Genomic DNA, 111535 nt, shown 5'->3' on the forward strand with positions numbered 1-111535 from the left:
TTCTCGCGGATGTAGGCGCGGTCGAGTTGGACGGCCACGGCCAGCACGGCGAACAGCAGCGCGCCCGGCCCGCGCGGGTCGTACACGCCCGACAGCGGCCCGCCCAGCAACTCCAGAGCGATCCCGGAGGCCTCGAGGTCGGCCGCGACGGTCATCAGCTCGGCGGCGTTGCGCGCCAGGCGCTTCATTTCGCTCACGCAGAAGACGACCTGGACGCCCTCGGGCGCGGCCTCGCGGATCTGCTTGGCCAGGGCCAGGGCGGCCTCGTACTCGGGCCGGGTCCGGCGGCGGGAGGAGATCTTCTCGCTGAACACCTTCGTGCACCCGGCCGCGGCGAGGAGCTTGAGCTGGACGTCGAGGTCCTGCCCGGTCGTGGAGCAGCGGGCGTAGCCGACGCGGATGACGGCCGCGCCCGGCGGCGCCACGGCGGCCAGCAGCTCGGCGTCGACGCCCTCGCCCGCCGCGGCCGGTGCCGGCCCCGGCTCCCAGGCGCGCCCGGGACCGCGATCGGCGGGGACGAGCACGTCCAGGTCCTCGGCGAGCTTCGGGACCAGGACGAAGCGCTGGGTGTGGTACTTGGTGGCAACGAGGCCGGTGTGGGTGCGGCAGGCTGAGCCCGGCGGGACCGAGCACTTCGGGCAGGCGTGCCGCTCGACGGCCGCGGCGGCTTCGATCGGGGTGAGGCTCACTCGGGCGAGTCTTGCAGAATCATTCGTTTACCGACGAGGTCCACACCCGACGGTCCACCCGGGCCTGCACGTGGGCCGCTGCCCGGCCGCCAACGGCCGGGCAGCGGCCGGCCTCAGTCGTCGTCTTCCGACTCGTACCAGTTGAGGAACACCGAGACCGCGGCCGGGAAGTCAGCGGCCGGGAAGTCGCGGACGATCACATCGCGCAGGCCTCGAAGCTCATGACCCTGGGCCCATTCACCGTTGACGGGTGCCTCGCCACAGCCGCAACGGCAGGCGGCCGGCCAGTCGAACGGGGTGGACACGTACAGCACCGGGAACCGGCTACTGGAGCGCGCCGGGTCCTCCTTGCCGACGTAGGCGTCGTGGAAGGCGTTCCCCGGGCGCAGGATCTCACCGGCGAAGGCCCGGCGGTCGCCCATCGTCTTCCACTCCTTGATCTCGATGGCCATCCGGGCCAGCAGCCCATCGGGTCCATTGGCGACGACCAAGGCGTACTTCTCCTTCTCCGCCCGCTCTGCCAAACGCCACCAGCCGCGGGCGGCGTCGTAGACATCGCCCTCCTCCATCGCCGGGTCCCAGCCGGAGAACACCCTCGGCAGCCACGGGTCCTCCAGCCGCTCGCCAACTACGTACTTCCGCTGACCTAGTTTAATCTTCAACATGCCACAACCCCTAGGTAGTAGATGAGCTAACACTGTCTCACCCCTAGGGCATCTTTGGCAAGTCGGGTCGTCCGATCGCAGAATCGTTCGATTCCGCGAGACCTCCGCCTCCCCGCTCCGCTGAGACGTCCACCCAGGACGGTCACTTGCAGAACCCCTCGCAGAAGCCGTGTGGCCCTGACCTGTTCTGATAGCCGTTTCTGAAAGCCGCTCGTGGACCGTCCACGGTCGACGGTTAGGCTCACCGCCGTTTGGCGGGCATGGCGGAGGGCCGGGCGCATGGTGGGTGACGAGCGCGAGGCGCGTGCGGTGGGCGGTGGCGCGGCTGGCGGCGCTCCAGGAGGCGGGAACGCTCACCGAGGAGCACGTGCGCTTGGTCGTCGCCGGGCTGGGCGTGACGGCCAAGACCGTAAAGCGGTGGATGGCCGCCGGGCGCCCGCCGGGGCGCCGGGGCCCGACCCCGACTCGGCTGTCCCAGACCGACAAGGACGCCTACGCCTTCCACCGCGGCAACGTCGCCGCGATCGTTCGCGCCCGCGCCGCGGCCATCGCCGGGAAGGCGGTGACGCCTACGCCAACCCCCACCTCGCGGGCATCCACATCCTGCGCCGCCACCCCCGCGACCGACGGAGCCTGCTCCCGGCCACCAACATCCTCACCGGCAACCAGCACGCCCGCCTCCGCGGACACCAGAACACCACCAACCCGCTCACCGACCTCGACTACACCCTCCTGATCGCCGCCGGCCTCATCGCCTGCCTCGCCGACGACGACACCGTCGACGCCTTCGCCGAACGCCACCCCACCGCCCGCAACACCCCTCATCGAACGCGGCCTGCTGCGCTACGACGGCCGACGCTACGAAGTTGTCGCCGACGTCGCCTACTCTCTGGGCCTGAGCTCCACGTAGGACGCTTCACCACGCGAGAGACACACACACCCGGGCCAAAAACCCTGCGCCGCCGAGGACAAAACTCTGCGTCTGCCGGGTCAGAAACTCTGCGCCCCACAGAGTGAACGGCCCGGACGAGTGCGTCCGGGCCGTCGGTGTTGGAGCCCGGCCGGTCAGATGCCGTCGCTGGTTTAGCGATCCCTGCTCGGCCACGCCTCCATCGAGACCCCGGCCGCTACTTCCGCGCGAGGGCCTGGCCGCGTTCGCCGCGCACATCGGAGCGACGTGAGCCCTTTAGAACACCGATAAGGGACTAATCACCCCTCGAAATGCTCGGCAATTCTGCCGATCATGGCTTGGGCCAGGCCAAACACCCTGAGAGGCCCGTAGAGCCTCGAATCCTGACTTGGCGAGGGTGAGAGCACCCCCTGTGCGCCTTCGCTTCGACCGCGCAGGGCGCCGCGCGCAGGAACGGACGCGCGCGGCCTCGGGGGGCAAACGCGATGCCATCCCCGGCCTGGCGGGGCCAAATTCTCGACTCATGGACACTACCTGCGGAAACGCGTTCAGTCATATGTTCGACGCATGATAAATAGGTTTATCGGGCAGTCTATCTAGGCATCTCAGTTTTAGGTTTTGCAACTCCCAAACCCTGTTTTAGTTTTCAGAAACCAATACTGTGCTATGCTTGTGAAGGCCGTGGCGCCGGGGCTCGCAGCGCCTGGCGTCGTTGAAAGCGACGGGAAAGGCCCTGATGGACGAGCCAGCCGCGAAGGATGCCGCACCGACCGTGCTGTGGGATGTCGACGGCGTCCTCAACGCCGCCGGGGCAGCGCACACCGCCCACGTCTACGACGGGCCGGGCCCGACCGGGGCACTGGTGACCGGCACCGTCTACCTCAACCCCGTGCACGGCGAGTGGATGGCCGAGCTGACCACCGCCGGTGCCCGGCACGCGTGGGCAACGAGCTGGGGGCACCTGGCTCGCAGCTGGATCGCGCCGCGCCTGCATCCTCCGGCGGCGGACTGGCCGGTGATCGACGTCGGCATCCACGGCGGTGTGCGCTTCGGGCACAGCTACAAGTTCTCCAGCGTGACGGCATTCCTCGGTCGCGGCCGCCCGGTGTTCTGGGTCGACGACGTCGTCGGCGGCAAGGACCGCGTCTGGGCCGAGGAGCGGACCGCGCGGGGAGTCCCGACCGTGGTCTGCGAGGTCACCTCCCCGGCAGGACTGGCGCGGGTGGACGTCGACGCGGCGCTGGCGTGGCTCGCCGCGGTACGCGGACTTCGCGCGTGAACCGAACCGAACCGGTCAGCCCGGGTGGTTACGCACCCGACCCCCACATTGGACACTGCGGCCCGCGCGGCCAGTAGGGAACGATGAGCCATGACGATGCCCCCCACCGGCCGCCCGGCCGAGCCCGGTCTCACCGGACTCCCGCCCGCCGGGGAGTGCAAAAAGTGCGGCCGGGCGCTGCCTGTCCCACCGCACAACCGGGGCGGCCGCCCGCTGAAGTACTGCAAGGTGACGCGCTGGAACACCGCCACCGGCGAGCGGTGCCCGGAGGGAACGCCGCCGGCGGCACCGGGAACGCGCTCCTGCGCCGAGCAGGCCAAGCTCACCCCGACGGTGACCGACGCGGCTATCGAGACGTCCGTGGCCGCGCTCGCCGCGACCATCGCCGACGCCAAGGGCTCGGTCTTCGAACCGCTGCTGCAGGTGCTTGCCGACGTGCAGGCGCGCATGACCGACGTGGAGGAGGCCACTGCGGCCAACGTGACGCGCGCGGAGGCCGCGCGAGCGGCCGCCGAGCAGCGCGCCCAGCGGGCCGAGTCCGACGCCGAGGACGCCAACCGGCGCGCCTTCGAGGCCCAGACGGCGGCCGAGAACCACAGGCGCCTGGGCCGCGAGGCCGTGGAGAAGGCCGCGCACCGGGTCGAGCTAGCCGAGCGTCAGACCGAGGCGGCGAAGGCCTCGGTGGAGGCGGCCAACCAGCGCGCGCAGGCTGCCAGGGAACTGGCGTCCACGAAGGACGCCGAGGCGCAGCGTGACCGGCGCGCTCTGGCCGAGCGCGACGCCGAGCTCAAAGAGCTGCGCGAGACCTTGCGGCTCACCGCCGAGAAGCTCGCCACCGCCGAGGGCGGCCTGGACGAGCAGAAGCGGGCGGAGAGGGAACTGCGCAAGGAGCTGGCCGACGGCAAGCGTGCCGCCGAAGCCCTGCGCAACCAGGTCACCGAGATCGAAGCCGCGCGCCGGACCGCCGAGGCGACCGCCACCGGTCTCCAGCAGCAACTGACGCAGCGCGAGGAGCACCTGGGCGACCTACGCGACCAGGTGCAGCGGCTGGCCGAGGAAAAGTCGGCCGCCGAGCAGAAGCTACGTGCCGAGATCGGCGGGGACATCCGCGAGGGCCTGTCGGGATCCCGGAAGGCGGCCGACCCGCTGCCGAAGGATCCGGCGCTGCGCGCCGCCGAGCTTGCCGCCCGGATCAGCGAGCAGGGTCTGGCGCCGATCGCGTCCGAAGGCGAGACCGCCGATGAGCGGTAGCAGCGGAAACGAAGACTTCGTTCCGATCGGGGAGCTGGTCTGCTCTCTCGAGCCTGGTTTAGCGTCCTCGGCCGACATCAGCGACCCGGCCACGGGCGGCTCGCGGGTCTTGACCGGTGAGTGCTCCACGTGCATCTTCCGGCCGGGCAACCTGATGGCCCTGCGGTCTGGGCGGGTGAAGGACCTGGTGCAGGCGGCGCTTGCCGACGAGACGTTCATCGTGTGTCACCAGACCCTTGATCGCGGTAAGGACGGTCCACTTCCAGCGGTGTGCGGCGGGTTCGCCCGCCGCTACGACACCGCCGCGCTGCGGCTGATGCGCGCGCTCGGGCGCGCGGTGGACGTCGATCCTGGCGACCTGGAAGGACCGTAGGGGCATGGGCGAGACGACGACCATTGTGGAAACCCTGAAGTGCACCGAGTGCGGGCAGGCGGTGTTCCTGGCTTCCGGCGGACTGGTCACCTGCGAGAACGAGGCCTGCGCGATGGCGGGGGTGAGCCTGCCGCTGGGGCAGTGGGCCAGGCTGCGGGAGCTGCTCACGCCGACGCCTGCGGGTCTGCCCCGTCCGGTCCTCGGCGGGCGGCCGGTTCCGTGGACAACGCTGGTGGTCGCCGGGACGGTGTACTGGCGGCACCTCGACGACGCACGGGTGATGGCCTGCCAGCGCGACTTCCTTTGCCAGGTCTGCGGGCTGGGCCTGGATACCGGTGACGTCGAGGTGTTCACCGCCTACGGGGTCGTCGACTCCGGTGCCGGGCTGCACCCGGAGTGCGCCGACCTCACCGCCCGGTCCTGCCCGGGGCTGCGGGCGGCGCTGGCCGCCGGAACGCGGGCGCGGCACCGGGTCCGGCTGGACGAGATCGGCGTCCGGGCGTGGTGGCTGGACGTTCCGGCCTACGTGCCGGTCACCGAGGCGAAGCCGCCGGTGCGGGAGACGCGCCGCTGGCACCTGCTCGCCGAGATCGAGGAGGAAAAGGAGTGAACGCGGTGAGCCAAGATCGAGCGCGAGCGTCCGGCCTGGTCCTGCCCAACGCGATCGTGTCGGCCGGGCTGCTGGTGCTGATCGGCGCCGCCGGCGCCGGGAAGTCCACCCTCGCTGCGGCATGGCCGGCACGGCAGGTGCTGTCCCTGGACGCCTTCCGGGAGATGGTCAGCGACGACCCCTGTGACCAGGACGCCACCGCCGCCGCGCTCGCCGCCCTCGAGGCGGTCCTGGTGGCGCGGCTGGCGATGAGGCGGCGCTGCGTCGTCGACGCCACCAACACCACCCGGGAGGAGCGCGCGTGGCTGCTGGCCGCCGCCGACGCCACCGGGACGGCCGCGGCCGCGCTGGTACTGCGCACTCCGCTGGCCGAGTGCCTGGCGCGCAACGCGTTGCGGCCGGGGCCGTTGCCTGGGCGGGAGTTCGGCCGGCGCGTTCCCGAAGAGGTCCTGCGGCGCCAGTTCACGGCCGTTGCGGCGCTGACCGGGGCCGGGCTGCGCGACGAGGGCTTCGCGGCTGCCGTCGCGGCCACTCCGGCCGCCACGGGGTGGAGCGTCGACATGGCCCCCACGCCGCTTCCTACGGCGAGCGCTCCAGCAGCGTGAGCTCGCGCCCATGTTCGTCCTCGCCGTCATGGCGAGGCTGTACGACCCGGGTGGCCGCTCGTTTCGCGGCGCACGGCCACCCGGGGCACCCGTTCCTGTCAACGAAGAAGGAGAGTGCGACTCCATGATCTCTGAACGAACGCGGCTCACCACCAGCGAGCCCTTAAAGATCCTGCGGCAGGCGCGCGGGGAGGCTCCCGGTACGCGAATGCACCGCACCGCCGGCGGCACGATCACGGTGACCGACCCGGTCGGCGACACCGCCGGCCGAGCGGTCTGCAGCGCCTGTCCGGAGTGGGGCTGGCGCGGCACTGACCGTGTGGGGTTGGAAGCGGTGCTGGCCGTGCACGAGCTGGTGTGCGGGGAGCGCCCCGTCGACCCCGGGGTACTGGGATCGCTGTGGCGTGACCTCGCCCGCCCCGAGCGGGTGCACCAGCAGGTGATGGCCGAGCTCGCGCAGCGCCGCCAGGACGTGCGCGAGGAGGTCCGCCAGACCAAAATCACGATCGGCCTGGTCTCGGGTGTGCTGCTGGGCGGCATCGTCTACGGCGCTTCCCAGGTGACCGCAGTGGGCATCCCGACCTTGCCGCGCTGGTTGTGGGGCGCGGCGGTTCTGGTGGCGCTCATCGGAACGGTGTGTACGGCGGGCGCGGCTTGGCCACACCTTCGGGGCGCGACGGCGCCGGGTGAGCTGGGGCGTGCCGGAATCGGCGCGCACGCCGCTCTGGCCCGGATGCACGCGACCGATCCGGTGCGCGCCGAGCAGGACGCCGATGCCGAGGTGCGCAGCATGGGGCTGCTTGCCGACCGCAAGTACCGGCGGATCCGGCGCGGGTTCGCCGCCGCCGGGCTGATGCTGCCGCTGGCGGCGGCCGCCGCCGTCGCCCAGCTGATCGAGGTGATCTGGTGACCGAGGAGACCCCCTACTGGCCCGACGACCCGATGCTCGCGAAGAGGTCGCACGGCCTGCAGCTGGAGCACGTGGAAGGAACCGCCCGGTACCGGGCGGCATGCTCCTGTGGAGTGTGGACCTCGCCGGGCGAGTGGGACGGCTACGCCCAGCAGGAAGCGTTCGATGAGCACATGCGGCAGGTGCAGTGGGCGATCCGGAAGGTCCACGGCATCACCGATTCCTAAGCCCGGTCCGGGTCGCCGGCGGGCGCGTGTGCACGGGCCACGAGTTCGTGTTCACCGCTACGCTGGCGGCCCGCACCGGCAACCCGACACGTCGGCCGCCAGGCCCGCACCGGCACATGGAGCGTCGCGATGACCGAGATCCCTCTGCAGCAACCCTCCGTCCCTGCTTCACCGAAGCCCATCGCGGGTGCCCTGCCCGAGGGGGTGCGGGCGGCGGGGAGGGCATTGACGTCGTCGCTTCGCGAAGCCCCCGTCGACGGGCTGGCCGGTGATGCCCGAACTGCGCTCGCCAATCTCGTCGACGCGTACGTGGCCATCCACGGCGGTGACGCCTCGCCGGCGGGGGCCTTCGACGAAGTCGAGCTGGCCATCGACGCGTTCGCTGAGGCGACGGCGAGCTTGCGGATGGAAATCACGCTCGCGCTGGCGCATCTGTCTGCGCCGATCCTGACCAAGCTGTGGCACCTGGCTCAGTCCTTTACGGACGTTGCGGCCGACGGCTCCGGTCCGGGCGATGCCTTGGTGATGGAGTACGCGGCCGTCCTGGCGGCGGCTGGCGCATTGGACGGTACCGACCCTGGTGAACGGCTCGAAGCAGTCGCGGCTGCGGCGGAACGGATGGCGAACACCGCGGCGGCACTGGACGCGCACGGCCCGTCACCTTCGTGGTCACCGGAGCGCGCGGAGCGCGTCAGGGACGCCGCGCGTTCGGCGCGAGCTGCTGCCGAGCACATCGAGGCGATGCCGGCGGGGCTGCTGCAGGGCTTGGTGCGCGACGTGCTGCACCTGGGGGCCCTGCTGGGCCCCTTGGCGTCGGCCGGCCCGCTGGAGCTGGCACGACATCTGCCCATGTTGGAGGAGTCGGCCTGGGAGCTCGCCGGGGACGTCGGCGGCCTGCTGGGGACGGTTCGAACCGAAAGCTGACCGGCCGCAGGAGCATGCGGCCGCTGATCTGGAAGTGGAGGGCGTCGATGGGCGTCACAGTGCACGGTCTTGGAGAAGTCGCTCTCGAGCACGAGGGGTACGTCGCGGCGATCCTGCTCGACGGGTCGCGCACGTCGACGTGGGCGCGGGAAGTCGCCGCGGTCATGACGGGGAAGTTCTGCGCGGCCTGCTCATGCGGCTGGGCCGGAACGCGGGAATGGGACAGCGACAGGGGCACCGAGCAGTACCCGGCCGAGGGCGGCAAGCGGGAAGAGGCGATCCTCGGCGAGTGGGAGCACCACATCACCGACGTGGTCACCGAAGTGGAGCGGCAGGAGGCGACTGCGATCATCAGGTGTCTGCGTGCCGAGGCGGCGGCGTTGGAGGCCGCGGCGACCGATCCGGCCGCGATGCCGGCGGCGCTGGCGAAGGCACGGGACGCCGTCACCGAGCTCGCCGATCGGTTGTCGGATTCGGCGGCGGTTGCCCAGGCGCTGGGCGAGCGCGGACGCTGACGTCGAAGCCGTGGTTAGTCTCGGTGGATGAGCGCACAGTGGACGGCGGTCCATGAGTTCCTGGGGCTCTCCTTCGGGGAGCTGACGTTCGGGGATCTGGACCGGGCGATCACCGCGGACATGCCCGAGAGCGATCACTTCGACTGGAAGAAGGCGCTGCCGTACGTGCCGGCGCCCGGGCGGTGGAACGAGTTCTGCAAGGACGTGACCGCGATGGCCAACACCCGCGGCGGTCTTCTGGTCTACGGCGTCTCGGATGCGATTGAGTACGAGGGCATCGACGTGGCGGTGGCCCGGCAGCAGGTGGCGACCTATGCCCAGTGGCTGCGAAACCACGTGCAGCCCTACCTGGCCGGCGTCGACTTCGCGTTCCTGGAGCCGCAACCTGCCACGGGGAAGGGATTGATGCTGGTGCACGTCCCGGCGAGTCCGGCCGCGCCGCACCTGGTCTACGGGGGCACCGACAAGGAGAAGTCCCAGCTGGCGTTCGTGCCGCCGTGGCGAGACCGCGACCACACGGCGTGGATGAGTCAGGCGCAGCTGGAACGCGCCTACGCCGACCGGTTCGCCCGCGCCGACCAGATCGCGGTCGATCTGCGGGAGGCCGCCGAGGTCGTCGACGGTGTGATCGGTGAGGACGAGGTGTGGGTGGTGGTGACCGCCCGCCCGATCCAGCCGCCTCCGGGCCTGGCACCGGCGCTCGAACGTGACCAGGTGCGAGGGGTGCTCGCCCGGGCCCTGGCTGAGAGTGCTGCCCTGCGGGGGAAGGGCCGATCGGGTCTCGACGTCCTCAAGCGGGTCTCCAGCCTGTTGAACATTCCCCGGCGGGGCCTGCGTTCGTGGGCGGTCAGCAACCGCGGCATCGACGCCGACCATGTCGGTGAACGCGGTCTCTACATCGAACTGGGGCACAGCGGAACTCTCGTTTTCGCTGCTGAGGTCACCCCCGAACCTGAGGCCCCGGTTCACAACCCACCTGACGAGGAGTGCCGGGTCGTAAGTGCTGAGGTGATCGACCACGCGATCGGGGAAGCTGTGACGAGTGCTCAGTCCCTGGGCCGGCAACTGGGCACCGCCGGCGGTCTGGGTCTTCGGGCGCGGCTGGAAACCGGGCTCTTGGACATCCCGATGTGGTGTGCTGCGCTCGATGGTCGCGGCACGAATCGGATCTCCACGACGTCGCGACGGGTGAGGCGAGCGCGGGCGGTGGAGAGCGGTGTGGACGTGCACGGTGATCTGGACGCCACGCGGGTCGCGGTCGCCGACCTCTCGGGGGGTGTGCTGCACCAGTTCGGCGTTGAGCCGCCGTTTCATTCGTAGCGGGGTTCGCTGGAGCGTCGGGGTGTGCCAGCGGCGGAAGTTGGGCTGCTGCGGCTGCCCGGTGCCGGTGTCCTGGGGCCGGGCAGCCGCAGGTCGGGGGAAGCTAGTGGCCGTGGCGGGCGCGGCGGCGGGCGGCGGTCTCGGCGGCGGACTTTCGGACTTCGGCGAGCGCGGTGGGGAAGTCGATGCTCTTCTCGGCGGCGAGCTCGCGGGCGTTCTCGGCTTCGTAGAAGTCGCGTTCGGCCTGGAGATCTTCGTGGGTGGGTGGGTCGTGGAACACGGGGGCTCCTAGTTCTGGTGGTCTTCGGCGGCGAGGTCGGGGCAGACGATGGGTGAGCAGTCGGCGGCGAGCCATTCGCCCCGGTCGGTGATGACGCGGGGCGGTCCGGGGTAGGTGGTGTGGCCCCGGACAGTGAAGCGGGCCCCGGAGGCGACGATGACGTCGGTTCCGATGGGCATCTGTTCGATGTAGGTGGCGCGCTCGGTGGCGTAGGTGTCGGTGGCGTTCATGACGGCTCCTTCGGGTGGGTCCGGCTTCAAGTGGTGGGGTCAGACGTTCTGGTTGGCGGCCGTCGCGGCCGGGGAACCAGTCGTCGGCCCATTCGGGGCGGATGGTCAGCCACGCTGCTCGGGCTTCCAGCGCGTCGGTCACCCGGTGGCCGTCTGCTACTGCGCGCTGCCACTGGGTGCGGACTGACTCGTATGCGGCGCGGTCGCGGCGCAGTCCGGCGGGGGTGATGTCGTCCATGTCGTATCCGCGGGCGATGAGGAAGGCGATGTTGGCGTCGTGGACGCTGGTGCGGGCGTCGGCGGTGGCGACCTGGTCGCGGGCCTCGGCGGCGGACTGAGCGCGGAGTACGGCGCGCATGGTGCGGTGGGCGGCGTGGGCGAGGGGGTCCATGGGCGCGTACTTCCTGGGGCCCGGCGCGGGTGCGAGGTCCCACGCCGGGTTGTGTGGTCAGCTGCGGGTGCGCCCGGCGGGGAACTTGCCGGGGGCGTATTCCACGTCGCCGTGCAGGCTGTCCCGGCAGATCACGGGGACTCCGGCATGGACGATCGCGGGGACGATCTGGCGTGCTGCCCAGCGCATGGTCGGCAGGCTCTCGCGGCCGTCGAAGCGGCGGCGGCCCAGGGCGTCGCCGAAGATGTCGAAGGGGCGCACGCGGCCGTCGTGGGTGCGGATACCGGCGCGGACGGTGGTGTAGATCGTCCATCCGAGGCCGGGGGCGGAGTAGTCGATCTCCAGGACCGGTTCTCCGGCGTTGATGGCGTCGGTCTCGTCCGGCTCTAGAGCGTGCGCGCGGGCGAGGAGCGCATCGCGAGTGAGGTCGGCGGCGGTGAGGGCGCGGGCGGCTGCCGGGTTTCCCTCGGTGGTGGTGATCGTGTGGCTCATGGTCGGCTCCCCTTCGCGCTGAACCCCGAATAGATCTATGATAACGCATTATCATGCTCTACTGGCTGGGGTGCGGGTGATGAACGTTCCCGGCCGGGGAGGCGTGGGGCACACTCCACACCGGACCTTCAGGGAGGACGACACCGATGAGCGTGTTCTCGCGCCGCGGCCGCCTGGCCGCTTCAGCACCGCTGGGCCGCCGATGATCGGGGACCGTGACGAGCTGCCCGAGGAGCGTCTGGCGCGCCTTGCCCGGGAACGCAAGGAGGCGGCCGCAGCGGCTCCCGTGGAGATCCTGATCAAGGCGCACTGGACCGTCAGCGCCTTGTGGGACGCAATGCGCGTCCGGCAGCCCGAACTGGCTCCGCGCGTCGTCGCCGCCCACGACGAGGCCGTTGACGCCGCCGTGCGCTACCTGGACACCGAGGCCGGGTACGGCGTGGTCGGCGCCCGCTACCTCGAGGCCGTCGATGGCCTGCAGGCTGTGCTCACCCGCCACGACCGCGTCGGTGACGTGGTCCACCTTCACGCTCACCTCCTGGTCGAGCAGACCGTCACCGTCGACGACCGCGGCCGCCGTGTCCGGGCGCCCTTGGACCCCGGTGCCCTCCAGCGCACGCACCAGGCCGCTGGATCTCTCTACGAACTCGTGGCCTTCGAGGCGCTCTACCGTGGGCTTCGGGTGCGCGCCGGTCGAGACGAGCGCCGCGACCGGCGGGTGACGCAGGTGCCGGATCGTCTACGCGACCGGTACCGACCGGGTGCGTGCCGCATCGCGCCAGCCAGCCGTCTGCTTGTCGCGACCACCGGGTAGGGCGAGTTCGGGTCGGCACCGCTTGGGCGGTCATCTCCGGGGGCTCACCGGGCCTTGGTCATGACGGGCGGGTCCGCCGACATCGAGTGGACGTACCCGAAGGTGTCTTCGGGGTCTGGTCCGTGCCAGGCTGAGGGGTATGAACGGATTGGCGCCTGGTTCGGGCTCGTCTCAGCAGGACGACCGGCCCTATCGTCTGGCCAGTACCGACGGCTACGGATGGTTGCTGGCAGGAACGATCGGCAACGCCGCCTACGCCTGCCACGAATTCGGCGGGGACTCCTTCGCCACGGTGGCCGAGCTGGAGGCTGTACACGGTCCGATGAGGCCGATCCGGTATCCGGCCGAAGCCGAGGAGGAGGCGCTGCGAAACGCGTGGGAGCAGGCCGGTGTGTTCGCGCCGGCGGCGGTGGTCAACGCGTGGACGGTCGTGGCCGGTGAGTGCCCGGGGGACTTGGAGGAGCAGCTGCGGCACATGGTCGCCGGGCGTCCGGGGTCATGGGAGGCGTCGACCTTGAAGGACCTGGTGCGCTACGGCATCGGGACCCGGACCGACACCCGGTTGAAGGATCCCTCGGCGGCTGCGGCACAGGCTTCGCTGGAAAACGTGTTCCGGGCGTGGGCGCTGGGGGACGAGGCGGTGGCCGAGATTGCCGAGACGACCGCGCAGCTCGTCGGGTCGCTCGTCGACGCCGACGAGCGCGGCTTCGCCCGCTACGAGCTCGGTGTCTGGCGGTGGCGGGAGGCGTCAATCGTGAACCTGCTGGCCAGCCACGCCCAGAACCACGTGTGGAGCTGAGCGGCGGGCGCGTACCCTCCGGCGGTCGACGTCGTTGATCACGGCATGAGCCGTCATGCCGACAACGCACCCCGCCGGAAGTGTGGGGATCACCTCGGGGACGCGGCGATGATCAGGGCGCTGGCAGTAGAGGGCTTCACCGTCTCCGACATCGCCTCCGAGCTTGGCCTGCCGTTCACGTACGTGCACACGGTGCTGGCCGGGACGGGGGTCCTGCGGTGAGCAAAGGGAAACGGACGGCCCTGGACCGGCGGGTGCATCGCGGTTTCGCGCTCATCGTCGGCGGGTTGCTGGCCTTCGTGCTGGTGCTGATCTGGTTGCCGCCATGGCCCCCGGGCGGCTCGGCGTGGTGGTTCTCGCTGGTGCTGCTGACCGGGATCACCGTGATGGGGCGGGAGTGGGTGCGGGCAGGCCGCGCAGGCCGCCGGTGAGTGGTGTGTGCCCGAGGCCGCCGTGGCTCCTGCGCGTCGCCGCGTCGGTGATGGCGGTGTTCTGCATGGCCGGGCTGGCCGTCGGGGCGGTCGCCGGCGTTCTTGGCGGCTGGGGCCACGGGCCGATGGTGGCGGTGCTGCTGACGGCGGTGTGCGGTGGAGTCAGCGCGTGGGGCTTCGACGAGGTCAGGCGTGACGTTGCGCGCTGCGCCGCGGGCGACCATGGCTGGCTGTCCTTAGAAACTGTTCCGTATCCCTGTTGTGGGTAGATGACCCGGAAACCCTCTTGTAAACGGGGGGTTTACAAATGAGTGTGGGAACGGGAGACTGTTGGGCATGACCACGCCCAGTGTGTTCAACCCAGCCGGCTTCGATGTTGCATGGCAAATCGGGGTGGAACCTTTGGACTTGCATACCGACCATGCTGCACCGGATTCGGCTCGTGTCACCGACCTCGCTGCCGATATGGCCGTCCGAGGCTGGGCCGGTCCCCCGGTCGTGGTCTGGGGAAACCGCGCTTACACCGGCACCCACCGCATCCACGCCTGGCGCCAGGCCACGGATGATCCGTGCGCGGCCGTTCCGTGCGTGGAGTTGGCTGATCTGCTCGCCGTCGCCGATCTCGACCTTGCGGCCCTTGACGGCGACCGGGAGGTTGATCAAGTCGTGCAGGCAGTGAAGCAGCTCCCGGGCGACTTGGCCGCCGCGTACGGACTGGACCTGGAGGGCTGATGAACGACCCCACCACGCTCGGGTACGGCACCGAGCCCGCCGAGGTTGCCGCGATCGTCGAGCAGGCGCTGTCGAACATCGACGACCCGCACGCGGCTTACAGCGCCGCATCCTCGATGCAGGTGTTCCATGCGGCCGTCGCCGAGGCGTTCGCGGCCCGACGCGCGGACTACGCCGCGTCGCTGGCAGACGGGGAGGACGGGCAGAAGCGCACCACTCGGCAGGTCGGTGAGCTCCTCGGTTTGTCGCACACCATGGCCGCACGTCTCATCAACCGTGGACGGAGGGCCAGGTCGTGACGGTGTTGCAGCGCCTGGTTCAGTACCAGCAGGCCAACCTTGATGCACCGCTGTACTACCGGATCCGAAACGTGCCCTGGGTGCTGGACATCGTTTCCAATGGGCGGGCGGATCTGAGGCCCTGGAACCGGCGCGGCCCGGTCCCGGTGATGCGTCGCTCAGGTACCCGGCCGATGCCGTTCCTGGCCGTCGACACCGCCGAGTACATCCTAGGCGTCGGCGGGCACACCGAACGCACGAAAGCGTTCTGGGACCAGATGTTCGCCTGGGCGGTGTCCCCGAACACTCACCCGGCGGTCGCGGCGCTGCTCCTGCTGGTTCACGACGCCGAGGTGCACGGGAGTACCGCACCTGAGCCCCGCGACCGGATCGCCATCCGGGTCGCCGGGTATTTCCTGCACCAACTCGATGAGGCCGTCACCGAATGGGCACGCATCATCGAAGCCCGCAAAGGCGCGGGCACCGGAATGTGCAGCGTCTGCGGGCAGCAGCAGCGCCTGGCCGCCAGCCTTCCCAACGCCATCGCCACGCCCGTCTCCAACACCAGGCAGCAACCGCTGTTGACCGTGCCACTGCGCGCCCAAACCGATGGCCTGCCCCTGTGCCTGGAATGCGGCGACCGTGCCAGCGCCGCCATCGACCAACTCGCCAATGATCCCGGCCACCACTACGGCGACACCTACGTGTTCAGCCCCGTCCCGGCCACCCACACGCGCATCGGCAACCTCCTCCAGCTCCTTCACCAACCAGCACCAGGCACGTAGAACCCGTTCGAGGACCCGTCACCGTGACGGATGAGCGAACACATCACCCTCGCACCCACCAGGCCCTCGTGCGACACTTCCCCGCGCAGAACGCCGCCAGCAGGGAAGGGGATCAGGAACAGGCTCTTAAGGGTCTGTCGGGTCCGTGGGATGCCAGGGTCCTCGAAGGAGGTTGGGGCCCAGCTCACGAGGGCCGGTAGTTGCCTTGCGCGCCCGAGTGATGGGCACGACCGGGGCGAGGGTGGGTGTCTGTTCGTGGGCGGATAGGGGTTCACCGAAGGCGAGGGTGGCGGTACGGGGCCGGCCGTGGGCGTGGGAGCTGACGGTGATGGTGTGGTGGCGCAGGCGGCCGCGTCCTTGGCCGAGGCCCTTCCAATGGGAGCCGGTGACCTGGAGGGTGACGTCGGCACGGTTGCGTTGCCGGTCGGGGGCGGCGCCGTAGGGGACCAGGACGGCACCGGCCTGGCGGGCTTTGGCGATCAGGCGGCGGGAGGCGCTGCCGAGGCCAGCGGGGGCGTGGACGGCGATGATGTCGAGGCCGTCGATGAGGGCGGAGACGACCTCGGCGGCGTGGGCGCCGGGTTCAGGGATGAAGGCCAGGCGGTGGGGGTCGATGCCGTGCTCGAGGAGCGCCTGGGCGGAGATGATGCCGGGGCCTCCGACGATGGCCGCCCATGCGCCGCGCGCGATGGGGCCGGCCAGCATGGCCAGCAGGAGGGTGGCGAGGCCGGGGGTGGAGGCGGTGACGGCGACGATGGTGCCGCGCCGCAGGCTTCCGGTCGGGAACAGGCGGCGCAGGTCCGGGGCGAGGACGAGGTCTTTGACGCCGTTGTCGGTGGCCGGGGCGAGATCGGAGGCGCGGGTGACGCCGGGCAGAGAGGGGAGGGTCGCCAGGGCGCCGTCGACGCCGATCCGGTCGAGCTCCGCGGTCGACGGGGAGGGTTCGGGAGGCAACGCCGGGACGGCCCGCAGCTCTCGAACATCAGTTCCCATGTCGACAGATGGTAGCGCCCCGGATTCACACTGCCTGCCGTGATCACGTTCCCGCAATTTGCAGTTGCAGATTGCCTACCCCTGGTGAGGGTGCTGCGGGTGGTGCGGTTACGCTCTCGCCGGACTGTGGACTCCCCTCGGCCCTGTTCGGCGTGTGCTGCGCCCAGGGCCCCACCGGCCGTGTTGGTGCACTGGGCGCATGCCGTCCAGGATCGGCTCGTGGAGTGGAGACGGTGTTGCAGGTGCTTGAGGCGGGGCTGACGACCGTGATGGTCGTCGGGGGCCTCGCGGGGCTCAGGATGGTGCTGGTGGTGGCGCTGTCGGCGGTGGCGGTGCGCTCGCCGCGGCGGGTGCGCCGGGAAGCGGCGCTGGCGGTGCTGCGGTTGCTGCTGGCCCCTTCGGCGGGTGAGGGCGCGCCGGCGTCACCGGCGGTGCAGGCGCCCGCCGAGGGGGATCGGCTCGCCGGCGGGCCGTCGTGACCGTGCACCCCGGCCGCGCGCCTTGACCGGGCTGGTCCCCGGCCAGGGGTGGCCATCGGTCAGGAGCGGCCGGGTTCGGCTCCGGCGGCCAGGAGGATCGCGTCGTAGTCGGTGACGGCCAGGTGCTGGCCGGAGTGGGCTGCGGCTCGGTGGGCCTCGGCCGCCTGGCGGGCGGCTTCGCGGCCGGGAAGGCCGATGTCGCCGGTGTCGCAGGGCAGGCATTGCCAGATCGCGTCGGCAGGGTCGCAGGAGCATTCGCCGTTCTCACCGGCTTCGGGGTCGAAGCAGGACAGCATGTGGCCGTACCACAGGGACGGCTCGGCGGGCTCGGTGTCGGTATCGCCGGTCGCCCGGCGGGTGCCGGCGGCCGGTGGGCGGCCCGCGCCGGCACCCGGGCCGGGTGAGGCCGCGCGGTGCGCTCGCAGTCGTCCGGCCGTCCAGCGGCGGGTGCGGCCCTGGATCGGGGCCGGTTCGTCGACGTCGGGGGCGGGCACCATTGGCCGGCGCGCGTCGGCGCCGTCGTCCCACAACGCCTTCGAGGCGGTGACGTAGGCGCGGAACGTGGTGGTGTCGACGCCGTAGATATGGGCGGCCTCCTCGACGCCGACGAGGTCGTCGTCGGCGTGGCCGGTGGCCACGACCGGCGGGAGGGCGGCTTGCCGGCGCTCGTCCAGGACGCGCAGGTACGCCTGGGCCGCCTCAAGGGGGTAGCGGGCGCGGCGTCCGCGCTGGGGGGGCTCGATGGGCGCCGGGAAGGCGGGGTCGGTGCGGGCGAGAACGTTGACGCGGTCGCGGGACAGGCCGGAGTGCTCAACGATCCAGGTGCGATCGACGACGTCGCCGTTGGCGGTGGTGTCGTGGTGTGGCATCGGGTTCCTCGCTCGCTGGGATGTCGCCGCCCAGCGTACGCATCGTGCCGGGTGGCCCGGGGCGAGCACGGTGCCGCGCTCGCCCCGGGGGTGAGGCCGGTCAGGCGGTGGGGGCCTGGTCGAGGGTGACCGGCGGGGTGGGCAGGTCGGGGAGGACGGTGGCGGTGGTGAGCTGGATGTTCATGGTCTTGATGAGGGCGTCTTCGGTACCGAGGGCTTCGGTGGTCTGGATGGCCAGTGCGGTCACGGCGACGTGGTCGTCGCCGCTGTCGGGGGTGTGGGGTCGCTGCCGGAGGTGGACGGTGGTGGTGGCGTGGTCGGCGGTGGCCTGCGGGTAGGGGGCCTCGGGGGTGGTGGTGACGTGGACTGTCCATCCGGCGGTGGCCAGCTCCTGGTGCAGCCAGGCGAAGACGGTGCGCACGGCGGTGTGGGGGTCGGTGATGTCGGTGAGGTTGGCAATGGCGGCGTCGGTCTCGGCGGGCAGGGTCGTGTTGGGGGTCTGGTGCGGGCGGTCCAGGCGCCAGTCGTCGTCGTAGTCGACGGCGGTCTGCGGGAGGTGGAGGAAGCTGCCGAGGTCGGTGGCGAGGGTCAGTCCGGTGTGGATGCGGGTGATGAGGTCGTCGGTGCTCAGCTGGCAGATGTCGGCGACGGCGTAGGCGACGGTGGTAAGGCTGCGTACGTCGTCGACTTCGAAGTCGGGGACCACGACGTCGAGGCGGCGGTAGTCGGTGTCGGCGACGACGCCGTAGTTCTCGCGGTGCGGGAGGGTGTTGCGCAGGCCGCGCGCCCGGTCCTCCGGCTGGGTGTAGATGACCCATCCGGCGTCGGCGCACATCTGGTGGAGGAACCCGAAGATCCAGGCCGATGCCTGGCTGGTGATGCCGAACAGGGCGGTGATGTTGCGGTGGGCGCTGGCGATCTCCTGTGTGAGGGTCGGCGCCGGGTTCAGGCGAGCGTCCCAGGTCTGGCCGAAGCGGTCGGTCATGGCCAGGACATCGGCGGTGCGGACCTTGCGGTAGCGGAAAACGCCGTCGGTGTCGGTGCCGCTGACGTTGCAGTACCCGTGGCGCCCGCCGCTGGTGCGGGTGACGGTCATGGTGAGGACCTGGCCGGGGGTGCCGGGGTCGGTGAGGGTGAGGGTGGCGGCGGCTCGGAGGGCAATGAGGACGTCGGTCACGGGTGCTCCTCTGCTTGGGTGGTGGCTTGTGGCGGCAACCCCAACGGACTATAGTTATCCTACTCAATGACTTTGACCTGCGCATATGATCACGCTCACTCGTGATGGGAGTAGCTGATGGAGCTGGCGGGACACCGTCGCGGCAACCGTGGCGGGGCGCCTGCACCCGCCACGCCGAGCTCGCCGGGTCCTGCTCCAGGTGCGCACCGCCGGGCGCCGGTGTCGACCGGCCAGAGCAGGCCCGTGCGGTTTCCTGAATCGCCGCATGCCCACGGGCTTCCCTGCGGTTCGTCGCCGTCGCAGCCCAAGCCGGTATGCCCGACACGTTGAAGTCGCACCCCGCGCACACACCCTGCGGCCGATATGCTGTGCGGCAGGGCAACTCGTGTACGCCCGCGCTCCCCTACCGGCCCGTGACCGGTGGGAAAGAGGCCAAGTCGCAGAGCGCGTCCACGCCGATCCGCACACCAGACCTACGTTCGTGCGGTGATCACGGGACGCCGCGCGAAGACGCAGAGGTCATCGTGCATCCCAAACCCACACGCGGCCGCAAGGCCGACATCCGCGCGCGCATGCGCCGAACCGGCGAGTCATACAGCGTCGCCGCCCGCCGACTTGCCGAGCAGGACGAGCGCCAGCACCAGGGCCGGGCGGCTGCGCCGCCAGCAGGCGCCCACGGGCACGCGGGCCCGGATCTGTCCGGGCTGGCCGCGTCACCGTTCGCGGCTGGCGAGCCCGTCGACATCGAGCGCGCCTCCGCGCTCATCGCCGCCTGCCGGGCCGGATGCCCGTCATGTCAGGCCGAACTCGTACCCGCCACGGTCGGCGACCGGCGGCTGGTGGCCGTCCTGGCCGGGACCGTCTACGCCCCGCTCCCCACCCCCGGCATGATCGCCGCACCCGCCACCCGCATGTGGCACGCCTTGCTCAGCGAGCTCGGCCCACAGGCCGCCGCCGCGTTCCTCACCGACGAAATGGCCGAAGCCGACGTGGCCGCTCTCCTGGAGGACGCCCTCGACCACTGGGCCGTCGGCGGCGCCGGCGTCCCCGAAATCATCACCCTGGACCTGGACGACCCGCACGCGTGGGAGGCACGATGACCGCCGCGAAGCCCTTGACGGCCTCCGAGATGAAGAAGCCCCCGCACAGCTACGGCCCGCAGCAGCTGGCCGATCACCTGCGGCTGGGGAAGTGGGAGATGGAGCAGGGCAAGAGCCTCGGCATCATTCCCGAGCCCGACTACAAGGGACGCTGGTCGGCGGCGGTCGCAGCGGACCTGCTCGCCCGGCGCGAGGAGATCGTCGCCGCCGCCGGTGAACCGCCCATCGGCGCCAACCGGTGCGCGCAGCGCCTGGCCGAGCGCCTGGGCCTGCCCGTGCAGGGAGACGACATCACCGCTCTGGCGGCCGCCGGGCACCTGGCCGCGGCCGGAGAGTACAAGGGCTACGCCCTCTACGCGGCCCGTGACGTCGATGCCCTGGAGGCTGCGCTCGTGGCGCCGATCGTGTCCGAGCGCGAGGACTGGAACGCCGCCAGCATCCGCCCCGACGAAGCAGCCGAGCAGCTGGGATGGCGCCGGGAAGAGCTCGAGCGGGCCCTGGCCGAGCACGGCATCGAACGCGGCCGGGACGGGCGCATCCCCCGGCAGGCCATGGCCGCCATCGCCGCCGACGACGAACTCGGCGACGCCATCGCCGCCGACCGGCGGCTGGGCCCCGAGCAGGCCAGTGAGCACCTGGAGATCCGGCGCACCGATTTCCAGTACCTCGTCGAGGGCGGCCTGCTCGCCACCGTCTGCCACGTCTCCCGCCAGGTCGGGCGCTACACCTACGTCGAGGTCCCGCTGTACCGGACCGGTGACCTCGACGCGCTGCGCGACCACCCGTGGATCGACTGGGAGGAACTGTGGGCCACCCCAGCGGGTGCGCCCTCGCCGCTGCGGGAGTGGCTGCGGCGGGCCCCGCGGCGCAGCGAGGTGGTGCACCGCTTCGCCGCCGAGGTCCGTGCCGACTTCAGCGTGGAGGTGTGGACCTGGTACCACGGCGCCGGCGGCTGGGAAATCGACTGGGAGCGCGACGAGAACGGTGGCCCGAGCGTGGCGCAGGTGAAGGCGATGCTCGACGCCGATACCGCGATGGCCCCGTACGCCTCGCATGTGCAGCTGTCCAGCCAGGCCGGTGCGGCCATCAGGTGGGCCCGGGCGATGCTGGAGCCCGGCGCCGCCGTCATCGTCGACACCGAGACCACCGACCTGTTCGGGCGCGTCATCGAGATCGCCGTCATCGACGCCGCCACCGGCGCCACCCTCCTGGACACCCTCGTCAATCCCGGGGTGCCGATCGAGCCGGGCGCGCAGGCCGTTCACGGCTTGCGCGACGCTGACGTCGCCGACGCGCCGACCTGGGCGAAGGTCCTCCCGAAGCTGCGGAAGGTCACCAAGGGCAGGCAGATCATCGCCTACAACGCCGACTACGACCAGACGGTGATCCTGCGCGACACCCACCACGCCGGTCTCAAGCCGCTGCACCTGGACGACGACGCCCGCTGGTCGTGCGCGATGCAGGCCCGCAGCGACCACGCCCGCTCCTGGCGGTGGATGCCGCTGGGCGGCGGGCATCGTGCCCTCGGCGACGCGAAAGCCTGCCGCGACGTCCTCCTCCACCTGACCACCGCCCCGACCGTAAAGGGAACCCGCCGCCGGTGAGCGCCATCGTGAAGATCCGACTCGAGAGCCGTGACAGCGCCGCGCTCACCATCGTCGAAGCCGCGCTCGCCGCGGCCGAGCACGTTCAGGTGCCCGACCCCGGTGCCGTCTACGACCGTTCCCGTCCGCGCCGCGACGGGCGCCCCGGGACTCCGGGCCTGGTCCAGGTGTACGTCACCGCGATCGTCGACGTCTAGCGCCGCGGTCGTCTGCTCTCCCGACGGTGGGGCCGCTCGATTGCGGCCCCACCGTCGTCGGCTCCCGTACCGCTCGTACCCCGCACAGGCCCACCAAGGTCCACAGGGGAGCCGCCGGCAGCGGTGTATGTCCACGTGAGAGCAGGCGATGGTGTTACATTCCGTGCACCACGGCCCGGCCCGGGACGTGGAAAAGGGGCCGCCCTGTAGCGAGAGCGACCCCTTTGAGGTTTCAGTCAACGGCGAGTGTAGCCGACCCTGTGAGGCCGCGTACGCGACCGACGGATAGTCGGGCTGGCTCGCGAACGGAGTCGTCCATGCCGCCTTCTCTTCTCAACCCGCCTTCGGGCCGCGTGAACACGGCCGGGCAGCCTGCCGCCGGTCGCGACCGCCGGCGGCGCCGGTGACCCGCCGCGAGGAACTCGACGACATCGACCCGTCCCTGGGCCCGAGCAAGAAGTTCGGCCGCATCGCCTGGGCACGGCAGCAACGGACCGGCAAGACCAGCGACAAGTGCATCTTGCTCATCGTGGCGCTGCGCGCCCACGACGAGTCCCTCGCGTTCTATTCGGAGAAGTCCGTCATCGCCTCCGAGGCCGAAATGAAGGCGGTCGCGGTGCGCACCGCCCTGAACCGCTTGTGCGCCGGCGGCTGGCTGGTGTCGGTGCCCATCGCCGACACCCGCGAAAACTACCGCCAGGCCGACAACCTCTATGTACTCAACCCCGACGGGTGGCTCGACATGTGCTCGACGGCCGAGGAGATCGTGGAGCGCGTCGAGGCGCGCATGAACGCCTACCTCGGACGGGACGGGAACTCACCCTTCCCGCGCTGGGGCGTCCTGTTCACCGGCGGCCGCAACGGCCTCCGCGTCCGAAAATCCTGAACACGCCACAAGCAGCAGGTCAGCACCCATGCTGACCTGCCGAAACGTATAGATACCACCCCCAGGTATCCAATACACACCAGGGGGCAACGGGATGCCTTCCGAAGACCTCGGGGGCGGATATACCGCCCCCAGGTATTGAATGGGTACCTGGGCCAGGTACGTGGTTCGTACGTGGGCCAGGTATCGAACGCGTACCACGGCCAGGTACGCCAAACCGCCCACCTTAATAAGGAAGACCACACCCAACCACAAACCCGTCCCCGGTCCCTGCACCGCACCCTTAGTGGTGCTCGCTGACGCTCGCGCGGTGTTGTGCTCTGCGGCCGGGCGGCCCGGCTGCCGCCGGGCGGCGCGGAGGCGGGTCCCCCCGGACCCCCCGCCTCCGCATCGTCTTCCTCGTTCAATGAGGTGTCACGAAGGCAGGACGGTCACGGTGATATGTACGGCTAGAGGTATTTACCCGTTCAGGGGGCTTATGTACGCTTAGGACGAAACCGAAACGAGGTGGGCTCGATGTCGAAGCAGGATTCGTCGCGCGAGACGCGGGTGAAGATGGTCATCGACCCGGATTCCAAGAGCGCTGGCCGCACGACCACGCCGGGCTCTGTCCCGTCGCGCCTGTTGAGGGATGCTCCCTCCGCACCGGGGCCGGAGGCCCCCGAGGCACCGGTCGCAGCTCCTCCAGCTGGAGAGTAAGTGCCCAGCACCGTTCAGGGACTGCTGGTCTTGATCGTTGGCGCGCTTCCGGGGTTCGTGTTCGTGCTTGCACGCCGGCGACGCTTTCCCGCAATGCCGGAATCACTTCTGCGGGAAGCCACACAGGTCGTGGCCGCGAGTCTTCTGGCGTGCCTTGCCTCTGGTGCAGTACTGAGCGTGGCGGGCTGGGTAGGAGTTCCGGCTCCCCATGTGCGCGCGTGGATCCTCGAGCCGAGGCTCTACCTCGCCGACAACCTTGGTCTCCTGGCGGTCTGGACGACCACCGGACTGCTTCTGGCGGTTGTCGGCGCTGCTGCTGCTGGCCGATACCTGCCGTCCCCAAGAGGACGAATCCGGCCTTCATCCGCGTGGTGGGACAGCTTCCAGCGAGAACCGGACACCTGTGGGGCGGCAGCAACCTTCGTCAGGTGTCACCTGAACAACGGAAGCTACGTCGCCGGAACCCTGGAATCCTTCACCTCGCAAGAGATCCCCGGCCACCCCCGCGAGCTGGTTCTGGAAGCCCCTTTGACGTTCCGGCCAAGCTGGGATGAAAAGGAGGTGCCGATGGAGGGCAACCGGATCATCGTCGACGCCGAGCGGATCATGTTCACACAGGTCGGTTACATGATCGAAGACCCCCGCCGCGCCCACCGTTCACGCCGTACCGAACCCGATGCGGCCTGCTAGTTCACCCCACAGGCGAGTGGCGTGAATGCGGTTGGGTTTCCTGGCTATGGGGCTCGCTAGGCGGGTGGTCGGTCGCCGTCAATTCGCAGGCCCAGCTCGGCACCGCCGGAGAGCGCCTCCGAGGCCGTGACCAAGGTGTCGAGGTTGGTTGCCATCGTCGTCGGCAGACGCGGCTGGGCGTGAGTGACGAACGCGCGGAAGTAGGGCACGGCACGGCGGAATGCGGTGCGTTCGGCGAAGAACGCGCGCGGGTTGCCGCTGGCCTTCGCCCGGCGCAGGATCGAGGTCAGCGCCACGAGCTTGTCGGCGGCCGCGGCGTACAGCACCGGCTCGTCGACGGCGTCGAGGTCGGGCGGGCCGCCGCGCCCCATCGCGGCATGCAGGTCGGCCAAGGCGCGCACCACACGGATAGTTTCCGGACCGCAGGCGTCGCTCACCACGGTGTCGAGGTCCACGTCGGGAGGCGCGTACTCGGGCGCGTCGTGCAGCAGGGCGGCCGCTGTCAGCCAGTCAGGATGCGGACGGATGTGTTTGTCGAGCATGAGGGCGACCTTGACGGCGTGGGCGTAGGCGGGTGCCGCGTCGATGATCTGCCCTTCACACCATGGGCGGGCCAGGTCCATCGCTGCCTGGACTATCGGCGGGCGGGGGTAGCGCAACACGGACATGTGTCTGTCCTCCCTGGACGAAGGGGGCGTACCGTCGAGATACACCTTGGGAGAGAAGGGGGACCCGCATGGACGCCACGTGGGCCGAGGGCGAGGTGTGCTCGGTGTGCCCGGCACTGAAGCTGCGCGCTGGCGCCTTCGATGTTTCCGACCGGCCGGGCGCCGACTCCCAATACGACCGTGGGCGCGACTATCGCGTGAACGTTCACACCGGAGCGCCCACCTGCGTGCACCCCTACCGTGTGGGGCTTCCGGCCGCCGCCTATGCCAGCGCCGGGGTTCCCCTCCCGGCCGCGCAGCGTGTTGACGTGCCGGTCCCGGCAGCCGCACTGGATTTGCCGGAGGCCTTCGACGACCTGGAGGCGTGGTTCGTGGCACGGTTGTCGGTGGCGCCCGATGGGGCGATGGGCCCGGCGCTTCGCGAAGCCGAGTCCACCGCCCAGACCCGATTCACCTCCCGTGACGTCGCCGAGACGCTCAGGAGGGTCCTGGGGTTCCACCTCGTCGGTCGCCGTTAGCTCGTGGTGGCCGGCTCGAAGGTGTGCGTGTGGGACTTTCCGCCGGGTGAGAAGCCCGCCAGGGCGTACTGCTGGTCGAGGAACGTCTGCCGCCGCGGAGCCTCAACCCCGACTCGCCTTTGAGCATGAACCTGACGATCGACCGGAACATCGTCACCGGCACCTGGACCGAGCAGACCGCCTCCAGCGGCTACTACCGCGGAGCGACGTACCACGGCGCGATCCAGATGCTCATCGAACCGACCGGGCGGCGGATGCGCGGCGTGTGGGTCGGGTTCGGCAAGGAAATGGACATCAACACCGGCCCGTGGGAGCTGGCCTTCCAGGATCCGTCCACGGGGAAAGCCGCAGTCGCCGCCTACAGCCGCCCTCCGGATCTGTAATCACCCACCGTTCGCTGGCGAAGGCCGTCGACCTGTCCTGCGAGCGGTGGCGCGCTGAGCCACCGTCTCACTGTCGGTAGATCGAACGGACACCGTTGTCGACCCGAACGAGCGTGCGAAAACGGGCGTTGTCTGTCTAAGATGGTGTTCCTCCAGTCCCTTTGGGCAAAGGGGACGGCGCCGCGGCGCGGCGCCCAGCTGGACACTGACCAGTCCTACAGAAGTGCCGCCTGATGGAGATCTCAGCCGCCCGCCATCGCCGAATTGCCCTCGGCTGTGGCGGGCGGCTTCTTGCTCGGCAGCGAAGCGACGTGGTTCTTCTGGTGAGCGGCGTGCGCTGCCGGACCGCGGTTCTCTCGCATGTCGGGCGTGTCGCCGGGTGGGTGCGGTTCGTTGTTCCCGGTGAGGAGGTTTCGCGATGGGGTTGGACGCGCGTACGGTGGACGTCATGCACACCACCGAGGAAACCGCCGAGCAGGGGTTGAAGGTCACGCGCGAGCTCATCGGCGGCGACGTTGTGAAGACGCCGACGCCGGCGATGTACGCGAAGATCTTCGCCGTGCTAGGTAAGGCTGCTCCGTCGGCGGAGGATCTGCGTTCATGGGGCATGCCTGTGCGAGAGAACACTAGCGCCGCGTGACCGCGCTGGGGGGCCTGGTCCTGGATAGCTCGGCGCTCATCGCGCTGGCCAGCGGTTCGGCATACGTGCACGGGTGGAGCGCCGTCGCCGCGAAGCAGGGTTTAACCCTCTACGTGCCCGGCGCGGCCTTGAGCGAGGCGCTGCTGGTGTGCCCGGGTGCGGTGGAGCTGATGGAGTTCGCCGCACGGCACCCGATGGTGCACCAGGTGGCTGTGCCACCGCTTGACCTTCGCAATCGGATCCATCAGCTGCACGCCTCCACCGGTTTCTGTGATCCGGTGGCCGCCTGGGTGGTCATCGCCGCCCGTGAGCGTGGTCAGGTGGTGCTCACGTCGGACGCGGGCAGGCTCCGCCGGCTGGATCCTGGTGTGCTCGTCGACGAGCTTCCCTAAACCTCCCCGGCAGTACCGGCCGCCGGTCAAGACGCGCTGACCACTGCCGAGCAGGCCCGCATCGTGGCACGAGCTCGAACCCAACGTCAGACGCAGCGCGCACCCGTTTGTTCCCGTAACGTCACTGTCCGAAGTGTCTTCACTCTTGCAGAGGAGTCCCCTTTGGACATTCAGCAGCTTCGGATCGACGCGGCCGCCGCGGCACGGCTCGGCGATGCCGTGAAGGAACTGGCGCGCACGATCAGTACCGACATCGGCGAGTGCGTGGTCTGCCACGCCGGTTTAGGTTCGGCGCCGGTGAGCCTGGCGGTGCACGAATCGAGCGATGTGCCCGCGCAGGTGCTGGTGCTTCCTGGGCACGCCGCCTGTCAGCCGGCGGGCTACACCAAGCACGACCCGGGGTATCAGCCTCTGGCTCCTGCCCCGACGTATCAGGCGACGTCGTTTCCGGTGCCCACCGCCGCAGGATCGGTCCTGGCGGTGTTGGTGAACCCGTCGGTGGACGTCTTGGTCGGCGAGATCGGTGACGACGGCTGGCGCGGGCAGTGGGAGCACGTCCCCCAGGTGCTGGGGGTGTCACCGCTGGCCAGTATGGAGGCGGTGGTGATGAGCGAGCCTCAGTGGGGTGCGGAGGTATCGCCGCGGATGGTGACTCTGAAGGCTCCCGGGGGCGGGGTGTTCCAGGCGCCGGCCAATGAGGCCTTCATGCGCCTGGCGGTGGCGGCGAAGCGGGTCTTGGTCTTCGTGTCCGACGTGGTGCTGCCCACCGAAGACGGCGCGCTCGACCGGCGAGAGTTCACTGCGGCGGCGGCGGCCGGGCGTTTGTACACGGCGTGGGCGGGTCTCGGTGGGAGGGCGGTCGAGCAGGCGATCCCGGAGCGCTCTCCTCGAGCGCAGGCGATGGCGGCCTCGGGGCCGTTGCGGCAGATGGGGGCCCGCGCGCTGGACACGACGGGCAAGGTCGAGCGGGAATTCGCTGATGTGCGGGCGAACTTGCGTGCGATGTGGACGGACCATCCGGTGATCGGGATGGACCGGGTGGTGGTGCCCGGGATGGAGATCGAGCGGGTGCCGGTGTTGTTGGTGGAGTCGGCGCGGGCGGTGATGAGCCAGCACGCTGATCAGCCGGAACTGTTGCGGGAACTGCGTTGCGAGGGGGTGATCGCGGCGGGGATGGAGCGGGCGCTGCTGGCGCCGGGAACCGTGCTGTCGCAGGCGCGTGAGTGGGTTCTGGTGCGCAGCGGCGTTGATGTGGAACTGGTGAACCCGGCCAAGGAGGTCATCGCGCGCGGGCAGATGCGCAAATGGCCGCCGGGGTGGCTGGATTCGGCCGGCACGATCGGGTCCGTGTTGGTGATGTTCGGCGCCGAGGTGGGAGTCCGTTCGCCCAAGGGCCGCTCCTACAACGACATTGATCGGCGAGCTGAGCTGCTGAACGCGAGGATCGGCGGCCGTGTGGCGTGGGGTCTGGTGGCGTGGAACGGCGCCTGACCTGACCGGTACGAGTCGCGCCCCGCACAGAGTGCGGGGCGTTTTCGTCTGCCAGGCGGCCTAGATGTGTGGCATGGGGAGGGAAGGGCGCGGCCCGGACCGTCCCGTTCGGTCCGGGCCGCGCGGGGTGCCGCGGCGCTCACCACTAGTCGCCACGGCTTGTGTGGGGGGCTAGTGCCCGAGGTGCACGGGCAGGCGGGTGTAGTCGTTGGTGATCAATGAGGTCTGTTTGGTCAGCTCGCTCGGGTCGACGGCCAGGCGCGCGTGGGGGAAGCGGTCGAAGAACCCGGCGATGGCGATCTCGGCTTCGAGGCGGGCCAGGGGCGCGCCGAGGCAGTAGAACTGACCACCCAAGCCCGCTTCGTGATCAGATTTCGACTGCGCTGTTCGGGCCTCGGCTTCTGTGTTGCGACTGGTCACGGTGCGGCTGTGCGTCGAGCACACCGCATGAACGAGCGCCCCACACCATGTGGGGCGCTCGTGTGTCATGGCGAGGGACTTCTCAGCTCTTGGAGACGGCCCAGTCGCTGCAGGTTGACCAGTCGACGGTCTTGGCGGCCGGTCCGCCGGCGCAGCCCCGGAACTTGACCTTGCGGCCTTCGGGAAGGTTGAGGTTGTGGTCGGTGGCGCGGTCGTCGTTCTTGGCGCTGCGCAGTCCCGGCTGGGCGATCATGCGCCCCGAGCTGTCGGCGAGGTACCAGACGAACCACACGTAGCCCTCGTCCTTTCCGTAGGCGTTGGGCCACTGGTAGCAACAGCCGAGGTAGTCCCAGATGAGGGCGTGTTCACCGGTCGGCTGCCAGCAGACCATTCCGGGGTTGCCGAGACCGGTGTCTCGGGGAACGTCGATGCAGGACCGTGCGGCGGCTTCGACTGGAGAGGCCTGCACGACTGCTATGCCGGCGGCGATTGCTATCGCGGCGAAGGCAGTGGCGAATTTGCGGAACATGCGGTTTCCCTCTGTCGCGGAATTGATGCCGGCTGGGTAGCCGAATCGGTTTCCACGGTGGCCCGCGGGGCGGTGCAAAGGTGTGGTGCGGGGCGTAGCGCCCCGTAGCGCCCTACGTGTTTTCCCAGGTAGAAGCGCATGTGAGCAGGGCCGCACTTCTCGTCAGGACTGGGCCACATGACTAAAACAACGTAAGATAGGGGTGTCGGTGAAAGGGTGTGGCGCTCTTTCTCCGGCGTGTTTCTCCCCCATTCGAGGAAACGAGGTTTCGATGTCTTCGACGATCATTGTTGACGAGACGGCTTCCGCTCCGGCGGAGTCGGCTATCGGGCGGCTGGTGGACCTGCCGCTGGAGACCCTGGTGGCCAACCCGGCCAACATCCGCAGCGCGACCGTGCGCGCCGACCTGCTGGCGGCGTTTCGCGCCGAGGGCGTGACGGCGATGCTGCTGCCGCTGGTCGGTGTGGTGCAGGACGACGGGACGGTCCTGCTCAGTGACGGGCACAGCCGCCTGGCGACCGCCATCGAGGCGAACATCGACATCGCGCCCGAGCTGGCGATCACCAAGCTCCCGGTGCTCCTGCGGGAGGACCTGGGCGACAAGGCCGAGCAGGTCACGGCGATGATCCGCACCGGTACCGGCGCGGTGAACCTGACCGGGGCGGAGGTCGCGCGCGGGGTGCAGCAGCTGACCCTGGCGGGCCTGAACATCAGCGAGATCGCCCGCCGCACCAATCTCCACAAGGCGCAGGTGAAGCGGGCGGCGAGGACCACCGCCGAGCAGGTGGAAGCGGTGGGCGCGGCCACGCAGGCTCCGCTGGATCTAGCAGCCACCCTCGTACTGGCCGACATCAGCGATGACGCCAAGGCCGTGGGTCAGGCGCTGCAGGGCTGGAGCGGATCCGTCCAGGACCTCGAGCGGCGGGTGCAGAGGGAGCTGGCCCGGCGTGAGGCGGTGGCGGCGGTGGCGGCCCGGCGGGCCGAGCTGAAGGCGGCCGGGGTGAGTCTCTTGGCGCACACGCCGTCGTGGGAGGAGCAGAAGAAGCTGCCGAAACTGCGCGACCTGCGTCATGCCGACAAGCCCATCCAGGCCGAGGCCCATCAGTCGTGCCCGGGGCACCGGGCGTGGGTCGGGCTGAACTACGCCGCCGAGGTCACTGAGGAGTTCTACTGCGAGGGGTGGCGCGCTCACGGTCACGCCCACCGTGACCGGCCGCTGCCCACCGACGCCGATCGGGCCGAGCGCAAGCAAAAGATCCTGCTGAACCGGGAGATGGACATCGCCAACGGCGTGCGCCGCAAGTGGCTGACCGAGCAGTTCGCCCGCAAGGACATGCCCGTGGAGGTGATGCGGTGGGCGGCCGGTGAGCTGCTGGCCCGCGCCGACATCGTGGCCTCCCCGCACCCGTCCTACCGGGAGATCCTGGCGACGTTTCGGGGCGACGCCGAGGCGGCCTCGGTGCCGAAGTCGGCGACGTTGCAGCGGGTCGTGGTCTTGACGGTGGCGGCGTTGGCGGCCTGGCACGAGTCGCGGATCAGCAAGAAGTCGTGGAAGGAGCCCTACTCCGGCAGCGGCGAGTACATGCGGATGCTCATCGAGGTGCTCGGGTTCTCCGCGTCGCTGCCCGAGCGCATCCTGGCCGGACTCGCCGATGCCAGCGGAGTCTCGGAGACCGTCGCGGCCGAGGGCGAGGCCGGTGCCGATGACGAGCCCGTCGACAGCGAGACGGACGAGCAGATCCCCGCCGAAGTCGACGCGGCCGAGACCGCCGAGGCCAACGCCGATGCCGAGCGGCAGTCGGACCTTCCGCAGGCCGCCTGATCTTTTCTCCTCGTGGGCCGACCGGTTCCTTCCCGGCCGGTCGGCCCGCCCCTCCCCTCGTCTTCTCGTTCAGGAAGGACTGACCATGCTGCACATCGAATCCGGTGACGACGGCACCAGCGTGGGCCGCGTAACCGCCCAGGGCAGCAGCCGGATCGTTCCGCTGCCCCCTCCCCTGTGGTTCCCGGCCGACTCCACCGCCGCCTCCGCGAACTGGGACTCCTCCGACCAGGCCATGAGCGCCCTGGGATGGAACGGCGACGGTGACGGTCCACCCGCCACCCAAAACGAGGCCGAAGCGCAGATCGCCGATCTGACCGAGGCGCTGGTTCACAGCGCGCACCGGGTCGGCCTGTACGGGCACGTCCTGGTCGAGCATGGCCTGTTCGCCGCTGGCCGGGCCCTCGATGCCGAACTCGCAGAACTGTGGCGCGGGGAGCGCCTGCACATCTGCCACGCCGAGGAAGCCGTCACCGACGGCCGGACCGGGCATGAGGTGGAGGGCATCTACCTGGTCCACGAGGCGTGCGAGGCGCATCGGCGCAGTCCCCTGGTCGGCTACTACCAGGAGCGGCACTCCTGCCCGCGCTGCCTGCGAACCCACCCCCAGCCCAAGACCGCCGACCGCTGGCGCAGTGACCTGCGCTGGTGCGCACCGTGCGAAAAGCGCCACCAGGCTCAGTGCCCTGTATGCGGGCAGGAGGAGGGGTGAGCACAGGGCGGGTGGTGGAGCTGCTGTGCGAGTACGGGCGGGCGAAGTTCACCGACGACTGGTACCCCACTGACGCTGATGACATCCTGGACGCCGCAGAGGCCACCGAGCTCGCCGGGCTGCTGGCTCGCCCGTGCACCCCGGACGACCCTGACGCTTCGCAGGCGAGTGGAGGGTGGCAGGTGGCGCGGTTGCTCGCCCGCTACGGCCAGGCGGAGTTCGCCGACGTGTGGTGGCCGGGCGGACCGGCATCGCCGTTGTCGCCGGAGGAGATCGGTGCGCTGGAGGAGGCACGGGCCGGGCTGGAGGTGCCGCAGGGCGTGCTGGAGAACTGGCTGGGCCCACTGACCAATGAGGAGGTGTCCGCGCTCGGTGCCGTGCTGATCGAGAGTGAGCGGGTGCGGTGTGAGCTGGAGGCTGCTTTGGCCGCGACCCGCGGCACGCGGTAGCCGCCCGGACGTGCTTGCGGCCCGCCCCGTTCGGGGCGGGCCGCTGGTGTGTGCGGGTGCCGCGGGCGTCAGCCGAAGACCGGATCCACCTCGCCGCTCAGGAACGCGGCGATGACGCCGGCGTGGGCGGGCAGGACGCGGCCTTCGAAGGCGACCTTGATGTAGTCGCCGAACTCGGCGATGTTCTCGGCGCGGACCCATTCGACGCGCTCGCCGTTGGTGGCGGTGGACAGGCGCGGAAAGCTGCGCCGCGGCTGGGAACCGAGATAGGTGTGGACGAGGCCGGCGGTGATGGTGCGGGTGGGGTCGCCGAGGTCGGGGCGGGTCTGGTCGGGGTAGGCGGTGAAGGGCTGACCGGTGGTCAGGCCGGTCTCGGTTTCCAGGATGGCCTTGCGGGCGGCGATGGGGGTGCTGCCGGGCAGGACGGCGCCGGTGGGCAGGCCCCACCCGTCAGGGTGGGCGGTGGCGGCCAGCCAGCGGTGGCCGTGCTCGTCGAGGGCGGTGACGGCGATGTCGATGTGGGTTTTCACCGGTGTCCTTTCGGGTTGCATTCACGGCAGTGGCTCAGGTGCTCGCGGTCGATGTCTTCGGCTTGGTCCCGGCAGGGCCAGGTCCCGTCGGGGAGGGGCGGGCAAAGGGTGTAAGCGGCACCGGACCCGTAGATCGGCGGCGGCGCTGAGACGGTGCGGTCAACACCGCCGGTGATGGTGACGGCGCATCCGTCGCAGGTGGCCGCGGCGGTGTGCAGGTTCGGCATCGAAGAACGCTCCTGGTCAGCTGAGGGTGTAGCGGCGGGGAGGGCGGGCGTCGTCGACGGCGGTGAGGGCGTTCTCGAGGGCCTCGATGAGTTCGGGGTCGGTGGTGGTGTCACGGATGTAGGTCATCAGGTCGACGACCGTGCCGGCCTCGTGGCGGTCGAGTAGCTCGGCCAGGCGCGGGCCGAGGTCGCTGCGGTGGAGGGCGGCGACGAGGGAGTCGGTGCCGAAAACGTGTCCGGGGCGCTCATCGTCGGCACCCCGGCCGGCGTCGTTGACCCAGTCGGACAACTCGGTGAGGGCGGCCTGGTCGTCGTGGACGTCGCGAACGTAACGCAGATGGCGGGCACCGAGGCGGTCACCGGTGCGGGGGCGGCGGCGGCCACCGGATGCCTTGCGGCGCTGGCTGATGCGTCCGCTTCGCTGGTTGGGCATGATCGGCTCCTTGTCGTCGTTCCTGATCAGTTGGTGGTGCTGGCGAAGTCGTCGCGGTCGGCTTCTTCGAGCTGATCGGCGAGGCCTTCGAACTCCGGCAGCGCCAGGGCGAGATCGGTGAGCTCGTAGCGGCCGTGGATCTCGTTGGACAGCAGGCCACGGGTCACCAGGTCGCGGAGGATGTTGTCGACCTGGCGGGCCTTCTGGCTGGCGTGGGTGACGATGTCGCCGCGGGTGTGGAAGCGGCGCGCGACCAGCGCCAGGATCTGGTGGTGCTGGGCTTTGAGGGGCATGGTCAAGGTCGAGGAGACGATGGCCTTGTCCACGAAGGCCTGGTAGTCGACGAACTCGAAGCCTTCGGTGAGCGCGTCCACGTCGATGCCGACGCTGCCCGGTGCGGCCGTCGGCGGTGTGGCCTTCACCGGCGTGATCGGGGCGCGGGGCTGGGGGGCGCGCCCGAGCTGGCGGTCGAGGACGCGGTTCTTGAGGGCGGCGTTGTTCTCGTTCATGTGGACGTGGCGGTTGAGGTAGCGCTCGCCGAGGACGGAGGCGCCGGCGGCGTCGAGGGTGATCTTCGGGGCGTTGGCGTAGAGCGCTTCGAGGTCTTCTGCGGTGTAGGAGCGGAAGAGGGCCTCGCGCTGGTGTTCGTTCTTGCTGGACAGGAACGCCAGGCCGGGGTCGGCCTTGATGGTGGAGGGGTCCATGTTCAGCCCGGTGATGACGCTCTTGGTGTTGGTGGTGCCGGTGGAGAAGGCGACGACGTTGCCGTTGGTGGTGTTGGAGCGCAGCGTGTCGGACTCGTCGTGACCGCCGAACGCTTCGAGAGTCGCGCCCTGGGACAGCAGGTACACCGCGATGCCGACCTTGCGTCCCTCGCGGGCGACCATGGTGGCCTTGCGCAGGATGCGGCGCACGGTCAGCGGCTTGTGGCACTCGTCGATGACGATGACGACGCCGGGGCGCCGGTCGGAGGGGGTGAACCCGGGGATGCCCCAGGTGTAGTTCTCCTCGAGGCGGTGGTCGATGAGCCGGATGGCGTCGTCGAGCATCTCCTCGATCTCGGAGTGGTCGTCGGACCCGTCGGCGGCGAGGTGGCTGCGCGCGAAGTAGTCGGCGGCGCCGGCCAGGAGCGGGGAGGAGGCACCGCGCGCGGGGTCGGCGTACCAGATGACGGTGTTGCGGGCGTGCATGAGCGCCAAGGCGAGGATGTTGGTCAAGTAGGACTTGCCCATGCCGGTGGCGCCGCAGATGAACCCGGAGAAGATGGAGTTCTCGCGGTAGACGCGCCACAGGGCCTCGCCGACACCGTCGATGTAGCGGCCGATGCCGATGCAGCCGGTGTCGGGGTTGTAGCTGGGGCCGGTCCAGGTGACGTCCTCGTCGGGGAGCTCCCCGGTACGAATGGTGATCTTGGCGAGGGCGTCACTGAGGGGGTGGCGCTCGATTTGGATGTCCTCGGCGCGGCACCACAGGCCCGAGGAGATGCCGGAGTAGATACCGAGGTTGCCGACCAGGGACATCGCCGTCTGCTTGCCGCGCCTGAGCTGAAGGGTGAACGAGAAGCCGGTGGGGATGATCTCGGGATCGGTGAGGGTGGTGCCGGGGAGTGCTCCGTCGGGCACGGCGACGAAGTCGCGCCAGTTGGCCAGGATCAGGTCGATGCCGGTGGCCGGGGGGCGGTTGACGAGGTCGGCGCGGGGCCTGAGGACCAAGTCGGTGCAGGCGGTGCGGTTGGGGATGCGGTGCTTGTTCCAGTAAGGGGCGCTGACCAGCAGCCACAGGGCGGTCAGGACCGAGACGGCCGTCCAGGACCAGCCGTCGATGATGACGGCGAAGTACCAGGCCGAGAGCATGCTCCCCACCGCGGCGACGGCTGCGGCGATGGGCTTGGTCTTCTTCTTGTAGCAGACGGCCGCGGCGACGATGGTGGCGACGAGCAAGACCGAAGCAGCGGCCAGGGCGGTCTGGGCGTGGGCGCCGGACAGTTCGGCGGCAAGGCTGGTCAGCGCGGCCGCGCCGAGGACGCCGACGTAGATGAGGTAGGGCTTGAGCTGGCGCTTCTGGTGGTGGATCCAGCCGCGGTTGGCGGCGAGCTCGTCGTGGTCATCGGGCGGCGGCGGGGGTGCCGCGGCGTCGGCGATGGTCTTGGTGGTCGCGGTCGTCCCCATGTCGCACTCCTGAAGTCGGTTCGGGCGGGTGGCCCGCGTCGCGGGCCACCCGGATCGGGTTAGCGGTTGCGGAGCTGGTAGTTCTTGCCGCCGGCGTCGGGGTTGGACACGTACGCCTCGTGGACCATCTGGTTGTCCTCGACGTGGATCTGGGCGGTGTCGACGATCGTCCTGGCGAGGATGCTGGCCGCTTCGTTAATGCGGGCCAGGCCCTGCTCGAAACGCTCGCTGGTGTTCTCTCCGTTGCGGACGCCGGTGCGCATGGTCTCGACGCGGCCGGGGAGGCCGTTGACGACGTGCGCCCACTTGGCGAGGGTCAGCATCACGTCGGTGTAGGACTGGCCCTCGCTGAAGGCCAGCTCCGAGCCGCTGGCGATGTTGACGAGCATGTCGAGGGTGAGCGGGGATCCGGTGGTGGTCATGGTGGTCACGGTGTTCTCCTTGGTCGTGGTGGTGACTGGTTCGGGTTGGGGGTCGGGGGCCGGGCCGAGTTCTGGGCGTTCGACTGACGCCCAGGCCCAGATCGGTCCCTGCTCGTCGACGGGGGGTTCGGCGCGCTGGCGGGGAGGGTGGATGTCGTGCCACCACGGTGGTTCCTTCCCGGGTCGTGGATCGTGGTGGAGGAAGTCGGGGTCGAGGAGGTCCCACCAGTCGGCGATGTCGTCGAAAATGTCGCGGTAGCGGGACTTGAAGTCGTCCTCGTCGAAGAACGTGAAGTCGGGGCCGCGGTCGTTTTCGCTGTCGGGTTTGGTGTCCTCGGGCCGGAACGGCGGCGGGTCGCTGTGCGGCGGCGCCGTGGGCGGCTCATAGGGCTTCGAGTCGGGGGCGGGAGGAGCGTCGGGGCCGGTGGGGGCCGGTTCGACATCCGGCAGCGGGATCAGGGTGCGCTTGGCGTTGGGCTTCTCCTCCAGCCAACGCAGGATCGTCTTCTCCGCCCGGGCCCATGCCTCGTCCCAGACCCGGCGCCAGAACCCGCGGAAGCCCTTGCGGGTGCTCCACTCGGGACGCTTGGCACGGCGGGCGCGGCGGCGCTCGCGTACACCGTGGACGTCGAACCACACGTCGCGGAGGAACCCCAGCAACCCGTAGGAGGAGGGGGTGCGGTTTTCGGCAAGAGCGGCGTCGACGTCGAACTGGTGGGTCTGGTGGCGCAGTTCACGGGCCTCGTGCCAGGGCGGTTTCTGCTTGGTAATGGCGTACTTGATGCTCGCCAGTCCCCGGAAGATCGCCCGGGTGAGTACCCAGGCGATCACTCCGACGACGAGGATGGTCGTGATGGGGTCGGCCATCGCTAGGCACTGATTCCGCTGGTGATGTCGGAGAAGAAGTTGGCGACGGGGATTCCCAGGACGGTGGTGACCAGGACGCCCAGCAGCAGCGCGATCGGGGGCAGGGCGATCTGGCCGATGGGCCACGCGCGCAGGCCACGGCTGGGGCTCTTGTCCCTGCCGGCGCGGCGCCAGAAGATGATGCAGTAGGCGGCGGTCAGAGCCAGCAGGATCAGGCCGGAGCCGTTCCCGATCAGCCAGCCCAGGCCCTGGTTGAGCCAGCCCAGGCCCTCACCGGTGACGAACTTGTAGCCGTTGCCGACGACGCCGCCGATGACGCCGCCGCAGGCGCCCGTGAGGGCGGCGAAGACGGTGGTGCCGCGCTTGGCGGCTCCGTTGGCGTACATCAGCACGGTCACCAGCAGCAGGGAGGCGACGATGGCGTTGAACGTGAAGCTCACGTTGGGTCCTTTCTGGGTTACGACGACAGGTCGCTGATGACGGTGATGGTGAACAGCAGGCCCACGGCCAGGGCGGTGAACAGCCGGCCGGGGCGGGCGATGATCCAGGTGAGGGTCACAAACAGCAGCGTCAGTGGGATCGCCACGCCGTAGACGTAGCCCTTGCCGAGGTTGCGAGAGACGGCGTACTCACCGGTCCAGGGCTGGTTGCGGGCGTAGTTGACGAGGTCGGGCACCGGCGCGTACGACGCGGAGAAGATCGACGGGTACACGTGGCGGGCCAGGAACTGCCGCCACGGCGAGAGGTCGTCGGCGTCGGGCTTGACTTTGACGTCGTCCTCGTCGTCGTAGTCGGTGACGTCGAGGTCAGGCAGCGTGGTCACGGCGGTCCTCCCGGACACGAATGGATTTGGCGGTGATCTGCAGGGCCTGCTCGCAGGCGCGGGCGAGGCGGGTGTTGACGTCGGTGTAGGCGCGGGTGGCGGCGTCGGGATCGTGGGCGGCGCGTCGGTTCTGGACGGCGATGAACGCCGCGGTCAGGGCCTGGAGCGCGTCGTTGGCGGTGTCGGTGGCGTTGACGGCGTCGGCGAGGTCGCTGCTGAAGCGGTCGGTGACCTCGAGGCGGGCGCGCGGGCGGCCGGTGACCGGTGACTCCTCGGCGAGGTAGGCCACGGCGTTGCCGATTTCGGTCCACAGCAGGTCGATCGCTTCTTTGCGCGCCTGTTCGGCCTGCTGGCCGTGGCGGCGGGCGAGTCGGTTGTGGACGGCGATGAACATGTCGCTGTAGACGGCGAAGCGGTCGACGTCGCTGGTGGCGTATCCGATCCGGTGGCGGTAGAAGTCGCGTACCTTGCCGATCGCCGCCCGGCGGCGCACCGGCGCCAGGCCACCGCCTGGGCCACGTCCTCGGCGCGCCATCACCCCTCCTCCGTTCGGGCTCCGGCCAGGGCCGAGAGGAGGACGGGCAGGGTCATCTCGTCCTGTTGAAGGTGGAGGCGCTGGCCACCGCGCTCGCCGATGAGGCGGGCGATGGCGCTGGTGGGGGTGTAGGGAATGGTCTCCGGGAGGGTGAGGACGAGCGCGACTTTCGCGGCGGGGCCGCTGGCGGCGATGGTGGTTGCGGCCTGGACGGCGGCGAGGTCGGCGTCGAGGAGGAGGTGGGCCTCCTCGACGATGACCAGCAGGAGCGGCGCGGCGGCGCCGCTGGCGGCCAGCAGCTGATGGGTACCGGGGGTGCGGTGGACGCACGTCGCGGCGGCGTCAGTGAGGATCTGCCGGCCGTGCGGGAGGCTTCCGGTGACGAACCAGTCGGGAACGGCGTGGGTATACCAAGGACCGGGGTCGGTGTCGGGGTGGCCGTTGCGGGCGACCCACACCACGGCGCCGTGGCAGGTGGCCCGTGCGGCAGCCTTCGCGGCGAAGTCGCTGCGGACGGCCGGGGTGCCACCTGTGATGACAGCGCCGGTGAAGCCGGGGCGGGTCGTGGTGGCGAAGACCGGGTTGGGGGCGTGGAGGATGTGCATGGTGTCCCTCTCGCGGGTTAGTCGTCGCTGCCGGTGAAGTCGAAGAGGCCGCTGCGGCGTGCTTCGCGGCGTACTCCCCAGATGCCGATCGCGAGTAGTACGGCTCCGGCCAGGCACAGCAGCCCGGAACCGTGGGCATCGCGGGTGCCCATGAGGGCGCCGCCCGCAGCGATGAGGGCAATGAAGCCCCACAGCTGCAGGACGCGGCGCAGGCGCGGGTTCACGAGCTGGCCTCCAAGCGGGCGGTGACGGCGGCCAGGACGGACGGGGCGAGGGTCCAGACTCCGGCGGCGCCGGCGGTGGGGACAGGTTCGCCCAGTACGCGCGGGTTGGCCAGGACCCAGTGCCATGACCGGGGGCTGGCCCAGGGGCTGCAGTAGCCGTCGCCGGTGGCGCAGGTGTCGGAGTGGTGGATGTCGATGAGGTCGACGACGCCGAGGATCGCGCCGGTCGGCATGGTGCCGAGGTCGATGGCGTAGGTGTTGAGGATCCGCTTGGCTTCCAGCGCCGCCGCGCGCGGCGAGTGCGGGATGCGGGCGTGGACGGCCAGGGTCCCGAAGTTCTCGGTGCCGGTGGCGGTGGTGCGGTTCTCGACGGTTTTGCCCGCGAGGAGGATCGCCGAGGCTCCCGGCTGCTGGAAGGAGGCCGCCTTCATGCCGCGACCGCCAGTTCGGTCTCGGCCGGGGCGGTGTCGCTGGCCTGGGCGGCGGGGACGGGCAGGGTGATGAGCAGGCCGGTGGGGTTGTCGATCTCGCGGTAGGCGGCCAGGAGCTTCAAGACGCGGTTGCGGCCGCGCGGGGTGATCCCGCCCCACACGCCGTCCTCGCGCGAGACCCGCGACTTGGTGTCGCTGTGGGCCACGGCCAGCAGGGCGCAGGCCCCGCGGCTGGGGCACCGCGCGCACATGGCACGGGCGGTGGCCGAGGCGTACATGTTGGTGTCGTCGGGGAACAGCACCTCGTCGACGAGCTCGGGGGGCGTCTGCGCGCAGACCGCGTCGGTCCTGGCCTCACGGTCCAGGCGTTCCAGGTCAACGCCCGCGAGGGCGTCGTCGATGACCGCCAGGTGCTCCATGGCCTCGTCCAGCTGTGCACGGTCGGCGTGGGTCGCCACGCCCAGGCCCTGGAGGGCCTTGTCGACGGCTTCTCCACGGGGGTAGAGGCGCGTGAACGCGGCACCGGCGATGACGGTCTGGTCGGTGGCGGGCGCGACGGCCGGGAGCAGCTCGAACCTCACCCGGAGGCGGCGAACGGATGGCCGCTTCCGGGTCCTCTGCAGCTTCTTCCTGGGCATTACGCGGCCGCCTTGAAGACGCGCTCGCTGGCGGCGAGCTGGGTGGTGGGGTGGGTGTCGCCGGCGCGGCGGGCGGTGCCCTGGCGGGTGCGGCGGTGTTGGGGGGTGAACGCCACGACGCCGGTCGGTTCGCTGGCCTTGTTGGCTTTGGCGGCGTAGAGGGCGTCGTCGGCCTCGAGGAGCGCGGTCTCCAGTAGGGTGCGTGGCTCGGCGATGGTGAGCCCGGCGCACGCGCTGATGCTGGTGAGGTAGAACCCGAGGCTGTCGAGGTCGTACGGCTTGGCCAGGTGCCAGGCGGCGCCATCAGCGGCGTCCAGGCACCAGGTGTAGAGCCGGTCGGTGTCGGCCGGGGTTGGCAGGATCAGACCGAACTCGTCGCCGCGGCCCAGGCGCCCGGCGAGACCGTCACGGAAAGACGCGTAGATCTTGAGGCGCTGGGCGACCTCGACGAGGACGGCGTCTCCGGCGGCGTGCCCGTGGCGGTCGTTGACGGGCTTGAAGTTGTTCAGGTCGAACACCGCGAGCACGCAGGGTCGGGCGGCGTTGGTGAGCAGCCGCTGCGCGGCGCGTACGAACCCGGTCCGGTTGTAGATGCCGAGGTCCAGGTCGTGGGTCGCGTCGTGGTCGGCTTCCTCGGCGATGTCCAGGGCCCGCAACGCGAGCTCCCGGAGGTACTCGACCTCCGTGTACAGCTCCTCGCGCGAGCGAGCGGTCGGGGCGGGGGCGCGTAGACGCTTCCGCATCTCCGCAACGAACGTGTCGTCGTTGACGGAGGCGGCGAAGCCGCCTCGAACGGACGCGTATGGGCTGGTGGGGGCGGTTGAGTTAGTCGTGTTCTGAGGCACTTCACCCTCCTCTTCGCCTCGCGCATAATCGCGCATGACCGAGATTATGCGCGATTATGCGCGAGGGCAAGGGTTTTACAAGATCGAGTTCCTTGGTGGCGTCGTTGGCAGGCAAGACCTGGTCTCGGGCAGCAAAAAAGCCCGGCCACGTGTGGTGGCCGGGCTTGGGTAAAGGTGGGCTACTCGCGGGGAATGACTCGCAGGGCGAAGATGACGCTGGCAAGGAGGATTACCGCGGCGGTGATCATCGGGGCGCGGAGCCCTCCGATGGTGGCGATGACGCCTCCGAGGATCGCTCCGATGGGGGCGGCGCCGTTACCGACGATGCGGTAGGCGTTGATGACGCGTCCGAGGAGATGTTCAGGGGTGAGCTGCTGGCGGGCGCCCATGATGATGACACTGACGAGGCTGACGCCGAGGTTCCCGACTGCCAGGGCGATTCCGGCAACGATCGGGCTGGTGGTGGCGGGAAGGATCGCCCACATGGCGACTTCGACGGCGAGGCCAGCGAGGAAGGCTCGGCGGCGGCCGAGTTTGGTGATGGCGTGTTTGGTGATCCAGCCGCCGAGGACTCCTCCGATTGCCATCGCCGCGAGGAGTGCTCCATAGGCGGCTGTGGGGACATCGAGCCCGCCGGGGGCGGTGGCGTAGAGGACGAACGTGGCCAGGCCCATGTTCGCGGTGAGATTGGCGATGGCGGTGAGCAGGCACAGGTTCCGCAGCTCGGGGTGGGCGAGCAGGAACTTCGCGCCGGTCTTCATCGCGGCGAGCATGGATTCGCGCTCGGTGGGTTCGGTGCGAGGGAGGCGAGGTAGCCGGATCAGCATCAGCGCCGAAAGCAGGAAGGAGATCGCATTGACGACGAATGGGATCCAGGCTGTGATGGCGTAGAGGGCCGAGCCGAGGGGTGGTCCGCCTAGTTGTTTGCCGAGGACATTGGCGGAGTAGAGCTTGCCGTTGAGGTCGTGCAGGAGTTTGGGGTCGCGGGCAGTGAGGTCGGCGATGGCGGCTTCGGATGCGGTGGAGTGGAACGCGGTGCCGGTGACCATGAGGAAGGCGGTGATCGCCAGGAGGGGGATGGATGCTGCGCCGGCAGCGATGAGCGCGGCAAGGACGAGGACCGCTCCGAAGCGGAGGATGTCGGCCAGGACCATCACGGTGCGTTTGGGCCACCGGTCGACGTAGACGCCGGCGATCGGAGTGATGGCGATCCAGGGCGCGAACTCTGCGGCGGTGATGATGGATACCGCGGTGGGGTCTTTGGTGATGGCTGCGGCAGCCAGGGGGACGGCGGCGAGGAATGCGCCGTCCCCGATGGAGGACATCCCGCTGGCGCCGAGAAGCGCGCGGCTTCCCCGTCGGTAGCGCGCGGACTTGATAGGGGGTGCCTGGGTCACGAGATGTCCTCCGGGGTGGGGCTAGGCGCCGTATCGGCCTTCGCGGACGGCGGCCTGGAAGTTGGCCCACTCGTCGGCGTTGTAGATGAGCGGCGGGGTGTGGGGGTTCTTGGTATCGGCAACGGCGACCCAGCCGTCGGGGTGGAAGGCGACGGCGATGCAACCGTTGTCGTGGGTGCCGTGTTCGTCGTCGCCGAAGGTCCAGGTGCGACCGTCGGGGATGGTGAAGGAGCCGAAGGTGTCGAGGGCAGGCGGTTCAGGGTAGACGTGCACGTGTCCTCCAAGGGAGCTGTCAGTTCAACAGGTGACTGATGAAGTCGCGTGAGTCTTCTGGGCTCAGCGCGGCTTGTTTCATGCGGTCCCAGGCGGTGTTGAAGGCTGAGACCTCGTTGGTTCCGCGGAACGTGATCGCTACGGCGGGCAGTTCCACGCCGTGAACCATTGTGGCGGGATCGTGATCCTCTGGGAAGTTGTAGATCAGGTAGGCACACATCGGCGCCTGTTGCATTGGGGCGTCGGCGGGAATGACCTGAACGGTGATGTTCTCGTTGGCGCTCATCTTCAACAGCTGCCTCCAGACCGTGGGCCGGACATCGGGTCCGGGGGAGGCGGGGCGGAAGCGGAGGGCCAGCTCGGTAAGGATGGCGTGGTACGGGATCCCGCGCCGGACGAGCTGCCGGCCTCGTCGCATCCGGGCGCGCACCGCACCAGCGACGTCCGCAGGATCGGCGTTCGGCCTCATCGCCCGGAAGGCTGCCTGGGCATACTCGGTGTTGTGGAACGGGCCGGGAACCTGGAACGGCTGAAAGTGACGAATCCCAGTGGCGGCTCGATCCAGGGTGAGGATGTCCTCCTGGACCGGGGCCATGCTGCCGCCGAGGACGGTCTGCCAACTGCTCACGTCGGTTTGAACGCGTCCCAGCAGCGCCAAGGCGCGATCCCACTCTTCAGGGCTCGCTCCGACGAGCTGGAGCCAGCGCTCGAGGATCTCCTGGGTGAACGCAGCCCCACCGCTGGCACCCATGAGTCGACTGATCCGCGGCTGACTGGTGTTCAGTTCCCTGGCCAGGGCTGTCGCCGTGATGCCTTTGCGTTTGCTGAGCCAGCGCATGAACTCACCGAGCTCTTGGCGCGCAGGCGGGTGTTCGGGGTTGACCACGGTGGTGTCCCTCCATCAGTGTCTCCGCTAGGCTATGCGCTGTTATGCGCGCGAGCAATCGAGTCCGCGCGCAACAGGGCAACGAAGGAGGGTTCCCGAGGTGGTTCTGACCAGCGTCGATCACCACGTGACGGCAGGGAGCTCGGCCCTTCGACACGCCGAGTTGCCTACTGACGCGACGATCCGGTGCCTGGTAGGGCAGAATCGGGACGAGGTTTGTCCGAGCTGGACAGGCCACACTGGACATAGAAAGCAGTACGGCCCCTACACCACCCAGCGACCAACTGCCGGTGTAGAGGCCGTTCCAATCCGAAAGGAACCGATGGTCCCGATCTTCGAGTCCGTCCCGCCCCACCTCCAAGTGCAAGGAGGGCGGGAACGGTGACGTCGTCGCGTTTCACGGTAGCGCACGCTCCAGCGCTTGTCGCGCTGCCCAGGGGTTCTCGGCCCGGCGTGTCGTTGTCGGGTAACCGGCTGCATGCCGGCTCGACGTTCGATAGCCGGACCCGCACGTGCTCCACTGTGCACGGTGCGGAAATCTTCACGACCTTGTCACCTGGGTTGAACTGGGCAAACATGCTCCAGCTCGCCGGTGATCGGTGTGTCGCGAGTGCCCCCGTGACCGTTTTGGCGGTCGGCGGGGCGTATGCTGCCCCCTGTGCTGTACCCACATCGAGTGAAGGAGGGCTCACCAAGATCAGATAAAGCCTGCATAAAGCAGTAACTGATCAACTTCATAGCGGCATGTAGAACATGGGGAAATAGGACGAAGCCCCGGACCCGTTGGTTTGGTCGCCTGGGTCAGGAGCTTCATACGTCCACTGGATTCAGTTCTCGGGCAGTCAGCCAGCTGCCCGTCTCTTGCTCACGTCCACCGAGACTGGGGCGCCCGGTTTACATGTTTACATGCAAAGTTCTCTGACCTGGAGGTCAGCGCCATCGTAGCACCTACCTCCAGGGTAGGTGCTTTTTTGCTGCCTCCGTCCGCGCTCGCGGATGGTGCTGTGGGTAGCTCCTACCCTTCTACCAGCCAAAACGTCTCAGCTAGTTCACGTTCGGCGGCACGCCGGGGGCCTGGCTTCTGCGTGTCCTGCCACCGTGCAGGGCACGTCTCGTTCGCCGCGGACAGCGACGGTGCGGCCTGCTCGCGGCACGTCAGCGAGCCGTCCTGGACGCGCACGCCGGGCCCGCTCGCGCGGGCCGCCGAGCCGAAGGTGTCGGGTGCCAAGCGGGGCCGGGCGATGAAGGCCGCGCGGCGGGCCCGCGAGTTCGCCGCCGCAGCCGTGCGGGTGGCCGAGCGCGCTTCGGCGTCGCCAGGTCCGCGTGCCGGGCGCCCGCCGTCGGGCAAGGCGAGCGCGAAGACGGCGAAGTCCCGTCCGGTGCGGTCGCAGTCGGCGAAGCGGCGTCGGTCGTTCACGGAGTTGTCCCGTACGGGGCAGGGCCTGGTGCTGCTGCGGCGTCGGTCCCCGAACGGGGAGTTCGCCGCGGTGCCGGCCGATACCCTCGCGCGGCGGTTGCCGCCGGGGGCGTTCATGGTGCGCAAGAACCGGTGGCTGGCGGGGTGGGCTGCCACAGCGGTGCGGGAGCGGCGCGTCGACTGGCAGCGCAGCGTCCGGCAGGTAGTCGACCGGCTGTGCAAGGCCCAGAACCACGAGTCGCACCAGATCACGATCACGCAGAAACGGCTGGCGGCGCTGACGGGCCTGTCGAAGCGGACGGTCGTGCGGGTCATGGAGTGGCTGCAGGACCAAGGGGTCCTCTACTGCATCGAAGCCGGCGCCAGCAAGGTCATCTTCGGGGGCGACAAGGGCCGCGCCGCCACCTACGTCGTACTGGATCCCGCCCGCCGCGAACAACCCGAAACCCCGGTATCTGCCCAGGTCAAGGCAGGAAGTGGCACTCCTACTCCTGAACGAAGTGAAGGGGACGACGATTCTGGCGGCGCCGAGAACCTTCACAAGGGTTCAACTTCTTCGAAGTCGAAGACCGACCCCCTGTGGGACCGTCGCAACCCCATCTCCTACAGCGCCAGGGTCAAGGTCGTGTCCAGGCTGCGCAGCTTCGCCAGCTGGCGGGCCGCCGAGGTCGAAGAGCTGGTGGGGATGCTCGGCATGTGGTTCGACGCCGGGTGGTGCGCCGCTGCGATCATGCACGCCGTCGACAATCGCCCCAACGCCAAGAAGAGGAGCTGGGCCAAGCCCCCTCACCTGCGGAGCCTGATCGGATGGATCGGGTCACGTCTGCGGTACTGGCTCGACGAGGACCGCCGCCCGCTCCCGGCACCGGTGCCGGCCGTCACCGCCTACGCCCGCGCCCGCGAGCTCGTTCCCACCTCACCGGCCGGCACGGCCGCCAGCCCGGAACACATCCGCGCAGTACGTGAAGAGCAGGCAACGAAACTGGCCGCCGCGCTGGCCAAGGCCCGTACCCGGCCTGCGGTCGCGAACCCGGCCGCCACCGAGGCCGAGCCGGTTACCTGCCGCATCGTCGTCGCCGAGCTCACCGCCGGAACCGCCAAGCGCCCATCCGCGCCCGCCGCGGGCGAACAGCCCTCGCCCAGCAGCGGCTACCTCGCCGTGATCGCCGCGATCGGCCCCCCACCCTCTGTATCTCGCACCGCGCGCAAGAATCCGGCCGTCGATCCCGCCCGCGCCCGCCGCATCGTGGTGCCCGCGCCCCGCCGCCGTCTCAGCTGAACACCCCCGGTGCTGACGCCTTCGCGCCATGAGTGTTCACCGTGGCCGGACTCACAAGATCGACCCCGGCCAAACCAGTGTTTCCGCAGGTCAGCACGGATGTGACCGTTTCAGTTGTTGTATTCTGGGGGTTAGAACGTGGGGGTGGGAAGCCGCTTCACCGCCCAAGTTCCTCCGGCGGAGCGACCACCGCCGACAGCAGGGCGGGACCGCAATCGGCCTGGCAGCTCTAGCGGTCCCGCCCCGCTCCCTTACCCACCACAGCGGCATGGCAGGAGCACCTTCAGCATGACCGATCACGACGGCGAACCCGTCACCCCGGGCCAGCGCAACGCCTGGCTCGCCGAGCGGGGCAGGGCGGCCCTCGCCGCCCATCACGCACTGCGCAACCCCAAGGGCCAGCGACTGGACACCGGTGACGCCCGCGCACTGGCCGCGGCGGCCGTGGCGCTGTGGCGCGATGTCCAGCACGCCCTCCTCGAGGCGCACGAATCCCCCGCGACCATCGAGGACGAGGTCTTCACCGCCGTCCGCAGCGACGAGGCCAGTGAAGCCGACGCCATCGCCAGGGGCGAGGCGCACCACACCTGCCCGGGTGAGGGCTGCGGGGTGACCAGCGACCAGCCCCGGCTTCGCTGGATGCGCTGCCCGAACTGCCAGACCCGCGACCGCCAGCACGGCCAGCCGCACCGCACCCAGGACGACCACGACGCCTGGTGCCCCACCTGCCAGCTGTACTACCGCAACGGCCTGTTCATCCCCCGCCACCTGCTCGAACGGCGCCTTCAGGCCGTGATCGCCTGCACCGAACTCGACGACTTCAAGCACGACTGGCCGCCCAGGGAGGTTATGGACGCCGTCGCCGACCACGCCGCCGCCAGCGGCTTCACACGCGGCGCGGCCCGCCGCCCCCAGACCACGAAGCCGGAGGCCGACGCGTGAACACCCACCCCATCGTGAGCGGCATCGTCCCCGGCGACACCGTCACCTTCGCCCCCGGCGCCTGGATCGGCGTCGGTGAAGCCCTCACCGAGCCGATGGCCCTCACCATCACCGAAACCCACCGCCCCACCTGCTACGACGAGATCGAAGCCATCGGCGTCGACGGTGAGGGACTGCCCCGCAACATCTTCGCCGGACCCGACCACATCGCCGCCGTGGAACGCAGACTCACCTGGCGCACGGGCGCTCCCGCCCCCGCCACCACCCGCGACGCCGTCGACGCCGCGCGCCAGGCCCTGCTGCTGTCCACCGGCGACACCACGACCATCGACGCCACCCTGGTCGCCTGGCTCACGGGGCAGGCCGAAGCCCTCGGATACCACGTCGAGCACGAACCCGCCCCAGGCGGAACCTTCGGCGCCGTCGGTTACGACCCCGCCGCCACCACGATCACCCTCGCCGTCGAAGACGACAACGACGGCTACACCGTCGGTGAAGCCCACCAGGAGTCCGCCGAGTTACTGACGGCCTTCCTCGACATCCTTGGCGAGATCAGCGGCGACCCCGGCAGCCAGATCGCCCTCCTCCACACCCGCACCACCGCCACCACCCACCAGAGCTGACCCCGCCCGGAGGAACCCATGAGCATCAGCGAACTCATCGACCACCTCACCACCCTGCTCGCCGAGGACGGCGACCTCACCGTCGTGCTCATCAGTGACCCCGAAGGCAACACCGCCCGGCGGCTAGGTGACATGCCCGCCACCGACGCCGAGCACGGCTACCCCCCGTTCAGCATTGAGATGATCGAGCCCGGCAACCACTTCGAGCGGTACCTCATCCCCGAAGACCACACCGCCTGGCTGGCCGACAAGCCCGGCAGCGATATCCCGCTCGCCCCCGAAACCGCCATCCGTGCGTTGTGCCTGTGGCCCGGCGAATGACCTGACCAGCAGGTCACAACATCTGCGCGCCCGGTCGGCGCCGGGTAGGCTACCCGGCGCCGACACCCACAGGAGACCCTTGTGCCCGCCACCCCCGCCACCACGCCGGTCACCATCGCCGGGCACACCTACCACCTGGCTGTCATCGACATCAACGGCCGGCCGCACACCGACCGCGCCGGCCTCGCCGCCATCCTCGGCCGCTCCACCGACCGTGTCGGCGCCCTCGCCGACACCGAGCCCACCGGTTTCCCCCAGGGCGTGCCCGACCCCCACCACGCCGGCCGAGGCCGCCGCGGCACCTGGTGGCCCATCGACGAGGCCCTTGCCTACCGCGCCCACCTCGACGCCGCCCGCCGGCTGGACTCCCCCGGTGACCCCGAGGACCTCCTCGACCTCGGCGATCTCGCCGCCATCCGCGGCATCACCACCGATACCGCACGCCACTACGCCTGGAAAGCCGCCCGTGCCTGGAACGCCGGCAACCCCAGCGACCTGCTCCCCCGACCCGACGCCGGCTACGAACCCGCCCGCGCCGGCGAACGCGGGCAGTGGCGAGCCTGGCGCTGGCGCCGGGCCACCATCGCTGCACACGGCCTCGCCGGCCGCGGCGCCCCCGGCCGCCGCCGCACCTGACCCGCATCCCCAGGCCCCCATGCCCAAAGGGCCACCTCCACGTCTCCGGCCCGCCCACCGTGCGACTGCGGGAGCAGGCCCGCGCTGACGGTGTGGCCACCGACTTGCATACCGCCGCCGTGTCCGCGCTGCTCGGTAAGGACATCTGGGAGCGGCCCTGGCCGGACACCCGCACCGGCCTAGACGCCCCACGCGAAGGCCCCGACCACCAGAAACTGCCAGGTGGTCGGGGCCTTCGCATTCGGCAGGTCAGGTCAGGGAAGCAACGCCAGCGCCTGCCGCTGCTCCTCGAGTCCGCTGCCCTCGTGCACGCCAGCACCGAAGAGAGCCTCGACGGCCCTGCGGTCGGCTCCGCGGTCGCGCAGCTGCGCGGCCAGGTCACCCGACAGGGCCTTGACGGTCACCAGGTTCCCGCCCGCGCACTCCCGCACGATGCCCTCCACCGAGTTGGCCGACATCGCCCGCCCGGCGGTTGCCCGGTCACTGGTCGGGAACAGCGGCGCGGAGGCGTCGCCGGCACCCGGGTGAACCGCTAGCCAGCCCCGCAACCGCGCCGTGGCCTTGGCGTGCAGCGCGATCACGCGGTCGTCGACCCGCAGGGTCTGCTCGGCGACATCGACGTCGCCGACGGCCAGCGCCCCAGCCTGGGCGGCGCTGATCCCGGTGTAGCGCAGCAGGAACGCGATCGCCGCGTCCCGGGGCGAGCGCTGGTCGGCGCTGGCCAGGAAGGCTTCCACGTCCCGCTCGGGCAGGCGCCGGGCGTGGACCTGCCGGCCGCGTTCGATCGCCACGGGGCCTGGGCCCTGGTCGGCCAGGAACGCGCTGATCGCGGTCATGTGGGCGTTGATGGTGGCGGTGCTGCGCCCGCGCTCCAGCAGCAGCCCGCGGTAGTCGGCCACGGCCTCCTCGGCGGCGGCCGCGTCGGTGAGCACCTCCAGGCCGCCCTCGTCGGCGAAAGCGGCGAAACCTGCGGCGTGCCCGCCGTACCCCCGCACGGTGTTGGCCGGACGGCCGGCATCTCGAAGACTTGCTGTGAACCGCTCGACGGCTTGCTGCACGACACCTGTCACGCCCGCGATCATAACGACGCAACCACCCTGCGCGCCCGGCGTGGTGAAGGCGGCAAGGTGGCCGACACTGCCGCCGAGGAGGCGGGCGGGTCGCGGCGGGCCGGTGCTCACACCCGCCCCTGGGGGTCGCGCAACGGCGCCGGCACGCGCTCGGCGGGCTCGCGGGCGTAGAAGTCGGACAAGGCTTCCTCCAATACTCAAGGCACCCTAGAGGGGCGGGTGGCGCAGTCGCCGATCGCGGCACGAACCCGACCACCAGGGCGGCGAAACAGGCGGCGGTCGTGACGACCACCACTCACATGCACATGATAACGCGTTATCATTGACCTATGAGTGTGTTGCCCCGCCTGCTCGGCGACCAGGAGGTCAGCGCCGGCGACCTGAGCGAGACCGCCGCCGTCCTGCGAGCCCTCTCCCACCCGGCCCGCCTTCGGCTGCTGCGCCACCTCGCGCACGCCTCCGGCCAGATCGCCACCGTCGGCCAGCTCGCCCGCCGCATGGACCTGGCCCACTCCACCGTCTCCCAGCACCTGGCCCGCCTGGCCGTCATGGGCCTGATCACCAAGCACCCCAGCGGCCACGAGATCTTCTGCGTCCTGGCCCCCGAGGCCCTGGCCCGCATAGCCGCCTTCCTCACTCCCACCGACCCGACGGAGACGCCATGAACACGGCCCTGCTCGACCTGTTCACGCCCGGCAGCCATGTCCACATCCGCACCACGCCCACCGACGTCCTGGTCAGCGACGGCCGCCTCCTGCTGCGCCTGAACCCCGCCGAGCGCGCCTGCGCCAGCGACGTAGGGCACCTGGACCCCGACCGGTACCGCCTCCAGGTCACCGCCCGCCGCCTGGAGCTGGTGTGGCACGCCGTGATCGGCTCCGCCGCCCGCTGGAACCTCACCGAGGCCCGCTGCCCGGCCGCCGGTGCCCTGCGCCCCCTCCTGCCCAGTGGGTACCGGCTGCTGTCGGCCACCGGCGGCCAGCGCGTTCCTTTCCTCATCCGAGCCGCCAACGACGCCCGGCCCATCGTCGGCGTGCTGCTGCCCGGCGCCCGCTCCCGCGTCCCGGTCACCGCGAGCGCCTAGACCGTGGCCGCATCCCTGCTCCTGGAGCGCCCCGCGCTCGCCGTCCCCGACACCCGGCTGGTGGTGCCCGGACCGGCCGGAGTCCCGCTGTCGGGGGCGACCCTGCTGCGCCACGGCCTCGGCGCGACGCAGCTGACCGTCACCGACTTCTACTGCGGCGCCGGCGGCAGCACCCAGGGCTTCACCGAGGCCGGGTGGACGGTCGTGCTGGCCGCCAACCACTCGCCCATCGCCATCGAGACCCACTCGGCCAACCACGGCGACACCGAGCACCTGCTGGCCGACATCATCGGCTACGACATGACCAAACTGCCCACCACCGACGTGCTGTGGGCCAGTCCGATATGCACCGAGATCAGTTTGGCCTCGCGCCGCAAGCGCGCTGTCGACGAGATGCAGATGATGCTGCGCCTGGCCGATGGGAGCAACCCCTTCACCGAGGAGGAGGAGTTCGAGGGCGTCGACGACCCCTCGGTATTCGCCGGGACCCGCGCCACCGCCTTCGAGGTCTACCGCGCCGTCCAGGTCCACCAGTACAAGGCGATCGTGGTCGAGAACGTCCCGCAGTTCGTCACCGACTGGCCCGCCTTCCGCAGGTGGCGCCGGTCGATCGAGAACATCGGCACCGGCTACAACTCGGTCATCATCTCCGTCTCCAGCGCCCACGTCTCCGGCCCCGGCAACGACGCCGCCCCCCAGGTCCGCGACCGCATTTACGTCGTGTTCGTCCAGCGCGGCATCCCCATGCCCGACTTCTCCCCGCGCCCGCTGGCCCGCTGCGGCCACTGCGGTACCGACGTGGAGGCCCTGCAGGTCTTCCGTCCCGGCCGCACCGTCGGCAAATGGGGCCAGCAGTACGACTACGCCTGCCCGAACAACCCCGCCCGGCACGGCGTGCTCATCCCCTACATGCGCGGCGCCGACACCATCATCGACTGGCACAACCTCGGCACCCCCATCGGCTCCCGCAAGAAGACCGCCAAGCGCCCCGAGGGCCTGGCACCGGCCACGATGGAACGAATCCGCACGTGCCTGGCGATGTACCCGCCCACCGGCTCCATCGGCTCCACCCACGTCGACGACCTGGCCGCGCAGCTCATCGGCGGGGAACTCCACCGGCTCCCCATGGTCATCGAGTACCGGCGCAACTCCACCGGCTCCACCGTCGCCGACCCGCTGGCCACCATCACCGCCGCCGGGAACCACCACGGCCTGCTCATCCCGTACAGGAAGGCGCTGCCGCGGCCCACCAGCCAGCCCCTGCACACCCTCGCCACCCGCGACTCAGCCGGTCTGCTCATCCCCGCCGCCGACGTCGATATCGCCGAGATGCTCTACCGGATGCTCACCCCCCGCGAGCAGGCGTCCGGGCAGCGCTTCCCGCTCAGCTACGTCATCCACGGCACCGCCAAGGAGCAGACCATGCAGGCCGGGAACGCTGTCTCGGTCAACGTCGCCCACTGGATCGCCACCCTGCTCGCCGCAGTCCTGTGACCCCGCTCGCCATCCAGGCGGCACCCGCCCCCCAGCAGAAGGATCCCGAAGTGATCGACCCCGACCAGCAGCCCGCCCAGGGAAGCCACCGCGTGCTCCCCGCCTCCACCGTGCCCGAAGGACGGCCCGCGGGCCTGTCACCGGTGACGATGCGGCGCATCCGTGCGGTCCTCAACCAGACCGGCCACCCGGGCCCTGGACGCCCTGCGCTGCACCGGATGCGATCGGCCGATCCAGATCCACCGCGTCTACGCCCGCCCGTCGTGCCGCGACTGCCACCCGATCGCAACGCCATGGCCTACCTCCAGGCGCTCGCCGACTCGGGCATCGCCACGGTGACCCCGCACTGGCCGAACTGGCGCAGCGACCCCTGGGACCAGACCCCGCACGGGAGCGACATCGACACCTGCGGCTGCACCCTCATCGTCATCCGCCCCCTCAAACGTCCCGCCACCAACCCACCGGCCGCCATCGCGGCCCGACTGAAAGGAACCACGCCATGACCGACACCGAGCCCCACCAGACCACCGTCATCGTCGACAACACCAAGCGCTACCCCTACATCCCCGCCTGCACCTGCGGCAAGCCCTTCCGCGGCTTCCTCAAGCACGAATCCGCCCAGCTCGTCACCGACGACCACGCCGCCAACCCCACCTCCCCCTGACCACCCCCGGCCCGGGCCCGCCACACGGCGAGCCCGGGCCACTTCCACAAGGAGCCCTTCGTGCCCACCACAACGAACCCGCCACCCACCCTGCGGATCCTCAGCCTCGACGCCGGCGTCCAGTCCACCTTCCTGCTGAAGGTCGCCACCACCGGCACCTGGGCCCGAATGTGGAACATGAGCATCGACGCGGCGATCTTCGCCGACACCGGCTGGGAGCCCCCCGAGGTGTACGAGCACCTCGACCGCATCGAGCAGATGTGGGCCCGCCCCGCCGGGATCCCCATCTACCGGGTCAGCAGCGGCCACATCCGCAACGACATCCTCGAAGGCCGCAGCCACGGCTCGATACCGCTGTTCGTGCGCAACCCAGACGGCAGCGACGGCCACCTGCGCCGCGGCTGCACCGACCGGTACAAACTGCAGGGCATCCGGCGCAAGGTCCGCCAGCTCCTGGGCTACCCCGGCACCCGCCGCATCCCCGCCGGCGTGCGCGCCGAGATGCTGATCGGGTTCTCCGAGGACGAGATCACCCGCGTGCGCCCCTCCATGGTCAGGTACATGACCAGCAGATTCCCGCTCATCGAACACGGCTACGACCGCGACGACTGCGAATGGGACCTGCGAACCTTCTACCCGCACCCGGTCCCGCGCTCGGCGTGTGTGGGCTGCCCCTTCCACACCAACGCTCACTGGCGCGTCATGAAAACCCACCACCCCGACCAGTGGGCCGATGCCGTGGCCTTCGACGCCGCGATCCGCAACGGCGCCCCAGGACCGGCTCGCGCCGGGCAGCCCCTGCGCGGTACCGCCTACCTCCACCGCTCCCGCCTCCCCCTCGACCAGGCCCCCATCGAGCACGTCACCCGCCGCGAGGCCCGCGCCGCCCGGCTCCGAGCGCAATGGACCGCCAGCGTCGCCCCTGGCCGGACCCCCCTCTCCTACGCCACCGCCGATCCGGCCACCACCCACACCGACCACACCAGCGACGCCCCCGCCGAGCACACCTGCTCGCCCTGGGGCTGCCGCAGCGACTCCGAGCCCGCCGACGAGGCCCGCACGTGACCGCACAGCGACGCTAGGACCCCGGAGCCGGAAGCGAAAACACACCGACACCCGAACACTCAAGCTCACGATAACGCGTTATCATTAACGTCGGGTCCGTCAACGCGGCAGCCCACCCCACCGCACGACAGGAGCAGATCTCGTGAGAACGCCAGGCACGACCACCCGGTCCGGACGCCCTCCGCTCATCGACCCCCTGGGCCGTGAGTGGGTGTGGGACTCCGGAGACCTCTACACCCACTGCGGCATGGCCGTCCCCGCCGACTGGGTCCCGCAGCAGAACCGGCCCATCGGAGAGAAGACCCTCGACAACCCCAACTACGACCCCTGCGACATCTGCCTGGCCGGCAGGAAGCGCAACGTCACCCCCTGCAAACCGGAATGGAACTGCTCCCACGTGATCTGCGCGCGGATGCACGCCGCCAACCAGCGGCCCTGACCGCCATGCCCCGCCGTCGGACGGCTCGCGACGACGAGCCGTCCGACACCCTTTCGCGCCAGGCCAGCACCCCGAAGGGAGCAGCACATGACCACCCCCGCCGCCCGCGCCACGTTCACCGACCACCTGCACGGCGAGCGCATCAAGGCCCTCGAGGAGGCCCCCGGCATCCTCGCCGCCGCCGCCGGAGTCAGCCTCCCCGAGCAGGCCGCCGGCGACCCCGATGCCCTGCTGGCACTGGCCGTCCGAGTCCACGACTACGTTCACCTCACCGGCCCCACCCCGGAGACGACCGCCGCCCTGGCCTGCCCCCACCAGCTGACCTACCTGCAATGCGGCGAGTGCGCCCCGTGCCAGTGGGCCACACCGTGACCATCCCGGCCTCCAGGCCCACCGGGGCGCCGGCGCTCTACCTCGAGCAGTTCACGATCCCCGACCACATCCGCGCGTCGTGGCACACCTGGGAAGCTGCGGCCTGGCGCCGCATGCGCTGGGGCGACACCAACCGGCTCCACCCACCCGACCAGCGCTTCACCATCGATCCCCCCGACGAGATGTGCCCTCGTCACCTGCGGATGTGGACGTCCTGGCGCGACCGGACCTTCGACTACCGCACCGGCCGCCGCTGGCCGGGACACCCCGGCACGCCCTTCGTCATCATCCACGACCTCGCCGACGCCCTCGAGGACCGCCGCATCGAGTGGGACGAGAAGACCAGCGAGCAGATGCAGCTCACTGAGCAGATCTGCCTGTCGGGACGCTCACCCCAATGCGACCACCCCACCGCCCTTGACTCCCCGCCCGCCACCCACAACCAGGAGAGATGACCATGCCCCGCTCCCCCGAAGCCCGCGCTCGCCGCCGCGGCCGTGCCCGTCGGCTCACCGTCGTGGCCCTGACCGCGGTCGCGTTCACCCCGATGCTGCTGGCGGCCGACGCCGGCTTCGTCGACGACTACGGCGCCGGGCTGATCACCTTGCCCCTGGCCGGCGTCAACGGCGTCGCCGACCGCCTGTCAGCCTCCGGGCTTCCCGGCTCGGTCCTGTGGGGCTGCTGGGCCTTGGCGACCACCACCGCCCTGCTGCTCCTGGCCTTCGCCCGCCGCCGGGCCGGGCACATGGCCTGGGCAGCCTGGGGCATCACCACCGTCGCCCTGACGCGCATGACCTACGACGGCGAGACCGCCGCCGCGGCCGCCGTCGCGCTGCTCCTCTGGTGGATCGGTCCCGCCACGGCCGCCGACTACCTGCGGCGGTCCCATTCCTGACCCGCACCCAAACCAGCGAGCGCCCCGCCAGGTGAAGTCTGGCGGGGCGCTCGCTCGTTCGGTCTTCTGGTGGCAATGACGAAATACCTCCCGGCCGCGGCTACTCCGGCGTGGCCATCCGCTGCTGGACCTCAAGACAGACTCGCTGGAACTCCCACTCGAAGTCCCCAGCGACCTCAGCCTCCAACGCGGCGAGCAGCCGCAGCGCCGCATAGTTCTGGATCTGCCCGAGCAGCCCGTGCCCCGCGACCAGCCGCAGCTGCGGCTTCAGCCGCGCCAGGTGGTCCACCACCGGCTTCTCCAGGTTCATCGACGTGGGCGCGCTGGCAGGGAGAGCCATTCCGCGCACGTCCTGATACGCGTACGCCCACTCGACCGCTTCGTTTACCGTTTCCGGCAGGTCCAAAAGCGCGGCGTTCACGTAGTGGTTGAGCGCCACCTTCAGGTGCCCCTTGAGTTGGTCAGTGACCAGGCGTTCCACCAGCATCTCCTGCACGGGTTCGTCCATCCGCACCGCCACGAGCTTCCAGGCGGTTCGGCGATTGCGCATCCGCATCGAGGCGCCGACCACCCTGTTCCACACCGGACGGTTCCCGTTGGAGGGAGGGGACGTAACCGGCACCACCGACCGGGGGGCCACGATGGCCACATCGGCGGCCGGCTCGCCTTCATCCGACGGCTCATCATCGCGATCAACGGCCTGAGGCACCGGAGCGGCTTTGGCCGCAGGTTCGGTTTCAGACCGCGCCGCCGACGCCGAGGTGGCTTCGGGAGTGACCGTGGTGTCGCCGCTGGACGTCTTCTCGGCACGCGGTGCTGGGGCCTTTGCTGGAGCTGGATCGGGCTCGGCCGCGGTGGAGACTTGCGCGGCTGCGGTAGCCACCGTCGGTTCATCCTCTTCCGGCTTCACCGCCTGGTCCCGTTCGACGCCCGTGCCCGCTCGGCGCCGAGCAGGCTCTGCGGCCTTCTCCGGTACGCTCTCAGCCGAAGCCGCAGGCTGAGCCTCGCCGCTCACCGCGTCCGGATCGGGCTGGCCAGCCAGTTGCCCCCACTGCCCGGGAACCCCAGCCACCGGCGCCAACTTGTTTCCTTTGCGCTGAGGGGCAGGGCTCATGACAAGGCCCCCATGACCCGGCTGCCCTCCAGAGCCTCGGCGATGCGGTCAGCACCCCATGCCTTTTCCCACTGAGCGCGGATCTGCGTTGCCAGCGGATGACCCATCCGATCCAACAGGTCCAGTGCCAGAGCCTCCACCACAATGCATACCCGAGTTGCCTGGCCCCGGCGATCGGAGCTGGCCAGGTAGGCACTGACCGGTGCCTCCGCCGACTGAGAGTCGGGGATGACGGTCCGTTCGGGGAGGCTGTGCGGGTACGTAGAGATCGGGAGCGTCCCACTGTGCTGGGCTTCGGTGACGTCTCGGACGTTGGCCGACTCGCCCGTTCGCTGGGGCTTGTATTCGTTGATGAGCAGGTCGAGCAGCTCCAGATCCGGGTGGTCGTACTGTCGGCGGATGTCCTCGATGTAGGTCAGTGTCGTTGGGATGGCACCGATGCCGAACTTCTCGGCGGTGGTCACCATCAAGGCCAGCGACGCGGCCTTGGCCGCCTGACGGCCGATGTCGCTGCCACCGGGAGGCGTGTCGAGGAGAACCACGTCGACCGTGGCGTTGGGCGGAACGGATTGCGGCTCTGCCGGGTCGGCTTCGGTGAGTGCCCGCTTGAGTGCCGCGAGGTCCCCTGGAGTCCACGTCTTGGCGATCGTTTCGATCATTTCGTAGCACGGGATGATCCAGATCTGCCCGAACCGGCCACGCAGCGGGCCGCCCTTGAACCAAGAAGCCGAGGGATCCCGGTAGTCGTCCCAGTCCACTTCGGTCATGGCGTGAGCGGCGACGCCGGGCTCACCAGAGTTGATGACCTCGATAACGGTCGTCACGTCCGGGACCTCGGTGGGCCTGCCGAACGGGTCAGGCGGGCCCGCGATCTTGTTCACCGAACGACCGGCACCCGTCGACAGGTTGCCCTGGGCATCGGTGTCGACCATCAGCACACTGAGTCCGAACCGTGAGAACGCGTCGGCCAGCAGTAGGACCAATGTGGTCTTACCTGCTCCGCCCTTCTTGATGAGGACAGCGATCACGTTACGAATGCGAGGAGGCAGCTCACCCAGTATGGATTGCCACGCGCTGAGTACCTCCTCTTCAGAAAGGGGATCCGCTCCAGGAGCGGTTTGGTGTGGGATCTCCGACATCTACGGCCTCCTGACATGGGGAAGTCTGTCGCCGCTGACTGTAATACCTACACCGGAAGCGACCGTGGACCTCAGCCGAGATCCTTCACAAGATCACCGGTTGTGCGCTGTAGCGTTGTAGTGCTGTAGCGTCGCTTCCCATTGGGCAATGAATCCATGGCGCCTCGGGCGCCCGCCCGTTTGCGCAGCTGAGACCACTGGGGTCACAGCCTACGGCTTGTGCGGACATGGACGAAAGTGTGCTACCCCGACGTGTCGACGGCGAGGGCCCGTCTGTGAGGGTCCGGCGTAGACAGGAGCCTTAAGGCGGAAGTCCTCAGTCGAAGGACGCGCGCTCGGGTGTGTCGGGAGGATCCCCGCTAGGAACCGTGGGATATCGTAGAGATGGCCGTGGAGAGAGGCCAGTGGCGCGAACAGCCCAGAGGGTGCGATGCCCAGTCTCCAGACGCGTAAGTTGACGGCCCGGACTGCTCTGATCAAGCAGTCCGGGCCGTTCATTGTGGACGCTTGCCCTGCTGGATGAATGTCATCATAATGATGACATGGTGCAGAGGCAGTACCTTTCGCTGTCCCGAGGGGACATGCAGGACCTCATCGACCAGATCATCGAGCGCCGCTGCCGCGCCGAGGATCCCGACCTGGCGAAGATCAGCGACAATCCATATGCCCTGGTCGAGTACGTCCTAGACCACCAGCGAGTCCCCGCAGGCGTCCTCGCTGACGAGGCCGCCGACCTCCTGCGGCTCAACGAGGCGCTGCTGACCATGGACTTCCGCGCCACCGAGCGACGCACGTTGCGCGTCTACGACAACGCCCGCGGCCAGCGCCTCACATGGGACGCGATCGCCGAAGCCGTCGGCGTGGACGGGCGCCGCCAGGCCGAAGGCCGCCACAAACGACTCCTGGGCGCGCAGCTGCCCGGCGGCCGCCGCGACCACCTGGCCGTCCCCGCCGCCCGCCGGGCGGCTCACGCCGCCCAGCGCGCCGCCGAGCAGCACGGCCAGCGCATCTGGATCGCCCTCGAGGAGATCCTGAAGCACCGCGGCGACCTCTACCCCAACACCGCGCCGGCCGCCGACCCGCGCGCGCTCGCCGAGGGCATCGACCACCACGACATGCTCACCGCCTTCGCCGCCGACTTCGACGGCGACCTCGACGAGCTCGCCGAGCTCCTGCCCGGGCCCGCCGTGGGCGAGGCACGGTTCGCCGGCGAGACCCTCACGGTGATCGGCCTGTTGGCGCCCCTGCTCCGCGTGACCGCGGCACGGCCGGGAACCCCGGGTGCCCAGGCATTGTCCGATCTCCACGCCGCCCTGGCGGCCCACGACCGCTACCACCGCGACCAGCGACGCAAGCAGGACGCCGAGGCCGGCCGCAAGCGCCCGCCGAGCTGACCACCCGCCGACCACGAGGTGTCCAGGCGGCGCACCGATGCCCGCGGCCCTCCAGGGCACCGCCACCGAGAGCGCGGACCTGCCCGACGGTGCCCGGTACGCCGGGCGCCTCGCCCACGGCGAGGCCGTCGTCGACTTCGCCACCAACGAGCAGGGTGGCACGCTGGCACGCCCCGTCCGCGGGGACGCGATCGGCGAGCGCGCTCCCCTTCGAAGCTTGCTTTCGTGCTTGGTCAGCAGCTTTCGGTACTCGTTGGAACGTCCCCCGCATCCGTGCCCACTATGCGCCGCGGCCGACCCTGTCCGCCGTCGCGGCACCATCGCCAGCACGGCCGTCTTCGTGCCGTTCCGGAAGCGCCCAGCCGTTCTCACGCGCCGCGCGTGGCGGATGTCACCTTGCATCGGGCCTGGTCAAACCAGCCTCCCGAGCTAATACGGGGTACTATTTAACACGTCGGGACGGCAACCCCGACCCCCGTATCGCCAACAAGGAGCAGCTATGCGAGCCAGCACCCGTGAACCGGCCAGCACCGACCAGAGGCGCAAGATCGTCGAACTGCTGGCCCACTACACCGCGACGGACGTCGCCGCCGACGCCGCGCACCTGTCCACCGAGGCCACCTCCGGCAGCATGACCATGGAGCGCGCCTCGGAGATCATCGACCTGCTCCGTGAGGCCGGACCCCGCCCGGCCTTGGACCCGGCCACCATTCCGGCCGGGGACTACGCCGTCCAGACCGGCAACACCCTGGCCTGCTACCGCATCACTGTCGGGGCCAAGGCCTGGCAGAAGTGGAACCACGTCTCCCGCCTGCGCGACGGCAAGATCGCCAGGCGCAAGCTGGAGCTGGAGGAGACCTTGCACGTCCTCGACGCCATCCGGGAGACCGGAGTCGAGGCCGCGCAGGAGGCGTACCGGGCACTGGAGCGCAAGGTCACCGTCGTCACGCCTCCGGTGTCCACCCGGCGGTGCAGCGCCTGCGGCTGCACCTGCGCCACCGCCGACCCGCTGGCACGGCTGCGAGCGGCCACCACGGGCTGACCGCATATCGCCAAGCTGGCCTTTCCGAAGAAGAAGGGAAGGCCAGCACCATTCATTCCCCACGGCCTCACATGGCCATCGCGGCCAGCACAAATAGCGATGTGACGCCCGCGACCTGACCACAATTGCATGACTAAAACAACGTAAGATGAAGGTGCGGGTCAATTCTTCCACCCGCCCCTTTTCCTACCGAGAGGAATGCACCGTGACGACCAGATCCGAAGCACCGCTCGTCAACGGACGGGAATTCATTGCCGTCATGGAAGACCACCTCGCAGGGAACTACGACAAGGCCGCCGAGCGCGTGGCCGCGCTCGCCCGCCGGGCTGAGCTTGGAGGCCACGCCCGGTTCCCTGCCAAGGCCGACGAGATCGCCGCCCGCCTTCGTCAGCGCCAGGCCGGTGAGGCCGAGGACGGCAGGTCGCTGCCCGGCGCCGTCGTCACCATCACCGTCGCGGCGAGCTGAGGCCCGCCGGCACGGCGAGGGCCGACCGGCTTCCCCGATCGCTCGGGGGTGGCGGCCGGTCGGCCCGGTGTTCCTCCGCCCTCTTGCGAGGACTCCCGAAGTCTAGAACCCGTGCCGGCGCCTCCCAGGGCCCGAACCACCACCCATCAAGATGAGTGATCGGAATGCCACGGTCAGTGATGAACACGGAGCCGATCTTGGCGGTGAGGATGATCTTCAACGGCGATGGCTGCAAGATCATCTTCAGGCGAGGGCGTCAAGATCATTTTCCCCGCTCCCCGAAGGGGTGCTGCACGTCGCGGCGTGAAACTTTCCGGCGCCCCGAACGCGGCGGCGCTGGAAATTTCCACCGGCCGCCGTTGAAAGTTTCCACCGGCCAAGGGCGCGTCCGGCAGAGTCCCGTGAAATTTCAGCCCGGTGGTCCGGTGAAACTTTCCAAGATCAACTTCATGGGGTGCTGCCGGTTTCCTGCAGAAGGACCCAGGTGACCTTCGGGAGTTTCCGCCGTCGCTGGGAGGGGCCAAAGGAGCCAGCCTGGAGACCCGGGAGCCGACCACCGCGTGCCGGCGAAGCTGGCGCCGACAGTCGGCGGCCGACCGCCGGCAGGGGAGAGCCGGGCGTCGGCGCCCGGGCAGGAGCGATCGATCCGCCCACCAGCCCGAGGAGCCGCCTGGTCCGGTCCCGCCCAGGGGAGCGCCAAGACCGCCGAGGGGCTTGTCGAGGCCGTCGGCTCGGGTCACCGAGGGTAAACCGCAGTGCGGCATGCCTCCAGGCGCTGGGGGAGCCCTTGGAGTGACCCAACGCGCCCGCGCGCGCCCGCGCGCGCGAGAATAGCGGCAAACTGCACCACAGCCAAGTCGGAACTGCGGTGACGGAGAGTCAAAACTGCACCGCCGGAATCGCTGGCTCGGCCCCCACCCCGGATAGCCAGCCACACCCATCAGGGCCGCAGCCGCATACTCAGAGCGTTTTCGCAGCTCAACGGGCACTGGTTACGGAGCCGCAGCGGGATATCCCGGGCTCAAGGCATGGGTCGGCGCCGAGCGTGACGCCGAAGTCGGCCACGCTCCGCAGGACGGGGAGGACGACCGGCGCACGGAGGCGCGAAGCGCCCGTCCCCTCGGGAAAGCGCTGTCGCCGCCTTTCCCTACCGCGCGTCGGCAGCACGGCGGAACGGGAGCGACGCGACCCCGCGGCACCGGGCGCGTGAAAGTTCTCCTGCAGACAGGACCGGCGCTCGCGCGTGAAACCCGACCGCACCCGGCGGTACTGCGTGCAGTTTCACGCGCCGGGCGCGTGAGTCGCGCAACGAGCGCGTGAAACTGCACGGGCCCCGCTGGCCGGCCGTCGTGAAGTTTCCGCTGCGGCGCACGGCACCGGCATGAAACCGCCGCCGTGAAACTGGCGCGGTGCCCCGTGAAATTTCACGCGGAGCCCGGTGGAAACTTCGCCGGGCTCCGCGTGAAACTTCACGGAAAACTTCAAAGGCCCCGAGTTTCGGAAGGAAACGCCCGAAGAGAACCAAGGGGCTATTTAGGGCGCTACGCAGGTCAGAGATAGCGTAGCGCCCTAAATGCCGGGTATGCGGCGCAGGCCCCACGGAGGGTGGACATTTAGGGCGCTACGCCTTGTGCGCGCGGGCCGGGTACCGTGACCCGGTTCGGTCCCTGACTAAAACAACGTATGATCGGGGCCCCGCAGAGAGGAGCCCGCAGTGATCCCAGCCGGCCGACGCGTCGTCGACCGCGTCCAGGCCCGAGCCGCTCTCGCGGTAGGTCGCGGGGTGTGGAACACCGCGGCCCGCGCCGAGCTCGAGGTGGCCGTCGACATCGTCAACACCTCCCCGGTGCTGTACCTCCTCGACCAAGTCCACGCCCACGCCGACGGGCGCCGGATCCCGCCGGGCCCCACCGGCAATCACGACGACGACCTCCTCAACACCCGCGAAGCCGCGGCACTCCTGGGGTGGACCGCGCAAAGCGTGCGCGAGGCCGATAAAGCCGGGCGCCTCGATGGCGGAATCGACCGATACGGGCATCGCTTCTGGCCGCGCCGCATTCTGAACCAGCGCCGCGACAATCCAATGCCGAAAGCCCCGAAAGGCCCTGTGAGGGAACGCCTCGGCACCGAATACGGTGAGCGCGAATAGCCTGCGGCAATCCCGTATCGGAAGATCGGGCTCCCATCGGTGCGACCACGGAACCCTGGGACGCTCCCGTGTCGGCCCACCCGGGCGGCGAGCCGGCGACCCGACGACCGCCGCCAGCCACCCCAACCCCGGCTATCTGGGGGTACTATTAAACACATGGAGATCGTGGAGAAGCGCGGCCGGCGCGTCACCGACAGCATCGGTGCAGCCGAGTACGTGGGGCTGACGCCGGGGACCCAGCGCGTCTACGCCCACCGGCGGGACGAGTACGGCTGGCCCGAACCGGTCGAGACCGAGACGGTGAGGGGCGGCGTCGTGCGGCACTGGTACGCCCTAGACGACCTGGACGCGTTCAAGCAGGCCCGCGCCACCCCACCGGCACCACCAGAGACCATCTGGGACGGCCCCGGCCACGCCCTGCTGTCCGCCCGCGACATCAGCGTGCTCGCCGACATCAAGCACGGCACGTGGAAGGTCTACGAGCGCGACTCGGCGAGCGCGTGGGCGAGGGGCCAGGACGGCTACCTGCCGCTGCCGACCTGGGACACCAAGATCCAAGGCGGCCCCCCTCCGGAGGAGGAGCTGGCCGACCTGGGTCTGCCCAACCAACCCGGTCCCCGCCCGACCCGGTACTGGCGCGCCGAGGTCATCTTGCCGTGGCTGGCGAGCCGGACCACCAGGGACGCCGCAGGCCGTCCGGGCAGACAGGGCCGGCGGAGCGGTCCCGTCCCGAAGGTCGGCGACCTGGAGGAAGCGCTCAAGCGGCTCGCCGGGCGGGCCGGCCATACCTCGCCGCCCACCAATGCCGAGATCGCCGCCGAGCTGAGCGAGCAGTTCGAACGCGAGGTGAGCGTGCGATCCGTGATGAGGCTCAAAAAGCACCAGCGTGACCAGGCCGACCAGGAGCAGGCGAGCGCGACCTGAGGCAGTGGCTACGAGGCGGTGCCACCGGCGACCGCGCGCCGGATCGCCGCGCGCATGATGTCCCCGGTGGTGACCACGCAGCCGCGGAGACGCTCACGTGCGGCCAGGGCCTGCTCATCGGGCCACTCCAGGCCGGGATCGCGGCGCCGACGACTGGCGGGCCCGTGGCCGTAGCGCCGCGCCCACGTCTCCAGGCGGCGCACCGCAGGCTCGGAGACCCAGTAGGCAGCCAGGCGCACCGTCTGCGCCAGTGCGGGGTCCAGCACCACGGTGATGGTGACGACGTCCTCCCTGGGAGCGCCCGTCCGGTGCTCGCGGGGGCTGACACCGACCTGGCGGCCGGGAAGACGGACCGGCGCCGGCGGCCAGTCGGTGTTCCAGCCGCGCTCGCCGAGCAGCGCCCGCAGGTGCGCGGTGACCACGGCGGTGCGGGTGTCCAGGAGTGCGCCGGTCAGGCGGCGGTCGGCGAGGCGATCGTGCACCGTCCGGCGCCGCCACGCCACGGTGGTGGTGTCGGTTCCCGGTGCGGCCGCAGGGTCGCCGAAGGCTTCGCTCGCGCGCTCGGCCGCCGCGGCCTTCCGGTGGGCGGCGACGATCGCGTCCAGGGCGTCGCGCAGGGGCGCGGGCAGATCGACGGAGAAGCGGTCCATGACGTGGCTCAGCGGGCGGAATGGGGCGGCGCGGAATGGTTGTGCGGTGACGCTCATGCCCGTCACGCTCGCCGCCTGGGTGCGACACGCCCGTGGTCAGGGGCGTAGCGCCCCGTAGCGCCCCGCCGCCAGCTGGTCGGGCCGGGCCGACGGATCGGTGTGTGGTCGGCGGCGAAGAACCTGTACAGGCTAGGCGCGCAGGGCCCGGGGGCCGGCGACCCGAACGGGTGAGCGCGATGTTGGCGGGCCCGGAGCGAGAGCTCCGGGCCCGCGCTGTTACTGCCGGCGCATGTCGATGACCGGAACCTGCTCGAAGCCGGTCACCTCGGTGAAGAAGCCCTCGGTGTGCTTGTTGAGCTCGTAGTCGGCCTCGGTCGGCTTGTGTTCGTCGCAGTGGATCTCAGTGAACCGCTTGGTGGTCATGAGTTCGCTCGGGTCGGACATGGAGTCGAAGACGTCGCATGCGACGACGGTGCTCCATTCTCCCGGCTTGGAGCAATTCCGGTGCTCGCAGATCGTGTGATCCATCGGGGGTTCCTCACTTGTCGGCGTGTTGCGGAAGTTGCCGATTCCGCTTGTTAAATAGTACCCCGAGATAGGTGGTTTCAAAGGGAGGATCATGTGGTGTTCGTCATGATAAAAGTCTGCTCTGAACTGGCACAACGCGCTAATGTGGGGTACTATTTAACACGTGAGGGAAAGGGGAAGGCAACCCCCTCCTCACGATGTTCACCCACCACGAAAGGACGGCCGAACATGGCCCTTTCCGCCACCGTTCTCGCCAGCGACACCACCATCCGCAACTCCGGCTTCAACGGGATGCTCTCCACCCTCTCCGAGCTCCGCGAGCGCCAGATCGACGCCGTCGTCGAGGCGCGCACCATCCGCGCCAACGACGGCCGCATCGAACTCCCGGACCTGCCCACCGGCCCGGTCGGCACCCCCTTCGGCGCCCGCCACCTCTCCGGGATGCCCTTGCTCCCCACGAGCGTGTTCCTCTCGGGCATCGCCAGCGGCCTCGACATCCCCGTCAAGTACCTGCGCCGGATGCATCGCTACGCCCCCGACCTGTTCGACGCCAACGTCAACTACTGGCTGCAGGACGGCGAGGCGCAACTGCTCATCCGCGCCTACAGTGGCGACCAGGCCGGCGTCGCGCGCGCCTTCCTGTCCAACTCCTACCGGATCATCGACAACTACGACGTGCTCGTGCACGCGCTGGCCGCCTTCGGCGACGCCGGAGTCACGCCCACGATCGAGCGCTGCGACCTCACCAGCGAGCGCATGTACGTCTCCCTGACCGTGCCCGGCGTGACCGTCGAGGCCCCCACCCTCCTGCGCGACTACCGCGCCCCGCGCGGCGGATCGGGCAACGACCTGCCCGTCGTCGCCGCCGGACTCAAGATCACCAACTCCGATGTCGGCCAGGGCGGTTTCATCATCACCCCCTGGGCGAAGGTCCTCGTGTGCTCCAACGGCATGACCTTCACCGCCTACGCCTCCCGCCGCAACCACCGCGGCCACCGCATGGAGGAGGGCCTGGTCCTCAACGACGCACGCGTCGTCAAGGCCCACCTCAACCTCATCGGCGAGGAGGTCCGCGCCGCCGTCAAGGAGTACCTGCACACCGACTTCCTGTCCGCCCGCGTCACCGAGCTGGAAGAACTGGCCGGAACCCGCCTGCCCGCAGCCGCCGACACCATCCGCCTGATCACCACCCAGGCCGACTACTCCAAGGAGCTCGCCGAGGCCGTCGTGCAGCGCTTCATCGAAGGCGGCCAGGTCACCGCAGGCGGCTACCTCAACGCCCTGACCTCCCTGGCCCAGGAGCTGCCCGACGCCGCCACCGCCCACGCCATCGAGGCCGACGCCCCGGGCCTCATGGCCCAGGCCGCGCGGTACGCCCTGACCGCCTGACCACCGGCCCCATCGACGGCCCCGGTACGCCGGGGCCGTCTCCCATGCCCGCACCGGCCCGCCCCGAGAGCCGGGAGCGAAACCCGTACAGGCTAAGCGCGCAAGCGGGCCCACGGCCCAGGCGCTACCCTGGACCTGCAGGACGGAGCGGCCCTCTCGGGGGACGACCTTTCTTGTTGGTGAACACCGATGGCCGGGGCGTTGCCGAAACGCCCTCCCCGTGAGGGCTTAGCCCCGGTCATCACTTACTCCCCGCGCCGGCCCGCCGTGCCGCGCTCGCCTTCTTTCCGCACCGGAAGAAGCCGATCCCCGCCCGATGTGGGCAACACCACTCAATGTTTTCGCAGGTCAAGCCCTATTTAAGCACTAATACGGGGTACTATTTAACAGGCGGGACGGCAACCCCGCGCCACACCAACAACGACAGGAGGCCGCCATGGCCGACCCCTTCGAGCCGCAGTCGACCCCCCGGACCGGGGACGTCGTGGAGTTGTGGCCCGGCCTCGACTTCGTCATCGTGCACGCCTACTCCCGGGCCGAGGCGATCGCCGACGGGGTGCTCATCCCCATTCCGGCCGAATCCCAGCAGTACGCGCCGCTGATGATGCCGGGGGTGTTCACCGCTCCTTTGTGGCACGCGGCCGCCCCCGCATGGACCGAGGCTCCGGCGGCGGCGCGCCTCAAGACGATCTTGCAGATCATCGCCGAGCACCACGGTGCGCACTGCGACGGTGACCACTTCATCGACCTTCCCGCAGGGGCGCTGCCCGCCCGGGAGAACGGCCAGCCCGGACGCGAGCGGATCTGGTACCACGTCGGCGCGGGCGACACCGGGGATCTGGTGCTCACGGTCGGATTCCCCGAAGACCGCTAGCGCCCCTTGAGGCGGCGACGGAGACCGGTTCGCCGCCCGAGGGCAAAATGAAAGCAAATCGCGCCCGATCGCCTTTCCATAGGCGGTCGGGCGCGATTCCTATTCGTCAAAACAATTCATGTTGATCATGCATTTTCCCTGCTCAAGCCTTGTTGACAAGTCTAATAGGGGGTACTATTTAACACGTGGGACGGCAACCCCACACCACACCAACAAGTCAAGGGAGTGACCGTGAAGGACACCACCACCCGCATCAATGACGGAGTCACCGCCGCCGAACGGCGAGTGCTGAACAACTCCGAATGGCTCAGCCCGTTCCTGACCCGTGTTCAGACCGCCCGTGCTCTCGTCGCCGCGCTGGTCCGCCGCCACTACGCCTACGACCTCACCATCAACATCGGGGTCGACGCGTGGAACGACGCCGAGAAGGTCCGCGCCGACGTGGCCGCCGCCGAAACCGCCTGCGCCGCCGTGCGCAACCGCACCGACGACCAGGTGGTGACCCTGGCCCTGATGTGGGGATGGCTGCGGTGCTTCGACATCGCCGGGGAGGTCGCCGAGCTGATCACCGACCCCGCGACCGATTCCGACCACGAGGACCACGCCGCTCACACCGCCCGCGTGGGCGAGCGCCGGGAGGTGCTGGCGAACCTTCTCACCCAGTTCGAGAAGGACCTCACCGAGGCTCACGGACCCACCGGGTCCTAGCCCCACCGGGTGCGCCGCCGCCCGGCGGCGCACCCCCACACCCGGGACGGCAACCCCGGGACCAGGTCACCAACAAGGAGCACCCCCCATGATCATCGAGATCACCACCGAGACGACCCACACGATCGCCGTCACCGACCGGGCCGACATCGTGTACGGCCCCCACCGCGCATGGCTGGAAGAGAGCACCCACAAGGCCATCACCGGGCACGACGCGCTCACCGGCCGCCTTGAAGCGATCTTCGGCGTCTCCTTCCAGCAGCTGACCGAGGAGACCGTCACCGGCACGGCCGCCGCCCGCGAGCTGGAGAGGTTCGCCAGCTACGCCGAAGGACTCGCGCTGACGCCTCTCCAGTCGGCCGCCGTAGCGGCCATCGGCAAATGGGTCACCCTCGACACCGCCTCACAGACCGCGTGGCGCTCCGTCAACATTTGCGACCCCGCCACCGTCGCCGAGCACCAGCGCGCCACCGCCAAGGCCGCCCGCGCCTTCACCGCCGCCCTGTGGGAAATCCAGCCCCAGCGATAGCCCGAGGACCGGGCGCGCTCGCTGCGCCCGGCCCCTCAGCCGAGAACGGAAACACGATGGCGAAGAACCTCACCGACACCCTGCGCGACCTGCAATCCCTTTGGTACCTGCGATCCTGCAACCACATGCACGACTCCCGGGGCCAAGGCGGCCTTATCGCCTATCCATGGGACGCCATCCGTTCGGATGCGTTCGCCGCCGCCGCCGAAGCCACCTTCGACGTGACCACCGTCGAACAGGCAGCCACGGCCGCCGAGGCCCTGCGCCACCGGCGCTACACGCCCCGGCCGGAGCTGGAGCCGTCGAGCCTCAACACACAGTGGTGGACCGAAACGGTCAACGAACTCGCCGACGACTACCTAGCCGCCGTGCAGCGCTGGCGGTAGACCCCCGCACCACCCCGGGACGGCAACCCCGGGAGACCACACCAACAAGCACCCCGACCCGAGAGGCCCCCACGATGACGAAGCCCCGCACCACCCGCAACCGCCGCCCCCGCGCTCGCCGGATCCGCCTGCTGTCCGAGGTGTCGCTACTGCAAGCCGAGGGCACCCCGACGCCCGGCGTGGTCATCGGCGAGGAGCACCGGCCCGGAGTCGGCCGCGTCTGGCACGTCGCCGTCATGAAGGGCCGCAAGCTCGTCAGCGTCGCCAGCGCCGACGGCCCCGAGCACATCGGACCCCGCGAGCCCGAGGCGGAACCGACCCACGCCAGCGTGTGGACGAAGCTCATGGACCGGATCACCGAACACGGTGCCCCCGCGATGAAGATCGGCGCACCCGTCTAGACCCGCCAGCCCGAGAAGCCCTCAGGACCGCCCCACCACGGGGCGGCCTGAGGCATGCGCGAACGAGCGCAGCAAGATGTGCATTCGTTTACACCCGGCCACCACCCGCCCCCCACGATCCCGCCAGCGAACCCGCAGGTCATCGCAGGGCGCTACGGGGCGCTACGCCTCGCACCACGGGTGTGCCACGCCCAGGCGGCCACGGTTGGCCCCATGACCGCCACAACGACCCTCCCGCCGGCCCTCGACGGCCGCTACCGGGCCCGCACCGGCGACCCGCGCAGCACCGTCGTGGCCTTCCGCATCACCCCCGGCCAAGCCCCCCACGTCACCGCCGCAGCGGCCCGCCGTGGCCTGACCGTCTCAGGGTTCGCCGCCGAGACCGTCCTTGAGGCGGCCACCGGAATCACCAGCGCCGAACTCGCCGACGGCGATCGCGCCGTCCTCGACCGCGTCCTGCGCCGCCTGGTCGCCGCGCGCGCCGCGATCACCTACACCGCCCCGCGAGACCCGCTGCCCGGCGGCGGCGAAGCCGTGGCGATGATCGACGCCGCGTGCGCCGAGATTCGGGCCTGGACGCGATGATCGGCCGCATCCACCCCCGCGGCTCCGACGTCCGAGGCGCCCTGGCCTACCTCTTCGGGCCCGGCCGCGAAGACGAGCACACCGACCCGCGCCTGGTGGCCACCTGGGACCAGCTCACCCCCCTGGCCGACCAGCAGCCGCACATCACCGCCAGCGGCCAGCCCGACCTCACCGGACTCACTGCGCTCCTGGAGGCCAGCGTCCCCTCACGCGCCGCGGCCGGCCACGTCTGGCACGCCTCGGTCCGCACCCACCCCGCCGACCGGCCCCTGTCCGACACCGAATGGGGCCATGCCGCCCGCGACATCGTCGCCCACCTCGGCATCGACCCCCACGACAACGCCCCCGGCGGGCGGTGGATCGCCGTACGCCACGTCGACGCCACCGACCCCGCCGGCGGTGACCACATCCACATCCTGGCGACCCTGGCCGCCGCCGACGGGACAACGGTGCGCACCGCGCACGAGAAACGCCGCCTGCGAGAGGCCGCCCGCCAGCTCGAAGACCGCCATGGACTACGCGCCACCGCCCCCGCCCACACCGCCGGACACGCATACGAGACCGCCGCCGAACAGCGCAAGGCCGCCCGCACCGGTCAGACCGACACCGCTCGCGAGTGGCTACGCCGCGCGGTCACCTTCGCCGCCGCGGCCGCCGACGGCCCCGACGCGTTCTTTGCCCGGCTCCACCGGCGCGGCATCCTCACCACCACCCGCCGCGACGCCACCGGCGCCATTACCGGCTACACCGTCGCCGACCCCGCGCACACCACCGCCGCGGGGCTCCCGGTCCGCTACGCCGGCGGATCCCTCGCCCGCGACCTGACCTGGCCTCGCCTCCTGCAACGCTGGTCGATCACCACCGGCACCGCACACCCCGGCCCCGACCTGACAACGCGCACCCGCGCCGCCGTGGCCGCCGCCACCACCGCTCTGCCGGGCCTGACTCCCGAAGAGGCCGCCGGCACCGCGCAGGCCGCCTGCGATCTGCTCACCGTCGTCACCCAGCTCGCCGAGCACACCGGCCCGGAGTGGAACCAGGCCGCCACCGCCGCCCACCGTGCCGCCCGCGAACCCGCCGGGCGCATCCACCACGCCTCCCACGCCGCCGTCCTGCGCGACCTCACCCGCCAGCTCGCCGCGACCACCGCCCCCATCAGCGGCGCCGGCCCCACCACGCGCGCACGCGAGCTGGCCGACCTCACCGCGATCCTGGCGGGCCTGGCCCGCCTGATCGAAGTCCTCGCCGACATCCGCGACCAGCAGCACCGCCCGCACCAAGCCCGCCCCGCCCGAGAGGCCGCCGCCGTCATCTCCGCGCGGACCACCACCGCCACCCCCGCAACACCGCCCGCAGGCGGCGACGGCGACCTGGGCGGCGTGCTCCAGCGCCTCCACACCGCCGGCTACCTCACTGCCACCCAGCTGCAGAACCTGTCGGCCACCAACGAACACACCCGGCTCGGCCACGTGCTGGACGCCCTCGGTGGCGACGCCTTCACCCGCCTGGCCCGCGCCATCACCGCCGCGCCCCTCCCCAGTGACACCGACCTCGCCACCGCGCTCGCCTGGCGCCTGGCCCACGCCGAACCCGACCTGGCGGCCATCGTGACCGACCCGGCCGCACCCACCACCCGACACACCAGGTAGGAGACATGGACATCCCTCCCGAACATCCCGATCTGGCCAGTGACCTGGTCACCAAATCCGCCCAGGGCCTGGCCCTGCTGGCCACCACCTGGTCGGCGTGGCGCGTGCTGGACATGGCACGCCAGCGCGACCGCGACGAGGCCGCCGCCTCCCACGCGGCATGGAACCAGCACCTGGCCGAACACGAAGCCGCCGCCCAGCGCCGCATGCAGATGGACGCCGACCGTGATGCGACGATCCTGGACATGGCCCGCGACCCGGAATGGATCGCCGAAGCCGGCCTCGCCGACCTCGGTGCCGCCTGGCGCACCGGGCAGTTGCGCCGCGACGACCCCCTCTTCAACCAAGAACACGTCGAGGAGGCCATCGGCAACGTCGAAAACCGCCTGTGGGAGATGTACCCCCGAGCGCAGTGGACCTTCGAACGCCTCCGCGAACAGGGCGCCGACCCCACCGAGGCGATGCGCGCCGCTGTCGACGACATGGTCGCCGCCCGCCCCCACCCCGGCCGCGCCGCCCACCTGGCCATCACCGCCGCCGACTTCCAGACCGCCTACAACGAACAGATCACCGGCCTAGCCGACCAGCTCGGCGAGCGCTACCTGCGCGAACTGGAGAACCTCGGCTACGACGGCGCCGGCGAAGTCGCCGCGACCTTGAGAGGCGGCCTGTCAGAAGCCCTGCGCTACCGCGCCGGCGACGACCGCAAAGACGCCGCCACGGCCGCCGCGATGCCCGACGACCCGGCCACGACCATCGACGAGCACCTCGTGACCGGCCGCAGTGACCACGGCGGCGACCACGGCCACGCCGCAGCACACGACGCCGCCGCCGCGACCGAAGAACACGAGCCCGCCATCGACACCCCCGTCGAAGGCCGCCACCCGGCCGAGCTCGTCGGGATGTTCCGCGGCGACGGGTTCGCCACCGGCACATCCACACCCAAGGCCACCACCACACCACCGCCGGCGAAACCCTCAGCGGCCCCCGCCCCGGACAAGATCAACCGGAGGAAGCTGTGACCCAGCCGCCCCTTCCCATCGCCGGACTGCCCACACCTCCACCCGCAGCCCCCGCCCCGCCGACCGTCCCCACATCTCCACCCGCAGCGACACCTGAGCCCGCGAAGGCGACGCTGCCGCGCCGCTACGCCGCCCTGGAGATCTGGGTGGCCGACTTCTTCGCCCCCATGTACCTCCACCGCATCATCGACAACCCCCACGCCTCCTGGTGCGCCGAGTGGTGGCGCCACGCCGAGGCCATCGACCGGCTCACCTACCTGTGGGACCTGTGGGAGCTCAACCGCCGCGGCGGCGACGAGGCCGTGTGGTGGCAATGGCTCTCCCACCACCTGACCATCCTTACCAGCCGCGACAACGGTCCCTTCCGGGCCTGCCGGATCGGCGACGGCGACCGGGCGGCCGAACACACCGAGCCGCGCATCCCGCGCCTGGCCATCGCCCCGCCCGGCTGGTGGCGGCCGACCAAGGCCAAGACCTGACGGCACCCCCCAACGCCCCCGCCACGGCGGGGGCGTTGCCTACCTACGGCGCCGGAAACGCTGCATGAGCGAGCTCTTCGGAGTCGGTGGCGCGATCTGCTCCGACCTCATTTGGTCCTGAACGGCCACCGCCTCGCCCATGACCTGGTGCGCGGTCGTCTTCATCTGCTTTCGGGTACCGAAGATCATGAAGTGCATCTCGTGGTAGCTGAGCTGGCACTTCTCCACAAGAGCCCGCGTCTCGTCGCTGTAGAGATGCTTCGACGGTGGGATGCGAACGAACGTCATCGGGCGGATCCGGTCCCACGGAAGGGCCTCCTCGGGGTCGTCCAGGTACTCCGTACGGATGGCGTACCGCAGCTCCTCGCACCACTGGGACAGGGAATCGTAGGCGCGGGCGACGCCCGAGTACTCACGATCACGCCGGGCCTCCTCGTGCAGCGCCGACTTCTGTGCGAAACCCACCGCCAGCGCGGTGCCCCCACCGATGAGTGCACCAGCGAGGGCGGCTGCGGCCGGCAGCCAGAGGGCGACCTCCATGGGCGTAGCGTAAGCCGATCAAGCCCCTGACCACCTCGGACTCACGAAGCTCCACCAAAGCACTCAACGGCGGCTGCCCCGCACGACCTCTACCCGGGCTTGTCCAGGTACTGCCGGCGGCGGGTTCGCTGAGACCAGCGTGGGAACCAGCGGGGTGACGGGGGCTCCCCGCCGCTGGAACGCCAGGTCCACCGCACGAGCGATCGCCGGAGTCGGAAACTCTCCAGGCGCGATCACCATCGCCGCCCCCCGATCCGGCGCGAACGGCACCGGCGGCGACGCCGCCGCCCCAGCCTCCCACGCCACCCGCCGTACCGCCGCGGCCGCATCCGGCCCCATCAGCGCCTCCCGCAACCGATCGACGGGTACCCGCCGCAGTGAGGAATCGCCGATCAGCACCCGCGTCGGTACCGGATCCAGCACCACCCGCCGCGCCTCACCCGACCGCAGCCCGCCGTCGACTGCCGGCAGTACCTCCAGGCGCGCCAACCGCTCCCTGGGAACGAAACCCGGCGACGTCCCGTCGAGCAGAAGACCCACTGCCGTGCCCGCCGGAAACCGCGACGACCGGTTGACCCCGTCAGCCAGACCGTCCAGCCAGTCCACGTCACCATCACGGGCCGATAGAGCCGCCAGCATCCCCGCCCCGGTGAAGGCCGCCTCCATCCGGCAGGCACCCGACAGCGACTCCTGATAGGTCACCACCGTCAGATGCACATCCGGCAGGACCGCGCGCGTGTTCATCGGGTCGTAGCACCATTTCCCCAGCAGCGCCTGGTGCGCCTCGGCGAGCGCGGCGTGCGGACCGGCCGCGGCGGCCACGACTTCGGCGACGCGTCCGACGAAGGCGGCGGTCTTCGCGGCTTCGACGCTGTCGTCAGCCGGTTCGGCCACCACCCACACCCGGCGCGCGGTGTCGGCATCGAACCGGGACCCGGCGTACACCCGTGACCACTCACCCTGTGGATGGACCGCGGCGACACCGTCCCCGCGGCGGCTGAAGATGTGCCCGTCAGGGACAGCGGCGTCCAGGAACTCGTCCCGGGCGGCGCCCCGCAACTCGCTGACCCAGCGCGTCCCGTCATCGGCGAGCACATCGCCCGCCACGGTGTCGTCGACGGGTGCGTGCTCGTCGACGAGATCGTCGTCTCCGGCGTCAGGGCCGAAGTCCTCATCGCGATCCGGCTCGGGAGGTTCGCTGCTCCAAGCCCGGTGGTCCTCCTCGGGGAACACCGCCTCCTTGACCCGCATCGCGTCGACTCCCAGCCGTGCGGCGGTCTCCAGCATTCCCATGGTCCCGTCGGCGGGATCACGATCGGTCACCCGCTGCAGCAGCGGCACCATCGCCGGCAGGGCGGTGAAGTCCAGGTGCTCGGGACGCAGCGCCTTCACACGCAGAGCCTCCAGACGCCGGATCACCAGGTGATGCCCCAGCCCGACCCGCGCCTCCTGCAGCGCGGACAGCGCCTGCTGGCGCTGGCTGGGAGGAAACGACGCCGTCAGCTCCGCCGGATCGAGGCCCGGCGGCAACACCACCGCCTCGCACTTGCCGCGCCAGTCGACGAGCAAGTCATAGGCGTTCTCAGCCGCCTTGTATCCCGCAGGGTCTGCGTCGAAGGCCGCCACGATTGGTAGATCGCCGAGGTGTGCTGTGGCCTCCGCGGCCAGCGCGACTTGCCCCGGAGTCAGCGCCGTACCGCCCGGTGCGACGACGAGGAACCTCGGCAGCCCGGGCCCGGTGGGGATTCCGGCGACGGAGGCGACATCGGCCGGTCCCTCCACCACCAGCACCGCATCGAACCGCGGCGGGTCGAGGGCCTCGTAGGGACCGGTGAGGCCCTCATGGAGCCCGTACAGCAGGTTTCCTTTGCTGAAGACGGTGTTCTCGCTGGTGTTCAGCCACTTAGGTGGCTTGTAGACCCCGTCGACAGGGGCCTGCGGGTCGACACGGCCGAGGAAACCGACCACCCCACGCTCGTCTCGGATGGGGAACACGACGCGCTCGCGGAACACGTCGAAGATGCGCCCCCTGTTGTTCATCTTGACCAGGCCGGCCTCAATCAGTTCGGGGTCACTGAACCCCAGCTCCCGCAGAGCCCGATAGAGGTGTTGCCAGCCGTCGTTGCCGCCCATGGGGGCGTACCCGATTTGATAGGCGAGCTGGCCGGCCACGGGGTCGATTCCCCTGCTCTCTAGGTAGGACAGCCCGAGGTCGTTGTGTCCGGCCACGGTGGTGCCCAGTTGCGCGCAGTAGAAGTCGGCGGCGACTTGGTTGGCCTCATACAGCCGCTCCGTCGGCACGGTCACGGCGCTCTCCGGTCCACGAACCGCGGCACCACCGGTTTCGGCGTCGCCGGTGTCTCAACCGGCATGAGCGCGGCGCCCTTCGCCTTCGCGGCCGCCTCCTTACGGCGCTTGCGGTCGGCCAGGAACGGCGCCTCGGCGAACAGAGCGTCCAGGGACGCCTTGTCGGCGATGGCATCGATGGCCTCCAGGACGTCCTCGGTGAGTTGCTCGGCGTCGGGGCCCTTGAACCACGGCCGCATCGACACCATCGTCGGACGCGTTCCTGAGGCGAACACGACTGCGGTCTGCTTGGCCATGGCACGGATGTCTTCGGTAGCCAGGATCCGCTGCCTGCGAAGGCTCACTGACACGCTGCGGTAGCCCTGCGCGTCACGGGAGATCGACTCCACAGGTACATCATGGTCACCGATCAACGTGGAGACGTCCCCGGCGAACTTGGTGTCGTCGGTGCCAGCGCCGACCAGTTTGACCGTCGCCGCCGCCCACATGGTGGCCATCCCCTGCTCACCCCACACCGGTGTGCCCTGGGCGATGTTCTGGAGGATGATCACCAACTGGATGAGCCTGCCACCGAAATGGCTCAGCCACGCGGGCAGCTCGATGAGTGGTGCCCCGTTGGCGGCCTCGTCGGCGATCACCACGAACGGGATCGGCATCCTCCCGCCGTTGGCCTCCGACACCCGCACAGCGGCACGCAAAGCCTGGTCAAGGAGCGCAGCGGCCAACGGGGCCGCACTGCCGGCACCGTCCTTGGCCAGGATGTACAGCGTGTCGGCTTGCTTGCTGGTAGCAGACAACGCCAAATGCGAAGGCAGCAGCCTGCGCAGCTTCGGGTCCTGCGACGACGGCGTGATCCAGACGAGCAGCTTCGGGTCCTGTAGACACCGCGCGGCCGTGGCTGCGGTTTGGTAGATCCCGTCACGAGTCTCCACCGCCCCGTTCTGGGCCTTCGTCAGGGCGCGAGCGGCCTCCGGGTACTTGTTGTCGCGCAGAAGCCGCACCGGGGCGGTGTCGCTGGAGTCGGCCAGCCACGCCTGCACATCGCGCATCGTGCCACCGTCCTTATACGCCGCGGCCAGAATCAGTCCGCACAACAGCTCCTCGGCGGCATCCAGCCAGAAATCGCTGCCCCCTTTCCCACCAGCGCGCAAGCGGGTCGTGAAGTGCGTGGCCAGACGTGCTGCCTCCTCGAAGGACTCGACACCGGCCAGCAGATCGACCCAGAAGGTCTGCTCCTGATACAGCAGGCCTTGAGGATCAAAGGCCCACACCGCGCCTCGCTGGGCGCGTGCGGCATGGGTGGTGGCCCAGATGTCGGCGCGGTTGGAGGTGGCGATCACCGCACCGGGGGCGTCAAGGATGTGCGGGGATGCCAGCGCGACGGTCTTTCCCGACCGAGGACCCATGAACGCCAGCACGCAGTCCTCCCAGGAAGACACCAGCAGAGGGCCTTTCCTTCCGCGCGGGAGCATCATGTCCCCCAGCGCCAGGCCCGTGTCGCGGTCGGTCAAGTCCCCGATGTCGATGTCATGAAGATCATCTCGAAGCCGCTTGGCGTTGGGTGCCTGCTTGGCAGCCGTCAACGCCTTGACCTCGTCCACGCTCGCCAGCGACACCAGCGGATCCCCTGGCTCGGTGCCAGAACCGCGCCACAACCGCACCCCGATCAAGATCCCGGAGGCCGGCGCGGCGATGAATAGGACCGACAGCACTGCCACCAGCCACAGTGGCGTGCCGCCGAAGGCGAGCGCGAACTCACCCTGGACGACACGTACAGCGAAGGCCGCACCGAACTCCAACCCCGGCTCCGCGCCGGTGATCCAGGCAGCCACGCGTCCCGCGGACCAAGTCAGCCAACCGGCGCAGATCAACCCCCACGCCGCACCAATGAGGATGTAGGCCCCGGTGGGGCCGGAGAACCCACCGACGCGGGGACGCAGTGCGCCACTCATCGTTCCTCCCGGATGGCCGCGTCGGTGTCATAGAGCCACAGCTCGTCCTCCACCAGCTGCAGGGACACTGGAAGACCAGGGCCCTCACCGGTCTTGATCAGGTACTTGCCGCGCCCGGGGTGGATCCCGGCACGCCGTCCAGTCATCGCCGTGCCGGCCCAGCTGGACACGAACGCGATCTCCGCCTCCGAAAGGCGGGTGATCTCGGAGACCTTCCGCAGCTCCCGCTCAGGCAACGCGGCCACGATCTTGATCGCGGACCGTTCGGCGAAGCCCCTGGCTTTCGCCCTGTCCTCCTCGGTTGCCAGCGCGGTCAGGTCATCGAGCGAGTGCGTGATCATCAGAGAAGCCATGCCGAGCTGCCGGTTCAGCCGAGTGAGGCTGTCGGCATACTCAACGAGCCCGGGAGCGCCGCGGAGGGCTCGCCACAGCTCGTCCATCACCGCCAGGAACCGCCGGCGTGGGGCCAGGCCCTGCTCGGCGAGCACTGCGGCGGCGTCGACGACGGCGAACGCGTACGCCCAGCACGACAGCATCGCCGCGCTCACGAGCTGGTCTCCGGACGTGCGCAGGGAGGAGATGTCGATGCTTACGGCCGGTGCCGCCAGGTCGATCGGTTCGGTCGTGGGCCCGTCGAAGATGCCTTTGAGCGCGCCTTCGCACAGCAACGTCAAGGTCGGTAGCAGCTCGGCGGTGACGCGCGCATAGGTCTCGGCGTTGGTGGTTCCGATCGCTTCCCGCAGCGCGTGGGGCCCTTCCCGCAGCAGCCGCAGCACGTCAGGGACCGTCGGGTCGGGACCGGCGCCCTGCCGGCGGGCGAGCAGGTCCACCGCGCGGGACAGGACGATCTCCTCGTGGTTGGAGATCGGGGCACGTCGCACCAGGGTCAGCAGCGCCATCAACAGGGACAACCGCCGCCCATGGACCTCTAGGCGCACCCGCTCGGCGGCCTCTCCGCTCATTTGCCGCAGTGCCGCGCCCAGTGGGCCGGCGTCCAGCGGGTTGATCCGGGAACGGCCGCGCCCGACATCGATGACCTGTCCACCAAGATGCTTGATCACCCGGGTGTAGTCGGGCTTGGTGTCACCGAGGATCAACGGCTGCATTCCGAAGGCGCTCATGCCGACCACTAGGCGTTTGGCCAGGCAGGACTTGCCGATTCCGGGTTGTCCCAGCAAGAACATGCCGGGGTTGGAGACCATCCCGGCGTCCATCCATGCCAGTGGATCCAGCCCGACGGTTTCAGCGTTGTGCATGTGCCGCCCGATCGGGACCCCCACGTGCGGTGCGCCCGACCCGGCGACGAACGGGAACAAGGGATGGCGGGTGGTGTTGGAAAACTCCGGGACTTCCGGGACGTGCAGGGCACGGCCGGCGCCGGGTGCGTGGCGCCCCCAGGCGGGCGGGACCGAGGTGACCGGGGCGTTCACGCGCGCACCTCCCACAGCACCTCACCGTTGAGGGTGAACACCTCGGCCTTCCGCCAGCCCAAGCCCTGCAAGACCTCGCCGGTGAAGCCGGTGTGTTCGCGGGAGAGCAAGCGCTTGTAACCCAAGCCGCGCGCGGCGCGCCACGCTGCGGTATATAGCAGGGGCGCGGCGTTGCCGATGAGCTCGCCCATGGAGTCGGTGACCTCCAAGGTCACGCCGTCCTCGTCGAGGGAGTAGACGGGATGGCAGACGGTGACCATCGCGCAGAGGCGCCCAAGATGGTCGGTGGCGCCGAGGGCGAACCGGGCCAGGGGAATGTCGGGGATGTCGACGACCGACAGAGTGAGCATGGGGTCCTCCGAACCGTCAGCGGTGGTGGGTGGGGGCGGGACGGAGACCGTCGGGAACCGCCACGTCGGGTGAGACCGTCGGCGCGGCAGTCGTCGAGCTGGCGAGCTCGCGGCGTTGTGTGGCCAGCTGCGCCGCCGTCGACGATGGCGAGAACGGGTTGTCGCCGAACCGGGCCTGGTAGGCCGCACGAAACCCCCCGGAGTCGTGCTCCTTCCCCTGCTCCCACGCGTTCGTGGCCAAGACCCGACAGACCAGGTAGGACGCGGCCTCCGCGCTAGCCTCGTGCGGTACCCCAGCAATGTCGGTGATCTGGCTGATGGCGTTGGGGATCGAGCCGGTCGCGCGCAGCTGCTGCGGGAACTCGGTGAGCAGATGCAGTTCCAGCCAGGCCCGCTTCGGCTCGTCGAAGGCGGTGGCGATCCGGTGGACCCAGCGTGCGGCTTCCTCCCCGACTGCGTACCGCTGGTCGGGTTCCAGTGAAGCGAGATGAGCGATGAGGGCGTCGTGGCCTTCGATGACGGTCGGGGACTCCAGATCCGCAGCGATCCAGGCGGTGTATCTCTTGGCGAAGGCGTCCTCGCTGGCGGCGGCCCGGGCGTCGGTACCCGGGCCTGCGGACGGGCTGGGGTCGGCCATCCCCGCCACCAGCCGACGCAGTGCCGTGGCCGCGGACCTGTCGCCGATGAGGGCGTCGGAGGCTTCGCAGAAGGTGTTGTAGTCGAGCATCGGGATCTCCTAAGGGGTGTGAGGAGCTCAGAAGAGGCAAGGCAGGGAGGGCGTGGGACATAGGCGAAGGCGTCAGTTCGGCCAGGTTCTGGCCAGGACGGGCGGACAGATCCCCAGCGGCAGCGTCGCGGCGAACAGGGCGGCGTTGCCGCCCCAGGCCCGGCGCATCAGCAGTTTCGAGGCCTCGGCGAGGGTCTCGACCTCGGCGACGGCGTGCGGGAGGTCGCTTTCGCTGGTGACGGTCGTGGTGACGACCATCGAGGTCAGTCCCAGCCCGGCCCCGGCGGCTTCCTCGTAGGCGGCGCGGTTGGCGCGGTCCCGGTCGGCGCGGTCGCGGGCTTTCTCGTCTCGGCGTTGCGCGGCGCGCAGCGCGTCGCGGAAGTCAGCAGCGTTGACCTCCCGCTCCACGGTCTTGGCGGCCTCGGCGGCGGTGAACGGCCGGTACATCAACGACACCCGCTTGGGATGCCGCGAGGGCGCCATGAGCCGCGCGAGCACGTAGGCGGTCACGTTGTGCCGGGGGGCCTCATGCCAGTACCAGGACACCGATCGCGCAGACTCGTGCCGGTAGTAGTCCCAGGTCTCCTCGGCGGCCACCGGTCCTGCGGCCTGCCACGACAAGTCCTTGCGGTCGCTGCCGTCTTCGAGGGCGCGGGTCACCGCTCCACGCGCGGCCGGGTCGAACGCCGCGCGCACGATCCCGGCCAGTTGCGCGGCGTCCATGCGGCTCAGCACGCTCACTCCGCAGCCGCCCAGTGCGTCCTGCAGGCCGGGCAGCAGCTGCACGACCTCGGCGATGGAGTCCTCAAGGTTCTTCGGTTTCGACAGGAACATCGACGGGTCGAAGGTGAGCGCCACCCACGTGGACACATCGGCGGCGGTGGACGGTGCGGCCGCCACGAGCTTGGACAGCAGGTGCCGCGCGGCGGCCGGCGCGGTCGGCGCCATACGCGTCGACACGTAGTCGGCCAATCGGGTCCCTGACGCCGGTGCGGTGTCGACGATGACGTTGACCCAGCTCAGCGCCGGAACATGCCCGAGGCCGGCCAGCCACGAGCCCCAGTTGGCGACCCAGGAGTCGACCTGGTCGTCGTCGACGAGCCAGGGTGCGGAGGCGGCTACATCCAGAGCCACCGTCAAAGTCCCCAGCCGGCGATGGTGCACCACCCCGAACTCCCCGGAAGCGTCGGAGGCGGTGACCACGTGGGTGGCGGCCAGCACCCCGGGCAGCTCCCAGGGGTGCTGGCCGTTCCCGGCCAGCCCTCCGGCATAGCGGTGGTGCCCCTTGGATGTACCCAGCAGCCAGCGCATCCGCTGGCGGCCCATCGACACTAGAGTCACCCCGTCCCAGCGCGCGATTGCCAGCACCAACACGATCGCGGCGATGGGCCCGACCACGATCAGCGCCGGCAAAGCCACCGACACAGTGATCAGCAGCGCGGTCAGAGCGGCCAGCACCAACACGGTCTGGAACTGTTCCAACCCGAACAAACCGATGCCCCGCGAGCGGCGCCAACCGCCGTAGGTGCGAACCGAACGATCCGACATCACCGTCTCCTAAGTGGGTTTCGAAGCGCGATCGAACTGGGCACCGGCTTGCTTCCCGACCTCTTGGCCGATCTTGATGCCCGCTGTGACAGCGCCCCCGGCGCCGCCTCCGGGGGCCTTCCCGCCGCTGCCTCCGGCGGACGGAGCAGCACCCGACGGCGCCGGAGGCGTGGCTCCGCCGCTCTCGGCGGCGCCGATGTTCGACGCCGACGGCTGGGCGCCCTCCTTCGCGCCTCCGGATTTGGGTTGCCCCTTCGGGTCGGGCTTGGGTGTTGGTGGCCCGCCATCCCCGCCACCGGCACCACTTCCGCCGCCAGGCGGCGGGGGTTTGGAGCCGGAGTCCATGTGGGCGGCGTGGTCTTGGGCGGCGCCGCCCTTGTTGAACGCGCGAGAGTGGGCGATCGAGGAACCGGCCCCCGCCAGCGCGGAGGCCGCACCGCCGCCACTGGAAAGGGCCCCGGTGGTCCAGTTGAAGAACTTCATCAGCGCCGGGAGCGCCACGACGCTCGCGGCGATCATCGCCAGACCGATCATGCGAGTCCAGAAATCGTTGCCGCGGTGGCCGGCCATGTAGAACGCCGTTGCGTACACGGTGGCGGCCATGGGCTTGTAGCAGCACAAACTGAGCAGCCAGGTGAGGACCTTGTTCTTCCACTGCGACGTGGGTCCGGCGATGGTGCCGGCCGCGGCCAGCGGCAACAGCCCGGCCAGGATCACGATCGCGCCCTCGCGGAACAACAGCAGCACGATCTGCGCGATCGAGCCCAGCAGCGCGATCAGCAGCATGATCAGGTACAGCGCGATGGGCATCCCGAAGGTCAGGATCGACGCACCGACCAAGCCGAGGATCTCGCTGGTGGCCGTGCCCCAGTTGACGGTGTTGATCTCCTTCATGCCGATGTCCAGCACGAACTGCGAGTACTCGTCACCGGCCTTGAGGACCAGGCTCGTCCCGGTCAGCGACACCGCTGAGAACAGCGCGGTGTTCCACACCCCCCTCACGATCTGGATCAGCGGTTGCGGCTTTCGGGAGAGGACCATCTGGAGGGCATTCCACAAGATGCCGCCGGTGAGGATCAGCGCGATGATCGGCAGCGTCCACGACGTGATAATCGACAGCGGGTAGCCGCGCTCTGCGGTGCCGGGGGCGACCATGTTGGTGGTGGTGTCGACCGCAGGAATCTCGGTCCAGAACGTGGCTGAAGCCGTCAGCAGCCAGTTGATGCCCTCGGCGATCTTGACCACCAGCCATTCCAGGCCCGTCTCGCTGGCTTCGGCCACCAGGTCCTTGGTCTGGCAGGACAGGTCGTAGACGTCGCAGTCCTCGCTCACGGCGTGCTCCCTTTCAGCAGGTCCTGGTAACCGGAGATGTCGGCGAGCGCGGTCGCCTGTGACGTCCAGGACCCGCCCGGCGGGGCGTGCAGCCGCCAGTCCTCGTTTGCCCAGGTCAGGTGCAGCGCTACGACCTTGAACTGAACCGAGCCCTCGGGCCCGGCGCCCTCCACGACCAGCCACACCTGTGCGCTGTCGCCGTCGACGGCGACCCGGAACGCTCTCGGTGCGGCACTCAGTCGCCCGACCGGCGCGCCGCCTCCGCCACCGAGGGAGGAGGCGAGTTGCTGGTAGGCGCCTAGCAGGCGGGTGCGCAGGGCCTCGATGTCACCGGGTTCACCGGTGACCTGACCGGAGATGGTGGTCTCCAGGACCGTCGAACCGATGTGCGGGTCCAAGCGCAGCGCGATGTGTGCCGCCGCCAGGACTGCCCCCGCCTTGTCGTGGCTGAAGCCCTCGGCGTGCAGCCCGTCGGTCCGCGTCGGGCCATGCGTGGCCGACACCGGCAGGGACACACCGATCAGCGCCGTCCACGTCAGGGGGCCGATGTCGACGTTGGGTGAGGGTCCTCCCGGGGAGGCGACCAAGCTGCCGGGAGGACCCTCTGCCGCTGGCGGAGGCTGATTTCCGCCAGCGGAGTCAGGAGAAGTAGAAGAGCCGGCCAGGCCGCCGCGTCCGAAGGCCACCATGCATCCGACGACGACCGCGGCGACGGTGATGAGGGCGACGATCTTCGACCGCGAGCGTGATGCCGGTCGGACCGGCTCGCTCCGAAGCGTGTGGGATTCGGGCACGGCGATCGCCTAGTCCGGGAGCGCGACGCCGACGACGAACGTCGCGATCGCTCCGACGGTGAGGCCGCCGATGACCCACGGGATGCCCACCGCGCCGTCAACGGCGGTGCTTGAGCGGTTCCGGCGGCCGAGGATCATCATCCCGCCGCAGATCATCAGACCGAGAACGCCGGCGAGCATCAGCGTCCACTTCGCCCAGCCCAGCAACTTGCCCGACAGCTCCTGCAATCCAGGGATGGGGATGGGCGTGATCTCGGGGATCTCTTCGAGGAAGCCCGCCTGGAGCCACGAAGAGGCCCAGGCGCCAAGGGTATTGATCATGTGACCGTCTCCTGTGTCGCGACGGCCCCAGCTGGGCCGCTCGACAACGACACTCGCCGCGAGGGGGTGTCAAACCCGTGGTCAAAGGCGTAGCGCCCCGTAGCGCCCCGACTGGGCGCTACGGGGCGCTACGGGGCGCACCACGCCCATGACCCGCCCGTGCAGGTGTGCTCGATTCCGTCAGTAATCACGGGATCGGAGGCGGGGAATGAACTCCAGTGGCAAGGCGGGCAAGGCCGGCACGATGTCGCGTTCTGCCCTTCTGTGGGTCGTCTTCGGCGCCATAGCGCTGATCGCTTGTTGCTGCGGTGGCGCGTTCCTCGGGGGGACCACCTTGATGGCCTCCTGCGGCAGCGTCGGGGGCGTCGATCCCGACAGTCCTCTCCCAGCGATTGAATCCCTCAACCCCGAACAGGTCCGCCACGCCGCGATCATCATCCGTGTCGGGCAGGACAAGAAGTTCGCCCAGCGCGGCTGGATCATCGCCGTGGCTACCGCGATGCAGGAGTCGACCCTCCACAACTACGGCCACCTCGGCGACGCCAACGACCACGACTCGCTCGGCCTGTTCCAGCAGCGCCCCAGTCAGGGCTGGGGAAGCTCCGAGGAGATCCTCGACCCGTACTACGCCGCCGGGAAGTTCTACGACAAGCTGGCGCGCATCAGCGGCTGGGAGCAGATGCCGCTGACCCGCGCTGCCCAAGCAGTCCAGATCTCGGCGTATCCCGAGGCTTACGCCAAATGGGAGCCGCTGGCCACCACGGTGGTTTCCACCCTGTCAGGGAGCGGCAGACAGGGCGCCCCCGGCAACGCCTTCGGTACCTGCCCCGGTGCTGGCCCTAGTGGCTGGGTGGTGCCGGTGAACGCGCCCATCACCAGTGCCTACCGCAGCAGTGAGCGCCCCACCCACGACGGAGTCGACCTGGGCGCCGCTCGCGGTGCCGCCATCCACGCCGCCGCCGCCGGCACCGTCACTCTCGCCACCTGCAACGCCCACACACAAGGCGGCGGCTACTACTCCTGCGACGTCGACGGGTCCGTCTCGATCCTCGGCTGCGGCTGGTACGTCGAGATCACCCACGCCGAAAGGATCATCACCCGCTACTGCCACATGGGCACCAAACCCGCCGTGATCGTCGGCCAGAAGGTCAACGCTGGCGACGTCCTCGGTCAGGTCGGCAGCTCCGGCAACTCCTCCGGCCCGCACTTGCACTTCGAGGTCCACCTCAACAACGACGGCTCCTCGGGCGGGGCGACCTCGCCCGTGGAATTCATGGCCGCCCGCGGCGCCCCACTGCCAACTCCTTGATCAAGAAGCCGGTGTCGGCAACCCACCTTCAGGAGGTTCCATGTTCACGCGTTCGCACCCCGCCGCCGAACTGCACATCCGAATCATCTACCTCGCCACCGCCAGCGCCACCCCCGCGATGACAGGCGTGGCGATCTGGGAACACCTGGCCGAACGATCGGTAGCGGCTGTCGTGCTAGCCCTACTCGCCGCGGGCGCCGCCAGCCTCGGCGCCGCCTGGAGCTATTCCCGCCGACAACACCCCACCTATCGAGGCCGGCATCGCCCGAACGCTTCCCGCGTCAAGACCCACCTCACCACCGGCACGATCACCACCGCCCGGAGCCGGTCATGACCGATCCTTTCGCCACCCCGCTCAGGCTCGCCACCACCAGTGACTTCATCGCGGCTGTTCCATACCTCCTCCGCTTCCACCCCAGCGAAGGGGATCTCGCGATCATCGGACTCAACGACAACAGGCAGGTCACCGTCAGCGCGCGGCTTCCGATACTTGACGAGCGTGCCGCCGCCGGTGCCGTTTCCCTTCCATGGGCGATGACCAAGCGCGGATGCACTGCACTGGCACTGGTTGGCTACGGCCCCGCCGACAAGGTCACACCCATCCTTGACGCCATCGAAACCGCCTGCCAGCAGCAGGGTATGAGCGTCATACGATCCGCACGTGTCACCGACGGCCGGTACTGGGACCGCGGTTCCGATCACGTTCCACCAGACGGGCTTCCCGTCCCCGATGCCGCCTCACCCACAGCCGCGGCCCTCATCGCCGCAGGTATCGCGGCACTACCCGATCGTGCAGCAGTCACTGCTCAGCTCACACCGGCGCCCCCCAGCGAGCTGACGCCAGTGACCGCTGCCCTGCCCCAGGCCAGCAACAATCCGTCGCGGGTGAAAGGTGAACGCGCCGTCGTCGCCATTCATAGCCATCTCGAGGCGGGAACCTTTCCCGATGCCGCTCAGGTCGCCCAGATCCTGACCGGCCTGCGCGAACCCGACATCAACATGCACGGGCTCGCCCGCACTGACACCGATCCCCAGGGTGCGCTGCCCTTGTGGCTCTACATAACCCGCCACGCTCCCGACGGACACCGCGCGGACGCCGCCCTGCAGGCGGCCTACGCCGCGTTCCGCTGCGGCGACAGTGTCCTGGCCGGTGGCGCCATCGCCATCGCCCGTGCCGCTGCTCCCCACTCCGAGCTCATCAGCCTGATCGCCAGGGTCATCGCGCTCAAGCGCGACCCAAATGAACTCCCCCTGGCCGAGATTCCCGCCAACCACCCCCTCCATCCTGCCGCGCTCGTGGCACGCGGTCGCCCAGACGGGCCACGGCTGGAACCCGCCGAGCCCGCAAGCGCAACATCACCCCCCGAACCCGCGCCCGGCCCCAGGCACCACCGCGCCCACTAACCCGCCCTCCGCCGCGAAGCCAACCCCGTAAGGCAGCACCCGCAAGGAGCATCCCGTGACCGAGCCCATTCCCCTGCGCACCGGCCTCGAAATCGTCGCCGCCGTACCGTTCCTGCTCAGGTTCCACCCAGCCGACGGTGACTTGGTCGCCATCGGCATCATCGACGGGCACTTCCAGTCGGCCAACCAGGTCTCCGCCGCCGGGATCCACATCGACGAGGTGGCCGAAAGGCTCGCCAAGGACGGTTGCACCAGCGCGCACGTCATCGGGTACGGACCATCACAGCAGGTCGACGACGCGCTCAACGTCGCCGCGATTGCCTTCCGCTACCACGACATCGACCTGCAGCGAGTCATCCAGGTCACAGATGGGTCGTACTGGAGCCGCCACGACCCCCACGACCCCGACAACGGGCAGCGCATCACCACCTACTCGCCAGTCGCCGCTGAAATGGTCGCCAGGGGTATGACGGCACTGCCCGACCGCGACGCCATCACCGCGCTTCTCGACTCGGCCCCCGATGACGAACTCCGCAAGGTCTCCATCGCAATCGAGGCGGCACTCAAAACGGGAATGCACGGACCGGCCGCCGTCGCCCTAGTCCGCAACCACACGGACGCCGGCACCTTTCCCGACGTGACCGAGTGCGCCCAGATCCTGAACAGCCTGCGCGACCGCCACGGTGAGGCCCTCGGATTCGGCATCACTGAGAACGATCCCAAACGCGCCCTTCCGGTGTGGCTGTTCGTCCTTCGTCACGCCCCCGACACACACGTCGGCGAGCCTGCCAGCCAGGTCGCATACGCGGCATTCCGGTCCGGTCACGGAGCCCTCGCCCGCGACGCCATCGGCCTTGCCCGCGTCGCCCGACCCGATTCCCGTCTCTACGACCTAATCGCGATGGCGATCAACACCACCAACCCCAAGAAGTTCCCGCCGATGGGCAGCCTGCTCACGGCACTCACCGATCCGGCCACGTTCACCGCAAACACCCGCCCGGTCAACGACGGAACCCCCACACCGCCATCCGTCAACGGCGCCACGCCCGAGGATCCCGAACCCACCCATGGACACCGCCATGGCCGATAGAAGAAGCCCCAAGGCGGCATCCAGCAAGCCCCGCCGGAACGCCGTCGCCCTCGATGGCCTCGACGCCCTGTTCACCACCCCGGAGGAACCCCGTGAAGAAGTACAGCAAGCTCGCCAGGAACCACGTCGAACTCAACCATCCCGAGGAGTTCCAGCAGATCAGGGACTCGGAGGCGTACTTCCTGAGGATCGGAGAGGACATGGCCCACCAGATCGAGAAACGCACCAGCCAGCTCCTCAAGACCACCGACCTGCCACAACAGACGTTCATCGAACGGCTGGAGGCCGAGACGACGCTGAGGTTCCAGGCCGAACAGGAGATCCTGCGCGCCTATCTCACCTGAGTCCTCTCCAGCGATTTCGGCCAGCAGGTCAAGACGACCTCGCCCCTTCCACTCCAGAAGCGCGCCTGCACGCCAACCTCGCCGCTTTGGAGACCCTCACCCACCTGCGCGAGCGAACCCACGCCGCCACCCCGAACGAGCAGGCCGTTCTCGCTCGCTGGTCCGGTTGGGGATCGCTCCCGAAAGCCCTCGACGCCGGGGGGACCGACCCGGTCTACGCCGCAGCCCACCAGCGCCTGATCAGCCTGCTATCCACCGACGAGCTGGCGGCCGCGTCCGCCAGCGTCCTGTGGGCGCACTTCACCCACGTCGACTACACCCGCGAAATCTGGGACGCCTTGACACGCTTGGGCTTTCGCGGCGGCAACGTCCTCGAGCCCGGCTGCGGGTCGGGAAACTTCCTGGCCACCGCTCCTGAGAACACCCACCTCGTCGGCGTCGAACTCGACCCCATCACCGCAGAGATCGCCGGCCACCTTCACCCCCACGCCCGCATCCTCAACGAAGGCTTCGAGCACACCCGCATCCCCAGTGACAGCCTCGACGGTGTCGTCGGCAACGTCCCCTACGCCGACCTCACCCTCCACGACCCCCGCCACAACTACAACCGGTACCCCATCCACAACCACTTCATCGTCAAAGGCCTGGACCTGCTGCGCCCCGGCGCACTCATGGCCGTCCTAACCTCCCGCTACACCCTCGATGCCGAAGCACCCTTCGCCCGCCGTGACATGTCGGCCATGGCCGACCTCGTCGCCGCCGTACGCCTCCCCAACGGTGCCCACCAGCGCGCCGCCGGCACCAACGTCGTCAGCGACCTGCTCATCTTCCAGCGCCGCGACGAACCACCCTTCACCGATCCCGACTGGGTCACCAGCAGCCCCCGCTTCCTTTCGGGGCACCCCATGCACATCAACGACTACTTCGCTGCGCACCCTGACCACGTCCTCGGCGAACTGCGCCTGGGCAGCAACCGCCACCGCAGTGACCTGACCGTCGCCGCCGACGGCGACACCACCACCCGCCTGCGCGAAGCCCTGGCCAGCATCACCAGCACCGTCACCGAGGTTCCCGACCCCGTCACCGTCCCACTGCACGTCCAGCCCGCCGCAACGATCCCAGTCCACCCCGACGGGTACCTCACCGCCCACCCCGACGGGACCTTCACCGCGACGCGCGACGGCGTCGACGAGCTCCACGCCGTTTCGGCCGGCCAGGCCGATGAACTGCGTGCCATGCTCCGGCTGCGCGACGCGGTCCGCGCCGTCGTGACCGCCGACCGCGACGGCGACGGCGAGACGGCCGTGACCGCACGCACCGACTTGACCGCGGCCTACCAGTCCTACCGCGACACCTACGGGCCCATCACCCGCGACGACGCCGGAACCGCCCGCGCACCCCAGGGCGGATTCCGCAGCGACCCCTACGCCGGGATGGTCCTGGCCCTGGAACGCCGCGACGAGAACGACCAGATCGTCCCCACCGACATCTTCACCGTCCCCCAGTGCCGATCCGAGGTCACCGTCACCACGGCCGCCGACGCGCTAGCGGTCTGCCGCGACCGCACCGGCGGCATCGACCTGCAGGTCATCTCCGACCTACTGGGCATCGACCGGATCCAGACGCGCCAGCAGCTCGGCGACCTCGTCTTCGACGACCCCGCCGAGCACGGGCGCCTGGTCACCGCCGATGAGTACCTGTCCGGACGCGTCGCCGACAAGCTCGCCGTCGCCCGCGACGCCGCCGCGGCCGACCCGCGCTTCGACAGCAACGTCGCCGCCCTCGAGGCGGTCCTCCCCGCACGCCTGGCTCCCGGCGAGATCAGCCTCGAACTCGGCCTTGCGTGGATTCCCGAAGGACTCGTCCAAGAGTTCGCCCGCGAGCTGCTGAAACTCAACGAGCTCACTGTCGCCCACCTCGTCGACTCGAACTGGACGGTGTCACACCGCCGCGACAGCTCGGTCGCCTCAACGGTCACCTGGGGAACACCGGAGATGCCGGCGGCCGCACTGCTGCAGAAGATCCTGCGCGGCACCGCCATCGAGATCCGCCAGACCATCGCCACCGGAACCGACAGCCGCACCATCTTGGACGCCGACGCCACCGCCGCCGCCCTGGAGAAAGCCGAAGCGATCAAAGCCCGCTGGCGTGAGTGGATCTGGGAACACCCCGGCCGCGCCCGAGGCCTCGCCGACGACTACTACCAGCGCGCCGGGCAGACCGTTCCCCGCGCCTACAACGGCGACCACCTCACATTCCCCGGCCTGCGAGAGGGGTTCGTGCCCCACGCCCACCAGCGGGACGCCATCGCCCGCATCATCGCCGAACCCGGCGTCGTCCTCGCCCACCACGTCGGCGCCGGCAAAACCGCCGAAATGATCATCGGGATGGCCGAGCTCAAACGGCTCGGCCTGGTGAGCAAGCCCGTCATGGTCGTTCCCAAAGGCCTCCTCGGCGCCACCGAGACCGCCTGGCGCTACCTCTACCCCGATGCGCGTCTAGCCGTGCCCACCAACGCCGAGACCACCGGTGAAGGACGACGCGCCTTCAGCGCCAGCCTGGCCGCACGCGACGTCGACTGCGTGATCCTCACCGAGAAGATGTTCGAGTCGATGGCGCTGTCACCGCAGGCGCTGCGCGACCACATCGACCGCGAGCTGGAGTACTACGACGACCTGGCCGCCCAGCGCGGCAAAGGCTCCGGGGCGTTCAAGGACATCCAGAAGGAGAAGGAACGCGCCCGCCAGCGCCTCCTGAGGGTCCACGGTGTCGGCGCAGATACCGCACGCGACAAGCGAACCGCCGGGACCATCTACCTCGACGAGACCGGCATCGACTACATCGTCCGCGACGAGGGCCACCGCGACAAGAACATCCCCATCGCCACCCGCCACACCTCCATCGTCGCCTCCAGACCCTCCAACCGTGCCGCCGACATGCTCGCCAAACGCGACTACATGCGCCACCGCTACGGCCGCACCGGCATCGTCGCCTCCGGCACCCCGGTCCTGAACACCATCTCCGAGGTGTATGTGTGGCTGCGTTCACTGGCCCCACACCTGCTGCGCGACATCGGCGTCCACAACTTCGACGACTTCTGCTCCTTGTTCGTCACCACCCGCACCGCCGTGGAGATCGCCCCCACCGGAGGGCTGCGCATCAAGACCCGCGAGCGGGCCTACACCAACGTCGGGGAACTGCTGCGCCTGTGGCACTCCGTCGCCGACGTGCGCTCCGAGGAAGAACTCGGACTCAAGGGCCCCCTGTTGGCTGAACGTGCCGACGGTGAACGCCGCCCTGCGCAGGTCGCCGTCGAGGCCACCCCCGAGCACCTCGACTACGCCCAGTCCCTCCACGACCGCCTTGACGCCATAGCCGCCCGGGAGGTCGACAAGACCGAAGACAACCAGCTGACGATCCTGTCCAACTCCATCGCCGCCGCCCTCGACCTGCACCTGGTCGGCGTCGAGACCACCGGCACCACCAAGGTCGAAGTTGCCGCCGACAACATCGCACGAATCCACCATGCCACCGCCGCCAACGTCTACCTCGACGATGACGGTCAACCTCACCCCGTTCCCGGGGCGCTCCAGTTCGCCTTCGCGGACCTCGGCGTCTACAGCACCGAGAAGGTCAACAACGACGAGTGGGACGCCTACAGCGAACTCAAGCGCCTCCTCATCGACCGCGGCGTGCCCGCCGACAAGATCGCCTTCATCCATGAAGCGCCCGGCACAGACGAACGCGAGGCGATGCTGGACGCCGCCCGCACCGGCGCCATCAACGTCCTCATCGGCTCCACAGCCACCCTCGGCGAAGGCGTCAACGTCCAAGACCGCGCCATCGCCATGCACCTACTGGACCCCAAACTGCGGCCCGGCGACACCACCCAACGCATCGGGCGCATCAACCGCCCCGGCAACCAGAACCCCGAGATCCAGATCTACCAGTACGGCACCACCCCCTCAGGAGACGCCTACGTAGCCCAGCTCGCCGAGAACAAGGCCGGATTCATCAAGGTCCTGTTCCTGAAGGACTACAGCCTCCGCGAGGTCACCGCCCCCCACGACGACGAACTCAACGCCGCCGAGTTCAAAGCCGCCACCTCCGGCAGCCCACTCCTGGTGACAGCCACACGCCTCGCCGAGCGCGTCGCCAACCTCGAACGCCTCCAGCGCTCCCACGATCGCACCCGCAACATGCTCGCCTGGCGCATCCAAGACAACAACACCAACCTCGACAAGACCACCCAGGCCCTCCAGCTCCTAGACGAGCGCCTACCCATCGCCACGGCCAACACCGGCACATGGGAGCTGCGCCTGGGCAGAGCCGACCACAGCGGGAAAAACAACGTGGACGCTGCGCTGGGGGAACACGTCAACAACTACCGCGACCTGGCCGCCAGAAACAGGCTCGCCTTCCGAAACGGGCCCTCCGAGATCCGCGGCGCCTTCCGCGACCTCGACTTCACCCTCAGCTACCACTACGACCGCCGCCACGACATCGAAACCGTCACCGTCGCCTTCGACGGCATCCCCGAACCCCTCACCCTCACCGACCCCGCCCGCGAAACATCCCTCGCCGACGCGCTCGCGATCCACCTGGACGCACTGCCCACCCAGCAACGCAGGCTCACCGCCAAAATCCAGCAGCTGCGCACCGACACCGAGCAGGCCGTCACCGAGCACGACAAGCCCTTCGCGCACACCGCCGAGCTCGCCGCCGCCCGCGCCGAACTCGCCCGCGTGGAGCAGGAACTCGGCCTCGACGTGATCACCGACGAGGACGCCAAAACTCAAACCTCCACCACCGGCAGGCAGCAGGCGACACCACGCGGCACTGACGCGGCGGCCGCCGTGGCCGCCAGCCGATCGGTCACCTCGACGCCTGTGTGGCAGCAGCGCGCCGCGCACGGGCAGGAAACCCCGGCGGTTTCCCGGATCCCGTCGATGACCACCGAACTCCCCGAGCAAGGGCGCGAGGTGATCGAGGTCGCGGTCTCGGCGCTGGCCACCAGCCGCTACGCACACCGCCTCGCATTGAACTTCACCATCGAGCAGGCCCGCATCCCACTCATCGCGCACTTCTGGGACCTCCTCGACGAACGCCTCCCCGACCCCCAGGAGGTCCCGCCGGCTGTCCAGGCCCTGCGTGATGACGCCGCCGCCCGGCACCGATTCGAGGCCACGCTGGTTCCGCTCGCGTACGCCGTCGCTGGTGTCCCGGCCACCCCGGAGCGGTGGCTCTTCCTGGCCCAAGCCGTCCGCGAGCTCACCCCACCCCGCTACGGCCGCGGTGAGTCTCACCAAGGTGAGGCCGCCGCCGACGCCGTCGTCGTCACCGAAGTCACCAGAGCCCACGCCTCTGAGCACGTGTGGATCCGGCACTTCATCGCCACCGATCCCGGAGAACGCACTGCCAGTGGCCCCGACTACGCCGACCTCTGCAAACGGTGGGAACACCGCCTGCCAGACCTGACTGTCCAGGCCGAATCCGCGTGGGCCAACAGCAACTTTCTGCTGGCGATGTCCCTTCTGGTCCACGGCGAAAAGACCTGGCCGAACGCCAAGCCTTGGGCCACATACATCGCCAACCTCACCCAGCACGCCCACGACCTCGGCGTGCACATCACCCGCGAACACGCCCGTCCCGTCACCAGCACCCTCACCGAACCCGACCCCGAACCCCAGGAGCACCCGATGCCCGCCAGCATCCTCGACCCCGAAGTCCTGCACGACGCCGCCAGCCGCCACGTCAACAACCACCCCGAAGCGACCGCCGCCCTCGTCGTTCACTTGGCCCGCCAGGCCACCAGCGCCGCTGGCCCGGGCATCGACGCCCGCGCCGAACCCGATTTGAGCACCTACATCACCAACAGTCGCCGTGACCACATCGACAACCTCTACGTCCTGGCGGGACTGGCCGTCACCGACGACGAGAAGGCCCTCGCCGCCCACATCGACTCCCTCGACGCCCCCGGCCTGACCGAGCTGGCCGACTTCACCGCCGAGGTCGTCCACCGCGCCAACCACGCCTTCGACGATCGCACCAGTGCCTGGCTCCACATCCACATGGAACTGCACTACCCGCAGGCATTCGCCGAGACCGGAGACCGCATCGACTCCGTCGACACCGTCGCTGAGATCGCCGGCGTCGAAAACGACCGCGCGGCCCTCGTGTGGCTGTACTACCGGGCCCTGTCCGAACCCGACTGGGACGACCCCGCTCGCGAAGTTACCCCTGAGGATGCCAAGACCATGTGGGCCCTATTTCACTACGCCCACGGCTCCACCACGACGTCCCCCACCGAGCTGGCTTCCCAGCGCCACGGCGGCACGGTCACCGCTGAGGCCCCCGGCCCGTCGCCGGCGCTCGACCTCACCGCCGAACCACGCAGCATCCCCGCTCCCCGTCGATAGCCGACAGAGAAAGAGGTACCACCATGACCGACTTCAGCCAGACCGGCCGGGCAGTCCACGGCGACCAACGCAACATCACCGGGCCGGGCACACGGCCCGCAAGACCCCCATCCGCCCCCGAACCACGCCAGCACCTCCCGATGATGCCGCTGGGGCAACTGCGCATCGGCCTCGCCGAGTTCTTCCCCGCCAGCACCGATCTTGTTCTGCAGCATCTGACCCACCTGGCCACCGGCATCAACGAACCCATCGCCCGTAGCTCACGCGACGCCGGCGACTACCTGAACCGGCGTGTGCTGGTCGGACAAGCCGATTTCACCACCAAGCTCGCTGACCAGCTCAACTACTACCAGAGGCTGCCGCACCTCGCCGGTGCTGTCGCATCCATGCCCGACGACCGCAAGACCGCCCTCAATCACCTCTACGCCGACACCATCCACCGCACCGCCCACAACATCAGCCCACGCACCCGTGAGCTGCTCACCCTGCACATGCACTCCACCTACCTGCACGAGCTCAACGCCACCGGCGATCCGCGCGCGGGCAAAGAAATGGTCGACTTCGTCACCCGTCGCTCCACTGAGATCGACCGGGCCATCAGCAAGCCGTGGATGGACTACTACCTGGCCGCCCGGCCCGAGCTCCCACACTCGCCGCCACTCAGCGCCTTCGGGTTCGCCGCCGAGACTGAACGCATCCGGCTGCTCTACGACGCCACCGTGCCCGAACTCCTCGAGGCCGGTGCGGCCGCGAACCGGGAACGCGACCCCCAATGGCTGCTGGCAGTCCTCGAAGGACTCGAAGCCCGCCAACCGGAGCAGCCCGCCTGGAGTGAAGCCGCCGAGAAAGTCCGCACGATCGCCGGCGAGGCCATGGTCGCCGTCGCCGAACTCAACCTCGATGAGCCCTTCCAACCCGCGTTCCGGCAGGGGCACCCCGCCGACCTGGCCGCCGAAGGCCGCGCCGCCACCACGGCTATCCCCACCACCACGCCAATCCCCGACCCGACCTCACCCAACACCACCCACACCCGTCACCGCTAACCACGACACCGACCAGGAGCACTCCCCATGAGCAGCACCATCATCCCGCTCAGCGACCTGTACACGATCGCCAACGACCTTGTCGGCGATCGTCTCGCCGCGCAGCACCTGGTCCGCTACGTGACGTGGCTGGCGACGAAATCCGATGACGCGGTAGCCGAAGCCCGCGAACAACCCGACCGCGCCGCGTTCATCGCCGCCCACAGCCCTGGCTACGTCACAGCGATCCTGAACAGCTGGGTCGTCGAGGAAGGCGACCAGCAACTCATCAACCAGGTCAGAAACCTCGACCCGAGCGGCCGTAGGGCCGTCGGCGATTTCTGCGCCGAGGTGATCCACCGCGCCTCCAACGCCCTGGACGACCGCACCTGCGCCTGGCTCGACCTGCACATGCACACCGACTACATCGCCCTCCACGCCACCACCTCAGCCGACGAGGGCATCGCCGTGATCGCCGAAACCGCCGGGGTCGGCAACAACTCTGATGCCGTCGCCTGGCTCGCCTACTGCCAGCACGCCGAAGACGACTGGGACGTCATGCCGCAGGTCGGCGACGAAGAGCGCTGGCGCATGTTCACCAGATTCCACCTCAACCACGACGCCACCCCCGACGAGATCGAGAACGCCTACCACGATGCCATCGCCGAAAGCGACGGCGAGTACGCCTTCGACGCGCTCCTCGCGCTCGAGGCCCGCGTCCCCGACCACCCGCTGGCACCCGAAGCCAGGAAAGCACTCCACGCCTACTCCGACGCGATGATCCGCTCCCTCACCGGCATGGGCCTCGAGGAGGCCACCGCCACCGCCGTCCCCTTCGACCCGGTGCTACTGGCCGATCAGCTCCGCGACGCCGATGACGCCGACACCGGCCTCGATCCCAATCTGTCCAGCGGAGTGCACGGTGGCCTCCCCGTGACCGCTCCCGAACTTACTTCCGGCACCCCAGTCACCAACGCAGGCCGCCGCAGATAGAAGGGACCACCCCATGGCCACCCCGAGCATCCCGCCCATCGCCGAGATCACTGAGCGCTTCACCGTCATCTTCGGCGATCTCCGCACCGCCAACCTCGCCACCGTCAGGATCTGTGCGCTCGCCACCGACCTCACCGGCCAGGTTCTCGGCGCCCACGGACACCCCAGCCCCAGCGCCGTGCCGGCCTGGCGCTACCCCGTTCTCTTCGAACAGCACTTCACCGAGATACCAGCAAATGAAGCCGTCACCTCCGGAACGCTCGCCGCTGCCATTGACGCCCTCGACCAGGACAAGCGAGTGGCGTTTGCGCAGACCGGCATGGACATCATCTGGAACGTCGCCAACGCCCTGACCCACGCCGAACGCAGCCAGATCGCCACCAGCAGCGACATCACCCTGCCGTTCACGCTCGCCGCAGGAAAAACCCTCAACGAGGCACTGCCTGGCTTCGCCACCGCCCACGAGCAGGACGCACGCCATTGGATCGAGATGCGCTTGACGGCCCACCCGCACCTGGTGACCACCGAGCCCTTGAGCAACACCGAGATCAAGCTGCGCGGGCAGCTCCACGTCCTCGCCCATGACACCTCCCTCCTCGGGGTCTTGTCCCAGCTCGACCGCTTCCTCACCGTCGACGAGCCCGTCGACGAACGACTGATCGCCACGGCGTTGTCGGCCGTGCATCGCCACCTCGAAAACGGTCCTCTGGGAAAGATGCTCGAACTCACCGACGCCGCCTACACAGCCATCAACCAGATCGAGAGTCCCCGACCGGCCAGCGTGAACCCGCCGGTACACCCCACCGAGCTCGCCGCACAGAGCCGCAGCGTGACCAGAACCAGCACCCGGCCGACAGAACCGACGTCGATACCACCACACGCACCGCCCGCCGCACCACGATCTGCGCACCCGTGACCCGGAGGAGCCATGCCTGCCTACTACGACCGTCGATCCGACATCGACTACACCCTCGGCCGATTCACCTACGGCGACGCCCAGCAGAACTGGCTGTTCACGCAACTCGCCGGCTACGCCCTACGCCACCCGGACACCAGCCCCGCAACGTCAGGATCCTTCGACACCTTCCGCGACCAGCACTTCACCCCCGCGATCGAAGCCGACCTCGCTGGTCAGGCAGCCACCCACCGTCACGCCGTCGCCATCCACGCCCGACTGGAAGGCGCCCGGCCGCGCGGCCCCGAGGACACCAACGCCCGCGCTTGGGTACTCGACCAGTTCGCCCAGGTCAGCTACAGCATCGCCAACTGTGTACCCGATCCCGCCCGTCGCGCCGAACTCGCCAGAGCCGTCCTGGACACCGTCACCGACCGCGGGATCAGCCCCGACCGCGAACGTGCCCTGGCGGTAGCCGTCGAACTCGCCGCCGACACCGCCGGCGACTGCGAACCCCAGGAGCACCTGTGGATCGAAGCGCACCTGCGCGCCCACCCCGAACTTCTCGACCTGCCCCTAACACAGCGCGGCTCATCGGCCGGGATCGGGCAACTCCCCAGCCAGGAAGTGATCCGCATTGGCAAGGAGGCCACCGCTGCCCGAGACTGGCCAACCGCGTTCGCCGCTCTCGGCGAACTCCAGATCCGCGAACCGGGCAACTCCCGCTGGCCCGACCTCGCAGCGCGCTACCGCGACCGCATCGACCAGGCGCGAACCATGGCCGCCGAGATGCGCACGACTCTCGACATTCCGCGCCTTGAGCCCATGAGCACTCCGACACCGCAGAAGGTTCTGGCTGCCCTCCGTGAGGTGATCCCCGATGCGGCCGGCGAGTTGCTGCGCCATCTGGCCACGACCGCCACCACCGACAACCCGATCACCGTAGCCGCACGGGACACCGACCACGCCGACTTCATCGCCGCCCGCACCCCGACGATCCTGGCCGACCTGACCGGTCTCGCCGAGGCCAGCACGACCGGCCTGGACGCGGAACTGTCCCTCCTGCCGCCTCAGCAGCGTCACCATCTGGCTCACACCTGTGCCGACGTCCTCCACCAGGTTGCCTCCTGGGCCACCGCCGAGGAGCGCGACTGGTGGGCGATGCGCATGGTCACCCTCTACCCGCGCTATGAGCAGGTCCTCGGTGACGGGATCCGCTACGCAGCCACCGCCGACGGCACCAACCGCCGAGAAGCGTCGGACTGGATGGCCTTCTACCGCACCGGCCACCCCGAACTGGAGACGATGCGCCCGCTCCTGCCCGGTGATCCGCAGATCGGGCGCATGAAGCGGATGTTGGAGGCCAAGCACGCACCGTTGGAGAACCTACCGGCGATCGGGAGGCACGCTGGGGCGAAGCACAGCCCTGGCTATGACCCGCAGGTGGAGCTGGTGGTCCTCCGCCGCTTGGCCGCCGAGGATCCCGGCGAGGCCCGGTGGGCAACGATGCTGGCCAAACGCGAGGCGGCTGCCAGGAACGGCGCCAACGAACCGCTCGAAACCGCTCTGACTCACCCCGTCGCTCTTGCCGCCGAGCGCCGCCGGACACCACGGTCAGAACGCCCGGCGCCCGAGGCCACGCCGTCAGCCAGCGGCGACACCTTGTTCGACTTCAAGCCAACTTCCGCCAATGAGGGTTCACACCGCCGATGAGTCGATCATCCGTAGAGCAGCCACAGGCCCACGGCCGCGATGAACAGGAAGGGACCCAAGGGAATCCCGCGATGCCGGTCGGCGCGGCCGGCGACCATGAGCCCTACTCCCCACAGGAGCTGCAGCCCGAACGCGGCCAGCAGCCCCAGGAGGATGTGCGGCCACCCGAGCCAGCCAATGATCATGAAAGTCGACACGGCGAACTTCGCGTCCCCCATCCCCAGATGCCTGCCGCCGGCCGCCAACGTCACCAGCAGGAACAGCACCGCCACGCCAACGCCGATGCCGAGCGCGCGGCCCAACCGGTCCCACTCCCCGCCTACGGCCGCAGCCAGTGTCAGCAGCAGCGTGGTCCCGGCCGCCGCCGGGTAGGTCAGCGTGTTCGGGAGTCGATGCACCGCGCCGTCGACGAAGGCGGCGACCAGCGCGAGCAGGCTCCACCACGCCACGGCGGCCACTGTCCAACCCGGACGGCCCGGCGCCGCGAGCGCCAGCAGGCCAGCGCACACCAGCACCGCCGCCTCCACTGTCCACGGTGGAGGCCCGAGGCGGCCGCCGCAATCCCGACACCTGGCCACCGGCCAGGCGTGGGGGCCGAGCCAGGGAGCAGGAAGTGAGTGTCCACAATGGTCACATGTGCGGCGACGTGGCTCACCTTTTCGTACCGAGAGGGCAACCGCGCCAGCCCGGACAATCGGAGTGGCGAGCAACCCGAGCGGCCAGGCCCACCAGCGTCGAACCGGCTGGTCAGTCCCGTCAGAGGGAGACTTGGGTGACGATGTATCGGCGTGCATCGATCAATAAAAGCATCCTCAAGTCGTTGAGACGACTGACAAATGGCGATGATTTTGGTAGTGACACCGATTGCTACCTCACGGTAGTCTCTGCCGGACAGGTCTGCCGTGGTGACGCCATCGTCACCGACTGCCCCGGCGCGCCGCGTTGCCGACATGCCCAAGTCGGCGGTTAGCCGGTGGACGACACGCGTGCCTGTCGAGACCAGGGGAGGTGCCCACGTGGGCGTATCCGGACGCCGACGCACCATCACCGCCACCACGATGGCGGCGATGCTGCTTTTCACCACTGCGGCCTGCGGTGACGATGATCCGCCCGGCCCGACGCCGCCGACGAGTTCGGCCAGCGCCAGCACGCCACCCGGTGAGGCAGAGGCACGTGCGGCGATCACGACCGCCTACGACGCTTACCGCACCGCCTACATCACCGCCGCGGCGACCGCCGACGCCGAAAACAAGGACATCGCCAAGTACACCTACTTCCCCCTGCGCTCCGACCTGGTCACCGCCCTGCAGCAGGCGAAGGAGCAGGGCGTCACCTACGAGGGCACCCCGACCTGGAAGGTCGAGATCACCAGCCTCAACCTCGGCGGGACCCCACCGACCGCAGAGCTCAACGACTGCTTCGACACCACCAACTGGAAGGTTCTGCGCGACGGCAAACCCGCCGGCTCCCCCGGCCAGGCGAAGAAGTTCGTCGTCACCGCCACCGCCAAACTCATCGAAGGCGCCTGGTACATCGACACGTCCACCCCGCACCGGGACCAGCCGTGCTGACCCGTCCAGCGCGAGCACGCCTGCTCGTCTCCATCACCGCCGGCTTCCTCGCCGCGAGCGCTTTACTCGCCGCACCGGCCGCCGCCGACTACGTGTACTGCCCCCCTGACGGTGGTGAGTGCTACATCGTCATCGAGGATCCCGGCACCCCTGGAGGGGGCGGTGACAACCCCGGCGGCGGGGGCGGCAACCCCGCCTGCTCCTGGCAGAGCAAGCCCGTCGACTGCAAGAAGGGCGGCGCCTGGTTCGACGGAACCAGCGGCTGCTACTACGAACTCATGGACCCCCAGCCCCCGGCCGGGGACCCGATGTGGATGGGGCATGACCCCAATGCCGGCGACATCTACTGGCGCGGGCAGTGCCTGCCCGGCGCGCTGAAGACCCCCAACTTCCCGGAGTTTCGCACCACCCCGCCCCCCGGGTACGGCGGCGGGATGACGCCAGCACAGCTGGCCGCGCGCGCCGTGGCGATGCTCCCCATCGACGGGCCGGACATCCACACCGCACCCGACACAGGCGGCGAAGGCCTCGTCGGCCTGCCGGTGTGGATGTGGACACCGACCACCATCAGTACGTGGGGCCCAGCGGAGGCCACAGCGGCCATCCCCGGCATGAGCGTCACCGCACGAGCCACCGCCACCCGCATCGTGTGGTCCATGGGCGATGGCACGCAAGTCACCTGCAACAACCCCGGCACCGCCTACAGGGGCAGCTACGGGCACAAGAAGTCGCCGACCTGCGGGCACGTCTACCAGGAAGCCGACGAGAACTACACCGTCACCGCCACCACCACCTGGTCGATCGAATGGTGGGTCGTCGGCGGAGGCGAAACCGGAACCTTGTCCACCACCAGGGACTCCACCACCACCCTGACCATCGAAGAAGCGCAGGTAGTCACCGGATGACCAAGCTCCCCACAGCGCCGACCATCCCTTCGGGTCCGGCGCAGCTGAACGCACCCCACAATCCGCCCCGCGTAGTCGCCCAGCGTCGCCCGCGTGGCAAGGCCCTCGCCTTGGGCGTCACCGTCATCATCCTCGGCGCCCTGGTCGGCGGCTGGGTACTGATCGGGTTTCTCAACCTCACCGACGTCGTGGCCGTGGCCGCCGACGTCCCCGCCGGAACCCAATTGACCCAAGACCACCTCACCGTCGTCCAGGTCAACCCCGCACCCGGCTTGGACATCGTGGAGGCCTCCACGATGGACACCATCATCGGCCAGTACGCCGCAGTCACACTCGTCTCCGGGTCCCTCCTGGTGCCGGCCCAGATCACCGCCGACCAGCTCGTCGGCGTGGGGCAGTCCCAGATCAGCATCGGCCTCAAAGCCGAACGCGTCCCGTCAGCCGACCTCAAGCCCGGCGACAAGATCACCGTCGTAGCCACGCCCGAGGACCTCCCCGGCACAGGCGAAGACCCGGGCAACGGCCAGGCTCCGACCCTGGCCCCGCCCCTGAAGTGGAACGCCGTGGTCACAGGCACCAGCCACCCCGAGAAGTCGACACTCACCATCGTCTTCCTGGCCGTCGCTGAGACCGACGCTCCCACCATCGTCGCTCTGGCCGCCGAAGGATCTATCTCCCTGGTCCTGGCAGGCGCGTAATGACCATCGTTGCCCTCTGCTCAGCGAAGAACTCCCCGGGTGTCACCACCGCCGCGCTCGCCATGACCTGGTCTTGGCGCGGAGCCAACCTGCTGGTGGAAGCCGACCCGGCCGGCGGCAGCGTCATGGCGGGATACCTCGAGGGGCGCATGCCGACCGACTGCGGCCTGCTGGAACTGGCGCAGGCTGCCCTCAACGGTGATGACCTTCACGCCATCACCTGGGCACAGATGATCGACCTCGAAGGTGGCGGCCGCCAACGGCTTCTCCTGCCGGGACTCAGTTCTCCAGTGCAGTCGGGGACCGTCCAGCCGGTGTGGACCCGCATCGGCGAACACCTACGCCAGCTGAGCGAGTTCACCACCGACGACGCGGGCGCCAAGCCGAACGTCATCATCGACTGTGGGCGCCTGACATCGGTCAACGTGCCCTGGCCCCTGCTGGCCAGCGCCGATGTCGTGCTGTTGGCGGTATCGGCAACGCTGCCAGGTGTCAACGCCGCCTTCCCCGTCGTCAAAACGCTGCGCGATCAGCTCCAGACGGCCAACGGCCCCTCGCTGGCCGTCATCCTCATCGGACACGAGGCCGCCGCCTACCCCGCCAGGGACATCGCCCGACAACTCGGCGTGCCCGTCCTGGTAGAACTCCCCTACGATCCGGCCAGCGCCCGTGCCTTGTCCTTCGGCGGCCGCAAGCTCATGCTGCGCAAACCCCTGTTCGCCGCCGCAGCCCGCGCCCAGGACACCATCACCGCACACACCCCACGCCGGCGCGCCCGTCAGATCTCGGCCGTTCCGACCCTGGGGGGAACCCGATGACCATCAGTCCCAGTTTCCACCACACCAACGGCCACCCACGGCCCCACACGGCCCCCGTCGGCGCGGCCCCAGCGGCCACCTCCGCGCCATACGGGCAGGCTCCACCTGCCGGGCCCGGCCACACCCAGCAAGACGTGCGTGCCCTGGCCCGACAGGTTTCCGACGAACACGCGGCATGGATCCGGTCATTTACCGAGCCGCCTCCGCCCATCGAGCGGGACGAAGAGCGTTATCGACTGGCCGAACTCGCCGTTGCTCAGTGGCGTGACTCCCAGCAGGCGCAAGGCCGCCCCGTGGGCCCCGAAGCTACACGGGCACTTCGCCAGGAGGTCATCGCCAACCTCGCTGGACTTGGACGCCTGGAAAAGCTCATCGCCGACCCGACCATCGAAGAAGTCCACATCATCGGTCACGACAACGTACGCATCACCTACACCAACGGGATGCTTGCTGCCGGTGATCCAGTCGCCGACTCCGACGAGGAACTGGAGGAGATGGTCCAGGCCGTCGGACGCCGCCTCGGCGGCACCGAACGCTCGTTCTCCGACGCCACGCCGACGCTGGAGATGCAGCTGCCTGACGGCAGCCGCCTGGCCGCCGTGCGCAGCGTCAGCCACCGCCCTTCCGTGGTCATCCGCCGCCACAACACCATGCGTGTGACCCTCAAGCAGCTCGCGGGCGGCGACCCTCACGAGGTACCGCCCGAGGACGGCCCATCCGAGATGATCGACCAGGTTCTGCGGAACTTCCTCACCGCCAGCCTCAACGCAGGCCTCAACATCATGATCGCCGGACTCGCCGGAGCCGGAAAGACCACCATCCTGCGGGCCCTGGGATCCCAGATCCCAGCTCACGAACCCATCGCCGTGCTGGAGGAGTCCCGCGAACTGGGTTTCGAGAATGACCCCGCACACCCTTTCGTCTTCTCCATCGAGGCTCGCGAAGGCCACGGCGAACTGCGCCACGACGGACGGCCCGCCGGCGAGATCACCCTCGCCGACATGGTCCCCCGCACCCTGCGCTGGGGTGTGCGTCGCATCATCGTCGGTGAGGTCCGCTCCCGCGAAATCGTTCCCATGCTGCAGGCCATGGCCGTCAGCCAGGGCAGCCTCTGCACCATCCACGCCCGCTCCGCCGAAGCAGTCCAGGACCGCATCGTGGAACTGGCCCTGTCCCACGGCTCGGCCGGCATGAGCCCTGCACTGGCCCGCCGCATGACCGGCGGCGCCCTCGACCTGATCGTCTACGTCAACGTCGTCCCCGCATACGGCACCCAGCCCACCGAGCGCTACGTCAGCCACGTCTACGAAGTAGACCGCGCCGACGATGACCGCATCCACATGACCGAAGTCTTCGGTCCCGACTACACCCGCCGCGGGGACGGCCGCGCCGTCCTCAAGCACTTCCCGCAACGCAACCTCGAAAAACTGCAGCGGGTGGGACTCAGCAAGCAGCACTTCCTCGTTCCCTACGTCACTGGTCCCGGTACCTGGCGCGGCGGGAACCCCACACCTGGACAGGCCGCATGATCCGCTTCTTGATCACCCTCACCCTGCTCCTGGTCGCCACCGGTGTCGCCCTGGTCGTCCTGGGGCTTCGCGGCACCACGAAACCCCTCGGTCCTCCCTCACGGACCGGTGCACGCCTCCTGGCGGCCCTGACCGGCGCCGGTCAACCAACGGCCGAGAAGCGCCTTCGCCGGATCCTGCTGACGGTCTCGGTGGTAACTGTCGTCGCGGTGTGGGCCGCCACCGGCATCCTCATTCTGGCGCTGCTGGCCGCCGCGGCCATACCCACGACGCGGTGGCTGTGGTCGATCGGCGCCGCCGAGCGCCGCGCCATCGACCGTGTCGACGCCATTGCCGAATGGACCCGCCGCCTGCGCGACATCACCAGTACCGGTGTCGGCCTCCAGCAGGCTGTCGTGAAGTCCCGCGACGTCGCTCCGCCGGCGATCCGCGGCGAAGTCGCCTCCTTGGCCGCGCAGTTGACCAGCGGCCGTGACCCACGAAGCGCACTGCGGTCTTTCGCCGGCGAGCTCGCCGACGCCCAAGCCGACCAGGTCGTCGCCGCACTGACCCTGCACCTCACTGATCACGGCGAGCGCCTCGGGGCCGCGCTGAATGCCATCAGCGAAGGAGCCTCCGCAGAGGCGGCTACCCGCCGTGAAACCGATGCCGAACGTCAAGGCGCACGCACGACCGTGCGGTGGCTGGCCGGCATGACCGTCGGCGTCATCGCACTGATGATTTTCACGCCGGGATGGATGGCTCCCTACAAGACCCCGCTGGGACAGATCGTTATGGCCGGCCTCGGGCTCCTCCTGGCGGCGATCTTGTGGATGGTGCAGTCCCTGACCCGCCCGCCGGTCATTCCCCGGCTCCTCACCACCAGCGAGGCCGACCAATGATCCTCAACTGGCCACTTCTGGTCATGATGGCCGCTGGCGCGCTGACCGCCGCCGGAGTGTTCATCATCCTCCGCGAACTCCTCATCGCCCCCACCCCCGCCCTCGGCCCGGCATTGAAGCGCCTGCACCACAACCCCGCCACGCCGGCCGCTCCGACCGGGCTGGCCGCGCGCATCGCCACCCGCTGGAAAGGACCGTCGAAAGACCTGCGCATCCTGCAGCGCAGCCCCGAACAGCACGTCACCTACTTGCTGATCTCCGGCCTCATCGGCTTCTTGCTGGTGCCGCTGCTGACGTTCTTGCTGCTGGTGATGCGACTGCCGGTTCCGATTGTCGTTCCCGCCGCCGCCGCACCTCTGTTCGCCATCGGGCTGGCCTACGTCACCCACCGCGACCTGGTGTTCAAGGCCGCCGCAGCCCGCAGCGACTTCCGACGGGCGACATGCGTGTACATCGAACTCGTCGGCCAGCAGATCGCCGCCGCCCGAGGACCTGTCCAAGCACTCGAAGCCGCCGCACGGGGATGCGACTCCTGGGTCTTCGACCGCATCAACGACGCCCTCCAACGCGGCCAGTCGGCCATGGGCATGCCCTGGGACGAGCTGCGCACCCTCGCCGCCGACATCGATCTCCCCGAGATCGACGACCTCGCCCAGATCATGCAGTCAGGCGGCCAATCGGGCGCACCGGTCTATGAGAGCCTGCGCGCCCGCGCTGACTCCCTGCGCGCCCAAATCCGGGCCGACGACCTCCGCACCGCCAAAGCCAAAACCACGAAACTGGACATGCCCGGCGCGGCGCTGGTGTTCGTGCTCCTCGGCTTCGTGACCTTCCCGATCATCGCCCGCCTGCTGATGTAGACCCCACCACCCAAGGAGAGACCCCTATGCCACCCAACCTGCTGATCCTCATCCTCATGGCCACCGCCGCGATACTGCTCATGCCGCCTCGCCTCACCGCCTTGGTCGCCTCGCGCATCCACCGCGACGACGAAGGCGAAGGACCACTGTCGACCGCGATCATCGTCGCCGGGCTGGCGGCACTAGCCGTGATCGTTGTCGGCGTCATCGTCGCGGCCACCAACGGCTACCTCGACCTCATCCCCGGCGGGGACTAATGCGCCGCCGCATCAGCCTCACCGTCACCCGGCTGCGCGAGCGGCTCGGCGACGGTGAGGCCGGCGGCGCCAGCCTCGAGTTGGCCATCGTCGCCCCCGCCCTGCTCCTGCTGGTCTTCGGGGCCCTCCAGACCGTCGCCGTGATCATGGCCAAGACCGCAGCCACCCAAGCCGCCGCCGAAGGCTCCAACGGCGCCCGCGCCTACCAAGCCGAACTCGCCGACGGCTACAACCAGGCCGACCAGTTCCTTGCCCGCGCCGGCGACTGGCTCACCGGACCCACCGTCGACATCAGCAACAACGGCACCGAGGTCACAGCCACCGTCACCGGCGACGCGCTGTCCCTGGTCCCGGGCTTCGACTTCTCGGTCACCTCCACCGTCCACGGCACCGTCGAGGAGTTCACCCGACCATGACCACGAGGATGAGGCGGCGCATTGACACCGATGACGAAGGCTCGGTGTCGCTGGAGACGACGATCGGCGCGTTCGCCGTGTCCGTCGTCATCGCCATGGTGATCATCTTCGGGCGCTACGCGATCGCCAGCAACACCATCGACCTCGCCGCACACGACGCCGCCCGCGCAGCCTCCATCGCCCGCGACGCCGACGCTGCCCAGCGCGGAGCCCAAGCCGCAGCCGAAGCCACCCTGTCCGACCAGTCCCTGACCTGCTCCACCCTCACCGTCGAGGTCGACGTCACCGGTTTCGACATTCCAGTCGGCGAGCCCGCAGAGGTCACCGCGACCATCACCTGCGTCCTGGACTTCTCCGACATCGCGCTACCGGGAATGCCCGGCAGCGCCACCGTGACGGCCACCTACACCTCTCCCCTGGACACCTACCGGAGCCGCACATGACCCTCCGGCGCCTCCGAGCGCGCCTGCGTGACGACACCGGCCGCGTGTCCCTCTTCTTCGCCATCGTGTCCTTCGGGCTCCTCACCGCCGGAGGACTCGCCGTCGACGGCCCCGCAGGGCTCCGCGCACTGGCCCGCGCCGACAACATCGCTGCCGAAGCCGCCCGCACCGCCGGCCAGCAACTCGACCCCGCCAAGGCCATCCCCGGCGGCCCGAAAGTCGTCGACCCCGAAGCCGCGACCGCCGCGGCCCTCAATTACATCGAAGCGGCCGGCGCCACCGGCACCGTCTCGGTCGACCCCGCCCTCAACCGCCTCAATGTCACCGTCGAGATCACCTACGACACCATCGTCCTCGGCCTCATCGGCCGGCCCACGATCACCGTCACTGGCAGCGCCACCGCCGAGATTGTCACCGGGTAACCCCTCCCCCAGGAGCACGCCATGCATCCGACCCCACACCGCCCCCGCAGCGGCCGCCGCCTTCTCCTCGGCAGTGCATCCCTGCTGGCCACCCTCGCGCTGGTGGGTGGCCTGCCGCTGCTCCTGATCCGCTTCGCCAACCCGATCGCACTCCTTGGTGACCGCACCGACTGGAGCAGCCTGCTCACCAGCCGCGACAACGGCGAACTGCTCATGGCAGCCCTCGCGGTCGTCGCCTGGATCGCATGGGCCACCTTCGCCTTCTCCGTGTTGGTGGAGACGATCGCGCTGGCCCGCGACCGCCCCACCATGCGGCTTCCAGCCCTGTCCGCTCAGCAGCGCCTGGCCGCCGCGCTCGTCGCCGGCATCGCCCTGCTCATCACCGCCCCCACCGCCAGCGCCGCACCCGCCGCAGCCGCACCCGCGATCGCCCCACCCGCGATCACCGCGACCGTCGCATCCGACACCGCACACCCCACTGTTGCCGCAGCCGCCGACGGCGAGCGCACCTACACCGTCGAGGCCGACGACCACCTCTTCGGCATCGCCGAGCGCTACCTCGGCGACGGCGACTACTACGGCGAACTCGCCGACCTTAATGACCTCGACAACCCCCGCGCCCTCAACCCAGGCGACACCATCACCCTCCCCGACGGCGCCAAGGATCGCGGCGAACGCGCCGGAGCCCGAGGAGACGACCACCCTGCCGAGGCCACCACCCCACCGGCCGCCGGACAGGGCCTTACCTACACCATCGCTCCCGGCGACCGGCTTGCCGACATCGCCGAGCGCTTCACCGGCGACCCCGACAACTACACCCGGCTCGCCGAACTCAATGACATCGACGACCCGAACCTCATCCGCCCCGGTGACACCATCACCCTCCCCGGCCGCGCCCACGACCGCGGCGAACAGCGCCACGCAACCGGCACCCTTCACGCACCTTCCACCCCCGATGCCGAGACACCACCAGCCGATGGGGAAGCTCCCACACCCGACGGCGAAATCCCGCCCCCACCACCCGAGGTAAGCCAGCCACCCCCTCCACCATCGACACCCCCGGCGACACCCAGCACCCCCACCCCGGCCGAGACCACCACCGGCACCAACGCCACCCAGGCACCCGCCGTTGAGAACGAACAGACCGAGGAAGACGGCGACTTCCAGCTCTTCCCGGTCGCGGCGAGCCTGGCCGCCGCCGGTATCGCCGCCGCAGGCATCCTGGCATTCATCGGCCGCGCTCGCCGCCGCCACGCCAACCACCGCCGCGAAAGTGAGCCCACACCGGCGCCGCTGAGCCCGACCGTCGAGGTCACCGAACTCGAACTCGCCGTGGCCGCCCAGCCCGCGCACGTCGATCGCGTCGACGCTGCTCTCCACGCCGTGGCGGCCGCCTACGCGGCTACACCCGCCTCCGTGGCCGCCCCCGACATCGCCGCAGTGTGGGTCACCGACGGCGCGGTCCACCTGTTGCTGGCCAATCCCTGCCCCGAACCTCCACCGGCACCCTTCGTCCTCGCCGGTGACAACTGGCTCTTGCCCGCCGAGGCTGAACTTCCCGCCGACACCTCAGGCACCGCGCTGCTGCCGACCCTGGTCACCGTCGCCTCCAATGACAACTCCCACCTGCTCATCGACCTCGAGCGCCTCGGCGTCGTCACCGTCAACGGCACCGCACAAGGCACCGGTGACCTCCTGCGCCACATCGCCACCGACCTGCTGTGCAGCCCTTGGAGTAGCGACGTCGACCTCACCCTCACCGGATTCAGCGAACACGACACCACCTGCCTGAACCACCTGGCCACCAACTCCCGTCTCCACATCACCGACAACCTCGCGGGCGCCGTTGTGGCCATGCAGCGCCGCGCCAGCACCGCCCTGGAACACCTCGCCGACGGTGACACCCTGACCGAACGCCTCCGCGACGGAGACTCCTGGCCCGCCCACGTCCTGCTCATCGGACCGGAACTGGCCGACGAACCCGACCTCGCCACGATCGTCACCGACCTGGCCGGCACCGGACGCTGCGCCGTCGCCCTGGTCACCAGCAGCCCCACTGACAGTCCCTGGCAGATGACCGTCAACGCAGACGGGAACCTCCTGGCCGAGTTTCTCGGCCTCCTCAACCCGAAGAAGACGATGCCAGCCGCAGCTTTGCCCACACAGCAGCTGGCCGACATCGCCGCGCTGGTGGAAGAGGCCATCGACAGCACCCACACCATCCAGGCCGACAAAGCCGTCGGCACCCCCACCGACGCCAGCGGCGACCTCGGCCGGGACTGGAACTGGGAAGACGTCACCGTCGACCACATCGCCACCGCGCCTTCGATCAGCGACCTCGGCCCCAGCAGCGTCTACCTCCACCCCACGCCACCCGCCCAGGCCACCAAGGACGACCCGCCAGAACCCTCGGCCCCAGAGCCCGCCGCCAACAGCACCCTCACCGAGACCGAACCGGCTGTCGAAGCGGCTGGCAACATCGCGGACACAGAGCCCGAACCGGCCAAGGCCCCCACCGAAGGCGGCGCGCCGGACCGGTACGTGTTCACCCGTGGCGACCGCACCCTCGATGCCGACCTCGAAGCCTGGAACGCCGAGACCGCCGACCGACCCCGACTGTCCATCCTCGGCCCAGCGACCCTCACCGCGAACGGTCCCCTACCCGAGACTCGCATCCACTTCATCACCGAGCTCGTGGCCTTCCTCTACTCGCGCGGGCCCCGCGGTGTCACCGTCGACCAACTCCACGACTCCCTGTGGCCCGAGACCGGCACCCGCGACGACAACCGCCGCGCCATCGTCAACAAGGCCCGCCGCTGGCTGGGAGACATCCCCGACGGCACTCGCTGGCTGCCCGAACTCGGCATCGACAGATGCTTCAAGCTCGCCCAGGGCATCTTGTGCGACTGGGACCTATTCACCCGCCTACGGGCCCGCGCCGCCACCGGCCACCATCCCGAGGCCCTGGCCGACCTGCGTGCGGC

At 69.6% G+C, this 111535-nt stretch carries 126 protein-coding genes and 1 pseudogene (2 of these 127 cut by a window edge); 82 read left to right on the forward strand and 45 right to left on the reverse strand.

Annotation, left to right across the window (positions count from 1 at the left end; all coding sequences use genetic code 11):
• The 3 genes from AB0I28_RS32495 to AB0I28_RS32505 form a co-directional block, all read right to left on the reverse strand.
• Nucleotides 1-689: the 5' portion of a recombinase family protein gene (locus tag AB0I28_RS32495; protein WP_357499534.1), read on the reverse strand. Its footprint begins 232 nt before the window's first position; only the first 689 of its 921 coding nucleotides appear in the window; its start codon is at nucleotides 687-689; its stop codon lies off the left edge, out of view.
• A 113-nt stretch (nucleotides 690-802) separates the two neighbouring features.
• Nucleotides 803-1354: a hypothetical protein gene (locus tag AB0I28_RS32500; RefSeq protein ID WP_357499535.1), complete on the reverse strand. Its 552-nt coding sequence runs from the start codon at nucleotides 1352-1354 to the stop codon at nucleotides 803-805.
• Between the two features lie 492 nt (nucleotides 1355-1846).
• Complete coding sequence (locus tag AB0I28_RS32505; RefSeq protein ID WP_357499536.1) at nucleotides 1847-2155, reverse strand: hypothetical protein; 309 nt, start codon at nucleotides 2153-2155, stop codon at nucleotides 1847-1849.
• Between the two features lie 845 nt (nucleotides 2156-3000).
• On the opposite strand from AB0I28_RS32505, the gene AB0I28_RS32510 reads away from it, so the two are divergent.
• From AB0I28_RS32510 to AB0I28_RS32555, 10 genes are all read left to right on the forward strand, one after another.
• Nucleotides 3001-3543 carry a hypothetical protein gene (locus tag AB0I28_RS32510; RefSeq protein ID WP_357499537.1) on the forward strand — a complete coding sequence of 181 codons (543 nt, stop codon included), beginning with the start codon at nucleotides 3001-3003 and terminating at the stop codon, nucleotides 3541-3543.
• A gap of 90 nt (nucleotides 3544-3633) precedes the next feature.
• Nucleotides 3634-4794, forward strand: a complete 1161-nt coding sequence (locus tag AB0I28_RS32515; RefSeq protein ID WP_357499538.1) for a hypothetical protein — start codon at nucleotides 3634-3636, stop codon at nucleotides 4792-4794.
• Nucleotides 4784-5167 carry a hypothetical protein gene (locus AB0I28_RS32520; RefSeq protein WP_357499539.1) on the forward strand — a complete coding sequence of 128 codons (384 nt, stop codon included), beginning with the start codon at nucleotides 4784-4786 and terminating at the stop codon, nucleotides 5165-5167. The genes AB0I28_RS32515 and AB0I28_RS32520 overlap by 11 nt, the downstream gene beginning before the upstream one ends.
• Nucleotides 5168-5171: 4 nt before the next feature.
• Nucleotides 5172-5777 (forward strand): hypothetical protein, encoded by a 606-nt coding sequence (locus AB0I28_RS32525; protein ID WP_357499540.1) that lies wholly within the window; start codon nucleotides 5172-5174, stop codon nucleotides 5775-5777.
• A 5-nt stretch (nucleotides 5778-5782) separates the two neighbouring features.
• On the forward strand, nucleotides 5783-6382 hold the full coding sequence (locus AB0I28_RS32530) for an AAA family ATPase (RefSeq protein ID WP_357499541.1): 600 nt from the start codon (nucleotides 5783-5785) through the stop codon (nucleotides 6380-6382).
• A 124-nt stretch (nucleotides 6383-6506) separates the two neighbouring features.
• Entirely contained in the window at nucleotides 6507-7292 is a 786-nt protein-coding gene (locus AB0I28_RS32535; RefSeq protein WP_357499542.1) for a hypothetical protein, read from the forward strand.
• Nucleotides 7289-7519: a hypothetical protein gene (locus AB0I28_RS32540; protein ID WP_357499543.1), complete on the forward strand. Its 231-nt coding sequence runs from the start codon at nucleotides 7289-7291 to the stop codon at nucleotides 7517-7519. The genes AB0I28_RS32535 and AB0I28_RS32540 overlap by 4 nt, the downstream gene beginning before the upstream one ends.
• Before the next feature lie 129 nt (nucleotides 7520-7648).
• A complete protein-coding gene (locus AB0I28_RS32545) occupies nucleotides 7649-8443 on the forward strand; it encodes a hypothetical protein (protein WP_357499544.1) in 795 nt (264 codons plus the stop codon).
• Nucleotides 8444-8490: 47 nt separating this feature from the next.
• The gene (locus AB0I28_RS32550; RefSeq protein ID WP_357499545.1) at nucleotides 8491-8958 is read left to right on the forward strand and encodes a hypothetical protein; all 468 of its coding nucleotides are present in this window, start codon (nucleotides 8491-8493) and stop codon (nucleotides 8956-8958) included.
• Nucleotides 8959-8985: 27 nt separating this feature from the next.
• Entirely contained in the window at nucleotides 8986-10278 is a 1293-nt protein-coding gene (locus tag AB0I28_RS32555; protein WP_357499546.1) for an ATP-binding protein, read from the forward strand.
• Between the two features lie 103 nt (nucleotides 10279-10381).
• Here the strand turns inward: AB0I28_RS32555 and AB0I28_RS32560 are convergent, their stop codons facing one another.
• From AB0I28_RS32560 to AB0I28_RS32570, 3 genes are all read right to left on the reverse strand, one after another.
• Nucleotides 10382-10558, reverse strand: coding sequence for a hypothetical protein (locus tag AB0I28_RS32560; RefSeq protein WP_357499547.1), 177 nt, complete (start codon nucleotides 10556-10558; stop codon nucleotides 10382-10384).
• Between the two features lie 8 nt (nucleotides 10559-10566).
• Nucleotides 10567-10788 (reverse strand): hypothetical protein, encoded by a 222-nt coding sequence (locus AB0I28_RS32565; protein WP_357499548.1) that lies wholly within the window; start codon nucleotides 10786-10788, stop codon nucleotides 10567-10569.
• Between the two features lie 448 nt (nucleotides 10789-11236).
• Nucleotides 11237-11671, reverse strand: a complete 435-nt coding sequence (locus tag AB0I28_RS32570) for a hypothetical protein (RefSeq protein ID WP_357499549.1) — start codon at nucleotides 11669-11671, stop codon at nucleotides 11237-11239.
• A 202-nt stretch (nucleotides 11672-11873) separates the two neighbouring features.
• Here AB0I28_RS32570 and AB0I28_RS32575 point away from each other — a divergent pair, with 202 nt between their 5' ends.
• From AB0I28_RS32575 to AB0I28_RS32600, 6 genes are all read left to right on the forward strand, one after another.
• The gene (locus tag AB0I28_RS32575; protein WP_357499550.1) at nucleotides 11874-12485 is read left to right on the forward strand and encodes a relaxase domain-containing protein; all 612 of its coding nucleotides are present in this window, start codon (nucleotides 11874-11876) and stop codon (nucleotides 12483-12485) included.
• Nucleotides 12486-12624: 139 nt separating this feature from the next.
• Nucleotides 12625-13284, forward strand: a complete 660-nt coding sequence (locus AB0I28_RS32580; protein WP_357499551.1) for a hypothetical protein — start codon at nucleotides 12625-12627, stop codon at nucleotides 13282-13284.
• A 218-nt stretch (nucleotides 13285-13502) separates the two neighbouring features.
• The gene (locus AB0I28_RS32585; protein ID WP_357499552.1) at nucleotides 13503-13715 is read left to right on the forward strand and encodes a hypothetical protein; all 213 of its coding nucleotides are present in this window, start codon (nucleotides 13503-13505) and stop codon (nucleotides 13713-13715) included.
• A 336-nt stretch (nucleotides 13716-14051) separates the two neighbouring features.
• The gene (locus AB0I28_RS32590; RefSeq protein ID WP_357499553.1) at nucleotides 14052-14447 is read left to right on the forward strand and encodes a hypothetical protein; all 396 of its coding nucleotides are present in this window, start codon (nucleotides 14052-14054) and stop codon (nucleotides 14445-14447) included.
• Entirely contained in the window at nucleotides 14447-14746 is a 300-nt protein-coding gene (locus AB0I28_RS32595; protein ID WP_357499554.1) for a hypothetical protein, read from the forward strand. Before AB0I28_RS32590 ends, AB0I28_RS32595 begins: the two co-directional genes overlap by 1 nt.
• Entirely contained in the window at nucleotides 14743-15510 is a 768-nt protein-coding gene (locus AB0I28_RS32600; RefSeq protein WP_357499555.1) for a type I-C CRISPR-associated protein Cas8c/Csd1, read from the forward strand. Before AB0I28_RS32595 ends, AB0I28_RS32600 begins: the two co-directional genes overlap by 4 nt.
• A 126-nt stretch (nucleotides 15511-15636) precedes the next feature.
• Here AB0I28_RS32600 and AB0I28_RS32605 read toward each other — a convergent pair whose 3' ends face one another.
• Nucleotides 15637-16503 carry a hypothetical protein gene (locus tag AB0I28_RS32605; RefSeq protein WP_357499556.1) on the reverse strand — a complete coding sequence of 289 codons (867 nt, stop codon included), beginning with the start codon at nucleotides 16501-16503 and terminating at the stop codon, nucleotides 15637-15639.
• 224 nt (nucleotides 16504-16727) lie between these two features.
• Between AB0I28_RS32605 and AB0I28_RS32610 the strand changes: the two genes are divergently transcribed.
• Entirely contained in the window at nucleotides 16728-16982 is a 255-nt protein-coding gene (locus tag AB0I28_RS32610; RefSeq protein ID WP_357499557.1) for a hypothetical protein, read from the forward strand.
• 59 nt (nucleotides 16983-17041) lie between these two features.
• Here AB0I28_RS32610 and AB0I28_RS32615 read toward each other — a convergent pair whose 3' ends face one another.
• Together AB0I28_RS32615 and AB0I28_RS32620 are read right to left on the reverse strand one after the other, a co-directional pair.
• Nucleotides 17042-17851 (reverse strand): hypothetical protein, encoded by an 810-nt coding sequence (locus AB0I28_RS32615; RefSeq protein ID WP_357499558.1) that lies wholly within the window; start codon nucleotides 17849-17851, stop codon nucleotides 17042-17044.
• Between the two features lie 100 nt (nucleotides 17852-17951).
• On the reverse strand, nucleotides 17952-19028 hold the full coding sequence (locus AB0I28_RS32620; RefSeq protein ID WP_357499559.1) for a hypothetical protein: 1077 nt from the start codon (nucleotides 19026-19028) through the stop codon (nucleotides 17952-17954).
• Nucleotides 19029-19552: 524 nt separating this feature from the next.
• Here AB0I28_RS32620 and AB0I28_RS32625 point away from each other — a divergent pair.
• From AB0I28_RS32625 to AB0I28_RS32645, 5 genes are all read left to right on the forward strand, one after another.
• Nucleotides 19553-20128: a hypothetical protein gene (locus tag AB0I28_RS32625; protein ID WP_357499560.1), complete on the forward strand. Its 576-nt coding sequence runs from the start codon at nucleotides 19553-19555 to the stop codon at nucleotides 20126-20128.
• The gene (locus tag AB0I28_RS32630; RefSeq protein ID WP_357499561.1) at nucleotides 20125-21732 is read left to right on the forward strand and encodes a 3'-5' exonuclease; all 1608 of its coding nucleotides are present in this window, start codon (nucleotides 20125-20127) and stop codon (nucleotides 21730-21732) included. Before AB0I28_RS32625 ends, AB0I28_RS32630 begins: the two co-directional genes overlap by 4 nt.
• Nucleotides 21733-21740: 8 nt before the next feature.
• Nucleotides 21741-21929: a hypothetical protein gene (locus tag AB0I28_RS32635; protein WP_357499562.1), complete on the forward strand. Its 189-nt coding sequence runs from the start codon at nucleotides 21741-21743 to the stop codon at nucleotides 21927-21929.
• Nucleotides 21930-22332: 403 nt separating this feature from the next.
• On the forward strand, nucleotides 22333-22815 hold the full coding sequence (locus AB0I28_RS32640) for a hypothetical protein (RefSeq protein WP_357499563.1): 483 nt from the start codon (nucleotides 22333-22335) through the stop codon (nucleotides 22813-22815).
• A 699-nt stretch (nucleotides 22816-23514) separates the two neighbouring features.
• Entirely contained in the window at nucleotides 23515-24204 is a 690-nt protein-coding gene (locus tag AB0I28_RS32645; RefSeq protein ID WP_357499564.1) for a DUF6338 family protein, read from the forward strand.
• A 56-nt stretch (nucleotides 24205-24260) separates the two neighbouring features.
• On the opposite strand, the gene AB0I28_RS32650 is transcribed toward AB0I28_RS32645, so the two are convergent.
• Complete coding sequence (locus tag AB0I28_RS32650; protein WP_357499565.1) at nucleotides 24261-24872, reverse strand: metal-dependent phosphohydrolase; 612 nt, start codon at nucleotides 24870-24872, stop codon at nucleotides 24261-24263.
• Between the two features lie 68 nt (nucleotides 24873-24940).
• Here AB0I28_RS32650 and AB0I28_RS32655 point away from each other — a divergent pair, with 68 nt between their 5' ends.
• The 5 genes and pseudogenes from AB0I28_RS32655 (at nucleotide 24941) to AB0I28_RS32675 (ending at nucleotide 28296) form a co-directional block, all read left to right on the forward strand.
• Nucleotides 24941-25390, forward strand: coding sequence for a hypothetical protein (locus tag AB0I28_RS32655; RefSeq protein WP_357499566.1), 450 nt, complete (start codon nucleotides 24941-24943; stop codon nucleotides 25388-25390).
• Nucleotides 25391-25455: 65 nt separating this feature from the next.
• Nucleotides 25456-25773: pseudogene (locus AB0I28_RS32660) on the forward strand (XRE family transcriptional regulator); the annotation flags it as partial.
• A 448-nt stretch (nucleotides 25774-26221) separates the two neighbouring features.
• Nucleotides 26222-26413 (forward strand): hypothetical protein, encoded by a 192-nt coding sequence (locus tag AB0I28_RS32665; RefSeq protein WP_357499567.1) that lies wholly within the window; start codon nucleotides 26222-26224, stop codon nucleotides 26411-26413.
• Nucleotides 26410-26805: a hypothetical protein gene (locus AB0I28_RS32670; protein ID WP_357499568.1), complete on the forward strand. Its 396-nt coding sequence runs from the start codon at nucleotides 26410-26412 to the stop codon at nucleotides 26803-26805. Before AB0I28_RS32665 ends, AB0I28_RS32670 begins: the two co-directional genes overlap by 4 nt.
• Nucleotides 26806-26967: 162 nt before the next feature.
• The gene (locus AB0I28_RS32675; RefSeq protein WP_357499569.1) at nucleotides 26968-28296 is read left to right on the forward strand and encodes a hypothetical protein; all 1329 of its coding nucleotides are present in this window, start codon (nucleotides 26968-26970) and stop codon (nucleotides 28294-28296) included.
• Between the two features lie 171 nt (nucleotides 28297-28467).
• On the opposite strand, the gene AB0I28_RS32680 is transcribed toward AB0I28_RS32675, so the two are convergent.
• Nucleotides 28468-28650: a hypothetical protein gene (locus tag AB0I28_RS32680; protein WP_357499570.1), complete on the reverse strand. Its 183-nt coding sequence runs from the start codon at nucleotides 28648-28650 to the stop codon at nucleotides 28468-28470.
• A 148-nt stretch (nucleotides 28651-28798) separates the two neighbouring features.
• Complete coding sequence (locus tag AB0I28_RS32685) at nucleotides 28799-29245, reverse strand: hypothetical protein (RefSeq protein WP_357499571.1); 447 nt, start codon at nucleotides 29243-29245, stop codon at nucleotides 28799-28801.
• A 271-nt stretch (nucleotides 29246-29516) separates the two neighbouring features.
• On the opposite strand from AB0I28_RS32685, the gene AB0I28_RS32690 reads away from it, so the two are divergent.
• The 3 genes from AB0I28_RS32690 (at nucleotide 29517) to AB0I28_RS32700 (ending at nucleotide 32228) form a co-directional block, all read left to right on the forward strand.
• A complete protein-coding gene (locus AB0I28_RS32690) occupies nucleotides 29517-31067 on the forward strand; it encodes a hypothetical protein (protein ID WP_357499572.1) in 1551 nt (516 codons plus the stop codon).
• Nucleotides 31068-31152: 85 nt separating this feature from the next.
• Nucleotides 31153-31779: a hypothetical protein gene (locus tag AB0I28_RS32695; protein WP_357499573.1), complete on the forward strand. Its 627-nt coding sequence runs from the start codon at nucleotides 31153-31155 to the stop codon at nucleotides 31777-31779.
• The gene (locus AB0I28_RS32700) at nucleotides 31776-32228 is read left to right on the forward strand and encodes a hypothetical protein (protein ID WP_357499574.1); all 453 of its coding nucleotides are present in this window, start codon (nucleotides 31776-31778) and stop codon (nucleotides 32226-32228) included. Before AB0I28_RS32695 ends, AB0I28_RS32700 begins: the two co-directional genes overlap by 4 nt.
• A gap of 68 nt (nucleotides 32229-32296) precedes the next feature.
• On the opposite strand, the gene AB0I28_RS32705 is transcribed toward AB0I28_RS32700, so the two are convergent.
• The 17 genes from AB0I28_RS32705 to AB0I28_RS32785 all read right to left on the reverse strand — a co-directional run bounded on the left by AB0I28_RS32705 (nucleotide 32297) and on the right by AB0I28_RS32785 (nucleotide 44949).
• Nucleotides 32297-32758: an NUDIX domain-containing protein gene (locus AB0I28_RS32705; protein WP_357499575.1), complete on the reverse strand. Its 462-nt coding sequence runs from the start codon at nucleotides 32756-32758 to the stop codon at nucleotides 32297-32299.
• On the reverse strand, nucleotides 32755-32985 hold the full coding sequence (locus AB0I28_RS32710; RefSeq protein ID WP_357499576.1) for a hypothetical protein: 231 nt from the start codon (nucleotides 32983-32985) through the stop codon (nucleotides 32755-32757). Before AB0I28_RS32710 ends, AB0I28_RS32705 begins: the two co-directional genes overlap by 4 nt.
• A 16-nt stretch (nucleotides 32986-33001) precedes the next feature.
• The gene (locus tag AB0I28_RS32715) at nucleotides 33002-33418 is read right to left on the reverse strand and encodes a hypothetical protein (RefSeq protein WP_357499577.1); all 417 of its coding nucleotides are present in this window, start codon (nucleotides 33416-33418) and stop codon (nucleotides 33002-33004) included.
• A gap of 26 nt (nucleotides 33419-33444) precedes the next feature.
• Complete coding sequence (locus AB0I28_RS32720) at nucleotides 33445-35586, reverse strand: hypothetical protein (RefSeq protein WP_357499578.1); 2142 nt, start codon at nucleotides 35584-35586, stop codon at nucleotides 33445-33447.
• Nucleotides 35587-35645: 59 nt separating this feature from the next.
• On the reverse strand, nucleotides 35646-36875 hold the full coding sequence (locus tag AB0I28_RS32725) for a hypothetical protein (protein WP_357499579.1): 1230 nt from the start codon (nucleotides 36873-36875) through the stop codon (nucleotides 35646-35648).
• Between the two features lie 2 nt (nucleotides 36876-36877).
• A complete protein-coding gene (locus tag AB0I28_RS32730) occupies nucleotides 36878-37315 on the reverse strand; it encodes a hypothetical protein (protein ID WP_357499580.1) in 438 nt (145 codons plus the stop codon).
• A gap of 17 nt (nucleotides 37316-37332) precedes the next feature.
• Entirely contained in the window at nucleotides 37333-37698 is a 366-nt protein-coding gene (locus tag AB0I28_RS32735) for a hypothetical protein (protein WP_357499581.1), read from the reverse strand.
• Complete coding sequence (locus AB0I28_RS32740) at nucleotides 37682-38233, reverse strand: hypothetical protein (RefSeq protein ID WP_357499582.1); 552 nt, start codon at nucleotides 38231-38233, stop codon at nucleotides 37682-37684. The genes AB0I28_RS32735 and AB0I28_RS32740 overlap by 17 nt, the downstream gene beginning before the upstream one ends.
• Complete coding sequence (locus tag AB0I28_RS32745; RefSeq protein WP_357499583.1) at nucleotides 38233-38838, reverse strand: hypothetical protein; 606 nt, start codon at nucleotides 38836-38838, stop codon at nucleotides 38233-38235. Before AB0I28_RS32745 ends, AB0I28_RS32740 begins: the two co-directional genes overlap by 1 nt.
• 17 nt (nucleotides 38839-38855) lie before the next feature.
• Nucleotides 38856-39062 carry a hypothetical protein gene (locus AB0I28_RS32750; protein ID WP_357499584.1) on the reverse strand — a complete coding sequence of 69 codons (207 nt, stop codon included), beginning with the start codon at nucleotides 39060-39062 and terminating at the stop codon, nucleotides 38856-38858.
• Nucleotides 39059-39493 carry a hypothetical protein gene (locus AB0I28_RS32755; protein ID WP_357499585.1) on the reverse strand — a complete coding sequence of 145 codons (435 nt, stop codon included), beginning with the start codon at nucleotides 39491-39493 and terminating at the stop codon, nucleotides 39059-39061. Before AB0I28_RS32755 ends, AB0I28_RS32750 begins: the two co-directional genes overlap by 4 nt.
• Nucleotides 39490-40074 (reverse strand): WhiB family transcriptional regulator, encoded by a 585-nt coding sequence (locus tag AB0I28_RS32760; RefSeq protein WP_357499586.1) that lies wholly within the window; start codon nucleotides 40072-40074, stop codon nucleotides 39490-39492. Before AB0I28_RS32760 ends, AB0I28_RS32755 begins: the two co-directional genes overlap by 4 nt.
• Before the next feature lie 56 nt (nucleotides 40075-40130).
• On the reverse strand, nucleotides 40131-40874 hold the full coding sequence (locus AB0I28_RS32765) for a GGDEF domain-containing protein (protein ID WP_357499587.1): 744 nt from the start codon (nucleotides 40872-40874) through the stop codon (nucleotides 40131-40133).
• Between the two features lie 281 nt (nucleotides 40875-41155).
• On the reverse strand, nucleotides 41156-42373 hold the full coding sequence (locus tag AB0I28_RS32770) for an MFS transporter (protein WP_357499588.1): 1218 nt from the start codon (nucleotides 42371-42373) through the stop codon (nucleotides 41156-41158).
• A gap of 21 nt (nucleotides 42374-42394) precedes the next feature.
• Nucleotides 42395-42646 (reverse strand): DUF397 domain-containing protein, encoded by a 252-nt coding sequence (locus AB0I28_RS32775; RefSeq protein WP_357499589.1) that lies wholly within the window; start codon nucleotides 42644-42646, stop codon nucleotides 42395-42397.
• Between the two features lie 19 nt (nucleotides 42647-42665).
• The gene (locus AB0I28_RS32780; RefSeq protein WP_357499590.1) at nucleotides 42666-43532 is read right to left on the reverse strand and encodes a helix-turn-helix transcriptional regulator; all 867 of its coding nucleotides are present in this window, start codon (nucleotides 43530-43532) and stop codon (nucleotides 42666-42668) included.
• A gap of 1015 nt (nucleotides 43533-44547) precedes the next feature.
• Entirely contained in the window at nucleotides 44548-44949 is a 402-nt protein-coding gene (locus AB0I28_RS32785; protein WP_357499591.1) for a hypothetical protein, read from the reverse strand.
• Between the two features lie 70 nt (nucleotides 44950-45019).
• Between AB0I28_RS32785 and AB0I28_RS32790 the strand changes: the two genes are divergently transcribed.
• The 5 genes from AB0I28_RS32790 to AB0I28_RS32810 all read left to right on the forward strand — a co-directional run bounded on the left by AB0I28_RS32790 (nucleotide 45020) and on the right by AB0I28_RS32810 (nucleotide 48750).
• Nucleotides 45020-46228, forward strand: coding sequence for a hypothetical protein (locus AB0I28_RS32790; protein WP_357499592.1), 1209 nt, complete (start codon nucleotides 45020-45022; stop codon nucleotides 46226-46228).
• A gap of 288 nt (nucleotides 46229-46516) precedes the next feature.
• Nucleotides 46517-47170 carry a hypothetical protein gene (locus AB0I28_RS32795; protein WP_357499593.1) on the forward strand — a complete coding sequence of 218 codons (654 nt, stop codon included), beginning with the start codon at nucleotides 46517-46519 and terminating at the stop codon, nucleotides 47168-47170.
• Complete coding sequence (locus tag AB0I28_RS32800) at nucleotides 47167-47793, forward strand: hypothetical protein (RefSeq protein WP_357499594.1); 627 nt, start codon at nucleotides 47167-47169, stop codon at nucleotides 47791-47793. The genes AB0I28_RS32795 and AB0I28_RS32800 overlap by 4 nt, the downstream gene beginning before the upstream one ends.
• Nucleotides 47794-47811: 18 nt before the next feature.
• Nucleotides 47812-48114, forward strand: a complete 303-nt coding sequence (locus AB0I28_RS32805; RefSeq protein WP_357499595.1) for a hypothetical protein — start codon at nucleotides 47812-47814, stop codon at nucleotides 48112-48114.
• Nucleotides 48115-48195: 81 nt separating this feature from the next.
• Complete coding sequence (locus AB0I28_RS32810) at nucleotides 48196-48750, forward strand: hypothetical protein (RefSeq protein ID WP_357499596.1); 555 nt, start codon at nucleotides 48196-48198, stop codon at nucleotides 48748-48750.
• A gap of 254 nt (nucleotides 48751-49004) precedes the next feature.
• Here the strand turns inward: AB0I28_RS32810 and AB0I28_RS32815 are convergent, their stop codons facing one another.
• Nucleotides 49005-49820, reverse strand: a complete 816-nt coding sequence (locus tag AB0I28_RS32815; protein ID WP_357499597.1) for a tyrosine-type recombinase/integrase — start codon at nucleotides 49818-49820, stop codon at nucleotides 49005-49007.
• Between the two features lie 329 nt (nucleotides 49821-50149).
• On the opposite strand from AB0I28_RS32815, the gene AB0I28_RS32820 reads away from it, so the two are divergent.
• The 10 genes from AB0I28_RS32820 to AB0I28_RS32865 all read left to right on the forward strand — a co-directional run bounded on the left by AB0I28_RS32820 (nucleotide 50150) and on the right by AB0I28_RS32865 (nucleotide 55833).
• Entirely contained in the window at nucleotides 50150-50485 is a 336-nt protein-coding gene (locus AB0I28_RS32820) for a metalloregulator ArsR/SmtB family transcription factor (RefSeq protein WP_357499598.1), read from the forward strand.
• Nucleotides 50482-50904, forward strand: a complete 423-nt coding sequence (locus AB0I28_RS32825; RefSeq protein ID WP_357499599.1) for a hypothetical protein — start codon at nucleotides 50482-50484, stop codon at nucleotides 50902-50904. The genes AB0I28_RS32820 and AB0I28_RS32825 overlap by 4 nt, the downstream gene beginning before the upstream one ends.
• A 3-nt stretch (nucleotides 50905-50907) precedes the next feature.
• Nucleotides 50908-52398 (forward strand): DNA cytosine methyltransferase, encoded by a 1491-nt coding sequence (locus AB0I28_RS32830; RefSeq protein WP_357499600.1) that lies wholly within the window; start codon nucleotides 50908-50910, stop codon nucleotides 52396-52398.
• A 50-nt stretch (nucleotides 52399-52448) separates the two neighbouring features.
• The gene (locus AB0I28_RS32835; protein ID WP_357499601.1) at nucleotides 52449-52901 is read left to right on the forward strand and encodes a hypothetical protein; all 453 of its coding nucleotides are present in this window, start codon (nucleotides 52449-52451) and stop codon (nucleotides 52899-52901) included.
• A complete protein-coding gene (locus tag AB0I28_RS32840; RefSeq protein ID WP_357499602.1) occupies nucleotides 52898-53062 on the forward strand; it encodes a hypothetical protein in 165 nt (54 codons plus the stop codon). Before AB0I28_RS32835 ends, AB0I28_RS32840 begins: the two co-directional genes overlap by 4 nt.
• A gap of 60 nt (nucleotides 53063-53122) precedes the next feature.
• Complete coding sequence (locus AB0I28_RS32845) at nucleotides 53123-54127, forward strand: hypothetical protein (RefSeq protein WP_357499603.1); 1005 nt, start codon at nucleotides 53123-53125, stop codon at nucleotides 54125-54127.
• A 142-nt stretch (nucleotides 54128-54269) separates the two neighbouring features.
• On the forward strand, nucleotides 54270-54566 hold the full coding sequence (locus AB0I28_RS32850) for a hypothetical protein (protein ID WP_357499604.1): 297 nt from the start codon (nucleotides 54270-54272) through the stop codon (nucleotides 54564-54566).
• Nucleotides 54567-54653: 87 nt separating this feature from the next.
• On the forward strand, nucleotides 54654-54938 hold the full coding sequence (locus tag AB0I28_RS32855; protein WP_357499605.1) for a hypothetical protein: 285 nt from the start codon (nucleotides 54654-54656) through the stop codon (nucleotides 54936-54938).
• Nucleotides 54935-55393: a hypothetical protein gene (locus tag AB0I28_RS32860; RefSeq protein WP_357499606.1), complete on the forward strand. Its 459-nt coding sequence runs from the start codon at nucleotides 54935-54937 to the stop codon at nucleotides 55391-55393. Before AB0I28_RS32855 ends, AB0I28_RS32860 begins: the two co-directional genes overlap by 4 nt.
• 2 nt (nucleotides 55394-55395) lie before the next feature.
• A complete protein-coding gene (locus AB0I28_RS32865) occupies nucleotides 55396-55833 on the forward strand; it encodes a hypothetical protein (protein ID WP_357499607.1) in 438 nt (145 codons plus the stop codon).
• A 100-nt stretch (nucleotides 55834-55933) separates the two neighbouring features.
• Here AB0I28_RS32865 and AB0I28_RS32870 read toward each other — a convergent pair whose 3' ends face one another.
• Nucleotides 55934-56914, reverse strand: coding sequence for a hypothetical protein (locus AB0I28_RS32870; protein ID WP_357499608.1), 981 nt, complete (start codon nucleotides 56912-56914; stop codon nucleotides 55934-55936).
• A gap of 29 nt (nucleotides 56915-56943) precedes the next feature.
• Nucleotides 56944-57975 carry a ParA family protein gene (locus AB0I28_RS32875; RefSeq protein WP_357499609.1) on the reverse strand — a complete coding sequence of 344 codons (1032 nt, stop codon included), beginning with the start codon at nucleotides 57973-57975 and terminating at the stop codon, nucleotides 56944-56946.
• Nucleotides 57976-58628: 653 nt separating this feature from the next.
• Here AB0I28_RS32875 and AB0I28_RS32880 point away from each other — a divergent pair.
• From AB0I28_RS32880 to AB0I28_RS32900, 5 genes are all read left to right on the forward strand, one after another.
• On the forward strand, nucleotides 58629-59480 hold the full coding sequence (locus AB0I28_RS32880) for a hypothetical protein (RefSeq protein WP_357499610.1): 852 nt from the start codon (nucleotides 58629-58631) through the stop codon (nucleotides 59478-59480).
• A 499-nt stretch (nucleotides 59481-59979) separates the two neighbouring features.
• A complete protein-coding gene (locus tag AB0I28_RS32885; protein WP_357499611.1) occupies nucleotides 59980-60522 on the forward strand; it encodes a hypothetical protein in 543 nt (180 codons plus the stop codon).
• Between the two features lie 205 nt (nucleotides 60523-60727).
• The gene (locus AB0I28_RS32890) at nucleotides 60728-60988 is read left to right on the forward strand and encodes a hypothetical protein (protein ID WP_357499612.1); all 261 of its coding nucleotides are present in this window, start codon (nucleotides 60728-60730) and stop codon (nucleotides 60986-60988) included.
• A gap of 1783 nt (nucleotides 60989-62771) precedes the next feature.
• The gene (locus AB0I28_RS32895; RefSeq protein WP_357499613.1) at nucleotides 62772-63137 is read left to right on the forward strand and encodes a hypothetical protein; all 366 of its coding nucleotides are present in this window, start codon (nucleotides 62772-62774) and stop codon (nucleotides 63135-63137) included.
• A 156-nt stretch (nucleotides 63138-63293) separates the two neighbouring features.
• Complete coding sequence (locus tag AB0I28_RS32900; RefSeq protein ID WP_357499614.1) at nucleotides 63294-64061, forward strand: hypothetical protein; 768 nt, start codon at nucleotides 63294-63296, stop codon at nucleotides 64059-64061.
• A gap of 8 nt (nucleotides 64062-64069) precedes the next feature.
• Here the strand turns inward: AB0I28_RS32900 and AB0I28_RS32905 are convergent, their stop codons facing one another.
• Nucleotides 64070-64768, reverse strand: a complete 699-nt coding sequence (locus AB0I28_RS32905; RefSeq protein ID WP_357499615.1) for a hypothetical protein — start codon at nucleotides 64766-64768, stop codon at nucleotides 64070-64072.
• 219 nt (nucleotides 64769-64987) lie between these two features.
• Complete coding sequence (locus AB0I28_RS32910; protein ID WP_357499616.1) at nucleotides 64988-65239, reverse strand: hypothetical protein; 252 nt, start codon at nucleotides 65237-65239, stop codon at nucleotides 64988-64990.
• A 228-nt stretch (nucleotides 65240-65467) separates the two neighbouring features.
• On the opposite strand from AB0I28_RS32910, the gene AB0I28_RS32915 reads away from it, so the two are divergent.
• The 10 genes from AB0I28_RS32915 to AB0I28_RS32960 all read left to right on the forward strand — a co-directional run bounded on the left by AB0I28_RS32915 (nucleotide 65468) and on the right by AB0I28_RS32960 (nucleotide 73261).
• A complete protein-coding gene (locus AB0I28_RS32915) occupies nucleotides 65468-66628 on the forward strand; it encodes a hypothetical protein (RefSeq protein WP_357499617.1) in 1161 nt (386 codons plus the stop codon).
• Between the two features lie 436 nt (nucleotides 66629-67064).
• Entirely contained in the window at nucleotides 67065-67502 is a 438-nt protein-coding gene (locus AB0I28_RS32920; protein WP_357499618.1) for a hypothetical protein, read from the forward strand.
• A 231-nt stretch (nucleotides 67503-67733) separates the two neighbouring features.
• Entirely contained in the window at nucleotides 67734-68210 is a 477-nt protein-coding gene (locus AB0I28_RS32925; protein WP_357499619.1) for a hypothetical protein, read from the forward strand.
• Between the two features lie 88 nt (nucleotides 68211-68298).
• Nucleotides 68299-68739 (forward strand): hypothetical protein, encoded by a 441-nt coding sequence (locus AB0I28_RS32930; protein WP_357499620.1) that lies wholly within the window; start codon nucleotides 68299-68301, stop codon nucleotides 68737-68739.
• Between the two features lie 56 nt (nucleotides 68740-68795).
• The gene (locus tag AB0I28_RS32935; protein ID WP_357499621.1) at nucleotides 68796-69125 is read left to right on the forward strand and encodes a hypothetical protein; all 330 of its coding nucleotides are present in this window, start codon (nucleotides 68796-68798) and stop codon (nucleotides 69123-69125) included.
• A gap of 74 nt (nucleotides 69126-69199) precedes the next feature.
• Nucleotides 69200-69526: a hypothetical protein gene (locus tag AB0I28_RS32940; protein WP_357499622.1), complete on the forward strand. Its 327-nt coding sequence runs from the start codon at nucleotides 69200-69202 to the stop codon at nucleotides 69524-69526.
• 213 nt (nucleotides 69527-69739) lie between these two features.
• Nucleotides 69740-70111, forward strand: a complete 372-nt coding sequence (locus tag AB0I28_RS32945) for a hypothetical protein (RefSeq protein ID WP_357499623.1) — start codon at nucleotides 69740-69742, stop codon at nucleotides 70109-70111.
• Entirely contained in the window at nucleotides 70081-71760 is a 1680-nt protein-coding gene (locus AB0I28_RS32950; protein ID WP_357499624.1) for a relaxase, read from the forward strand. Before AB0I28_RS32945 ends, AB0I28_RS32950 begins: the two co-directional genes overlap by 31 nt.
• Nucleotides 71761-71765: 5 nt before the next feature.
• Nucleotides 71766-72782, forward strand: coding sequence for a hypothetical protein (locus tag AB0I28_RS32955; protein WP_357499625.1), 1017 nt, complete (start codon nucleotides 71766-71768; stop codon nucleotides 72780-72782).
• Entirely contained in the window at nucleotides 72779-73261 is a 483-nt protein-coding gene (locus tag AB0I28_RS32960; RefSeq protein ID WP_357499626.1) for a DUF4913 domain-containing protein, read from the forward strand. The genes AB0I28_RS32955 and AB0I28_RS32960 overlap by 4 nt, the downstream gene beginning before the upstream one ends.
• Before the next feature lie 39 nt (nucleotides 73262-73300).
• On the opposite strand, the gene AB0I28_RS32965 is transcribed toward AB0I28_RS32960, so the two are convergent.
• From AB0I28_RS32965 to AB0I28_RS33010, 10 genes are all read right to left on the reverse strand, one after another.
• Nucleotides 73301-73801 carry a hypothetical protein gene (locus AB0I28_RS32965; protein WP_357499627.1) on the reverse strand — a complete coding sequence of 167 codons (501 nt, stop codon included), beginning with the start codon at nucleotides 73799-73801 and terminating at the stop codon, nucleotides 73301-73303.
• Between the two features lie 63 nt (nucleotides 73802-73864).
• Nucleotides 73865-76108 carry a DNA primase gene (locus AB0I28_RS32970; RefSeq protein WP_357499628.1) on the reverse strand — a complete coding sequence of 748 codons (2244 nt, stop codon included), beginning with the start codon at nucleotides 76106-76108 and terminating at the stop codon, nucleotides 73865-73867.
• Entirely contained in the window at nucleotides 76105-78060 is a 1956-nt protein-coding gene (locus AB0I28_RS32975) for a type IV secretory system conjugative DNA transfer family protein (protein WP_357499629.1), read from the reverse strand. The genes AB0I28_RS32970 and AB0I28_RS32975 overlap by 4 nt, the downstream gene beginning before the upstream one ends.
• Nucleotides 78057-79490: a hypothetical protein gene (locus AB0I28_RS32980; RefSeq protein ID WP_357499630.1), complete on the reverse strand. Its 1434-nt coding sequence runs from the start codon at nucleotides 79488-79490 to the stop codon at nucleotides 78057-78059. Before AB0I28_RS32980 ends, AB0I28_RS32975 begins: the two co-directional genes overlap by 4 nt.
• Complete coding sequence (locus AB0I28_RS32985) at nucleotides 79487-79840, reverse strand: XF1762 family protein (RefSeq protein ID WP_357499631.1); 354 nt, start codon at nucleotides 79838-79840, stop codon at nucleotides 79487-79489. Before AB0I28_RS32985 ends, AB0I28_RS32980 begins: the two co-directional genes overlap by 4 nt.
• A 16-nt stretch (nucleotides 79841-79856) precedes the next feature.
• Nucleotides 79857-80567, reverse strand: a complete 711-nt coding sequence (locus tag AB0I28_RS32990) for a hypothetical protein (protein ID WP_357499632.1) — start codon at nucleotides 80565-80567, stop codon at nucleotides 79857-79859.
• Nucleotides 80568-80639: 72 nt separating this feature from the next.
• A complete protein-coding gene (locus tag AB0I28_RS32995) occupies nucleotides 80640-82115 on the reverse strand; it encodes an SCO6880 family protein (protein WP_357499633.1) in 1476 nt (491 codons plus the stop codon).
• A 9-nt stretch (nucleotides 82116-82124) separates the two neighbouring features.
• Complete coding sequence (locus tag AB0I28_RS33000) at nucleotides 82125-83447, reverse strand: hypothetical protein (RefSeq protein ID WP_357499634.1); 1323 nt, start codon at nucleotides 83445-83447, stop codon at nucleotides 82125-82127.
• Nucleotides 83444-84034 (reverse strand): hypothetical protein, encoded by a 591-nt coding sequence (locus AB0I28_RS33005; protein WP_357499635.1) that lies wholly within the window; start codon nucleotides 84032-84034, stop codon nucleotides 83444-83446. The genes AB0I28_RS33000 and AB0I28_RS33005 overlap by 4 nt, the downstream gene beginning before the upstream one ends.
• 216 nt (nucleotides 84035-84250) lie before the next feature.
• The gene (locus AB0I28_RS33010) at nucleotides 84251-84562 is read right to left on the reverse strand and encodes a hypothetical protein (RefSeq protein WP_357499636.1); all 312 of its coding nucleotides are present in this window, start codon (nucleotides 84560-84562) and stop codon (nucleotides 84251-84253) included.
• A gap of 208 nt (nucleotides 84563-84770) precedes the next feature.
• On the opposite strand from AB0I28_RS33010, the gene AB0I28_RS33015 reads away from it, so the two are divergent.
• From AB0I28_RS33015 to AB0I28_RS33060, 10 genes are all read left to right on the forward strand, one after another.
• Nucleotides 84771-85871, forward strand: coding sequence for a M23 family metallopeptidase (locus AB0I28_RS33015; RefSeq protein WP_357499637.1), 1101 nt, complete (start codon nucleotides 84771-84773; stop codon nucleotides 85869-85871).
• 40 nt (nucleotides 85872-85911) lie between these two features.
• Nucleotides 85912-86205, forward strand: a complete 294-nt coding sequence (locus AB0I28_RS33020; protein WP_357499638.1) for a hypothetical protein — start codon at nucleotides 85912-85914, stop codon at nucleotides 86203-86205.
• Nucleotides 86202-87275 carry a DUF4192 family protein gene (locus AB0I28_RS33025; protein ID WP_357499639.1) on the forward strand — a complete coding sequence of 358 codons (1074 nt, stop codon included), beginning with the start codon at nucleotides 86202-86204 and terminating at the stop codon, nucleotides 87273-87275. The genes AB0I28_RS33020 and AB0I28_RS33025 overlap by 4 nt, the downstream gene beginning before the upstream one ends.
• 55 nt (nucleotides 87276-87330) lie before the next feature.
• On the forward strand, nucleotides 87331-88365 hold the full coding sequence (locus tag AB0I28_RS33030) for a DUF4192 domain-containing protein (protein ID WP_357499640.1): 1035 nt from the start codon (nucleotides 87331-87333) through the stop codon (nucleotides 88363-88365).
• A 92-nt stretch (nucleotides 88366-88457) separates the two neighbouring features.
• Nucleotides 88458-88709, forward strand: a complete 252-nt coding sequence (locus AB0I28_RS33035; protein ID WP_357499641.1) for a hypothetical protein — start codon at nucleotides 88458-88460, stop codon at nucleotides 88707-88709.
• Between the two features lie 86 nt (nucleotides 88710-88795).
• Entirely contained in the window at nucleotides 88796-95128 is a 6333-nt protein-coding gene (locus AB0I28_RS33040) for a helicase-related protein (protein ID WP_357499642.1), read from the forward strand.
• A 23-nt stretch (nucleotides 95129-95151) separates the two neighbouring features.
• Nucleotides 95152-96171 (forward strand): hypothetical protein, encoded by a 1020-nt coding sequence (locus tag AB0I28_RS33045; protein WP_357499643.1) that lies wholly within the window; start codon nucleotides 95152-95154, stop codon nucleotides 96169-96171.
• A 27-nt stretch (nucleotides 96172-96198) separates the two neighbouring features.
• Nucleotides 96199-97143 carry a hypothetical protein gene (locus AB0I28_RS33050; protein ID WP_357499644.1) on the forward strand — a complete coding sequence of 315 codons (945 nt, stop codon included), beginning with the start codon at nucleotides 96199-96201 and terminating at the stop codon, nucleotides 97141-97143.
• Between the two features lie 13 nt (nucleotides 97144-97156).
• Nucleotides 97157-98059, forward strand: coding sequence for a hypothetical protein (locus AB0I28_RS33055; RefSeq protein WP_357499645.1), 903 nt, complete (start codon nucleotides 97157-97159; stop codon nucleotides 98057-98059).
• A gap of 12 nt (nucleotides 98060-98071) precedes the next feature.
• Complete coding sequence (locus AB0I28_RS33060; RefSeq protein WP_357499646.1) at nucleotides 98072-99751, forward strand: hypothetical protein; 1680 nt, start codon at nucleotides 98072-98074, stop codon at nucleotides 99749-99751.
• Between the two features lie 5 nt (nucleotides 99752-99756).
• On the opposite strand, the gene AB0I28_RS33065 is transcribed toward AB0I28_RS33060, so the two are convergent.
• A complete protein-coding gene (locus tag AB0I28_RS33065) occupies nucleotides 99757-100266 on the reverse strand; it encodes an A24 family peptidase (protein ID WP_357499647.1) in 510 nt (169 codons plus the stop codon).
• Between the two features lie 501 nt (nucleotides 100267-100767).
• Here AB0I28_RS33065 and AB0I28_RS33070 point away from each other — a divergent pair.
• From AB0I28_RS33070 to AB0I28_RS33125, 12 genes are all read left to right on the forward strand, one after another.
• On the forward strand, nucleotides 100768-101322 hold the full coding sequence (locus AB0I28_RS33070) for a hypothetical protein (protein WP_357499648.1): 555 nt from the start codon (nucleotides 100768-100770) through the stop codon (nucleotides 101320-101322).
• The gene (locus AB0I28_RS33075; protein WP_357499649.1) at nucleotides 101316-102227 is read left to right on the forward strand and encodes a hypothetical protein; all 912 of its coding nucleotides are present in this window, start codon (nucleotides 101316-101318) and stop codon (nucleotides 102225-102227) included. Before AB0I28_RS33070 ends, AB0I28_RS33075 begins: the two co-directional genes overlap by 7 nt.
• Nucleotides 102224-102925, forward strand: a complete 702-nt coding sequence (locus AB0I28_RS33080) for an SAF domain-containing protein (protein ID WP_357499650.1) — start codon at nucleotides 102224-102226, stop codon at nucleotides 102923-102925. Before AB0I28_RS33075 ends, AB0I28_RS33080 begins: the two co-directional genes overlap by 4 nt.
• The gene (locus tag AB0I28_RS33085; protein WP_357499651.1) at nucleotides 102925-103743 is read left to right on the forward strand and encodes a ParA family protein; all 819 of its coding nucleotides are present in this window, start codon (nucleotides 102925-102927) and stop codon (nucleotides 103741-103743) included. Before AB0I28_RS33080 ends, AB0I28_RS33085 begins: the two co-directional genes overlap by 1 nt.
• 293 nt (nucleotides 103744-104036) lie before the next feature.
• Nucleotides 104037-105272: a CpaF/VirB11 family protein gene (locus tag AB0I28_RS33090; RefSeq protein WP_357499652.1), complete on the forward strand. Its 1236-nt coding sequence runs from the start codon at nucleotides 104037-104039 to the stop codon at nucleotides 105270-105272.
• Nucleotides 105269-106153 carry a type II secretion system F family protein gene (locus tag AB0I28_RS33095; protein WP_357499653.1) on the forward strand — a complete coding sequence of 295 codons (885 nt, stop codon included), beginning with the start codon at nucleotides 105269-105271 and terminating at the stop codon, nucleotides 106151-106153. Before AB0I28_RS33090 ends, AB0I28_RS33095 begins: the two co-directional genes overlap by 4 nt.
• Nucleotides 106150-107013, forward strand: a complete 864-nt coding sequence (locus AB0I28_RS33100; protein ID WP_357499654.1) for a type II secretion system F family protein — start codon at nucleotides 106150-106152, stop codon at nucleotides 107011-107013. Before AB0I28_RS33095 ends, AB0I28_RS33100 begins: the two co-directional genes overlap by 4 nt.
• A gap of 26 nt (nucleotides 107014-107039) precedes the next feature.
• Entirely contained in the window at nucleotides 107040-107270 is a 231-nt protein-coding gene (locus tag AB0I28_RS33105; RefSeq protein WP_357499655.1) for a hypothetical protein, read from the forward strand.
• A complete protein-coding gene (locus AB0I28_RS33110) occupies nucleotides 107270-107686 on the forward strand; it encodes a TadE family protein (protein WP_357499656.1) in 417 nt (138 codons plus the stop codon). The genes AB0I28_RS33105 and AB0I28_RS33110 overlap by 1 nt, the downstream gene beginning before the upstream one ends.
• Entirely contained in the window at nucleotides 107683-108129 is a 447-nt protein-coding gene (locus tag AB0I28_RS33115) for a TadE/TadG family type IV pilus assembly protein (RefSeq protein WP_357499657.1), read from the forward strand. The genes AB0I28_RS33110 and AB0I28_RS33115 overlap by 4 nt, the downstream gene beginning before the upstream one ends.
• A complete protein-coding gene (locus AB0I28_RS33120) occupies nucleotides 108126-108551 on the forward strand; it encodes a hypothetical protein (protein ID WP_357499658.1) in 426 nt (141 codons plus the stop codon). Before AB0I28_RS33115 ends, AB0I28_RS33120 begins: the two co-directional genes overlap by 4 nt.
• Nucleotides 108552-108572: 21 nt before the next feature.
• A protein-coding gene (locus AB0I28_RS33125; RefSeq protein ID WP_357499659.1) for a LysM peptidoglycan-binding domain-containing protein crosses the window boundary here: on the forward strand, nucleotides 108573-111535 show its 5' portion. The gene runs 412 nt beyond the window's last position; the window shows 2963 of its 3375 coding nt (coding positions 1-2963); its start codon is at nucleotides 108573-108575; its stop codon lies beyond the right edge, outside the window.

It is taken from the genome of Phytomonospora sp. NPDC050363, assembly GCF_040655735.1.
Taxonomy (GTDB): Bacteria; Actinomycetota; Actinomycetes; order Mycobacteriales; family Micromonosporaceae; genus Phytomonospora.

Excerpts from the sequence above, each read along its gene's own strand:
- AB0I28_RS32720 (WP_357499578.1), bottom strand. The coding sequence starts at position 35,586 with ATGGGGACGACCGCGACCACCAAGACCATCGCCGACGCCGCGGCACCC.
- AB0I28_RS32630 (WP_357499561.1), top strand. The coding sequence starts at position 20,125 with ATGACCGCCGCGAAGCCCTTGACGGCCTCCGAGATGAAGAAGCCCCCG.
- AB0I28_RS32740 (WP_357499582.1), bottom strand. The coding sequence starts at position 38,233 with ATGGCGCGCCGAGGACGTGGCCCAGGCGGTGGCCTGGCGCCGGTGCGC.
- AB0I28_RS33015 (WP_357499637.1), top strand. The coding sequence starts at position 84,771 with ATGAACTCCAGTGGCAAGGCGGGCAAGGCCGGCACGATGTCGCGTTCT.
- AB0I28_RS32745 (WP_357499583.1), bottom strand. The coding sequence starts at position 38,838 with ATGCACATCCTCCACGCCCCCAACCCGGTCTTCGCCACCACGACCCGC.
- AB0I28_RS32965 (WP_357499627.1), bottom strand. The coding sequence starts at position 73,801 with ATGGAGGTCGCCCTCTGGCTGCCGGCCGCAGCCGCCCTCGCTGGTGCA.
- AB0I28_RS32515 (WP_357499538.1), top strand. The coding sequence starts at position 3,634 with ATGACGATGCCCCCCACCGGCCGCCCGGCCGAGCCCGGTCTCACCGGA.
- AB0I28_RS32555 (WP_357499546.1), top strand. The coding sequence starts at position 8,986 with ATGAGCGCACAGTGGACGGCGGTCCATGAGTTCCTGGGGCTCTCCTTC.
- AB0I28_RS33105 (WP_357499655.1), top strand. The coding sequence starts at position 107,040 with ATGCCACCCAACCTGCTGATCCTCATCCTCATGGCCACCGCCGCGATA.
- AB0I28_RS32915 (WP_357499617.1), top strand. The coding sequence starts at position 65,468 with ATGGCCCTTTCCGCCACCGTTCTCGCCAGCGACACCACCATCCGCAAC.
- AB0I28_RS32710 (WP_357499576.1), bottom strand. The coding sequence starts at position 32,985 with ATGCCGAACCTGCACACCGCCGCGGCCACCTGCGACGGATGCGCCGTC.
- AB0I28_RS32930 (WP_357499620.1), top strand. The coding sequence starts at position 68,299 with ATGATCATCGAGATCACCACCGAGACGACCCACACGATCGCCGTCACC.
- AB0I28_RS32825 (WP_357499599.1), top strand. The coding sequence starts at position 50,482 with ATGAACACGGCCCTGCTCGACCTGTTCACGCCCGGCAGCCATGTCCAC.
- AB0I28_RS32905 (WP_357499615.1), bottom strand. The coding sequence starts at position 64,768 with ATGAGCGTCACCGCACAACCATTCCGCGCCGCCCCATTCCGCCCGCTG.
- AB0I28_RS32725 (WP_357499579.1), bottom strand. The coding sequence starts at position 36,875 with ATGGCCGACCCCATCACGACCATCCTCGTCGTCGGAGTGATCGCCTGG.
- AB0I28_RS32885 (WP_357499611.1), top strand. The coding sequence starts at position 59,980 with ATGCGAGCCAGCACCCGTGAACCGGCCAGCACCGACCAGAGGCGCAAG.
- AB0I28_RS33010 (WP_357499636.1), bottom strand. The coding sequence starts at position 84,562 with ATGATCAATACCCTTGGCGCCTGGGCCTCTTCGTGGCTCCAGGCGGGC.
- AB0I28_RS32545 (WP_357499544.1), top strand. The coding sequence starts at position 7,649 with ATGACCGAGATCCCTCTGCAGCAACCCTCCGTCCCTGCTTCACCGAAG.
- AB0I28_RS32985 (WP_357499631.1), bottom strand. The coding sequence starts at position 79,840 with ATGCTCACTCTGTCGGTCGTCGACATCCCCGACATTCCCCTGGCCCGG.
- AB0I28_RS32955 (WP_357499625.1), top strand. The coding sequence starts at position 71,766 with ATGGACATCCCTCCCGAACATCCCGATCTGGCCAGTGACCTGGTCACC.
- AB0I28_RS32840 (WP_357499602.1), top strand. The coding sequence starts at position 52,898 with ATGACCGACACCGAGCCCCACCAGACCACCGTCATCGTCGACAACACC.
- AB0I28_RS33115 (WP_357499657.1), top strand. The coding sequence starts at position 107,683 with ATGACCACGAGGATGAGGCGGCGCATTGACACCGATGACGAAGGCTCG.
- AB0I28_RS32910 (WP_357499616.1), bottom strand. The coding sequence starts at position 65,239 with ATGGATCACACGATCTGCGAGCACCGGAATTGCTCCAAGCCGGGAGAA.
- AB0I28_RS32855 (WP_357499605.1), top strand. The coding sequence starts at position 54,654 with ATGACCACCCCCGCCGCCCGCGCCACGTTCACCGACCACCTGCACGGC.
- AB0I28_RS32820 (WP_357499598.1), top strand. The coding sequence starts at position 50,150 with ATGAGTGTGTTGCCCCGCCTGCTCGGCGACCAGGAGGTCAGCGCCGGC.
- AB0I28_RS32650 (WP_357499565.1), bottom strand. The coding sequence starts at position 24,872 with ATGTCCGTGTTGCGCTACCCCCGCCCGCCGATAGTCCAGGCAGCGATG.
- AB0I28_RS32605 (WP_357499556.1), bottom strand. The coding sequence starts at position 16,503 with ATGGGAACTGATGTTCGAGAGCTGCGGGCCGTCCCGGCGTTGCCTCCC.
- AB0I28_RS32975 (WP_357499629.1), bottom strand. The coding sequence starts at position 78,060 with ATGAGTGGCGCACTGCGTCCCCGCGTCGGTGGGTTCTCCGGCCCCACC.
- AB0I28_RS33080 (WP_357499650.1), top strand. The coding sequence starts at position 102,224 with ATGACCAAGCTCCCCACAGCGCCGACCATCCCTTCGGGTCCGGCGCAG.
- AB0I28_RS32935 (WP_357499621.1), top strand. The coding sequence starts at position 68,796 with ATGGCGAAGAACCTCACCGACACCCTGCGCGACCTGCAATCCCTTTGG.
- AB0I28_RS32920 (WP_357499618.1), top strand. The coding sequence starts at position 67,065 with ATGGCCGACCCCTTCGAGCCGCAGTCGACCCCCCGGACCGGGGACGTC.
- AB0I28_RS32880 (WP_357499610.1), top strand. The coding sequence starts at position 58,629 with ATGGTGCAGAGGCAGTACCTTTCGCTGTCCCGAGGGGACATGCAGGAC.
- AB0I28_RS32990 (WP_357499632.1), bottom strand. The coding sequence starts at position 80,567 with ATGCTCGACTACAACACCTTCTGCGAAGCCTCCGACGCCCTCATCGGC.
- AB0I28_RS32685 (WP_357499571.1), bottom strand. The coding sequence starts at position 29,245 with ATGTTCCGCAAATTCGCCACTGCCTTCGCCGCGATAGCAATCGCCGCC.
- AB0I28_RS32615 (WP_357499558.1), bottom strand. The coding sequence starts at position 17,851 with ATGCCACACCACGACACCACCGCCAACGGCGACGTCGTCGATCGCACC.
- AB0I28_RS32570 (WP_357499549.1), bottom strand. The coding sequence starts at position 11,671 with ATGAGCCACACGATCACCACCACCGAGGGAAACCCGGCAGCCGCCCGC.
- AB0I28_RS32940 (WP_357499622.1), top strand. The coding sequence starts at position 69,200 with ATGACGAAGCCCCGCACCACCCGCAACCGCCGCCCCCGCGCTCGCCGG.
- AB0I28_RS32655 (WP_357499566.1), top strand. The coding sequence starts at position 24,941 with ATGGACGCCACGTGGGCCGAGGGCGAGGTGTGCTCGGTGTGCCCGGCA.
- AB0I28_RS32690 (WP_357499572.1), top strand. The coding sequence starts at position 29,517 with ATGTCTTCGACGATCATTGTTGACGAGACGGCTTCCGCTCCGGCGGAG.
- AB0I28_RS32580 (WP_357499551.1), top strand. The coding sequence starts at position 12,625 with ATGAACGGATTGGCGCCTGGTTCGGGCTCGTCTCAGCAGGACGACCGG.
- AB0I28_RS32520 (WP_357499539.1), top strand. The coding sequence starts at position 4,784 with ATGAGCGGTAGCAGCGGAAACGAAGACTTCGTTCCGATCGGGGAGCTG.
- AB0I28_RS32550 (WP_357499545.1), top strand. The coding sequence starts at position 8,491 with ATGGGCGTCACAGTGCACGGTCTTGGAGAAGTCGCTCTCGAGCACGAG.
- AB0I28_RS32535 (WP_357499542.1), top strand. The coding sequence starts at position 6,507 with ATGATCTCTGAACGAACGCGGCTCACCACCAGCGAGCCCTTAAAGATC.
- AB0I28_RS33100 (WP_357499654.1), top strand. The coding sequence starts at position 106,150 with ATGATCCTCAACTGGCCACTTCTGGTCATGATGGCCGCTGGCGCGCTG.
- AB0I28_RS32510 (WP_357499537.1), top strand. The coding sequence starts at position 3,001 with ATGGACGAGCCAGCCGCGAAGGATGCCGCACCGACCGTGCTGTGGGAT.
- AB0I28_RS32525 (WP_357499540.1), top strand. The coding sequence starts at position 5,172 with ATGGGCGAGACGACGACCATTGTGGAAACCCTGAAGTGCACCGAGTGC.
- AB0I28_RS33050 (WP_357499644.1), top strand. The coding sequence starts at position 96,199 with ATGAGCAGCACCATCATCCCGCTCAGCGACCTGTACACGATCGCCAAC.
- AB0I28_RS32715 (WP_357499577.1), bottom strand. The coding sequence starts at position 33,418 with ATGCCCAACCAGCGAAGCGGACGCATCAGCCAGCGCCGCAAGGCATCC.
- AB0I28_RS33055 (WP_357499645.1), top strand. The coding sequence starts at position 97,157 with ATGGCCACCCCGAGCATCCCGCCCATCGCCGAGATCACTGAGCGCTTC.
- AB0I28_RS32945 (WP_357499623.1), top strand. The coding sequence starts at position 69,740 with ATGACCGCCACAACGACCCTCCCGCCGGCCCTCGACGGCCGCTACCGG.
- AB0I28_RS32500 (WP_357499535.1), bottom strand. The coding sequence starts at position 1,354 with ATGTTGAAGATTAAACTAGGTCAGCGGAAGTACGTAGTTGGCGAGCGG.
- AB0I28_RS33120 (WP_357499658.1), top strand. The coding sequence starts at position 108,126 with ATGACCCTCCGGCGCCTCCGAGCGCGCCTGCGTGACGACACCGGCCGC.
- AB0I28_RS32755 (WP_357499585.1), bottom strand. The coding sequence starts at position 39,493 with ATGAAGGCGGCCTCCTTCCAGCAGCCGGGAGCCTCGGCGATCCTCCTC.
- AB0I28_RS32865 (WP_357499607.1), top strand. The coding sequence starts at position 55,396 with ATGCCCCGCTCCCCCGAAGCCCGCGCTCGCCGCCGCGGCCGTGCCCGT.
- AB0I28_RS32900 (WP_357499614.1), top strand. The coding sequence starts at position 63,294 with ATGGAGATCGTGGAGAAGCGCGGCCGGCGCGTCACCGACAGCATCGGT.
- AB0I28_RS33060 (WP_357499646.1), top strand. The coding sequence starts at position 98,072 with ATGCCTGCCTACTACGACCGTCGATCCGACATCGACTACACCCTCGGC.
- AB0I28_RS32595 (WP_357499554.1), top strand. The coding sequence starts at position 14,447 with ATGAACGACCCCACCACGCTCGGGTACGGCACCGAGCCCGCCGAGGTT.
- AB0I28_RS33045 (WP_357499643.1), top strand. The coding sequence starts at position 95,152 with ATGACCGACTTCAGCCAGACCGGCCGGGCAGTCCACGGCGACCAACGC.
- AB0I28_RS33110 (WP_357499656.1), top strand. The coding sequence starts at position 107,270 with ATGCGCCGCCGCATCAGCCTCACCGTCACCCGGCTGCGCGAGCGGCTC.
- AB0I28_RS32695 (WP_357499573.1), top strand. The coding sequence starts at position 31,153 with ATGCTGCACATCGAATCCGGTGACGACGGCACCAGCGTGGGCCGCGTA.
- AB0I28_RS32565 (WP_357499548.1), bottom strand. The coding sequence starts at position 10,788 with ATGAACGCCACCGACACCTACGCCACCGAGCGCGCCACCTACATCGAA.
- AB0I28_RS33095 (WP_357499653.1), top strand. The coding sequence starts at position 105,269 with ATGATCCGCTTCTTGATCACCCTCACCCTGCTCCTGGTCGCCACCGGT.
- AB0I28_RS32805 (WP_357499595.1), top strand. The coding sequence starts at position 47,812 with ATGAGCATCAGCGAACTCATCGACCACCTCACCACCCTGCTCGCCGAG.
- AB0I28_RS32665 (WP_357499567.1), top strand. The coding sequence starts at position 26,222 with ATGCACACCACCGAGGAAACCGCCGAGCAGGGGTTGAAGGTCACGCGC.
- AB0I28_RS32995 (WP_357499633.1), bottom strand. The coding sequence starts at position 82,115 with ATGTCGGATCGTTCGGTTCGCACCTACGGCGGTTGGCGCCGCTCGCGG.
- AB0I28_RS33025 (WP_357499639.1), top strand. The coding sequence starts at position 86,202 with ATGACCGATCCTTTCGCCACCCCGCTCAGGCTCGCCACCACCAGTGAC.
- AB0I28_RS32795 (WP_357499593.1), top strand. The coding sequence starts at position 46,517 with ATGACCGATCACGACGGCGAACCCGTCACCCCGGGCCAGCGCAACGCC.
- AB0I28_RS33020 (WP_357499638.1), top strand. The coding sequence starts at position 85,912 with ATGTTCACGCGTTCGCACCCCGCCGCCGAACTGCACATCCGAATCATC.
- AB0I28_RS32575 (WP_357499550.1), top strand. The coding sequence starts at position 11,874 with ATGATCGGGGACCGTGACGAGCTGCCCGAGGAGCGTCTGGCGCGCCTT.
- AB0I28_RS32765 (WP_357499587.1), bottom strand. The coding sequence starts at position 40,874 with ATGCGGAAGCGTCTACGCGCCCCCGCCCCGACCGCTCGCTCGCGCGAG.
- AB0I28_RS32590 (WP_357499553.1), top strand. The coding sequence starts at position 14,052 with ATGACCACGCCCAGTGTGTTCAACCCAGCCGGCTTCGATGTTGCATGG.
- AB0I28_RS33085 (WP_357499651.1), top strand. The coding sequence starts at position 102,925 with ATGACCATCGTTGCCCTCTGCTCAGCGAAGAACTCCCCGGGTGTCACC.